At 64.6% G+C, this 113472-nt stretch carries 108 protein-coding genes and 2 pseudogenes; 43 read left to right on the top strand and 67 right to left on the bottom strand.

The genetic code is table 11. The features are described from left to right. Nucleotides 1-98: 98 nt before the first annotated feature. Nucleotides 99-1220: an ABC transporter permease gene (locus E7681_RS17050; protein ID WP_136340463.1), complete on the bottom strand. Its 1122-nt coding sequence runs from the start codon at nucleotides 1218-1220 to the stop codon at nucleotides 99-101. 3 nt (nucleotides 1221-1223) lie between these two features. Next, nucleotides 1224-3101 (bottom strand): ABC transporter permease, encoded by a 1878-nt coding sequence (locus E7681_RS17045; protein WP_136340462.1) that lies wholly within the window; start codon nucleotides 3099-3101, stop codon nucleotides 1224-1226. A 25-nt stretch (nucleotides 3102-3126) separates the two neighbouring features. On the opposite strand from E7681_RS17045, the gene E7681_RS17040 reads away from it, so the two are divergent. After that, the gene (locus E7681_RS17040; protein ID WP_168733237.1) at nucleotides 3127-4188 is read left to right on the top strand and encodes a radical SAM/SPASM domain-containing protein; all 1062 of its coding nucleotides are present in this window, start codon (nucleotides 3127-3129) and stop codon (nucleotides 4186-4188) included. A gap of 225 nt (nucleotides 4189-4413) precedes the next feature. Here the strand turns inward: E7681_RS17040 and E7681_RS17030 are convergent, their stop codons facing one another. Together E7681_RS17030 and E7681_RS17025 are read right to left on the bottom strand one after the other, a co-directional pair. Continuing rightward, the gene (locus E7681_RS17030) at nucleotides 4414-4923 is read right to left on the bottom strand and encodes a hypothetical protein (protein WP_136340460.1); all 510 of its coding nucleotides are present in this window, start codon (nucleotides 4921-4923) and stop codon (nucleotides 4414-4416) included. A gap of 90 nt (nucleotides 4924-5013) precedes the next feature. After that, nucleotides 5014-5298 (bottom strand): hypothetical protein, encoded by a 285-nt coding sequence (locus tag E7681_RS17025; protein WP_136340459.1) that lies wholly within the window; start codon nucleotides 5296-5298, stop codon nucleotides 5014-5016. A 162-nt stretch (nucleotides 5299-5460) separates the two neighbouring features. Between E7681_RS17025 and E7681_RS17020 the strand changes: the two genes are divergently transcribed. Together E7681_RS17020 and E7681_RS17015 are read left to right on the top strand one after the other, a co-directional pair. Then, complete coding sequence (locus E7681_RS17020; protein WP_136340458.1) at nucleotides 5461-7809, top strand: heavy metal translocating P-type ATPase; 2349 nt, start codon at nucleotides 5461-5463, stop codon at nucleotides 7807-7809. Between the two features lie 62 nt (nucleotides 7810-7871). Next, the gene (locus tag E7681_RS17015) at nucleotides 7872-8384 is read left to right on the top strand and encodes a L,D-transpeptidase family protein (RefSeq protein ID WP_136340457.1); all 513 of its coding nucleotides are present in this window, start codon (nucleotides 7872-7874) and stop codon (nucleotides 8382-8384) included. Here E7681_RS17015 and lnt read toward each other — a convergent pair. Genes lnt through E7681_RS16965 form a run of 10 tightly spaced genes read right to left on the bottom strand, consistent with a single transcriptional unit; the run spans nucleotide 8365 to nucleotide 15817 of the window. Then, a complete protein-coding gene (gene lnt, locus E7681_RS17010; protein ID WP_136340456.1) occupies nucleotides 8365-9972 on the bottom strand; it encodes an apolipoprotein N-acyltransferase in 1608 nt (535 codons plus the stop codon). The genes E7681_RS17015 and lnt overlap by 20 nt on opposite strands. Then, entirely contained in the window at nucleotides 9939-10397 is a 459-nt protein-coding gene (lspA, locus tag E7681_RS17005) for a signal peptidase II (RefSeq protein ID WP_136340497.1), read from the bottom strand. The genes lnt and lspA overlap by 34 nt, the downstream gene beginning before the upstream one ends. 28 nt (nucleotides 10398-10425) lie before the next feature. After that, a complete protein-coding gene (locus tag E7681_RS17000) occupies nucleotides 10426-11208 on the bottom strand; it encodes a ZIP family metal transporter (RefSeq protein ID WP_013959873.1) in 783 nt (260 codons plus the stop codon). A 12-nt stretch (nucleotides 11209-11220) separates the two neighbouring features. Then, complete coding sequence (locus tag E7681_RS16995; RefSeq protein ID WP_136340455.1) at nucleotides 11221-11676, bottom strand: DUF411 domain-containing protein; 456 nt, start codon at nucleotides 11674-11676, stop codon at nucleotides 11221-11223. Nucleotides 11677-11679: 3 nt separating this feature from the next. Further along, on the bottom strand, nucleotides 11680-13053 hold the full coding sequence (locus E7681_RS16990; RefSeq protein ID WP_136340454.1) for a M23 family metallopeptidase: 1374 nt from the start codon (nucleotides 13051-13053) through the stop codon (nucleotides 11680-11682). Then, nucleotides 13050-13676, bottom strand: a complete 627-nt coding sequence (locus E7681_RS16985) for an SCO family protein (protein WP_136340453.1) — start codon at nucleotides 13674-13676, stop codon at nucleotides 13050-13052. The genes E7681_RS16990 and E7681_RS16985 overlap by 4 nt, the downstream gene beginning before the upstream one ends. Next, on the bottom strand, nucleotides 13676-14143 hold the full coding sequence (locus E7681_RS16980) for a copper chaperone PCu(A)C (protein ID WP_136340452.1): 468 nt from the start codon (nucleotides 14141-14143) through the stop codon (nucleotides 13676-13678). Before E7681_RS16980 ends, E7681_RS16985 begins: the two co-directional genes overlap by 1 nt. Nucleotides 14144-14166: 23 nt before the next feature. Further along, complete coding sequence (locus E7681_RS16975; protein WP_136340451.1) at nucleotides 14167-14826, bottom strand: DsbA family protein; 660 nt, start codon at nucleotides 14824-14826, stop codon at nucleotides 14167-14169. Then, complete coding sequence (locus E7681_RS16970) at nucleotides 14823-15245, bottom strand: disulfide bond formation protein B (RefSeq protein WP_136340450.1); 423 nt, start codon at nucleotides 15243-15245, stop codon at nucleotides 14823-14825. Before E7681_RS16970 ends, E7681_RS16975 begins: the two co-directional genes overlap by 4 nt. Nucleotides 15246-15250: 5 nt before the next feature. Further along, complete coding sequence (locus E7681_RS16965) at nucleotides 15251-15817, bottom strand: SCO family protein (RefSeq protein ID WP_136340449.1); 567 nt, start codon at nucleotides 15815-15817, stop codon at nucleotides 15251-15253. A 207-nt stretch (nucleotides 15818-16024) separates the two neighbouring features. On the opposite strand from E7681_RS16965, the gene E7681_RS16960 reads away from it, so the two are divergent. Beyond that, entirely contained in the window at nucleotides 16025-16453 is a 429-nt protein-coding gene (locus E7681_RS16960; RefSeq protein WP_136340496.1) for a MerR family transcriptional regulator, read from the top strand. Between the two features lie 22 nt (nucleotides 16454-16475). Here E7681_RS16960 and E7681_RS16955 read toward each other — a convergent pair. Both E7681_RS16955 and E7681_RS16950 read right to left on the bottom strand, forming a co-directional pair. Beyond that, nucleotides 16476-16781: pseudogene (locus E7681_RS16955) on the bottom strand (transposase); the annotation flags it as partial. 319 nt (nucleotides 16782-17100) lie between these two features. After that, nucleotides 17101-18129: an IS110 family RNA-guided transposase gene (locus E7681_RS16950; RefSeq protein ID WP_136340448.1), complete on the bottom strand. Its 1029-nt coding sequence runs from the start codon at nucleotides 18127-18129 to the stop codon at nucleotides 17101-17103. A 35-nt stretch (nucleotides 18130-18164) separates the two neighbouring features. Between E7681_RS16950 and E7681_RS16945 the strand changes: the two genes are divergently transcribed. Together E7681_RS16945 and E7681_RS19170 are read left to right on the top strand one after the other, a co-directional pair. Beyond that, on the top strand, nucleotides 18165-19067 hold the full coding sequence (locus E7681_RS16945) for a cation diffusion facilitator family transporter (RefSeq protein ID WP_173507528.1): 903 nt from the start codon (nucleotides 18165-18167) through the stop codon (nucleotides 19065-19067). 281 nt (nucleotides 19068-19348) lie between these two features. Then, entirely contained in the window at nucleotides 19349-19609 is a 261-nt protein-coding gene (locus tag E7681_RS19170; RefSeq protein WP_246032523.1) for a heme-binding protein, read from the top strand. 90 nt (nucleotides 19610-19699) lie between these two features. Here E7681_RS19170 and E7681_RS16935 read toward each other — a convergent pair whose 3' ends face one another. Further along, entirely contained in the window at nucleotides 19700-20095 is a 396-nt protein-coding gene (locus tag E7681_RS16935) for a hypothetical protein (RefSeq protein ID WP_136340446.1), read from the bottom strand. A 152-nt stretch (nucleotides 20096-20247) separates the two neighbouring features. Between E7681_RS16935 and E7681_RS16930 the strand changes: the two genes are divergently transcribed. The 4 genes from E7681_RS16930 (at nucleotide 20248) to E7681_RS16915 (ending at nucleotide 24153) form a co-directional block, all read left to right on the top strand. Beyond that, nucleotides 20248-20514: a hypothetical protein gene (locus tag E7681_RS16930; protein WP_136340445.1), complete on the top strand. Its 267-nt coding sequence runs from the start codon at nucleotides 20248-20250 to the stop codon at nucleotides 20512-20514. Between the two features lie 95 nt (nucleotides 20515-20609). Then, nucleotides 20610-21608: a TerC family protein gene (locus tag E7681_RS16925; RefSeq protein ID WP_281277667.1), complete on the top strand. Its 999-nt coding sequence runs from the start codon at nucleotides 20610-20612 to the stop codon at nucleotides 21606-21608. Then, entirely contained in the window at nucleotides 21605-22240 is a 636-nt protein-coding gene (locus E7681_RS16920) for an exopolysaccharide biosynthesis protein (RefSeq protein WP_136340443.1), read from the top strand. Before E7681_RS16925 ends, E7681_RS16920 begins: the two co-directional genes overlap by 4 nt. Next, a complete protein-coding gene (locus E7681_RS16915) occupies nucleotides 22237-24153 on the top strand; it encodes a potassium transporter Kup (protein WP_136340442.1) in 1917 nt (638 codons plus the stop codon). The genes E7681_RS16920 and E7681_RS16915 overlap by 4 nt, the downstream gene beginning before the upstream one ends. A gap of 70 nt (nucleotides 24154-24223) precedes the next feature. Here the strand turns inward: E7681_RS16915 and pepT are convergent, their stop codons facing one another. From pepT to E7681_RS16900, 3 genes are all read right to left on the bottom strand, one after another. Then, nucleotides 24224-25471 carry a peptidase T gene (gene pepT, locus E7681_RS16910; protein ID WP_136340441.1) on the bottom strand — a complete coding sequence of 416 codons (1248 nt, stop codon included), beginning with the start codon at nucleotides 25469-25471 and terminating at the stop codon, nucleotides 24224-24226. An 84-nt stretch (nucleotides 25472-25555) separates the two neighbouring features. Next, nucleotides 25556-26359, bottom strand: a complete 804-nt coding sequence (locus E7681_RS16905; protein WP_246032521.1) for an SDR family NAD(P)-dependent oxidoreductase — start codon at nucleotides 26357-26359, stop codon at nucleotides 25556-25558. Beyond that, the gene (locus E7681_RS16900; RefSeq protein WP_136340440.1) at nucleotides 26356-28041 is read right to left on the bottom strand and encodes an FAD-dependent oxidoreductase; all 1686 of its coding nucleotides are present in this window, start codon (nucleotides 28039-28041) and stop codon (nucleotides 26356-26358) included. Before E7681_RS16900 ends, E7681_RS16905 begins: the two co-directional genes overlap by 4 nt. Before the next feature lie 143 nt (nucleotides 28042-28184). Here E7681_RS16900 and E7681_RS16895 point away from each other — a divergent pair, with 143 nt between their 5' ends. Both E7681_RS16895 and E7681_RS16890 read left to right on the top strand, forming a co-directional pair. Next, nucleotides 28185-29096, top strand: coding sequence for a helix-turn-helix domain-containing protein (locus E7681_RS16895; protein WP_136340439.1), 912 nt, complete (start codon nucleotides 28185-28187; stop codon nucleotides 29094-29096). 76 nt (nucleotides 29097-29172) lie between these two features. Next, the gene (locus E7681_RS16890; RefSeq protein ID WP_136340438.1) at nucleotides 29173-29748 is read left to right on the top strand and encodes an NIPSNAP family protein; all 576 of its coding nucleotides are present in this window, start codon (nucleotides 29173-29175) and stop codon (nucleotides 29746-29748) included. Here the strand turns inward: E7681_RS16890 and E7681_RS16885 are convergent. The 7 genes from E7681_RS16885 to E7681_RS16855 form a co-directional block, all read right to left on the bottom strand. Further along, complete coding sequence (locus tag E7681_RS16885) at nucleotides 29741-30484, bottom strand: SDR family NAD(P)-dependent oxidoreductase (RefSeq protein WP_136340437.1); 744 nt, start codon at nucleotides 30482-30484, stop codon at nucleotides 29741-29743. The genes E7681_RS16890 and E7681_RS16885 overlap by 8 nt on opposite strands. A gap of 43 nt (nucleotides 30485-30527) precedes the next feature. Continuing rightward, nucleotides 30528-31826: a TRAP transporter large permease gene (locus E7681_RS16880; RefSeq protein ID WP_136340436.1), complete on the bottom strand. Its 1299-nt coding sequence runs from the start codon at nucleotides 31824-31826 to the stop codon at nucleotides 30528-30530. 10 nt (nucleotides 31827-31836) lie between these two features. Further along, nucleotides 31837-32400: a TRAP transporter small permease gene (locus E7681_RS16875; RefSeq protein WP_136340435.1), complete on the bottom strand. Its 564-nt coding sequence runs from the start codon at nucleotides 32398-32400 to the stop codon at nucleotides 31837-31839. A 61-nt stretch (nucleotides 32401-32461) separates the two neighbouring features. Next, nucleotides 32462-33520 carry a TRAP transporter substrate-binding protein DctP gene (gene dctP / locus E7681_RS16870; RefSeq protein ID WP_168733236.1) on the bottom strand — a complete coding sequence of 353 codons (1059 nt, stop codon included), beginning with the start codon at nucleotides 33518-33520 and terminating at the stop codon, nucleotides 32462-32464. A gap of 69 nt (nucleotides 33521-33589) precedes the next feature. Next, nucleotides 33590-34366: an enoyl-CoA hydratase-related protein gene (locus tag E7681_RS16865; RefSeq protein WP_136340433.1), complete on the bottom strand. Its 777-nt coding sequence runs from the start codon at nucleotides 34364-34366 to the stop codon at nucleotides 33590-33592. A gap of 16 nt (nucleotides 34367-34382) precedes the next feature. Further along, nucleotides 34383-35405: an alcohol dehydrogenase catalytic domain-containing protein gene (locus E7681_RS16860; RefSeq protein ID WP_136340432.1), complete on the bottom strand. Its 1023-nt coding sequence runs from the start codon at nucleotides 35403-35405 to the stop codon at nucleotides 34383-34385. Between the two features lie 272 nt (nucleotides 35406-35677). Continuing rightward, nucleotides 35678-36169, bottom strand: coding sequence for a MarR family winged helix-turn-helix transcriptional regulator (locus tag E7681_RS16855; RefSeq protein ID WP_136340431.1), 492 nt, complete (start codon nucleotides 36167-36169; stop codon nucleotides 35678-35680). A 216-nt stretch (nucleotides 36170-36385) separates the two neighbouring features. Between E7681_RS16855 and E7681_RS16850 the strand changes: the two genes are divergently transcribed. The 6 genes from E7681_RS16850 (at nucleotide 36386) to E7681_RS16825 (ending at nucleotide 42274) form a co-directional block, all read left to right on the top strand. Further along, nucleotides 36386-37153, top strand: a complete 768-nt coding sequence (locus E7681_RS16850; RefSeq protein ID WP_211089815.1) for an SDR family NAD(P)-dependent oxidoreductase — start codon at nucleotides 36386-36388, stop codon at nucleotides 37151-37153. An 11-nt stretch (nucleotides 37154-37164) separates the two neighbouring features. Then, entirely contained in the window at nucleotides 37165-37947 is a 783-nt protein-coding gene (badI, locus tag E7681_RS16845) for a 2-ketocyclohexanecarboxyl-CoA hydrolase (RefSeq protein WP_136340430.1), read from the top strand. Between the two features lie 100 nt (nucleotides 37948-38047). Further along, on the top strand, nucleotides 38048-39205 hold the full coding sequence (aliB, locus tag E7681_RS16840; protein WP_342777070.1) for a cyclohexanecarboxyl-CoA dehydrogenase: 1158 nt from the start codon (nucleotides 38048-38050) through the stop codon (nucleotides 39203-39205). Between the two features lie 27 nt (nucleotides 39206-39232). Beyond that, nucleotides 39233-40876, top strand: a complete 1644-nt coding sequence (gene aliA, locus E7681_RS16835; RefSeq protein ID WP_136340429.1) for a cyclohexanecarboxylate-CoA ligase — start codon at nucleotides 39233-39235, stop codon at nucleotides 40874-40876. After that, nucleotides 40873-41631, top strand: a complete 759-nt coding sequence (locus tag E7681_RS16830) for an SDR family NAD(P)-dependent oxidoreductase (RefSeq protein WP_136340428.1) — start codon at nucleotides 40873-40875, stop codon at nucleotides 41629-41631. The genes aliA and E7681_RS16830 overlap by 4 nt, the downstream gene beginning before the upstream one ends. Before the next feature lie 211 nt (nucleotides 41632-41842). Beyond that, complete coding sequence (locus E7681_RS16825; RefSeq protein ID WP_136340427.1) at nucleotides 41843-42274, top strand: acyl-CoA thioesterase; 432 nt, start codon at nucleotides 41843-41845, stop codon at nucleotides 42272-42274. On the opposite strand, the gene E7681_RS19330 is transcribed toward E7681_RS16825, so the two are convergent. The 8 genes from E7681_RS19330 to E7681_RS16790 form a co-directional block, all read right to left on the bottom strand. Then, nucleotides 42259-42777 carry a class I adenylate-forming enzyme family protein gene (locus E7681_RS19330; RefSeq protein WP_281277666.1) on the bottom strand — a complete coding sequence of 173 codons (519 nt, stop codon included), beginning with the start codon at nucleotides 42775-42777 and terminating at the stop codon, nucleotides 42259-42261. The genes E7681_RS16825 and E7681_RS19330 overlap by 16 nt on opposite strands. Then, nucleotides 42731-43786: a class I adenylate-forming enzyme family protein gene (locus E7681_RS16820; protein ID WP_281277665.1), complete on the bottom strand. Its 1056-nt coding sequence runs from the start codon at nucleotides 43784-43786 to the stop codon at nucleotides 42731-42733. Before E7681_RS16820 ends, E7681_RS19330 begins: the two co-directional genes overlap by 47 nt. A gap of 15 nt (nucleotides 43787-43801) precedes the next feature. Further along, on the bottom strand, nucleotides 43802-45142 hold the full coding sequence (locus E7681_RS16815; RefSeq protein WP_136340426.1) for a TRAP transporter large permease: 1341 nt from the start codon (nucleotides 45140-45142) through the stop codon (nucleotides 43802-43804). A gap of 16 nt (nucleotides 45143-45158) precedes the next feature. Beyond that, nucleotides 45159-45653: a TRAP transporter small permease gene (locus E7681_RS16810; RefSeq protein ID WP_136340425.1), complete on the bottom strand. Its 495-nt coding sequence runs from the start codon at nucleotides 45651-45653 to the stop codon at nucleotides 45159-45161. 111 nt (nucleotides 45654-45764) lie between these two features. Continuing rightward, a complete protein-coding gene (locus E7681_RS16805) occupies nucleotides 45765-46820 on the bottom strand; it encodes a C4-dicarboxylate TRAP transporter substrate-binding protein (protein WP_136340424.1) in 1056 nt (351 codons plus the stop codon). A gap of 121 nt (nucleotides 46821-46941) precedes the next feature. Further along, nucleotides 46942-48096: a CaiB/BaiF CoA transferase family protein gene (locus E7681_RS16800; protein WP_136340423.1), complete on the bottom strand. Its 1155-nt coding sequence runs from the start codon at nucleotides 48094-48096 to the stop codon at nucleotides 46942-46944. Nucleotides 48097-48135: 39 nt separating this feature from the next. Continuing rightward, the gene (locus E7681_RS16795; protein WP_136340422.1) at nucleotides 48136-48585 is read right to left on the bottom strand and encodes a MarR family winged helix-turn-helix transcriptional regulator; all 450 of its coding nucleotides are present in this window, start codon (nucleotides 48583-48585) and stop codon (nucleotides 48136-48138) included. A gap of 100 nt (nucleotides 48586-48685) precedes the next feature. Then, nucleotides 48686-49588 carry an SDR family NAD(P)-dependent oxidoreductase gene (locus E7681_RS16790; protein WP_136340421.1) on the bottom strand — a complete coding sequence of 301 codons (903 nt, stop codon included), beginning with the start codon at nucleotides 49586-49588 and terminating at the stop codon, nucleotides 48686-48688. A 133-nt stretch (nucleotides 49589-49721) separates the two neighbouring features. Between E7681_RS16790 and E7681_RS16785 the strand changes: the two genes are divergently transcribed. Genes E7681_RS16785 through E7681_RS16775 form a run of 3 tightly spaced genes read left to right on the top strand, consistent with a single transcriptional unit; the run spans nucleotide 49722 to nucleotide 53249 of the window. After that, nucleotides 49722-50873, top strand: a complete 1152-nt coding sequence (locus tag E7681_RS16785) for an acyl-CoA dehydrogenase family protein (protein ID WP_136340420.1) — start codon at nucleotides 49722-49724, stop codon at nucleotides 50871-50873. Further along, on the top strand, nucleotides 50870-52453 hold the full coding sequence (locus E7681_RS16780) for a long-chain-fatty-acid--CoA ligase (protein ID WP_211089814.1): 1584 nt from the start codon (nucleotides 50870-50872) through the stop codon (nucleotides 52451-52453). The genes E7681_RS16785 and E7681_RS16780 overlap by 4 nt, the downstream gene beginning before the upstream one ends. After that, nucleotides 52443-53249 (top strand): enoyl-CoA hydratase/isomerase family protein, encoded by an 807-nt coding sequence (locus tag E7681_RS16775; RefSeq protein ID WP_136340419.1) that lies wholly within the window; start codon nucleotides 52443-52445, stop codon nucleotides 53247-53249. Before E7681_RS16780 ends, E7681_RS16775 begins: the two co-directional genes overlap by 11 nt. Nucleotides 53250-53279: 30 nt before the next feature. Here E7681_RS16775 and E7681_RS18975 read toward each other — a convergent pair whose 3' ends face one another. From E7681_RS18975 to E7681_RS16745, 6 genes are all read right to left on the bottom strand, one after another. Further along, the gene (locus tag E7681_RS18975; RefSeq protein WP_136340418.1) at nucleotides 53280-55742 is read right to left on the bottom strand and encodes a CaiB/BaiF CoA-transferase family protein; all 2463 of its coding nucleotides are present in this window, start codon (nucleotides 55740-55742) and stop codon (nucleotides 53280-53282) included. After that, nucleotides 55735-56520 (bottom strand): SDR family oxidoreductase, encoded by a 786-nt coding sequence (locus tag E7681_RS16765; protein WP_136340417.1) that lies wholly within the window; start codon nucleotides 56518-56520, stop codon nucleotides 55735-55737. Before E7681_RS16765 ends, E7681_RS18975 begins: the two co-directional genes overlap by 8 nt. Beyond that, a complete protein-coding gene (locus tag E7681_RS16760; protein WP_136340416.1) occupies nucleotides 56517-57662 on the bottom strand; it encodes a thiolase C-terminal domain-containing protein in 1146 nt (381 codons plus the stop codon). Before E7681_RS16760 ends, E7681_RS16765 begins: the two co-directional genes overlap by 4 nt. After that, a complete protein-coding gene (locus tag E7681_RS16755) occupies nucleotides 57659-58069 on the bottom strand; it encodes a Zn-ribbon domain-containing OB-fold protein (RefSeq protein ID WP_136340415.1) in 411 nt (136 codons plus the stop codon). Before E7681_RS16755 ends, E7681_RS16760 begins: the two co-directional genes overlap by 4 nt. A 22-nt stretch (nucleotides 58070-58091) precedes the next feature. Next, on the bottom strand, nucleotides 58092-58952 hold the full coding sequence (locus E7681_RS16750; RefSeq protein WP_136340414.1) for a MaoC/PaaZ C-terminal domain-containing protein: 861 nt from the start codon (nucleotides 58950-58952) through the stop codon (nucleotides 58092-58094). Between the two features lie 186 nt (nucleotides 58953-59138). Continuing rightward, nucleotides 59139-61433 carry a cytochrome P450/oxidoreductase gene (locus tag E7681_RS16745; protein WP_136340413.1) on the bottom strand — a complete coding sequence of 765 codons (2295 nt, stop codon included), beginning with the start codon at nucleotides 61431-61433 and terminating at the stop codon, nucleotides 59139-59141. Nucleotides 61434-61535: 102 nt separating this feature from the next. Between E7681_RS16745 and E7681_RS16740 the strand changes: the two genes are divergently transcribed. Then, the gene (locus E7681_RS16740; protein ID WP_136340412.1) at nucleotides 61536-62213 is read left to right on the top strand and encodes an IclR family transcriptional regulator; all 678 of its coding nucleotides are present in this window, start codon (nucleotides 61536-61538) and stop codon (nucleotides 62211-62213) included. Here the strand turns inward: E7681_RS16740 and E7681_RS16735 are convergent. The 10 genes from E7681_RS16735 to E7681_RS16690 all read right to left on the bottom strand — a co-directional run bounded on the left by E7681_RS16735 (nucleotide 62210) and on the right by E7681_RS16690 (nucleotide 73789). Beyond that, nucleotides 62210-63346: an ABC transporter permease gene (locus E7681_RS16735; RefSeq protein WP_136340411.1), complete on the bottom strand. Its 1137-nt coding sequence runs from the start codon at nucleotides 63344-63346 to the stop codon at nucleotides 62210-62212. The two genes, E7681_RS16740 and E7681_RS16735, sit on opposite strands and share 4 nt — an antisense overlap. Further along, nucleotides 63343-64269: an ABC transporter ATP-binding protein gene (locus E7681_RS16730; RefSeq protein WP_136340410.1), complete on the bottom strand. Its 927-nt coding sequence runs from the start codon at nucleotides 64267-64269 to the stop codon at nucleotides 63343-63345. The genes E7681_RS16735 and E7681_RS16730 overlap by 4 nt, the downstream gene beginning before the upstream one ends. Further along, nucleotides 64266-65204, bottom strand: coding sequence for an HlyD family secretion protein (locus E7681_RS16725; protein WP_136340409.1), 939 nt, complete (start codon nucleotides 65202-65204; stop codon nucleotides 64266-64268). Before E7681_RS16725 ends, E7681_RS16730 begins: the two co-directional genes overlap by 4 nt. Next, nucleotides 65201-65848, bottom strand: coding sequence for a CerR family C-terminal domain-containing protein (locus E7681_RS16720; protein ID WP_136340408.1), 648 nt, complete (start codon nucleotides 65846-65848; stop codon nucleotides 65201-65203). Before E7681_RS16720 ends, E7681_RS16725 begins: the two co-directional genes overlap by 4 nt. A 78-nt stretch (nucleotides 65849-65926) precedes the next feature. Continuing rightward, the gene (locus E7681_RS16715) at nucleotides 65927-67540 is read right to left on the bottom strand and encodes an FMN-binding glutamate synthase family protein (protein WP_425471403.1); all 1614 of its coding nucleotides are present in this window, start codon (nucleotides 67538-67540) and stop codon (nucleotides 65927-65929) included. Beyond that, nucleotides 67537-68331 (bottom strand): beta-keto acid cleavage family enzyme, encoded by a 795-nt coding sequence (locus E7681_RS16710; protein ID WP_136340407.1) that lies wholly within the window; start codon nucleotides 68329-68331, stop codon nucleotides 67537-67539. The genes E7681_RS16715 and E7681_RS16710 overlap by 4 nt, the downstream gene beginning before the upstream one ends. Further along, nucleotides 68328-69656, bottom strand: a complete 1329-nt coding sequence (locus E7681_RS16705) for an aspartate aminotransferase family protein (protein ID WP_136340406.1) — start codon at nucleotides 69654-69656, stop codon at nucleotides 68328-68330. Before E7681_RS16705 ends, E7681_RS16710 begins: the two co-directional genes overlap by 4 nt. A gap of 4 nt (nucleotides 69657-69660) precedes the next feature. Continuing rightward, nucleotides 69661-70086 carry a universal stress protein gene (locus E7681_RS16700; RefSeq protein WP_136340405.1) on the bottom strand — a complete coding sequence of 142 codons (426 nt, stop codon included), beginning with the start codon at nucleotides 70084-70086 and terminating at the stop codon, nucleotides 69661-69663. A gap of 11 nt (nucleotides 70087-70097) precedes the next feature. Beyond that, nucleotides 70098-72731, bottom strand: a complete 2634-nt coding sequence (locus E7681_RS16695) for a TRAP transporter permease (RefSeq protein ID WP_136340404.1) — start codon at nucleotides 72729-72731, stop codon at nucleotides 70098-70100. Nucleotides 72732-72826: 95 nt separating this feature from the next. After that, nucleotides 72827-73789, bottom strand: coding sequence for a TAXI family TRAP transporter solute-binding subunit (locus E7681_RS16690; protein WP_136340403.1), 963 nt, complete (start codon nucleotides 73787-73789; stop codon nucleotides 72827-72829). A gap of 143 nt (nucleotides 73790-73932) precedes the next feature. Here E7681_RS16690 and E7681_RS16685 point away from each other — a divergent pair, with 143 nt between their 5' ends. Continuing rightward, nucleotides 73933-74808 (top strand): MurR/RpiR family transcriptional regulator, encoded by an 876-nt coding sequence (locus E7681_RS16685; protein ID WP_136340402.1) that lies wholly within the window; start codon nucleotides 73933-73935, stop codon nucleotides 74806-74808. 51 nt (nucleotides 74809-74859) lie between these two features. On the opposite strand, the gene E7681_RS16680 is transcribed toward E7681_RS16685, so the two are convergent. Continuing rightward, nucleotides 74860-75516 carry a TetR/AcrR family transcriptional regulator gene (locus E7681_RS16680; RefSeq protein WP_136340401.1) on the bottom strand — a complete coding sequence of 219 codons (657 nt, stop codon included), beginning with the start codon at nucleotides 75514-75516 and terminating at the stop codon, nucleotides 74860-74862. Between the two features lie 125 nt (nucleotides 75517-75641). Between E7681_RS16680 and E7681_RS16675 the strand changes: the two genes are divergently transcribed. Together E7681_RS16675 and E7681_RS16670 are read left to right on the top strand one after the other, a co-directional pair. Beyond that, nucleotides 75642-76772: an efflux RND transporter periplasmic adaptor subunit gene (locus tag E7681_RS16675; RefSeq protein ID WP_136340400.1), complete on the top strand. Its 1131-nt coding sequence runs from the start codon at nucleotides 75642-75644 to the stop codon at nucleotides 76770-76772. Nucleotides 76773-76788: 16 nt separating this feature from the next. Next, nucleotides 76789-79890, top strand: a complete 3102-nt coding sequence (locus tag E7681_RS16670) for an efflux RND transporter permease subunit (RefSeq protein ID WP_136340399.1) — start codon at nucleotides 76789-76791, stop codon at nucleotides 79888-79890. Here E7681_RS16670 and E7681_RS16665 read toward each other — a convergent pair. The 11 genes from E7681_RS16665 to E7681_RS16615 form a co-directional block, all read right to left on the bottom strand. Continuing rightward, the gene (locus E7681_RS16665; RefSeq protein WP_136340398.1) at nucleotides 79887-82121 is read right to left on the bottom strand and encodes a hybrid sensor histidine kinase/response regulator; all 2235 of its coding nucleotides are present in this window, start codon (nucleotides 82119-82121) and stop codon (nucleotides 79887-79889) included. The genes E7681_RS16670 and E7681_RS16665 overlap by 4 nt on opposite strands. A gap of 1 nt (nucleotide 82122) precedes the next feature. Next, nucleotides 82123-83292: an FIST N-terminal domain-containing protein gene (locus tag E7681_RS16660; protein ID WP_136340397.1), complete on the bottom strand. Its 1170-nt coding sequence runs from the start codon at nucleotides 83290-83292 to the stop codon at nucleotides 82123-82125. A gap of 42 nt (nucleotides 83293-83334) precedes the next feature. Next, nucleotides 83335-84021 (bottom strand): response regulator transcription factor, encoded by a 687-nt coding sequence (locus E7681_RS16655; protein ID WP_246032519.1) that lies wholly within the window; start codon nucleotides 84019-84021, stop codon nucleotides 83335-83337. Between the two features lie 148 nt (nucleotides 84022-84169). After that, complete coding sequence (locus E7681_RS16650; RefSeq protein ID WP_136340396.1) at nucleotides 84170-85933, bottom strand: PQQ-dependent methanol/ethanol family dehydrogenase; 1764 nt, start codon at nucleotides 85931-85933, stop codon at nucleotides 84170-84172. 297 nt (nucleotides 85934-86230) lie between these two features. Further along, nucleotides 86231-86641, bottom strand: coding sequence for a c-type cytochrome (locus E7681_RS16645; RefSeq protein ID WP_136340395.1), 411 nt, complete (start codon nucleotides 86639-86641; stop codon nucleotides 86231-86233). A gap of 205 nt (nucleotides 86642-86846) precedes the next feature. Further along, nucleotides 86847-87383, bottom strand: a complete 537-nt coding sequence (locus E7681_RS16640; RefSeq protein ID WP_136340394.1) for a tetratricopeptide repeat protein — start codon at nucleotides 87381-87383, stop codon at nucleotides 86847-86849. A 75-nt stretch (nucleotides 87384-87458) separates the two neighbouring features. After that, a complete protein-coding gene (locus E7681_RS16635) occupies nucleotides 87459-88247 on the bottom strand; it encodes an ABC transporter permease (protein ID WP_136340393.1) in 789 nt (262 codons plus the stop codon). Beyond that, nucleotides 88244-88963 (bottom strand): ABC transporter ATP-binding protein, encoded by a 720-nt coding sequence (locus tag E7681_RS16630; protein WP_136340392.1) that lies wholly within the window; start codon nucleotides 88961-88963, stop codon nucleotides 88244-88246. The genes E7681_RS16635 and E7681_RS16630 overlap by 4 nt, the downstream gene beginning before the upstream one ends. Further along, nucleotides 88960-89388 carry a cupredoxin domain-containing protein gene (locus E7681_RS16625; RefSeq protein WP_136340391.1) on the bottom strand — a complete coding sequence of 143 codons (429 nt, stop codon included), beginning with the start codon at nucleotides 89386-89388 and terminating at the stop codon, nucleotides 88960-88962. Before E7681_RS16625 ends, E7681_RS16630 begins: the two co-directional genes overlap by 4 nt. Before the next feature lie 11 nt (nucleotides 89389-89399). Next, a complete protein-coding gene (locus E7681_RS16620) occupies nucleotides 89400-90350 on the bottom strand; it encodes a YVTN family beta-propeller repeat protein (protein WP_211089813.1) in 951 nt (316 codons plus the stop codon). After that, nucleotides 90347-91510 (bottom strand): ABC transporter substrate-binding protein, encoded by a 1164-nt coding sequence (locus E7681_RS16615; RefSeq protein ID WP_136340389.1) that lies wholly within the window; start codon nucleotides 91508-91510, stop codon nucleotides 90347-90349. Before E7681_RS16615 ends, E7681_RS16620 begins: the two co-directional genes overlap by 4 nt. Before the next feature lie 161 nt (nucleotides 91511-91671). Between E7681_RS16615 and pedF the strand changes: the two genes are divergently transcribed. The 6 genes from pedF (at nucleotide 91672) to E7681_RS16585 (ending at nucleotide 97600) form a co-directional block, all read left to right on the top strand. Next, on the top strand, nucleotides 91672-92349 hold the full coding sequence (gene pedF, locus E7681_RS16610) for a cytochrome c-550 PedF (protein ID WP_136340388.1): 678 nt from the start codon (nucleotides 91672-91674) through the stop codon (nucleotides 92347-92349). Between the two features lie 19 nt (nucleotides 92350-92368). Then, nucleotides 92369-93274: a substrate-binding periplasmic protein gene (locus E7681_RS16605; RefSeq protein ID WP_136340387.1), complete on the top strand. Its 906-nt coding sequence runs from the start codon at nucleotides 92369-92371 to the stop codon at nucleotides 93272-93274. Between the two features lie 73 nt (nucleotides 93275-93347). Beyond that, a complete protein-coding gene (locus E7681_RS16600) occupies nucleotides 93348-93893 on the top strand; it encodes an SRPBCC family protein (protein WP_136340386.1) in 546 nt (181 codons plus the stop codon). Between the two features lie 27 nt (nucleotides 93894-93920). Then, the gene (locus E7681_RS16595) at nucleotides 93921-94406 is read left to right on the top strand and encodes a (2Fe-2S)-binding protein (RefSeq protein WP_136340385.1); all 486 of its coding nucleotides are present in this window, start codon (nucleotides 93921-93923) and stop codon (nucleotides 94404-94406) included. Nucleotides 94407-94431: 25 nt separating this feature from the next. Further along, on the top strand, nucleotides 94432-96801 hold the full coding sequence (locus tag E7681_RS16590) for a xanthine dehydrogenase family protein molybdopterin-binding subunit (protein ID WP_136340384.1): 2370 nt from the start codon (nucleotides 94432-94434) through the stop codon (nucleotides 96799-96801). Between the two features lie 13 nt (nucleotides 96802-96814). Continuing rightward, nucleotides 96815-97600, top strand: coding sequence for an FAD binding domain-containing protein (locus E7681_RS16585; RefSeq protein ID WP_136340383.1), 786 nt, complete (start codon nucleotides 96815-96817; stop codon nucleotides 97598-97600). 206 nt (nucleotides 97601-97806) lie between these two features. Here E7681_RS16585 and E7681_RS16580 read toward each other — a convergent pair whose 3' ends face one another. Then, nucleotides 97807-98676 (bottom strand): FAD:protein FMN transferase, encoded by an 870-nt coding sequence (locus E7681_RS16580; protein WP_136340382.1) that lies wholly within the window; start codon nucleotides 98674-98676, stop codon nucleotides 97807-97809. Continuing rightward, nucleotides 98673-100730 carry a 4Fe-4S binding protein gene (locus tag E7681_RS16575; protein WP_136340381.1) on the bottom strand — a complete coding sequence of 686 codons (2058 nt, stop codon included), beginning with the start codon at nucleotides 100728-100730 and terminating at the stop codon, nucleotides 98673-98675. The genes E7681_RS16580 and E7681_RS16575 overlap by 4 nt, the downstream gene beginning before the upstream one ends. 145 nt (nucleotides 100731-100875) lie before the next feature. Between E7681_RS16575 and pqqA the strand changes: the two genes are divergently transcribed. Genes pqqA through pqqE form a run of 5 tightly spaced genes read left to right on the top strand, consistent with a single transcriptional unit; the run spans nucleotide 100876 to nucleotide 103986 of the window. Beyond that, complete coding sequence (pqqA, locus tag E7681_RS16570) at nucleotides 100876-100986, top strand: pyrroloquinoline quinone precursor peptide PqqA (protein WP_136340380.1); 111 nt, start codon at nucleotides 100876-100878, stop codon at nucleotides 100984-100986. A 30-nt stretch (nucleotides 100987-101016) separates the two neighbouring features. After that, nucleotides 101017-101904: a pyrroloquinoline quinone biosynthesis protein PqqB gene (gene pqqB, locus E7681_RS16565; protein WP_136340379.1), complete on the top strand. Its 888-nt coding sequence runs from the start codon at nucleotides 101017-101019 to the stop codon at nucleotides 101902-101904. Continuing rightward, nucleotides 101901-102629, top strand: a complete 729-nt coding sequence (gene pqqC / locus E7681_RS16560; protein ID WP_136340378.1) for a pyrroloquinoline-quinone synthase PqqC — start codon at nucleotides 101901-101903, stop codon at nucleotides 102627-102629. The genes pqqB and pqqC overlap by 4 nt, the downstream gene beginning before the upstream one ends. After that, entirely contained in the window at nucleotides 102626-102913 is a 288-nt protein-coding gene (pqqD, locus tag E7681_RS16555) for a pyrroloquinoline quinone biosynthesis peptide chaperone PqqD (RefSeq protein WP_136340377.1), read from the top strand. The genes pqqC and pqqD overlap by 4 nt, the downstream gene beginning before the upstream one ends. After that, on the top strand, nucleotides 102910-103986 hold the full coding sequence (gene pqqE / locus E7681_RS16550) for a pyrroloquinoline quinone biosynthesis protein PqqE (protein WP_136340376.1): 1077 nt from the start codon (nucleotides 102910-102912) through the stop codon (nucleotides 103984-103986). The genes pqqD and pqqE overlap by 4 nt, the downstream gene beginning before the upstream one ends. Here pqqE and E7681_RS16545 read toward each other — a convergent pair whose 3' ends face one another. Together E7681_RS16545 and E7681_RS16540 are read right to left on the bottom strand one after the other, a co-directional pair. Continuing rightward, nucleotides 103987-104706: a response regulator gene (locus E7681_RS16545; protein ID WP_136340375.1), complete on the bottom strand. Its 720-nt coding sequence runs from the start codon at nucleotides 104704-104706 to the stop codon at nucleotides 103987-103989. A 24-nt stretch (nucleotides 104707-104730) separates the two neighbouring features. Further along, complete coding sequence (locus E7681_RS16540; protein WP_168733235.1) at nucleotides 104731-106689, bottom strand: hybrid sensor histidine kinase/response regulator; 1959 nt, start codon at nucleotides 106687-106689, stop codon at nucleotides 104731-104733. Nucleotides 106690-106882: 193 nt separating this feature from the next. Between E7681_RS16540 and E7681_RS16535 the strand changes: the two genes are divergently transcribed. From E7681_RS16535 to E7681_RS16505, 7 genes and pseudogenes are all read left to right on the top strand, one after another. Continuing rightward, nucleotides 106883-108517, top strand: coding sequence for an acyl-CoA synthetase (locus E7681_RS16535; protein WP_136340373.1), 1635 nt, complete (start codon nucleotides 106883-106885; stop codon nucleotides 108515-108517). Nucleotides 108518-108592: 75 nt separating this feature from the next. Beyond that, nucleotides 108593-109351 (top strand): ABC transporter ATP-binding protein, encoded by a 759-nt coding sequence (locus E7681_RS16530; protein ID WP_136340372.1) that lies wholly within the window; start codon nucleotides 108593-108595, stop codon nucleotides 109349-109351. A gap of 59 nt (nucleotides 109352-109410) precedes the next feature. Continuing rightward, the gene (locus E7681_RS16525; protein WP_425471406.1) at nucleotides 109411-110109 is read left to right on the top strand and encodes an ABC transporter ATP-binding protein; all 699 of its coding nucleotides are present in this window, start codon (nucleotides 109411-109413) and stop codon (nucleotides 110107-110109) included. A gap of 27 nt (nucleotides 110110-110136) precedes the next feature. Then, the gene (locus tag E7681_RS16520; RefSeq protein ID WP_136340370.1) at nucleotides 110137-111342 is read left to right on the top strand and encodes an ABC transporter substrate-binding protein; all 1206 of its coding nucleotides are present in this window, start codon (nucleotides 110137-110139) and stop codon (nucleotides 111340-111342) included. 88 nt (nucleotides 111343-111430) lie between these two features. Further along, a complete protein-coding gene (locus E7681_RS16515; protein WP_211089812.1) occupies nucleotides 111431-112321 on the top strand; it encodes a branched-chain amino acid ABC transporter permease in 891 nt (296 codons plus the stop codon). A gap of 12 nt (nucleotides 112322-112333) precedes the next feature. Then, nucleotides 112334-113257, top strand: a complete 924-nt coding sequence (locus E7681_RS16510) for a branched-chain amino acid ABC transporter permease (RefSeq protein ID WP_136340369.1) — start codon at nucleotides 112334-112336, stop codon at nucleotides 113255-113257. 64 nt (nucleotides 113258-113321) lie between these two features. After that, nucleotides 113322-113472, top strand: a pseudogene (locus E7681_RS16505) (electron transfer flavoprotein subunit beta/FixA family protein); the annotation flags it as partial.

Genomic DNA, 113472 nt, shown 5'->3' with positions numbered 1-113472 from the left:
GGTCGGAAACCGACCGATTGGTCATATAGATGCTGCGTCGCAGAAGTCAAGCTGATCCCGGTCGACGTCGACGTCGACGGCAAACCAGGTTGGAGAGATCAGACCATGGCGCCGATCGTCCGCCGGAACCGCGCGAGCGCGATGGCAAAGAGGATCGCGCCGATCGCCGCAAGTGCGAGGAACTGGGGCCAGACGATGCCGATGCCCGCGCCGCGATAGAGGATCGCCTGGGCCAGCATCACGAAATGCGTGTCGGGTGCCGCCAGCATGAGGGTCTGCACGGCGAGGGGCATGCTCTCACGCGGGGTCACGCCGCCCGAGAGCATCTGAAGCGGCAGGAGCACGAGGACGAGCAGCAAGCCGAACTGCGGCATGGACCGGGCGAATGTGGCCAGCATGATGCCGAGCGACGTGGTGGCGAACATGTGCAGCGCCGCCCCGCTCAGGAACAAAAGGACCGACCCCTCGACCGGAACGCCGAGCAATCCCTGCACCACGACACTCAGCGAGGCGGCCGAGGCGAGGAGGACCACGGTCCCCATGGACCAGACCTTGGCGATCATGATTTCCAGCGGGGTGACGGGCATGCTCAGCAGGTGCTCGATCGTGCCGCGCTCGCGCTCGCGGATGAGCGCGGCACCCGCCAGGATGATCGACAGCATCGTGACATTGCTGATGATCTCCATCACCGAGCCGAATCTCGCGTTGTCGAGTTCCGGGTTGAAGCGCGCCCGCAGCACCAGATCGACGGGCAGATTAGCGTCGCCGCGGTGACGGTTGGCGAATTCCTGCACCTCCGCCGTGACAATGGCCTGGACATAACCGCCGCCGCTGAAGGCCTGGGTGATGCGCGTGGCATCGACATTGAGCTGGACCACCGCCGGCTGGCCGCTCAGGATGTCGCGCTGAAAGCCGGCCGGGATCACCAGTGCGAAAGTGTCGCGGCCGGCATCCATGCGCGCATCCATCTGCCCGAAGTCGATCAGGTCGGGCGGCAGGAAGAACGGCGGCTGGAACGCATCCACGATGCGGGCGGACAGGGGTGAGCGGTCTTCGTCCACAATGGCGATGGGGGCGCGGTTCAGCGTCTCGGGCATGGTCGTCGCGGAGGAATAGACCGAGAAGGTGAAGGCAAAGACGATCAGCACCAGCATCACCGGATCGCGCAGGAGGCTGCGCAACTCCTTGATCCCGAGATGCAGGATATTGGCGGCACGCATCGCTCAGGTCTCCTGCTTGCGAAGGAAAAGAACCGCCGCGGCGATCAGGACCGGCACAGACAGCGCCAGCGGCAGGAAGGCGCCGCGCAGATCCGCGAAGCCGAGCGCCTTGGAAAAGGTGCCGCGGGCGATGGTCAGGAAATGGGTGGTCGGGTAGATCTCGCCGATGGCGCGGCCTGCGCCTTGCAGGGACGAGACCGGGTCGATCAGCCCGGTGAAGCTGACCGCCGGCAGGATCGTCAGCACCGCCGTGCCGAACATCGCGGCGATCTGGCTGCGGGTGAAGGCGGAAAACACCAGCCCGATGGCCGTCGCCGCCGTCACGTAGAGCAGCGCCGCCAGCGCCAGGGTGGCAAAGCTGCCGGTGAGCGGCACGCCGAAGACCGTCACCGCCAGACCCGTCAGCATCAGGAAACTGCCCATCGACAGCACGACATAGGGGATCTGCTTGCCCAGCAGGAATTCCAGCCGGGTCGTCGGCGTGACATAGAAATTGGTGATCGAGCCGAGCTCCTTCTCGCGCACGACGCTGAGCGAGCTCAGCATCGCGGGAATGAGAAGCAACAGAAGCGGAATGACGGCCGGAACCATGGCGTCGAGGCTGCGCATGTCGGGATTGTAGCGAAAGCGGGTCTCGACCGTGACCGGCCCGGCCAGCGCATCGCCGAGGCCCGCCTCGCGGGCGCGCTGGCCCAGCCAGTGCAGGTGCATGCCCTGCACATAGCCCTGCACCGTCTCGGCGCGGGTGGGCATGGCGCCGTCGATCCAGGCCCCGATGGCGACCGGGCGCCCGCGCGCGACATCGCGCCCGAAACCCGGCGGGATCTCCAGCGCCAGGCTGATCTCGGCCGCGCGCATCCGCCGGTCCATGTCGGCATCGCCTTCGATCGGCGGGCGCTCGATGAAATAGCGCGAGCCGGACAGGGTCAGCGCGTAGTCGCGGCTGATCGCGGTCTGGTCGTGGTCGTAAACGGCAAAGGTCAGATCCTCGACATCGAGGTTGATGCCATAGCCCATCACGAACATCAGGATCGCGCTGCCCAGGATCGCGAGGGTCATCCGGACCGGGTCGCGCCACAGTTCCAGCGCCTCGCGCCGGGCCTGGCTGGCCATCCGGCGGGGGTCGAACCAGCGTCGCCAACCGCGCGGCGCCCGCCCGTGGCCCTGCGGCACTGCCTCCGTGGACATGGGCGCCGCATGGCCCGCAGCGCCGGCGTCCGCCGCCTCCAGATGATGGATGAAGGCCTCTTCCAGCGTCGCGCCCCCGACCTCGCGCGCAAGCTCCGCCGGGGCGCCGGTCGCCAGCACCTTGCCCTCGTGCATCAGCGAGACCCGGTCGCAGCGCTCCGCCTCGTTCATGAAATGGGTCGAGATGAAGATCGTCACGCCCTCGTCGCGCGACAGCGCGATCAGGATGCGCCAGAAGGCATCGCGCGCCACCGGATCGACGCCCGATGTCGGCTCGTCGAGGATCAGCATCTCGGGCCGGTGGATCAGCGCGACGGCGAGCGACAGACGCTGGCGCATCCCCAGCGGCAGACGCTCGGGCAGGCTGTCACGCACCTCGGCCAGATCGAAACGCGCGAGCATCTCCTCGACCCGCGGCGCGATCTCGGGTTCAGGCATGGCGAAGAGCCGCGCGTGCAGCGAAAGGTTCTGCTCGACCGTCAGTTCGGTATAGAGCGAAAAGCTCTGCGACATGTAGCCGACCCGCCGGCGGGTCGCGAGATCACGCGGATTTACCTCCGCCCCGAAGAGCCGCACCACGCCCCCGCTTGGCGGCAGAAGCCCCGTCATCATTTTCATCGTCGTGGTCTTGCCGCTGCCGGTCGAGCCGGGGATATTCGCGCCAGTGCCGCGCGTGGCCAAAGACAAGCCCATCGGAAAATCTCGCGTACCTCGCGTTTTGAAAATCCAGCTTGGGCTCTCGTGCAACTATGCCTGCAGCTATTGCAGCCAGGCCTTCCAGATCGCCGATGCCACGGTCTCGAAGCTGGCCGATGTCGAGCACTTCCTGACCCAGCTCGACAGTTGGATCACCGACGCCCCAGAAAAGATCGAGCTATGGGGCGGGGAGCCGTTCCTCTACTGGGCCAAGATCAAGCGGTTGATCCCGGCGCTGGCGGAACGCTTTCCGGCGGCGCGCTTCTCGATCGTCACTAACGGCTCGCTCCTCTCCCGTGAAAAGATCGACTTCATCGCGAAATACGACATTGAAATCACGATCTCACATGACGGGCCTGGTCAGCATCTACGCGGGCCGGATCCGTTCGACGATCCTGACAAGAGCCACAGGATCCAAACCCTGCTGGCCGAGCGCCCCGAAAAGACAGGTTTCAATGCGGTGCTGACCCGCCAGCATCACGACCTGCGAGCGCTCAAGGCCTGGTTCGCCGAGAAGGTGGGGCCGGACATCTTCGTTGGGCTCGAAGGCGTCGTGAATGTCTATGACGCCGCGACCGCCATCGGAACGGGACGGTTTGAGCCCGCGGAGCTGAACAGCCTGACCCGGTCGATCTTCGAGGCGCTGGTCGAGGACCCGAATGCCTTCGGCCTTGGGGAGCGCATCAACGAGTTCTATGCTGCTATCCAGCGCCGCAGGCCCATCGAGGCCCTCGGCCAAAAATGCGGAATGGACAGCCCCCATGCCATTGCCGTCGACCTGCGCGGGAACGTGATGACCTGTCAGAACACTGGCGCGAAGGGCGAGCACAAGATCGGGCATGTTGCCAACTTTGACGCCATCGCGCTCGACACCGCGACACACTTTGCTTTCCGAGAGGAATGCATGTCATGCCCGGTCGTTCAGCTCTGCAAGGGATCCTGTATGTTTCTCGAGGGGGAATTCTTCAAGCAGAGCTGCGCCAACGAGTTTGCCTTCAACATGGGGATCATGATGGCGGCGATCTGGCATTTGACGGGAATGGTGGTGGTTGGGCTGGAAGGTGGCAGATTGCCGTCCCCGTAAGCGCGACGAGCTTGTTGCCCGGTTGCGCGACGGTCCGTTCTGAGGACGGCGGCGCTGCAGCATGTTCACCGGTTGTCGGGTACAGCCGGGAGTTCCAGGCGCGGGCGGTGCATAACCTGGCATGCTGCCAAATGGAACGGCGATCTCGAACGTGCCAGGCGACTATGCCGTGATGCGAGGGCAGGCTCGGGATTGCCGCGACCCATGATACACGCGAGGCACGCTTTATTCTTGATATTGCGCCGCCACGAAATCGGCACCATCTTTGGTGAACAACACATCCGGTCCACGGGCATCCATCTGCTCATCCAGCATGTCAAAGATGGTTTGCCCCCGGTCAACATCGACTGCGTCACGCAGTTCAGTGCCGTACGCACTCGCCACCATGGTCTCCAAATGATCCATGAACTCCAGTGTAAATCTGCCAATGCAAGGCTCGAATAAACTAGATATGGTGTTCTTGTCGTAAATTGGATAGGCTGAATTCCACGTCGTCCCATAGAAACTGAGAATGAATATCTCGATAGAAACGGGGGCCCATCCTTTAGACCTTGCATGCGCGCCGATCGAGGCTTTTATTCTGCCCAGTCGCTGGTCAATTGCGCTGATTTTGTCACCATCGAATGATCCGTGACCACGTTTGCACTCAAACACGAAAAGCTTGCCGGAATTGGTATTGAGTGCAAGGCAGTCGAGATGGGCCTTGCCTCCTGCGACTGGGATCTGTTCCTTCATGGCCTGCCAATGCGACAGCTTATTGATTGCATAAATGAGCGCGCGCTCAATCAGTAAGCCGTGACGCTTCTTGCGGTCGGTCGAGCGATCTCAGGTTGGGCGCGCGGCGCAGATCGGATTGCCGTTCGCTGTTCGCAGGGGGAGCAAGGTCACCTCCACCGGGCCGTTGTGCTCGTACCAATAACAGCCGTCTCCCGGCCTGAGGCGGGCGGTCGAAACGTCTTGATCGGGTGCCGCCATCGCCACCACGCTTTCGGGCACGTTCCCGATCGCGTTTGCGGTATCGCTGCTGTCGCTCGGTGAAATGGCACACCCGGCAGCGAGCATTAACGTGGGCAGGACCATCATGTTACGTTTTTGCATGATCGATTGCATTGAGTTTCCTTTCGCATTTGCTTTCTGCCTCGCCAAAACGGGGCAATCCGCTGTCAGTCCTACCAAAAAACAGAACATGAAGACCAACCGATTTTTCACTTGAAGCTCTAGTTGCTGTAGGTGCTATGTCGATCTGAACTGTCCGAATCCCGAGGTCCGTTCATGCCGTCTTATATCCACCGCCATGATGATACCGACGCTCCGCAGGCATCCGGCGACGGCTGCTGCGGAGGCAGTCGAAGCTGTGGCAACGTCGCTCCAGTAACGCCCGCGCCGTATGCCGGGCGCAGCTTTCAGGTTTCAGGCCTCGATTGCGCCGAAGAGGTCGCGATCCTGAACAAGGTGGTCGGCCCGAAGATCGGCGGGGCGGAGCATCTCGCGTTCGACGTGATCAATGGACGGATGACCATCCTCGACAGCGCAATGAAGGTATCGGACGGCGAAGTTGCAGAACTGGTGGCAAGCACCGGCATGACCGCCAAGCCCTGGGATGCCGAAAACGCGTCGGTCGACCAGGCGGCCCATCTTGCACGACAGCGGCTGTTTACGGCGCTCAGCGGTGGCTTCTGGGCCGCGGGATTCCTTTGGCACATCATCGAGACGGGCATGGGCGGGGCGTTCGGCCTTTTCGCGGGGCACGGCGAAGCGCCGATGCCGCTGGTCGAGGCAGGGCTGTTCGCGGTTGCGATCCTGTTCGGTGTCTGGCTCGTGGCACCCAAGGCATGGTCGTCCGCTCGGCGGCTGTCGCCGGACATGAACCTGCTCATGGTTGTCGCCGTGGCCGGTGCCATCGGGCTTGGCGAATTCTTCGAGGCGGCGACGGTCGCGTTCTTCTTCTCGCTCTCGCTCTACCTCGAAAGCTGGAGCGTCGGGCGTGCGAGGAATGCGGTCTCGGCGCTCTTGGATCTTGCACCACCGACGGCGCGCATGATCCGCGAAGACGGAAGCGAGGCCGACGTTCCGGCGGCTCAAGTCGCCGTAGGCTCAAGCTTCATAGTACGCGGTGGCGACCGTATCCCGCTCGATGGTGAGGTGACGGACGGCGCGGGCGCGGTCGATCAGGCGCCAATCACCGGAGAGAGTGCGCTGGTCCCAAAGGAACGAGGCGACGAAGTCTATGCTGGCACGATCAACGGCGAAGGCACATTGACGGTGCGCGCCACGAAGGCCGCCTCGGACACCGTCTTGGCCAAGATCATCCGCATGGTCGGCGACGCCCATGCCCGCCGCGCGCCGGTGGAGCAATGGGTGGCGAAGTTCGCCCGCATCTACACGCCTATCGTCATGGCTCTCGCCATTGCAATTGCCCTGCTGCCGCCGCTCATTTTCGGTGGAGCCTGGGATTATTGGTTCTACAATGCACTCGTGCTGCTGGTGATCGCCTGCCCGTGTGCTCTGGTCATCTCGACACCGGTCTCCATCGTCGCCGCACTCACCGCCTCAGCGCGGGCCGGAGTGCTGATCAAGGGCGGTGCATATGTTGAGGCACCGGGCAAGACCACTGCACTGGCCATGGACAAGACCGGCACGATCACCATGGGCGAGCCCGAGGTGGCGGCGGTGCATCCGCTGGGTAGAGCATCGGCGCAGGATCTGATGACCCGCGCCGCGGGGCTCGAGGCACGTTCCTCGCATCCCCTGGCGCGCGCCATTCTCGCACGGGCAGAAGCCGACGGCATCAAGGTGTGCGCCGCAGAAGATACCCGAACCGTTCCTGGTAGGGGACTTGAAGGACGCACTGACGGCCGGTCGATCTGGCTAGGGTCGGACCGGTTTGCCGAGGAGAAGGGTTTCGGCGACGCCATTCCGAAGGATTTGCGCGACCGCATCGAAGGGGCTGGCAGCACCCTTGTTGCCGTGGGCGACGACACCGGCGTCACCGGCATCCTGGAATTGCGCGACCGTATCCGCCCCGATGCCAAGGGCATCGTGGCACAGCTCCACGCGCAGGGCGTGAAGACCATCGTCATGCTGACGGGCGACAACGAGCGGACAGCGCGCGCTGTTGCAGCCGAGGTCGGCATCGACGAGGTCCGTGCCGAGCTTCTGCCCGAAGACAAGGTGACAGCCATCGAAGAACTGGTCGAAACGCATGACATGGTGGCCATGATCGGCGACGGGGTGAACGACGCCCCCGCCATGGCGCGGGCGCATTACGCCATCGCGATGGGTGCTGTTGGTTCGGACGCGGCAATCGAGACTGCGGATATTGCCCTGATGACCGACGACCTCGGCAAGGTGCCTTGGCTGATCCGTCATTCGCGCCGGACAATGTCGATTATCCATCAGAACATCGGTATTTCCTTGGTGACCAAGGGCGTTTTCGTTGTCGCTACCGCGTTTGGAGTGGCATCGATGTGGGGCGCTATTGCAGCCGACGTAGGAGTGTCATTGCTGGTGGTGGCCAACGCCCTGCGCCTGCTGAACAGCCAAGAGGCCAAGGCGCCTCCGTCCGGCGGTGAACAGGTTGGTCCACAGATGACAAAGGCCGCGCTTGCCCATGCAAATTGATCACGCAGCATTTGCAAGGTACCGTAATATCCATATCAGACCTCACCAAAGAGGCATGAGGAGTGAAAACCATCCGATTTCCCCGCCGCGCCGTCCTGTTGGGCGGGTTCGCAGCGTTTTTGTCCGGCTGTGCCAGCAAGTTCCGCAGCTATGGCGGACCCGAGGTGACCCGTGTTCGGCTTTACAAGGGGCAGCGCTTGCTTGTTCTCGACGGAGTCGACCGGGTATTGCAAACCTATCCGGTCGGGCTGGGTTTCGCGCCCGAAGGTCACAAGCAATTCGAGGGAGACGGTCGGACCCCGGAGGGCGACTACGTAGTCGATAAGCGCAACCCTGAAAGCACTTATCATCTTTCGGTTGGCATCTCTTATCCGAATGAGGCCGACATCGCCTTTGCCGAAGCGCAGGGCCTTTCCCCCGGCGGCGACATCTTCATTCATGGTGGTCCACGCCCGGGCATCGACCCAACGGCCGTCCGCGACTGGACAGCTGGGTGCATCGCGGTCACAGATCGGCAGATCGAGGACATCTATGCAATGGTGAAGGACGGAACACCTATCCACATCTTTGCATGACGGTCTTTCTCATGCGGCGGTAGCGAGCCGTCGCATTCGCCGCCATTGCCCAGCTCCACGAAGCCAAGATGAGCGCCAACAGCATCCAGTCCCCGAAGCTCGCGTAGAGGGTCGGCGGTCGCGCGGAGGGCATCCTAGCGTCGATGATGCCCGTTTCGCCGGTATCAAGCCGCGCAACGATCTCTCCGTTCGCGTCGATGACCGCGGAGATGCCCGTATTCGCGGCTCGGATGACAGGAAGGCCTTCCTCTACGGCGCGCATCCGTGCGGAAGCCAGATGCTGCTCCGGTCCGATGCTGGTGCCGAACCAGGCGTCGTTCGTCGCGTTGAAAATCCAGTCAGGTCGGAACAGGTCGTCGACCACATGGCCTGGGAAGATGATCTCATAGCAGATCGCCAGGGCGACCAGCGGCAAACCCGGAAGCGCAAGCGTTCGAGGGCCTGGTCCGGGCGTAAAGTCGCCGAGCCCCGCCGTGAGCCGCTCGATGGGCGACCAGCCGCGGAATGGCACATATTCGCCGAAGGGTACGAGATGGTGTTTCGCGTATCCGGTCAGGATTCTGCCGGTCGCGCCAAAAGCCTGGACCGTGTTGAAATATCGGGTGCCATCTTCGCTCGGTACACGGTCCGGCACACCGGTGAGCAGCACCCTGCCGTCTGGTAGCGCAGCGGCAATGCGATCCCGTGCCTCCGTATCCTCATCGAGGAAACCCGGAAAGGCGGTTTCCGGCCAAAGAAGAACGTCGAAATCGCCGGGCCGGGTTGAAAGCTCAAGATAGCGCGCGAATGTCGCCTCGCGGTTCTCGGGCGCCCATTTCTCCTCTTGTGGAATGTTGCCCTGGACGATGCGCAGGTCGACACCGGGTGGCTGTTGTGCATCCGACTGGAGGCGCAGCGTGCCGACAGCCCACATCGTCGCGATTCCGGCCAGCGCCATGAGCGAGATGGTCAATCGTTGCCGCCCGGACGCCATAGCAGCCGCGCCAGGGAGTACCGCGACGAACACGGTGAGAAAGCTTAACCCATAGCTTCCGACCCAGGCGGCGGGCTGGCGAAAAGCGGCGTAATCGACCAGAGCGTAGCTGGCGAGGTTCCACGGAAATCCTGTCAGAACGTGACCACGCAACCACTCGGCAGCGGTCCAGGAGGTCGCGAACAGGAGGCAGGCTAAGAGACTGCCCATGGCTCCGCGCCGCGCGATTTCGGCAAAAAGCGCGGCGGCAATGGCTGGGAAAATCGCGAGACCTGCGGACAATCCTGCGACGGCCGGGATCGCCATCGCCCCGAACCGCTCGGCCTCGACGTCGAAACTTTCCGCGATCCACGAAATCCCGAAACCGAACTGGCCAAGACCAAACGCCCAGCCGACGAGGAAAGCGCGCCCGAAGGAGAGATCGCGAAGACCGACAAACAACGCGGAATAGGCAATGGGAACAAGCAAGAGAAGCGAGAAAGGCGGGAAAGTCAGAACGGTCAGCGCCCCGGCGACGAAACCAAGCGTCATCCGCGAAAGAAAACGGTGGCGCAGAGCGATGCGGTTCAGAATTTCCGGCTTCACGACTTGATCGAACGCCGCGCGCTGATCCATGGCGCGGCGAGCAAGAGCCCCACGCCACTGACGACAAATACATCGGCCAAGTTGAAGGCAGGCCAATGTGTTGTGCCAATGTAGAAATCGAGAAAGTCTGTTACAGCCCGATACCGCACACGATCGATGACATTGCCCAGGGCTCCGCCAATGATCGCGCCATAGGCAAGTGTTTCGACAGCATTTTCGGCGCGAAACAGCATAACCCCTAGCCAAACACAGATGGCAAGAGCGAGAGCGATGAGGCTCCACCACGGCGCGCCGCCCAACATCCCGAAAGTCACGCCGTCATTACGATAAAAGACGAGGTTGAATCCCGGAAACACGGAAATCCCGGCGCTTAAAGTGGCGGCATTCGCAACAACAATGGCTTTGGTGATCTGATCAATCGCGAACGCAGCAAGCGCCGCGAAGACGCCGATCACCGGAGATACCTTGTTTAGTGACATTGCCTCAACCCAACCAGACATCGAGAAACAGCATCAGAACGAGCCCGACTGCGAGACCGAGCGTCGCCCTGTTCTGATGGCCGCTGCGATGGGTTTCGGGGATGATTTCGTGGCTAATGACGTAGAGCATTGCGCCCGCGGCAAAGGCCAGACCCCATGGAAGCAGCGGTTCCGACAGTGTGATGATGCCGGCCCCGAGCAGACCGCCAATCGGCTCGACCATGCCAGTCAGCGCCGCAATGCCCCAGGCGCGCAGCTTCGGATATCCCTCGCCCAGCAGCGACACCGCGACGGCCAATCCTTCGGGCGCGTTCTGCAAGCCGATGCCGATGGCGAGTGGGAGGCCACCTTCCATGCCACCGGAACCGAACCCGACCCCGACCGCGAGACCCTCGGGAAAGTTGTGGATCGTGATCGCGATGATGAACAGCCAGACCCGCCGCAATGACGCCGCTTCGGGCCCTTCGCGTCCCGTCTTGAAATGCTCGTGCGGCAGCTTTTCGTTCATCAGTGCGACAGCCCCCATGCCCAGAAGGATCGAGACGCATACGATGGCCGCAGGCATCGCGCCGTTTTCGAACATCGGCTCGGCCGCATCCAATGCGGGGATGATCAGCGAAAAGAACGAGGCTGACAGCATGACACCGGCAGCGAAGCCGAGCGACAGGTCGCGCGTGGCCCGGGACGGGATGCGCCCGAACAGCACGGGAGCTGCTCCGACTGCCGTGAGCGAACCGGCGGCGAGACTTCCGAGAAAGCCGAGCATTATCGGAGACAGATTTTCCATGGGCGGGCCAGATTATCCTTCGGCGTAGCTCGAAAAGACTTCCGTCGACCCGTCCTTGCGGATGAGGAAGACATCATAGGCCTCGCGGTCGTCTTCTGGCCCCATGCCGGGCGAGCCATAGGGCATCCCAGGCACGGCGAGACCGACTGCGTCCGGGCGCTCATCGAGAAGGCGGCGGATGTCAGCGGCCGGGACATGGCCTTCGATCACGTAGCCCTCGATTAGCGCGGTGTGGCAGGAGACCATGCGCTGCGGCACGCCATTGTCGAGCTTGAAGCGAACCAGCGACCCACCGAACATGTCCTGGCCGGTCGGCACAAAACCGTTCTCTTCGAGGTGGTTCATCCACGAGAGGCAGCAGCCGCATCCGTTCGTCTTGCGGACGTCGATCGCCGTCGTCTCTGCGAGGGCCTGGGCCGCCGGGAAAAGGGCGAGCGTGATGGCAAGAGCTTGGGTCATGCGTTTCATGGGTCAGAGCCTTTCGGTTGTCGTTTCGGCAATCTCGCTGCCGAGGTTTTCATTCAGAAGCGTCCGCGCCTCGGCCAGACTCGAGAGCGCGGCGGTATCATCCGCATCGCTCTCGGCCGCTTCGGCGAGCCGGTCGTCAGAGAGGGGGTCAGTCGGGCGCCCATCCACGAGCACCTCATAGTGCAGGTTCGGACCTGTCGCCGTGCCAGTCGCGCCGACGCGGCCGATCACGTCTCCCGCCGCAACGCGTTGGCCTTGTGCCAGGTCTTCCGGCACGGCGCTCAGATGCGCGTAGCGCGTCATGGTGTCGGAGCCGTGCGAGATTTCGACCACGCGACCATATCCGCCGCGCCAGCCGATGAAATTGACCCGCCCCGGTGCCGTCGCTTGAACCGGTGTCCCACGTGCCGCTGCGAAATCGACGCCGGTGTGCATCCGAACGTTGCCAAAGACCGGATGCGTGCGGCGCCCGAACACCGAGCTGAGGCGCGCACCCTCGACCGGCTGTGCGAAGACGCGCAGCACCTCGCCATCGACGTAGATCGTCGCCTGACCGCTGCCGTCGTCAGGCCATACGATCTCGTAGAGCGAACCGCCGATCTCCAGTGCGGCGAAGGCGAGTTCGGGCTGTCCTATCCTGTCCTCGCCGACCCGCGCCTCACGCCAGAGAAGCCTTAGTGTTTCGCCACCAGCCATCTCGCGGCGGAAATCCACGGTCCCACCCAGCATCTGCGCAAGGTCCACGGAAAAACGGGCGGGTATGCCGGCTTCGTCGAGTGCCGCGAAGATGGAGCTGTCGATCACGGCTTCGCCGGCGAGGGTTACGATCTCCGGATCCGGAGCCACGACCTGTGTGGACAACTGCTCGCCGAAAACCACCTCAATCCGAACCCCGTCCTCGACGGCAAGTGCGACGGTGCGGGGGCTGCCGTCCATGGTCGAAGCAACAGTGACCGAGTGCCCCGGCCGCAGCCGTCGCAGATCGTATTCGGCACCGAGCGCGAGGGCAACTTCCGCTCTGTCAGGTGCCGCAAGACCGGCTTCGGACAGCAAGAAATCGAGCGTCTCGCCGGGTGCAATGTCGCGCGACCACGTCGACAGCGGTGGCTCGATCGCCCGTACCGGCACGTCGGCAACAGCGACCTGCAGAAGGGGCAGCGGGCCGAGGTCGGATGCATCTTCTGCCCATGCCGTCGCGGGCAGCGTCACGGGAATGTCAACGTTCAGGGGGGCTTCAAGACTTTGGGGCATCCAGCTACCTGCCTGGGCAAGTTCCGGCGGCACGGGTTCTTTCGACAAAAGATCGGAGATGGCGATAGCCGCACCCGAAACCGTCCCCGCAATTGCAACACAAGCCGCCAGAGTTCTGAGCCTCATGTCGCCCCCTCCATTTCTTCTGCCAGCGCGCGACGGATCTTCGGCACCGCGAATTCTCTGGCTTCGTGATAGTCGATCATGGTGACGAACCGCCCGGAGGCTGCGAACAGGAAGACGCTCGCGCTGTGGTTCATCGTGTAATCGCCGCTCTCCGTCGGCACCCTTTCGTAGGTGGCGCGGAAGCCGTCCGCGACGCGCGCTATCTGCTCCTCCGGCCCCGTCCAGCCACGGATCGCAGGATGGAAGTAGCCGACATATTCGGCCATCGTTTCGACAGTGTCGCGCTCGGGATCGACCGTGATGAAAACCACGTTCATCTCGTCGGCCTCGTCTCCCAGATCGTCGAGCCATCCCGATATGTCCGAGAGCGTGGTCGGGCAGACATCGGGACAGTAGGTGAAGCCGAAGAACGCCATCGTCGGGCGACCGATCAGGGTTTCTGGCCCGACCCCATTGCCCTCATGATCCGTCAGACGGAAATCCATCTCGGTCAGGGCCACAGGCCGCTGCCCGACAGGTTCGGGTCCACCGGGTCCATCGACCTGCCACCAACCGACGAAGAGCATCAGGGCGACCGCCCCGACACCAGCCGCGCCGTACCCCAGGATCGCCCGTCGCCGCATCAGTCCTCTGGCCCCCGCGCGGCGATTCCGAGGATCGGCACCTCGACCGTCACTTCGCCTCCATCGTCGAAAAGCAGGGTCAGCGGAAAGGTGTCCCCTTCCGTCATCGGTTCTTGTAGCCGCATCAGCATTGCGTGCAGGCCCCCCGGTTCGAGCGCGACGCTCTCGCCCGGGGCGATCGCGATCTCCCCCGCCGGGCTCATGGAACTCACACCTTCGGCATTTGTCTTCGTCTCGTGAATTTCGGGCATCATCGCGAGCGGTGTTGTAAGGCCGATCAGCGTCACTGGCTCGTCGCCAGTGTTGCGGATCGTCATGTAAGCGGCCCCGGGACGGTTGATCCCGATGGAGGCGCGGGACCACGCATTCTCGACGACAACATCCTCGGGTCCGGCCAGCGCGGGCACCGAGAGCCCTCCAAGGGTCAAAAGTGCGGCCAGTGTGCCAGTCAAAATATACTTTTTCATCGTTCTGATCCTGCCCTTTCTATTCAGCTTTGCGCGGCAGCGACTTCGGCGGCCACCAGACGACGCAATTCTGCCTCTCCGAATGGATCGAGCGGCTTGCCGTTCACGAAGAATGTGGGCGTCTGGCGAATTCCCACGGTCTCGACGTCAGCACGATCCTGGTTCAGGATCGCCACGACATCGGGTGCCAGCATTTGCGTGCGCGCGGCCTCGGCATCGAGTCCGGCCGTGGCGGCGATCTGAAGGATCAGGCCGGGCGCCGGGGCACCGTGCGACGCCCATCTCGGCTGTTCCCGCAAAACAGCCTCGAGCACCGGCACGTAAATGTCCTGCATGCGCGCCGCCTCGAGCACGCGGATCGCTTCCTCGGATGCCACGCCGTGGAAGGGCGTGTAGCGGATCACGACGCGGACAGCATCCCCATGCTCGGCCATGATGTCCTTCACGATGGGATGAAAGGCGCGACAGGCCTCGCAGGCCGGATCGAAGAATTCGACGATCGTGACGGGCGCCTGCGCAGGTCCGAGGATGGGCGAGTAGGGGCGGATCATCGCCTCCGCGAGTTCCGGAGCAACAGGCTCCGCTTCGACCACCGGGCCGGGGCGGGTTGCAAACCAGGTGGCTCCGCCGAAACCGGCGACGCCGAGGGCGAGAACGGACAGGATCAGGCCGCGTCGGTTCATGTTCGTGTGTCCTTCAATGAAAGGGCCGACAGCGCCCCGATCAGCGCGAAGGCGACGAGCGCCATCAGCGGGATAGGGACGCCGAAGACCAGTTGGTTGTCATCGGTGCAAGAGGGGCCGGTGGCTGTGCAAGGCTGGATGCGTTCGGGAACAAGACCGACGTACAGCCCCATGTGCCACAGGGCGACTGCGCCGCCGCCAAGCGCCAATGCGATGCCGTAGCGCCCCACGCGGCCGTCCCGCCACCAAAGGCCGAGCCCGAGGACAATGGCCAAGGGAAACATGAAGGCGCGCTGGAACCAGCACAGCAAACAGGGCGTCTGCCCCAGCACCTCGCCGATGAAAAGCACGGCAAGCGAGGCGACGAGTGCGATGATCCACGCCAGCCCGAGGGCTGTTTCTCCGGATATGCGGTTCATTTCGGTCAGATCCTCTCTTCCAGATCGGCGAGGATCTCTTCGGCGGAGGTGCCGTAGGGCCACGAGTCGGCGAAGCCCGCGTCGGGATCGAAGAGGAACAGATGCGACGTGTGGCCCATCGTGTAACCGTCCGGCGCCGCAGCCTCTTCGACGCGTTCGAAGAAGATCGGAAAGGTCTCGGATGTGGCGGCGATCTGTTCCGGCGTGCCGGTCAGCCCGATGATGCCCGCATCGAACAGCGGGACGTATTCGGCGAGTGCTGCGGGCGTGTCTCGTTCGGGGTCGATTGTTATGAAAATCGGCTGGACCTTGGCGACATCGTCGCCCAGACCGTCCATCACCGCCGCGACCTCGGATAGGGTCGTCGGGCAGACGTCGGGGCAGTTGGTAAAGCCGAAAAAAACCAGCATCCAGCGCCCCGCAAAGTCCTCCTCGGTTCGAACCATACCCTGGTGGTCCGTCAGTTCGAACTCAGCGAAAAAAGGCGGTTCGGCGTCGGTTCGGGCGCTATCGGCACGATAATCGGACCATAGCAAAAGCCATACGAAGGCAAGCGCTGCCACGCCTGCCAAAACCCAAAGAAACTTCTGTGCCGATGTAAGGGACAATCCTGTTCGCCTGATTTTGATTCTTATTGCCTGTGCGGATACATCCTCTAGCTGCTAGAGGTTCAAGCACGAAATCATGGTATGGCTTGAGCTCACGCGTCTGTGAATCCGACACTTGTTTATTCCGATGGCAAAACCTACATAAACTGTATCTTTTTCATGGAGGCGAAAATGCTCACGATCGGTACTCTGTCAAAGAAGACTGGCACAAAAGTGCAGACCATCCGGTACTACGAACAGATCGGACTCATGCCCGATCCTGGCAGGACCGGAGGCGGACAGAGGCGCTACGACAATGCACAGCTTGATCGACTGTCCTTCATCCGCCACTCGCGGCAACTCGGCTTCTCGCTCGATGCGATCCGCGAGCTGCTCGACCTCAGCGATCATCCCAATCGGCCCTGTGATGAAGCTGATGCCATCGCGCGTCGCCAGCTCAAACAGGTGGAGCAGCGCATGGCCCGCCTGAAGGCGCTGCGCACGGAACTGAAACGCATGGTTCACGAATGCAGCGGCGGGCGGACAGCGGATTGCCGGGTGCTGGAGGTATTGCGGGACCATTCTGAATGTCTGACCGAGCACGACGAGATTGGGGCCTGATTGGGCTCTGTTGCAATAAAGCCGTCTTCTGGCGCCGCGACAGCGTGCTGAAGTCGGGCACAGCCCAGTCCAGGCCGATCAGGCGCAGCAGGCTCTCGACGAACCCGGTTATATGGCGCAGGGCCATGCCGAACAGCACCTTCATCGTCAGGCAGGTCTGGATGGCGGCGTCGCTGTCGTCTGGCTGGCGCCCGCGCTTGCCGGTGGGCGCGGCTCCCCACATCATGGCGGGATCGAACCAGATCGTCAGCGAGCCCCGGCGCTTGAGCGCCTCGTTGTAGGCTGGCCAGTTCCGGGTCTTGTAGGTCGGGGGTATCGGTCTGCTCATGCAGCCCAGCTACCACGCTGGATTCACAAGATGAATCCCCTCAGACCATTTGTGCAACATGTGTAACCGCCCCATGCGCAAGAGGGGTTTTTCGGAGCTGGTTCTGGCGCGTCATTGGGTGCTGACATGTGTCCGGCCTCTGTTGCGGCCATGTATATGCCGCGGGCCCGTATGGTGTTTGCAGGTCGGGTCCAGATCAAAGCCGCGTGCTCGAAGGCACTCTGTTGCACCCTGGGTTTCCCGATCCCGTCTCACGACCGTTGCGCCAAACTTGTCCTTGCCCTCTTTCGCTCCGACGTCCTCGCGACCGACGACCGGCTTATGCCGCCGCGGCCGGAGACCGGTAGACGCCGCCCTTGGCCATCAAGGCCCAGACGATCCGCGCCATCTTGTTCGCGAGGGCCACTCGAACCAGAATCGGTGGCTTGCGCTTGAGCATCTCTCCCAGCCAAGTGCCGGGCTGGGCCGCGGCATGGACATGCCGTTCGATGATGACGCTGTTGGCTCCAATGATCAGCAGCCGTCTGAGGGATCGCTCACCCATCTTCGTCGTAGCCCCGAGCCTCTGCTTGCCGCCGGTGGAATGCTGTCTCGGCGTCAGGCCGAGCCACGCGGCGAAGTCGCGCGCCTTGCGGAATGTCTCCGGCGGCGGAGCCAAGACGGCGATGGCCGTGGCGATCAAGGGACCGATGCCGGGCACCGTCATCAACCGGCGCGCAATTTCGTTCTCTTTGGCACGCCGGGCGATCTCGGCATCAAGCTTGCTGATCTCCGTCTCCACATGGGTGAGGGCACCGACCAGAACCTTCAAGGTCGCGGTGGCATCGGCGGGCAATCCGCTTTCCAGGTCCTCCACGATGGAGATCAGCCGCGCGGTGTTGGCTGCGCCTTGCGGCACGGTCTGCCCGAACTCGCCCATATGGCTGCGCAGCGCGTTGATCATCTGCGTGCGCTGCCGGATCAGCAGCTCGCGGATCCGGAAGACCATCGCAGCCCCCTGTGTCTCTTCACTCTTCACAGGCACGAACCGCATCGTGGGACGCTGGGCAGCCTCGCAGATCGCCTCGGCATCGGCTGCGTCGTTCTTCTGCCGCTTGACGAACGGCTTGACATAGGCGGGCGGGATCAACCGCACCTCATGCCCGAGCTTCCCGATCTCGCGGCCCCAGAAGTGGGCGCCCCCACATGCTTCCATGGCAACGACGCAGGGTCGCAGCTGACTGAAGAAGGCCAGAACCTGATCCCGTCTCAGCTTCTTGCGCAGAACTACCCGCCCCGAAACATCAGCGCCATGCGCCTGAAACACATTCTTCGCAAGGTCGAGCCCGACCGTGGTAATCTCAAACATGACCGTCCTCCTATGTGGATCCTCGCAGACCCACCTTGGCACATCGATGCCGTCGGGGGGCGGTCACATCATCAGAGCCAGCGAACGCCCTTCTGACCGTCGCGCAGATCGCAGGCGGGATCGTTTCGGGCAGTCTCGCGCTGATCGCGGATGAGCTGCACAACTTCTCGGATATGGCGTCGCTGGTGATCGCTTTCGCAGCGCGCAAGATCGCGCGGAGGCCTGCGGACGAGCGGATGACCTTCGGATACGGCCGGATCGAGATTGTCGCGGCACTGATCAACTACACGACACTCATCCTCGTCGGCGTTTATCTGATCTACGAGGGCGGTATGCGCATTATCGATCCGCCCGAGATTCAGGGTTGGACCGTCGTGATCCTCGGCGGCGTGGCGCTCGTGGTCGACGCTCTGACTGCGGCGCTCACCTGGTCCATGCAGAAGGGCAGCGTGAACATCTGCGCGCTCTTCCTGCACAACCTCTCGGATGCGCTAGCCTCGGTCGCCGTGATCGTCGGCGGCACGCTGATCATTCTCTACGACCTGCGCTGGGTCGATCCCGCAACCACCATCGGAATCGCGCTGTACATACTGTATCTCGCACTGACCGAGATCGGCGGCCCGATCCGGACACTGATGCTGGGCAGCCCGCCGGATATCGACAACTCGGCCGTGATCGCCGCGATGCGGGACGTGGACGGCGTTACGGATGTCCACCGCGTGCACCTATGGCAGATGCAGGAACACGAGGCGGCGCTCGACTGCCACGTGGTCGTCGCCGAAGATGGATGGACGAGAATTGAGGCCATCAAGGGCAAGATCAAAGCACGACTGAGCGAACGCTTCGGCATCGCTCATTCCAGCCTCGAATTCGAGAATGAAAGGAACGCCCACACCAACGCCAACCTCTACGGTCACGGTAGTAATGGCCATGAATGATCAGGAGGACGAATTGACGGAAGAACGATATTATCTTGCACCTTCATACACTTAAGCGCAGGGCAGGCAGTGTCAGCTTGGTGGAGAGGGTTCGTTGCCAGACCCATCCCCTCCGCCATTTTTTCCGATGTTTTTTTCTTAACCTATTGATTGCTTAGGGTTATTGACTTGTCCGCCTGTTTGTGTGCGCCGAAATTGATTTTCAGGTTCACATTTTGGTTCACATTTTGTGCCACAAAATGATATCTGAGGAGGCGCTGCAACAGGAGCGCCAGCCGGCTATGAAACCCGTCAAACCTATCATGCGATCCGGTCATTATTACATCCGGCGTCGCGTGCCGAGTCGCTATGCGTCGGTCGAAGAGCGGACAATTGTGCAGCTGTGCTTGTTTACGGACAGCTATGAGCTGGCATGTCGCAAGTCAAAGGCTGACGGAGTCATTGTCGGTGCGGTAGGGATCACAGGCGACACGTCGGACAACGACGAAACCTGTGCGGTGACTGCTATCACCGCAGCAGGGTTCGTGGCCGATCCGGGCTGAAACGGCCTGAATGATTGCCCCCTGACAATTGGGTAATTGGGCGATCAGGGGGCAGGCAAATAGTCCAGATCCGGGCTTGGGGCCTAGCGATCAGGCGGCCATCTTCCTTGCGGGCGCCCCGTTCAGGTTGACCGGTTTCGGCGACAGCGGGTTCGTGGTGTCGGGCGTTGACTTGGTTCGGTAGGTTGCCTTGACCAAGGCGCGGAACACCCAAACGCTGGCTAGGATCGCAGCAACGGCTACCAGATCTGCGCCAGCCGATATCACCGCACCCACCGAGATGCCGCCCGTCAATGCCTGCCAGAGCGCGGAGATCGTCGCTGTGACGGCCAGCGGGAACAGACCCGTGAGCACCGACAGAAAGATCATGGCCAGCATCTCGCTGCGCATCGGGCTGTTGGGGCGGGCAAGGATGTTGCTGTAGTAGATCGCGCAGATCAGGCCCAGAGAGGCCAGGCTGGCGGCGATTGCGACGGTATTGTGCATGTCAGAAACCTTTCTGAAAGGGGGTGCGATGGCGCGTGTCGGACCGGCCCGTCGGCGCGGACTTGCGCCGGAGCTGACGTGGTGCTGACGGACGCGCGCGACCGCCAGGTGCCGGAAACGGATGAGGCCAGCCAGTTAGCCAGCACAAAAAGGTGATCACGATCCTGACCGGGATCACGATGGACAATGGGACGAACCGCCAGACGGGTGTCTTCACGATTGAGCCTCTGATGCCCCGCATGGCCGGGGGCACGACGACCGTCCGTCGAAGTGTGCAAGACGCGGGCGCGCAAGGCGGCCGTGGGTTGTCTGCGGCGGGCCCTAATGAAATCTGCATGCGCAAGCGCCGGTTCAATGGGGGGCGCGAAAAATATATTTTCACGGACGGGCTTGCCGGCTTTGCGGAAATTCCCATCTGAGACTGGCTCGGGTTACGATCTTGCGTCGGCCAAATGGCCGCCGTCTCTGACCGCCTCTGCGGGCGGGTCATTTCTGGAGCCGGATCTTGGATCTTGTGACGCTCGACTTTCTCGGCCAACCCCTTTGGAGTTGGATGCTTTTTCTGGTGATTGTTCTTGCTTTGCTGGTCTTCGACCTGGGCGTTCTGCACCGCAAATCCCATGAAATCGGTGTGCGGGAAAGTCTGGCCTTGTCGGCCTTTTACATCAGCATCGGACTGCTGTTTTCGGCCTGGATCTGGCAGTACATGGGCGAGCGCGCGGCGCTGTTGTACCTGACGGGCTTTGTCGTCGAAAAAAGCCTTGCGATGGACAACATCTTTGTCATCGCGATGATCTTTGGTTATTTCGGAGTGCCACGCGCCTATCAGCACCGGGTTCTGGTCTATGGCATTATCGGCGTCATCCTGCTGCGTGGCATCATGATCGGCGTCGGGGCGGCGGTCGTCGAACATTTCGAATGGGTATTGCTGATTTTTGCGGCCTTCCTGATCTTCACCGGTCTGAAAATGCTGCGCGACGGGGAAGCCGAGTATGACGTGGCGCATAACCCGGTCCTGCGCTTCATGCGGCAGCGTTTCCGTGTTACCGACGGCCTGCGCGGAGAGCGGTTCGTGGTGCGCCAACCGGTCTGCCGGGGCAAGGGCACGGCGCTGTTCGTCACGCCGTTGTTCCTGGCGCTGGTCATGGTCGAGCTGGCCGACGTGATCTTTGCGGTCGACTCGATCCCCGCGATTTTCGCGATTACGACCGACCCCTACATCGTCTTCACCTCGAATATTTTCGCCATTCTGGGCCTGCGCGCGCTGTATTTCGCTTTGTCCGCGATGATGCATCGCTTTGTGCACCTGAAGACCGCGGTCTCGCTGGTGCTGGTGTTCATCGGCGCCAAGGTGATCGGGGCGGAACTGTTGGGCATCGAAAAGGTGCCGGCGGTGATCTCTCTGGGGGTGACGGTGACGTTGCTGATCGGGGGCATCGCGCTGTCGCTGTGGCAGACGCGCAAAACCGGTGCGGTGGCGCCTGCCGCGGATGGACCGGTTCAGCCGAAATGACTGTCATGGCCAAATCTGTGCCGCTACTGAACCAAAGTCCGGGACGAAGATTATCCGCTGTACTGCGCGACCTGTCGACCGGGGATGGGACGCGGATATCGGTGGGGGAGATCGTCACAGCCCTGCGCGACCGCAGTTTCGCGCCGTTGATGGTGATTTTCGCGGCTCCGAACGTCCTTTTGTTTATCCCGGGGTCGTCGGTATTCACGGCGGTGCCGTTGATGCTTCTGGCGGTGCAGCTGATCCTGGGGCGGCCCGATGTGTGGTTGCCGCGCCTCATAGCCGACCGGGCCATCGAGCGCGCGTCGTTCGAGCGCATCGTCAGTGTCGCGGTGCCGTGGGTCGAACGTGTCGAACGACTGGCCAGGCCGCGCTGGTGGCCTGCCTCGTTCGTGTGGGCCGAACGGCTGGTCGGTGTCGCGACGCTGATCCTGGCCATCTTTCTGTTCCTGCCGATCCCCTTCGCGAATGGTCTGCCTGCGTTGTCTATCATCATGCTGGCCCTTGGTCTGAGCGAACGCGACGGGTTCTGGTTTGCCGGCGGGCTGGCACTTACTCTTATCTCAATCGCCATAGTCACCGGTCTGGTTTTTCTGGGCGGGTACGCGGTACTGGAACTTGTGTTGAAATGACAACTTCGCTGTTCGATGAGCTGCGCCCTGACGGCTCAACCCCTTCTGCGTCGGATAAACCAGGCTATCTGCGCACGGCCGGGCTGACCGTCGGTGCCGTCGGTGTGGTCTACGGGGATCTGGGCACCAGCCCGCTCTATGCCTTCCGCGAGGCGCTCAGGCCCGCCGCCAAGGACGGGCTGACGCAGGCCGAGGTGCTGGGGGTCGTCTCGCTGCTGCTGTGGGCGCTGATCCTGATCGTGGCGCTGAAATACGTGCTGTTCCTGCTGCGCGCCGACAACCGGGGCGAGGGCGGGATTCTGGCGCTTTTCGCGCTGGTGCAGTCGTTTCCGAAACGCTCTGGCATGGTGTTTTTGCTGGGGATTGCGGGGGCGGCGCTGTTCTTTGGGGATGCGATCATCACGCCCGCCATTTCGGTGCTTTCGGCCGTTGAGGGGCTGAAATTGATCACCCCGGTGTTCAAGCCGGTCGTGCTACCGATTTCGATTGCCATCCTCGTGGCCTTGTTCGTGGTTCAGCGGCGCGGGACCGGCAGTTTGGCGCGCTGGTTCGGGCCGATTACTGCGCTGTGGTTCGTTGCGATGGGCGTCGCAGGGGCCGTCCAGATCGCCGCCGCACCCGAGGTGCTGTCAGCGTTCAGCCCCACCTATGCGCTGAGCTTTCTGATCCATCACGGGCTGGTCGCCTTTATCGTGATGGGCGCGGTTTTCCTGGCCGTCACCGGGGCCGAGGCGCTTTATGCCGACCTTGGCCACTTTGGTCGTAGGCCCATCCAGATCGCCTGGTTTGTGGTGGTGTTCCCCGCGCTGGGGCTGAACTATCTGGGGCAGGGGGCGCTGGTTCTGACCAATCCCGCAGCGATTTCCGACCCGTTTTTCCTGCTGGTGCCGTCCTGGGCACTGCCCGGCATGGTGTTTCTGGCGACCTTGGCCACTGTGATCGCCAGCCAGGCCGTCATCACCGGCGCGTTCTCGATGACCCGGCAGGCGATCCAGCTGGGCCTGCTGCCGCGGTTTGAAATCCGGCATACGTCAGAGACCGAGACCGGCCAGATCTACCTGCCGGTGATCAACTTCCTGCTGCTGGCCGGTGTTCTGATCCTGGTGAACGAGTTCCAGACCTCCAGCGCGCTGGCCGCGGCCTATGGCATCGCGGTCAGCGGCACGATGATCGTGACCACGCTGCTGGCCTATCGCATGTTGCACCGGGTCTGGGGCTGGTATGCCCCGCTGGCCGCTGCCGTCATCCTGCCCTTCGTGGTGATCGAGACGGCGTTCTTTGCCGCCAACCTGTTGAAAGTGCCCGATGGCGGGTATGTGCCGCTGTTGCTGGGCGCAATCTTGGTCGTGATGATGTGGACATGGAGTGTCGGCACCAAGCAACTGTTCGATCGCAGCCACAGAGAGGCCGTGCCGCTGGACCAGTTCATTCCGCGGATCGAGAAGGGCTCGGCCCTGCGGACACCGGGTGTCGCGGTGTTTCTGACCAGCGACGCCAACGCGACTCCGCCCGCGCTGCTGCATAACCTCAAGCACAACGGCGTGCTGCACGAACACATCGTCATCGTGACCGTGGAAACCGCCGAGGAGCCCCACGTGCCCGACAGCGACCGCGCCCGCATCGAACATCTGAGCGACCGGTTCGAACGGGTGTGGCTGCGCTTTGGGTTCATGGAGACGCCCAACGTCAACCGTGCGCTGGTGGCGTGCCGGCGTCAGGGGCTGGATTTCGAGGGCATGAAGACCTCGTTCTTCCTAGGGCGGCGCAAGCTGGTGTCAAACCCCGACATCGGTATGCCGGGCTGGCAGGACCGCATCTTTATCCTGATGTCGCGCCTGGCTGCGGACCCCAGCGATTTCTATCACCTGCCGCGCGGTCGCGTGGTCGAGATGGGGGCGCAGGTGGCGGTGTGACACCCGCGCCATTGGTCGCGGCGGTCCGCCAGCGCAGGTTGATTTTCCGGCGAAGCAGTTGTTCAGGCGCTCACTTTTCCTGCGGCTGGACGGCCTCTTGCACCAAGGTCAGGCATAGCTGCGTGGCGACGGCCATGTCCTGAACCGACACCCATTCCAGCGGGCCGTGGATGTTCTGCATCCCGGTGAACAGGTTGGGTGTTGGCACGCCCAGTTCCGTCAGGCGCGACCCATCGGTGCCGCCGCGGATCGGGACCGAGACCGGCTCGATCCCGATCTTGCGACAGGCGTCGCGGGCCAGATCGACCGGGGTCATGTCCTTTTCCAGCCAATAGCGCATGTTGCGGTATTGCGGGCGGATCTCGCAGGTGATGGCCGCGCGCGGCTCGGTCGCCTGAACGGCGGCGCAGACCTGTCGCAGCAGCTCGCCCTTGGCCGCCAGCCCGTCACGCTCGAAATCGCGCAGTATCAGCTTGATCTTCATCTCGGAGGAGCCGCCGGTCATTTCGGTGGCGTGGATGAAGCCCTCGGTGCCGTCCGTGACCTCAGGCGTCATGGTCGCCTGCGGCAGGGTCTGGATGATTTTCGAGGCCAGATGGATCGCGTTCACCATCTTGTCCTTTGCCAGCCCCGGATGGATGGAGACACCGGTGATCCGGACTTCGGCGCCATCCGCCGAGAAGGTCTCGTACTCCAACTCCCCGACCGCGCCGCCGTCGAAGGTATAGGCGAAATCGGCCTTCAGATCCGCCGGAAGGGCCGGACCCACGCCGCGGCCGATTTCCTCGTCCGGGGTAAAGGCGATGCGGATCGGGCCGTGGGGGATTTCGGGATGCGCCAGCAAGTGCCGCGCCGCCGTCATGATGATCGCGACGCCCGCCTTGTCATCGGCGCCCAGCAGCGTGGTTCCAGAGGCGGTGATGATGTCATGCCCCTGTTTCTGTGCCAGATAGGGATATTCGGTCGGCGACAGAACCAGCGCCGGATCATCGGGATAGGTGATGTCGCCGCCGTTATAGCCACGGATCACACGCGGCTTCACCCCGGTTGCGTTGAACTGCGGGGCGGTGTCGACATGGGCCAGCAGGCCGATGGCCGGCCCTGCGGCGGTGGCCGGGATCGTTGCCAGCACGACGCCGTAGTCGGTCAGCTGAACATCCGCCGCGCCGATCTCGGTCAGCTCGGCCTGTAGCAGGCGCAGGATGTCGAACTGAATGTCGGTGCTGGGCGAGGAGGGGGCATCCTCGTCGCTCTGGCTGTCGATTGCTGCATAGCGGACCAGGCGGTCCTCCAGCTCGGAGTCAAATTTGTCTTGCATCGCGTCCCTGCCTTTCGGGCAAAGAGGAGCCGCCGCGCCCGCAAGAGTCAAGCCTGACTGCGGGGGACGCGGCGGTGCAATCGGTCAGCCGAACCCCGGGCGCGGGACGTGTGACATCAGTGTTTGCGACAGGCCGCCGTCGACGACGATCTCTTGCCCGTTGACATAGCTTGCCCCCGCGCTGGCCAGGTAGATCGCGGCGTTTGCGATATCCTCGGGGCGGCCGATGCGGCCCAGCGGCACGCAAGCCTCGCGTGCTTGTTTGACCATTTCGTCGGCGTAGAACGCTTGAGACATGGGCGTGACCACCAACCCCGGGCTGACGCAGTTCGAACGGATGCCCTTTGGCCCCCATTCAAACGCCAGTTGCCGCGACAGCATCGACACCGCCGCCTTGCCCGAGCTGTAGGCGCCCGAAAACGGTTGCGGCTGCGTCGCAGCGATCGAGGCGACATGCACGATGGCACCGCCGCCCTTGGCCATCATCTGCTGGCCAAAGCTTTGCGCGGCCAGCAGGCAACCGTTCAGGTTCACCTCCAGCATCCGTTGCCAGTCGCCCAAGGCCAGCATGTCCAGATGCCCGGGCCGCAGGATTCCGGCGTTGTTGATCAGAACGTCCGCACCGCCCCAGTCGGCGACCACTTGCCCTGCCTTGGCCACGCTGGCCGGGTTGGACACGTCGCATCCGATGCCCATCGCGCGCTCGGTCGAGCGGTCGGTTTCGCGTGCTGCGGCCTCGGCATCTGCCGGGTCGTAATCCAGCGCAACGACCCGCGCCCCGGCAGCGTGAAAGCCGCGCATGCAGGCACGCCCGATCCCGCCAGAGCCGCCCGTGATGACGACGATCTTGCCGTTCAGGCCCAGCCAGTCCATGCCCGCGCCGCTCATTTCACACCTGCCAGATGGCGGCCGGTGATGTAGCCGAATGTCATGGCCGGGCCCAAGGTGATGCCCGCGCCGGGGTAGTTCCCCCCCATGATCGAGGCACGGTCATTTCCCACGGCATAAAGCCCCGCGATGGGTTGGTTTTGCGCGTCCAGAACCTGCCCCTCGACCGTGGTTTCCAGCCCGTCGAACGTGCCCAGATCGCCCATGACGACCTTTACGGCATAGAACGGCCCCTCGGCCACCGGGCCGACGCAGGGGTTGGGTTTGTGCTCGGGATCGGCCAGATAACGGTTGAAAGCGGTTGAGCCCTTGTGGAACGCCGGGTCCTGTCCGTTCACCGCGTCCTTGTTGTAGGCGGCGATGGTGGCCTCCAGCCTGGCCGCGTCGATGCCGCAGGCGCGGGCCAGATCGGCGAGAGTCTTGCCGGATTTCAGGTAGCCATTGCGCAGATAGGTCCCCAGCGGCACCGGCGCGGGCTTGGCGAAACCCAACCCGTATTTGCGGATGGTGGGGCGATCGGCGATCAGCCAGCAGGCGGTCTCGGTCTGCCCATCGCAGGCGGCGATCAGGGCCGCGCCGACGTCGTGATAGCTTTCGCTTTCGTTGGTGAAGCGGCGACCGTTGGCCAGAACGGCGATGATACCGGGTTTGTAGCGGTCCAGCAGGTGCGGGAACGGCGTGTATTTGCCGCCGCCCGTGGGCACCTTGCTGACCGGCATCCAGGCCGATGTGGCCGCGAAATGCGTGTCGAACTTGCCGCCCACCGACTGGCCCAGCGTGATGCCGTCGCCGGTATTGGCGTCGGGCACCGGAGAAAAATGCTCGCCCCCTCGGGCCAGATGCGGGTAGGCGCGGCGGATACGCTCCAGATCCTGAGCAAAGCCACCGGCGGCCAGCACGACACCCTTGCGGGCGGTGATCGTGACGGGCTGGTCGTCCATCCGAACCCGTGCGCCCGTGATGCGACCGGCGTCGCTCAGCAGCTCTTCGGCGGGGGTGTCGGTGTGGATCGGGATGCCCAGATCAAAGCAGCTTTTGGCCAGCCGCGCGGCCAATGCGTTGCCCGAGGTAACCTTGGTGCCGCGTCCGTAGCGGGCGACCTCCAGGAAATGCGCCAGCAGCCGACGGGTCACATAAGTGAATGATTTAAGGGACTTGGTGGCGTTGAAGAAGTGTTTGATGTCGGCATTGGACGAGTTGAACATCATCCCCATGAACGTGATCGTCGCCAGTGGCGGTCGCAGGCGTTTCAGGTCCTTGCCCAGCACCGAGGTATCAAACGGCGCGGCCAGAACCGAGCGTCCGATTTCGACCCCGCCTGGCTGATCGGGGTGGTAATCGGGGTACAGCGTGGGGATGAATTTCACGGCCGTTTCGGCCTCGAAGAACTTCAGCATCTTGGGGCCAGCGTCCAGAAACGCCTCGACCGCATCGGCCTGATAGAAGTTGCCGGTCTCGGCCTTCATGTAGGTGATGGCCGCCTCGCGCGTGTCCTTGGCACCGCCATGCGCATTGCACGGGATCCACAGCACGCCGCCGGAAAAGGCCGTGGTGCCCCCGAAGACGGGCGCCTTTTCGACCACGATTACTTTCAGCCCGTGCTTGGCGGCCGTCACTGCCGTGGACAGCCCGCCCGCGCCCGAGCCGATCACCAGCACGTCGCATTCCATTTTCGCCGTCATTCGCTCCTCCCATGTCCCGCGATTGTGGGATCGGTATCGCAGGGGCAGGCGTTCAGGCGAATGGACGACCGTGGATTTTTGTTGCACAATTCGGTGGCGTCAGGCTATGCCCCTGCGCACCGCCCCAAGGGGAGGGGGCCGCCATGACCGCAACACGCAAAATCGCTATTCCGCGTTATTATCTGTACGGAGACCAACTCAGCGATGTCGAGTTGAATTTCCTGCATGTCGAGCCGATCCGCGAGCGTAGCGGCGCGCATGATTGGACAATTCGTGCCCATGCTCACCCCGATCATGTGCAAATCCTGTTGGTGGAACGCGGTGGCGGCAAGCTGATCGTCGAGATGCAGGAATTCGAGATTCCCACGCTGTCGATCATGGTGATCCCTTCGGCGATGGTGCACGAAATCCAGTTCAGCCCGGGCACGGATGGCACAGTCATCACCGCGGCCTCGACCTTTGCCACGTCGGTTTCGCAAGGTGATGCACGGCTGTTGGAGGTGCTGGCCGCGCCGCAGGTTTACCCGTTGGAGGGCAGCGGTGTTTCGGTCGAGGGGGTGATCGACGCGTTTGGCTGGCTGAACCGTGAATATGTCTGGTCCGCGCCGGGGCGGCGGGTGGCGATCCAGGCTCACTTCCTGCGGGTTCTGGTTGCACTGATGCGACTGCGCAATGCCCGCGCGCCGAACATGCCCTCGGTCGGGGATCGCGATTACGATCTGCTGTGCCGCTATCGCGAAGCGCTGGAGAACCATTTCCGCGAGGAAAAAGGGCTGGAGTTCTACGCCCGCGCGCTGGGGGTCAGCACGCAGCGGCTCAATCAGGCGTGCAAGGCGCGGGCGGGGAAAACCTCGTCCGAGTTGTTGCATGAGCGCCTGATCATCGAGGCCAAGCGCTACCTGATCTACATGGAAATGACCGTGGCCGAGATCGGCTACGAGCTGGGTTTCGAAGATCCGGCTTATTTCAGCCGCTTCTTCTCGCAGCGCGTCGGGCGGCCGCCGGGGGCGTATCGCGACGAAAACAGCGCGCTGCGGCAGGTGGCGACACCCTGAGTGCAAGCCTTCGGTCGGATCGTCCATTGGCGCCCGGACAGGCGCGGGGCAAGGTGGCCCGAAACGGAGGGTTCCCATGATCTACGAGCTACGCGCCTATGACCTGATGCCCGGGCAGGGGCCGGCCTATCTGGACAGGTTCTGCCGCGACGGCGTGCAATACGTGACGCGGCATTTGCCGATGGCGGGCTATTGGCTGACTGACAGCGGGGCGTTGAACCGGCTGTATCACCTGTGGGTCTATGAAAGCCTGTCCGAGCGGCTGGCCTGTCGCGCCGGTCTGGCGGGTGATGCCGACTGGAACAAGGGCTTCGTGCCGAAAGGATTTCCGCTGATCGTGGCGCAGGCCAACCGGCTGATGGCGCTGGAGGAGGGGTCTGAGACGCTCAGCGCGGTGGTTTCGGCGCGTCGGCAGACCCATCCGGCGCATGGCGTCGGCGTGCCGCTGTTCGCCGACGGGTATCTGGCGCTGACGCTGGGCACCGCGCGAAGTGAGGCCGAGATGCTGGGCCGTTGGCGCGTGGTTTCGGGCGAAGATCCGGGGCAGGTGGTGACGCTCTACCGGCATGGGGCGGGCGATCCGATGGTCTCGGCTGCGGGCGCGCAGCGGCATGAATTGCTGCGCGCGGTCAGTTGCTCGCCGCTCAGATAGCGGCGCCCATCGCGGTCCAGCCGCCATCAACGGACAGGGTGGTTCCGGTGATGCCCGACGCCGCGGGGGAGGCGAGGAAATACACCGCCTCGGCCACCTCCAGCGGAGTCAACATCCGCCCGATCGGGGTGCGCCGGGTGATGGCATCGGCGTCCAGCAGCCCTTCGGCGATCAGTTTCTCGACCAGGGCGGTGCGCACGTAGCCGGGGGCCACGGCGTTCACCCGGATGCCCTGCGGCGCCCATTCGGCCCCCATCGACTTGGTCATCGCGATGATCCCGGCCTTGGCCGCGCCATAGGCGTTGCGCCGCGGCAGGCCGACCAGCCCGGCAATCGAGGCGAAGTTGACGATGGCGCCGCCCGGCCCCATCACCCGCGCCGCTGCTTGCGAGACAAGGAAGGTGCCGGTCAGGTGCACATCGGTGACGCGGCGAAAATGGGCGGCAGTTTGTTCCAACGTCGGGGCGCTGGTGTCGCCGATCCCGGCATTGTTGACGGCGACGTCCAGACGGCCAAAGCGCGCGACGGTCTCGGCGATGGCGGCCGTGACGGCCTCCTCATCAGTGACGTTGCAGGCCAGGCCCAGATGGGTTGGCCCCAGGCTGGCGGCGCGCTGCGCGGCCTTCTCACCATCCAGATCGGCCAGCGCGACGGAGTATCCCCGCGCGGCAAAGAGTTGCGCCAGTTGCCAGCCGATCCCGTCGGCGGCTCCGGTGATGAAAGCGGTTTCTGTCATGGATCCTCCGGGAAAAAACGGCCTCGCGTGGGGGCCGTTTGAGTCAGTTCATCATGCGCGGCAGCAGCAGGATGAAATCGGGGAAGAGGATGATCACCGCGATGATGAAGATCTCTCCGATCAGGAAGGGGGTGACGCCCTTGAACACGCTTTCCAGCGGGATGTCGGGACGGATGCCGTTGACGACGTAGCAATTGAGGCCAACAGGCGGGGTCACCACGCCGATCTCGATCAGCTTGACCAGCAGGATGCCGAACCAGATCGGATCGTAGCCAAGGCCGACGATGGCGGGAAACACCACCGGCAGCGTCAGCATCATCATGCCCAGACCGTCCAGGATCATGCCCATAAGCAGGTACATCACGATGATGCCCAGCAGGATCACAAAGCGCGGCACGTCTAGGCCGATCACCAGATCGGTGACATGGGCAGGCAGGCCGGTGAAAGCCAGGAAGCGCACAAAGATCATGACGCCCCAGATCACCATGAAGATCATCGCCGTGGTGCGGATCGTGTCCAGCAACCCGTTGCCCATGTCGCGCAGGCTGAGCCGTTTGAACAGGGCCATCACCAGGATGATTGCGGTTGCGACACCGGCGGATTCGGTCGGGGTCATCCAGCCGAAATAGATGCCGCCCAGGATCACGCCGACCACCGCGAACACGCCCGAGACCTTGGGCAAGGCCGCCAGTTTCTCGGCAAAGCTGGTCGAGGGTTCGACCGGCGCCAGGTTGGGGTTCAGTTTCACCACGATCCAGATGACGGCCACATAGACCCCCATCGACAGCAGCCCCGGCAGCAGGCCCGCCAGCAGCAATTGCGCGACGGATTGCTCGACGATGATGCCGTAGATGACCAGAATGGCAGAGGGCGGGATCAGCGCGGCCAGCGTGCCGCCCACGGCGACGACGCCCGCGGCAAGGGTCTTGTCATAGCCGCGCGCCTCCATCTCGGGCAGGGCCAGACGGGTGAACACGGCGGTTGATGCGGTCGAGGCACCAGACACGGCGGCAAAGCCCGCGCTGGCAAAGATGGTGGCAGTGGCCAGCCCACCCGGCGCGCGGCCCACCCATTTGCGGGCGGCGTCATAGGCGGCGGTGGTGATGCCCGCATGCATGGCCAGAAAGCCGATGGCGACGAACAGCGGCAGCACGCTCAGCGCATAGCTGGCCGAGTTGGCGTAGGGGATGATACCCGACAGGCCGATGCCGACGGTTTCCCCGCGGATGATCATCATCCCGGCGATGCCGGTAAAGGCCGAGGCAAAGGCCACCGGCACGCCCAGCACCACCAGCACGATCAGGCAGGCGACGCCCAGAATTCCCAGTGTGATCGGATCCATGGCTCAGCTCTCATTCATAGGGGTTGGTTTCGATGGCGTCGTCGGTCATATGCGCAAAGACGCTGGAGCCGGATTTCGGCTGTGCGACCAGGCGCAGGGCCTCGGCCAGCTGGATCGAGATGCGGATCAGCAGCAGACCCAGCGCGCAGGTGACGACGGCGATGCCGATCCACAAAGGGATGCGGATTTCCGGCGTGTCGCCTCCGTTGCGCAAGGCGCGCATCAGGTTCAGGTAGCTGCCCTTGGTCAATGCCAGCGCAACCAGCCAGGCGATCAGCAGGGCGAAGGTCTCGGACAGCCATTGCGCGCGGCCGTTCAGGCGGTTCGACAGCAGGGTCATGCGGACGTTGCCGAAATGGCTTTGGCAATAGGCGATGCCCATCGCGACGATGATGGCCATCAACTGTTCAACGATATCGATGGTGCCGCGGAACGGATGATTGAACAGGCTGCGGCCCAGCACTTCGGCGCAGACCATCGCCATGACCAGCATCGCGCACAGGCCAGCGAGCAGGGCAAAGCCGCGCTCGATCGGAGACAGGCCCCTGTCCAGGGCCGCAATCAGGTTTTGCATTGAATACTCCCCCGAGGGTGAGGCTGGCGGGGCGCACCCCGCCAGCGGTGATCGAGAGGGTTTACTTGGCAGCCGCGTCAGCGGACGACAGGATCAGGTCCAGCAGTTCCTGACCGGGCAGGCCCTTGGCGTTGGCCTCGTCCACCCATTTCTGCCAGCTGGGGGCAACAGCGGCCTTCAGCGCTGCGCTGATCTCGTCGGTCAGCGGGATGCGGGTCAGATTGCGCTTGGCGAATTCTTCCTCGCTGGCCTTGTCGATCTCGGCGTATTTCTCGATCTGGTAGGCATAGGCAGCGGGGATGGCTTCGCTCAGCAGGGCTTTGTACTGATCGGGCAGGGAATTGTACGCGTCGGTATTGGCCGCGATGTTGCACTGCACGGTGCCCAGGTTCCAGTGATCGGTGACCCAGTTCGACAGCTCGTGGAAACGGTAGGCGGTGAAGGCGTAGGTGTAGGGATAGACGATCCCGTCCACCGCGCCGCGCTCCAGCGAGGAATACAGATCCGGCGCCGGTACGGTCGAGGCGATGGCGCCGATCGCGCCCACCAATTCCGCATGGCCGCCCGAAGCGTTCAGGCGCTTGCCCGACCAATCGGCCAGAGCCGCCGGTGCATCGCCCTTGCCCATGATTTCATAGTTCGGCATCAGCGCCGACATCAGCGGCGTGGCGTTCCACTTGGCCCATTCAGCCTGCACGGCGGGGTGCTTCATGTATTCGGCATAGACCTTGTACTGCACCTCAAAGCTGGGCAGCGGCAGGAAAGCCAGGTTCAGGCCGGTGGTCGCCGGGGTCTTGTCGGGGTGGTAGAACGAGCACACGGTCGCCATTTCGAACGCGCCCAGTTGCAGGCCGTCGATGTTTTCCTTGGGGTCCGACAGCACGCCGCCATATTGCAGGTCCAGCTCGAAATTGCCGTCAGTCTTGGCGGCCAGGTATTCCTTCAGCCCCTCGGTGCCCTCGGTGAAGCCGCGACGCGCGCCCCACAGCGAGACCAGCCACTTGACCTTGGGGCCGTCGACCTCGGCCGCCTGGACGGCGGGCGCGGTCAGAACGGTTGCGGTCGAGATCACACCGGCCAGAACGGCCGAGGCGGTCAGCCCGGTGATGGTTTTCTTCATGAACATATTCTCCTCCCTGAGAGAATGCCGGGTTGGCCCGGCTGTTGGATGACCGCTGCCCGCGCGGGGTCAGCGGTTGGTGAAGACGGGTTTGCGTTTCTCTGAAAACGCGGTCATCCCCTCCCGCCGGTCCTCGGTGGCGAAAGTGGAATAGAGCAGCCGGCGCTCGAGGTAGATGCCCTCGGCCAGGTGGGTTTCGTAGGCGTGGTTCACCGCCTCTTTCGCCAGCATGACGATGGGCCGGGACGAGGCCGCGATTTTCGCCGCCAGCGCCAGCGCGTCGGGCAGGTAGCTGTCCAGCGGGGCGACGCGGCTGACCAGACCATGCGCCAGGGCCTCCTCAGCCCCCAGCGCGCGACCTGACAGGATCATGTCCATCGCGATGGCCTTGCCGACGATGCGTGTCAGCCGCTGCGTGCCGCCCGCGCCGGGGATGACGCCGATCAGCGTTTCCGGCAGGGCAAAGCGCGCGGTTTCGGACGCGATGACGATATCGCACATCAGCGCCAATTCGCAGCCGCCGCCCACCGCATGGCCCGACACGGCGGCGATCACCGGCTTGCGGCAGGACGCGGCGCGTTCCCAGGTCTTGGTGATCAGTTGTTCGGCATAGACATCGGCAAAGGTCTTGTCCTTCAGCTCCTTGATATCGGCCCCGGCGGCAAAGGCCGCGTCCGAGCCGGTGATCACGATGGCGCCGATGGCGTCGTCCTCTTCAAAGGCGCTCAGCGCCTGGCCCAACTCGGTAGTGATCTGGGTGTTCAGCGCGTTCAGCGCCTCGGGGCGGTTCAGCCGGATCAGGCCGACGGGCCCCTCGATCGAGGTGAGAATGGTGGCGTAAGTCATTGAGTTTCCGTCCATGTCACGCGATCTGAATGACGACTTTGCCCAGCCGGTCGGGGGCAGAGAGGCGGTCGAGCGCCTCGGCGGCGCGTTCCAGAGGGTAGACGCTGTCGATGGGCGGGCGGATCGCCCCGGATTCGAAGGTTGCGATCAGCTGGCGGAACTCGCCCACGCTGCCCATGGTCGAGCCATGGACGGAAAGCTGCCGAATGAACATGCGCTGCAAATCAGCCGAGGGCGCGCTGCCCGTCGTTGCCCCGCAGGTCACGATAGCCCCGCCACGCCGCAGGCTGCGCAGGGATTGATCCCAAGTCGCCGCACCGACGTTATCGACGACCAGATCCACGCCTTCGCCCCCGGTCAGGGCCAGAACGGACTTGGAGGAGGGGCCGTCGGCATAGTCGATCACCTCGAACCCCTGATCGCGGAAATGCACCAGCTTGGCCGCGCCGGTGGTCGTCAGGATCACCCGAGCGCCCGCCACACGTGCCAATTGCGCCGCCGCATAGCTGACCCCGCCGCCCGCGCCCTGCACCAGAACGGTCGCGCCGGGGGCCAGGGGCACCTTGCCAAACACCATGCGCCAAGCGGTCAGATAGGCCACGCCGATGGTTGCTGCCGCCTCGACATCCACGCTGTCCGAGATCGGCAGCAACGCGGTTTCCGGCACGGCGATATAGTCGGCGATGGTGCCGTCGCGATGCTCGCCAAAGATCTTGGCCGAGGTGCACAGCGGCTGATCCCCCTCCAGGCAATAGCGACATTTCCCGCAAAATTCGTACGGGTACAGGATCACCCGGTCACCCGGCGTGAACCGCGATCCCTCGGGGGCTTCGGCCACCTCGCCGACCCCGTCAATTCCCATGATCTGCGGCAAGGAATGGGTAATCCCCGCCCCGTTATCCCGCATGTACAGGTCAACCCGGTTCACGGACGCGGCCAGCATCCGGACCAGAACCTGCCCCTGTGCCGGCACCGGCCGAGGCACGTCGCTGAGCGCAGCCCCCTGTGAGCCGCGCGCTGTCAAAAGCAATGCACGCATCTGGTTTCCTCCTGCACATATGTAAACATGTTTTTATAATTATGACAACATAATTGCATAAGTGCTATTTGCGGGTCCGTCCTGTTCCGCTGCAGTAAAGCAATCTTCCGCCTTGTAAAAAATGGATGAACGGGTGGAAATTTATGGACAATTCGTAGGGGGCAGCCGAACGCACCGCGTCTGCAAAAAGCCGCGGTGCGTTTTAAATGGCAATATGTTTACTGGTGATCGCGGCTGGCGCGGTCGTCCGAAACGACCTGCGTCCGCGTGATTCAGGACCCTGAGTCGGGGTCGATCCGCTTCATGTTCTGAAGCAGCTTGTCGAAATAGTGGATGACGTGGATCTTGTCGGTGGTCGAAAACCCGTCCAGCGCCGCCGCGTAGAAGTTGGCGATTTTCTGGCGCATGTCGTTGCGCCACAGGGTCCGGCCTTGCTCGGTCAGGCGGATCAGGCGGCTGCGGCTGTCAGTGGGCGAGACGGCACGCTCCACCAGTCCCAGCGCCTCGAGCCGTGACAGAACGCCCGTCAGGTTCTGACGGCTGACCAACAGGAAGCGCGTCAGGTCGCCCACGGCGATTCCCTCTTCGACACCGTCACGTGCCAAGGCGCCGATGATCGCCCATTGCTGGGTGGTCACGCGGGTCTCTTCCAGCGCGCGGGTGCCGGTTTTGTGCATCATGTTCGCGGATTGATACAGCCGGAAGAACAGGCGGTTCCCCAGATCGTCAATGTCCAAATCGCGTGTGCTTTCAACGTCTTCCATTGCCATACGTTGCGCAATTTTCGGGTCATGGTCAATGGGGGCGCGGGATGTGGAATTTGAGATAAATGGAAAGATATTGACATAAAAACCCGACTCGGCTGATATTGCTGCAGGGAGGACGAGACGTTGGTGCGGCAAGCGATTACGCATAACGTGCCGCAAAAACGCCATGCAGGCGTCGTTCCCCAGAAAGATTTGATGAAGAGGAGGGTTCCGGTGAAGGGCCTGAAAGGTAAAACAGTTGTCGTAACGGGCGGCGCGGGTGGAATTGGTGCGGCAACTTGCCTGCGCTTTGCCGAAGAAGGCGCGCGTGTCGTTGTCACTGATCTGAACGCCGCGGCCGCACAGGTCGTGGCCGAGAAGATCACCGCGCAAGGCGGCGATGCGCTGGCACTGGCCTGCGATCTGACCGACTTCGACGCGGTGCAGGAAGCCGTCGCAAAGATCGAGGCCGAGTTCGGCGCAATCGACGTGCTGGCCAATGTCGCAGGCTGGGACGTGTTCACGCCCTTCCTGAAATCCGACCCGACCTTCTGGACCAAGATCATCGACATCAACCTGCGCTCGGTGCTGAACATCACCCATCCCGTGCTGGCGAAGATGGCCGAGCGGCGCTCGGGCCGGATCATCTCGGTTGCGTCGGACGCGGCGCGGGTCGGCTCGTCCGGTGAATCGGTTTACGCGGCCTGCAAGGCGGGCGTCATCGCCTTTTCCAAAACCATCGCGCGTGAACACGCCCGCCACGGCATCAGCGTCAACGTGGTCTGCCCCGGCGTGACAGAAACCGGGATGCTGGAGGCGTTCATGGAATCCGCTGGCGACCCCGAAAAGCTGCGCGTCGCCTTTACCCGCGCCGTTCCGATGGGCCGCCTTGGTCGGCCCGAGGACCTGCCGGGTGCCATCCTGTTCTTCGCCAGCGACGACGCGGGCTTCATCACCGGGCAGGTCATCTCTGTCTCGGGCGGTCTGACAATGCACGGCTGAGGAGGCCGAAAATGGAATACCAGGACATTCTTTACACCGTCAAAGACGGCGCGGCGCACATCACCATCAACCGCCCCGACAAGTACAACGCCTTTCGCGGCCAAACCTGCGAGGAATTGATCCACGCCTTCAACAAGGCCGGATGGGACAAATCGGTTGGTGTCATCGTGCTGTCGGGCGCGGGCGACAAGGCGTTTTGCACCGGTGGCGACCAGTCGGCCCACGAGGGCCAGTATGACGGGCGCGGCACTATCGGCCTTCCGATGGAGGATCTGCACTCGATCATCCGCGACGTGCCCAAGCCGGTGATCGCCAAGGTGCAGGGCTTTGCCATCGGTGGCGGCAACGTGCTGGCGACGATCTGCGACATGACCATCGCAGGCGACCGCGCGCAGTTCGGGCAGGTCGGGCCCAAGGTCGGCTCGGTCGATCCGGGCTATGGAACCGCCTTCCTGGCCCGCGTCGTGGGCGAGAAAAAAGCCCGTGAAATCTGGTACATGTGCCGCCGCTACAACGCTCAGGAGGCGCTGGAGATGGGCTTGGTCAACAAGGTCGTCCCGCATGACGAGCTGGACGCCGAGGTTGATCGCTGGTGCGCCGAGATCATGGAGAAATCGCCCACCGCTATCGCGCTGGCCAAGCGCAGCTTCAACATGGACACCGAGCATCAGCGCGGTATCGCCGGCCTCGGGATGCTGGGCCTGTCGCTGTATTATGACACCGACGAAAGCAAGGAAGGCGGTATCGCCTTCAAGGAAAAGCGCAAGCCGGACTTCCGCAAGTTCAAGGGCTGACGCGCCCGCCGGGCGGCGCACCCGCCCGGCCAATCCACCACATAATCGACCGCCCTGGCGGACCGGACCGGGTTTGCCCGCATTCAGGAGGAGAATGCACATGATGAGCATTTACGAGACAGACGAGATCGCCGCCGTCCGTGACATGGCGCGCAAATTCGCGCTGGAGAAACTGGCGCCGGGCTACCAGGCGCGCGAAAAATCGGGCCGGTTTGAACCCGAACTGATCCGCGAGATGGGCGAGCTGGGCCTGATCGCCCCCGAACTGCCCGAGGAATTCGGCGGCATGGGCGTGGGCGCGATCTATTCCGGTGTCATCATCGAGGAAATCGCTCGCGCCGATTTCAGCTTTGGCTACATCCCGCTTCTGGCCTCGCTGAACGGGCAGGTGCTGAAGAATTTCGCCAAGCCCGAAATCGCCGCCAAATGGCTGCCCCGCGTCACTGCCGGGGAAATCATGCTGGCCATCGCGCTGACCGAACCGCGGGGCGGCTCGGATGCGGGCAATCTGGGCCTGAAGATGGAGCGGGACGGCGATTACTACGTGCTGAACGGCGAAAAGACCTCGATCTCGGCCGCCGATCAGGCCGCGGCGACCATCGTTTTCGCCCGCACCGGCAAGCCCGAGGATAAGGCGCATGGCGTCTCGGCCATTCTGGTGCCGATGGACCTGCCGGGCATTTCCACCACGCGGTTCAGCTGCCTGGGGCAGCGGGCGATCGGGCGTGGCTCGATCTTTTTCGACAATGTGCGCGTACCTGCCGACCACCTGTTGGGGACGGAAAACAAGGGCTTCGTGCAGGTCATGCAGGGCTTCGATTTCTCGCGCTCTCTGATCGGGTTGCAGTGCATTGGCCTGGCGCAACAAAGCCTGGATGAAACCTGGGCCCATGTCGCTGAACACAAGGCGTTCGGCCAGCCGCTGGCCTCGTTCCAGGGGGTGTCGCACCAGCTGGCGAATTTCGACACGCAGGTGCAGGCGGCGCGGCTGCTGTCCATGCACGCGCTGTGGCTGAAGGATCAGGGCCTGCCCCACACCGCCGAGGCCGCGATGACCAAGTGGTGGCCGCCGCTTCTGGCCTATGAAACCGTGCATTGCTGCCTGCTGATGCATGGTCACTACGCCTATTCCAACGAATTGCCGTTCGAGCAGCGCCTGCGCGACGTGCTGGGCCTGCAGATCGGCGACGGCACCGCGAACATCATGAAAACCATCATCGCGCGCGACCGCGCCGGCCGCAAAGCCGTCGGCAACTAAGCCGAAATCACCGGGAGGAGGACCCAAATGAAATTCGATGCCGTATTGATCGCGCCCCGTCAGGAGGAGATGACCGCGCGTGGATTGTGGAAGAACAAGACCGTCAACGACTATTTCGACGCCTGTCTGGCGACGTGCTCCGATAAACGGGCGCTGACCTCGATCAGCGTCGGGACGGGCGCGCGGACGGACCTGACCTATGCCGAGCTGGACAAGCTGGCCGACCGCGCGGCGATCGGTTTGCACCGGTTGGGCGTGGGCAAGGACGATGTGGTCTGTTGCCAGTTGCCCAACAGCTGGCAGTTCGTGGCGACCTATCTGGGCTGCGCCCGATTGGGCGCCGTGTTCAATCCGGTGATGCATATCTTCCGTGAACACGAGCTGAATTTCATGCTCAAACACGGCGAGGCGAAGGTTTTCGTCATCCCCAAACTGTTCCGTGGCTTCGATCATGAGGCGATGGCCGAGGGCATGAAACCCAACCTGCCGGATCTGCAACACATCGTCGTTCTGGACGGCGAGGGGCCGAACAGCTTTGACGCGCTGCTGATGGACCCGGCCTTTGACACCGACCCCGACCGCGCGCGGATTTGCAGCGAAAACCGGGGTGGGCCGAACGAGGTGTGCCAGCTGATCTATACCTCGGGCACCACGGGTGAACCCAAGGGCGTGATGCACACGGCCAACACGATGTACGCCAATCTGGTGCCCTATGCGGCGCGGTTGCGGTTGGGTGCTGAGGACGTGATCCTGATGGCCTCGCCGATGGCGCACCAGACGGGGTTCATGTACGGGCTGCTGATGCCGGTGCAATTGCAGGCCAGTGCGGTGCTGTTGGACATGTGGGACAAGGACTTGGCTGCGCGTGTGGTCGAGCAGGAAAACTGCTCGTTTACAATGGCTTCTACGCCGTTCTTGATGGATTTGGCGAACGCGGTCGAGGTGAACGGGACCGACAGTTCCTCGCTGCGCACCTTCCTGTGCGCGGGTACGGCGATCCCCGGTCCGGTCGTGGAGCGCGCCCATGCGGTGCTGGGAACCAAGATCGTCTCGGCCTGGGGCATGACGGAAAACGGGGCGGTCACGCTGATCAACCTCGACGACCCAGACGAGCGCGCCGTGCACACCGACGGCTACCCGTTGGAGGGGATGGAGCTGCAAATCCGCGGCACAGATGGCAAGCCGGTTCCGGCAGGGCATGAGGGCGAGCTGTTCGTGCGCGGGTGCTCGAATTTCGGGGGCTACCTGAAGCGGCCGCAGTGGAACAACATTGATGCCGAGGGCTGGTTCGACACGGGCGACATCGCGCGGGCGGACGCGGCGGGGTACATCCGGATTTGCGGGCGTTCTAAGGACATCATCATTCGCGGGGCGGAAAATATCCCGGTGATCGAGGTGGAATCGCTGCTGTTCAAGCATCCCAGCGTCGCTACGGTGGCGATCGTGGGCTATCCGGACGAGCGGTTGGGCGAGCGAGCCTGCGCCTTCGTGGTGCCGAAACCGGGGGCGGAGTTTAGCTTTGCGGACATGCAGGCGTTCCTGGGCGAACAGCATCTGGCCAAGCAATATTGGCCCGAACGGCTGGAGGTGCGCAGTGCCTTGCCGGCGACCGCCTCGGGGAAAATCCAGAAGTTCGCTTTGCGTAACATGTTGAAAGAAGGCGCAAAATGACGGATCTGTCCGGTCAGGTCGCGATGATCAGCGGGGCGGGCGGGCCGATGGGGCGGGCCGTCGCCGCAGCCCTTGTGGACGCGGGTGTGACGGGGTTGGCGCTGACGGATATCTCGGCCAATCGGTTGGCGGAGGCGGTGGACTGGGCCGAGGCGCGGGGCGTCAGGGTGGCCAGCCTGCGCGCCGACGTCACCCGCGCGGACGAGGCGGATGCCTTCTGCAATCTGGCCCAGATGTCGTTGGGCGGCGTGGATATCCTGCTAAATCTGGTGGGCGGCATCCGGTCCAAACGGCTCTACACCCCGTTTCTGGAGATGACCGAGGCGCAGTTCCGGGCGACCATGGATCTGAACCTGATCGGCACATTTCACCTGACCCAGCGCGTCGCACCGGGGATGATTGCGCGGAAAAAAGGACGTATTATCAACGTTGTAAGCATCGTCTTCGGCGGCGAAGCGGGGCAGGCGGACTATGCTGCGGCGAAGGCGGGGGTGGCGTCTTTGACGAAATCTCTGGCCGAGGAATTCGCCCCTTACGTGACCGTCAATGCGGTCGCGCCAGGGTTAACGCGCACCTCGATCACCGAAAATATGCCCGAGGATCATGCCAAGCGACTGACCTCAAAGGCTTTTATCCAGCGGATGGCCGAGCCCGAGGAGATCGCGGACGCCGTTGCCTTTCTGGCCAGCGACCGGGCGCGATTCATCACTGGCGATATCATCTCGGTCTCTGGCGGGATCATCCCGTCGCTGTAACCGTTTGAGGAAAAACAAGAATCCAGAGGGCGATCCTCCCGTCCCCTCGGTGTTCCGCCTTCCCTCGGCGGAACGCGGCGCGAAGGCGGCACTCCCCCGTCTTCGCGCCCGTATTACGCAAAGGACCGGCCCGCACACGATCCGTTCACCCGCAGAATCGTAAGGTTTCGGCCGATTTTCGTACGTTGATTTCAGACCCCGGACAGACCCCATGAGCACCCCGTTTCACCTGACCCACACCCGCGAGGTGGCCTTTGGCGACTGCGACCCGGCGGGCATCGTCTACACCGGCAAGATCGTCGATTTCGCGCTGGAGGCGATCGACGCATTCTGGCGCGGGCGGCTGAACGGCACGGGCTGGTTTCAGATGAATGTCGATCTGGGGATCGGCACGCCGTTCGTGCATCTGGAGCTGGACTTCACCGGCCCGATCACGCCGCGCGCGCCGCTGGAAACGCGGGTGCGGTTCGCGCGGATGGGCGACAGCTCGGTCACGTTCGAGGTGGAGGGGGTGCAGCAGGGGCGCGCGTGTTTCGCGGGGCGGTTCGTCTGCGTGTTCGTGGAAAAGGCGACGATGCGCAAGATCAGCGTGCCCGACTGGGTGGCCGGGCACGTGAAGGGGCTGGTTCAGGCGGGCCAGTAAGGCGCGCGGAGGTCCTTTTTCAGGACTTTGCCGATTTCGCTGCGGGGCAGGTCGTCGCGCAGCTCGATCGCAGAGAGGCGCTGGGTCTTGCCCAGCTGCGCGTTGGCCCAGTCGCGGATGTCCTGCGCGGTGGCGCTAGAGCCGGGGGTGAGCACGACAAAGCCCAGCGGGGTTTCGCCCCAATCGGCCGACGGGATCGCGATCACGGCGGTGTCGGCGACCTCGGGGTGCTGGCGCAGGACGGCCTCTAGATCGGCGGCGTAGATGTTGAAGCCGCCCGAGATGATCATGTCCTTCTTGCGGTCCAGCAGTTGGATGAAGCCGTCCGCGTCGATGCGGCCCATGTCGCCGGTGCGGATGAACTCGGTCCCGTCGGGGGCGCGCCACAGCAGCTCGACCGTCTTGTCGGGCTTGTTGTGGTAGTAGGGCATCATCGAGGGCGCGCGGCCGACGATTTCACCCATTTCGCCGCGGGGCAGTTCGTTGCCCTGATCGTCGATCACGCGCACGTCCGAGCCTTCGGGGGGGGCGGCCCACCGTGTCCCATTTGTCGGGGAATTCGGCGCAGTTGAGCGCGGTCGAGACGCCGCCCTCGGTCATGCCGTAGACCTCGATCAGGTTGCCGGGCCAGCGCTCCATGATCTGGGCGATCAGGCTGCCGGGCAGGGGGGCCGAGGCCGAGAATTTGCAGCGGTAGGACGTGAGATCGGCGCTGGCAAACTCGGGGGCACGCAAAAGGCGCATGTATTGCACCGGCACCAGCACCGCGTGGGTCGCTTTCCAGGTCTGGCTGAGCGACAGGAAGGTCGTGATGTCGAATTTCGGCATCAGGATCAGGGTCGCGCCAAGGATCAGCGTCGGCAGCACGCCGAACATCGTGGTGTTGGAGTAGAGCGGCGTGGACATCACCATGCGCGAGTCCGGGGTCAGGCCGAACCGTGTGATCCGGGCCAGCTGACGCGAGCGGAAGCGGTGGTCGTGCACGATGCCCTTGGGCGTGCCGGTGGTGCCGGAGGAATAGATCAGGTTGAACAGATCATTGGCATGGATTTCGACCGGATCGGCGGGGGTGACGTTACGCGACCAGTCGTCGACAACGCTCATGTCCAGCACCTCGGGGGCGCCAAGGCGGGCGGCGGTGTCGGCGTAGGCGGAGGTGCTGAACAGCACGCGCGCGCCGCTGTCTTGCAACATGTGGCGCAGGGCGTCCTCGGTCGCCGAGAACGGCAGCGGCACGATGCAGGCACCGGCGGCCAGGGTGGCCAGGATCAGCACCAGATGCGAAACCGAGTTTTCGCCCAGGGCGGCGACGAAATCGCCGCGCCCGATGCCGCGTTCGCGCAGCGCGCCGGTGGTGCGGGCCACGCGGTTGCCCAGCTGTGACCAGCTGAGCACCTCTCCGTTGCAGATCAGGGCGGGCTTGTCGCCCATCTGCGCGGCGTTGGCCTGGATGACCTGCCCGAACTGGATCAGGGTTTCATCCTGCACGGGGGGTGGGGTGAAGATGTGCATGAAATCTCTCCGGGATCAGTTCATCGACATGGGCAGGAACAACGAGATGGCCGGCACCGCGATCAGGATCAGCAGCACAACCAGGTCGATGCCCAAGAAGCGCCACAGACCCGAGAAGATCTGGCCGATCTCGACGCGGTCCTCGATTGCCGCTGCCAGCACGAACACGTTCAGGCCAACCGGGGGCGTAATCAAGCCGATTTCCAGCAGTTTCACGATCACCACGCCGAACCAGATCAGGTTCAGGCCATAGGTTTCGGCCATCGGGATCATCAGCGGCAGGGTCAGCACCATGATGCCGACCGGGTCCAGGAACATGCCCAGCACCAGGTAGATCACGCAGACCATCGCCACAAAGGTCCAGGGCCCGATGTTCGAGGCGTCCAGCAGCGTCACCAGATCGCCCGACAGACCGGTCAGCGCGATCAGCGCCACGAAGATCTTGGCGCAGGCGGCGATGAAGAAGATCGCGCCGGTGGTGGCCATGGTTTCACGCAGCAGGGGGATGACCTCGGCCCAGCGGATGTGACCGCGGAAGATGCCCAGCAGCGTGGCGAACAGCAGCGAGATGGCGGCGGCCTCGGTCGCGGTGAAGAAGCCGCCGTAGATGCCGACCAGCACCACGAAGAACAGCGTCACGGCAGGCCAGGAGCGCAGCGCGGCCATCATCTTGTCGCGCGCCGAGAAGGTCACGTCCGGGATGGGGGCGACCTCGGGGCGGGCGCGGACCCACAGCAGGATCACCAGCGCATAGCCCAGCAGCGACAGGATGCCCGGAAAGAACCCGGCCAGGAACAGCTGGCTGATCGAGCTTTCGGTGAAGATGCCGTAGATTATGAACAGCACCGAGGGCGGGATCAGCGAACCCAGCGTACCACCGGCCGCAACCGAGGCCGTGGCGAGGCGCGGGTCGTAGTTCAGGCGCAGCATCTCGGGCGTGCAGATGCGGCCCATGGTCGAGGCGCAGGCGATGGAGCTGCCGGAGATGGCCGCGAACCCGCCGCAGCCCGCCACCGAGGCAATGGCGACGCCACCGGGCAGACGGACCAGCCAGACGCGGGCGGCCTCGTAGATCTCGGTAGTGATGCCGGCCTTGTAGGCGATGTGGCCAAGCGCGATGAACAGCGGGATCATCGACAGGTCATAGGAATGCACCAGGTCGAAGCCCGAGGAAAAGGCCAGCGACAGGGTGGTGCGGATGGCGCGCTCGGGCAGGAAGGTGCCGGTGCGGAAGGCGAACACGATGAAAATGGCGGTCACGGCCACGCCACCGATGGCAAAGGCAATGGGCACGCGGATCGCAAGCAGCAGCAGCACGGCGAAACAGGCGACGTAGCCGACGGTCGTCAGGTCCATGGGTAACTCCTGTTTCTTAAAGGGTTTTCGGGGCCGGGCGGCCGGTGAGTGCGGCCTTCAGATCCACGATAAGGGTCTGAATCAGGCGCAGTTCGAACATGGCGATCGCCAGCACGAACATCGCGCGGCTGGGCCATTTGGGCAGCTGGAAATCCCCCGCATAATGGGAGCCCGACTGGAAGGTCTTGGCAAACTCGTTCCAGCCCGCCCAGAGCAGCGTCGTCGAGACGATCAGCCCGGTCAGGGCGGCCAGAACGGCGATCCAACGGTTCAGGCCATCGGGGAAATGCTGGGCGATGAATTCAATCGCCACATGAGCGCGTTGCGAGGTGGCCGAGGCCAGCGGGAACAGGATTGCGGGCACCATCAGTTCGCGCACCAGCACGATGACGTCAGGAACGCCGGATTGCAGGAATTGCCGCGACAGGACGTTCGCGACGATCAGCAGGCACAGGGCAACGATGGCCAATGCGGCCACGGTGTTCAGAGCCTGCTCGATACGATTGAGCATGGGGGTCACCGGTACGGGTCGGCAGCCCTGGCGGCAACAGCGTCAGGCCGGCGGCGCAGGGATGCGGTGTGGGGAAAGGGGCAGGGCGCTGCGCGCGCCCTGCCGCGTGGATCACTTGCGGGTCCAGGGATAGCCCTGGCTGGCCTTGATCTGGTTGTACTTGTCGACGGTGGCCTGCATCTCGGCCAGCAGCGCGTCGGCGTCAAAGCCCTTGTCGGTGGCGTTGGCTTTCCACTTGGCCAGCATCGGCTTGGCGGCTTCGTCCATCTTGGCGTAGTCCTCGGCCGACAGCTCGTAGACGGGGATTTTCTTGTCCTCGATCATGGTCACCCAGGCCTTGTCGTCAGCGACGAACAGACGCTCGGAGTAGAAGTTGACCACGTCGTCACGCAGGCCTTTGACGGCGGCCTGTTGTTCGGCCGACAGCGCGTCGAAGCTGTCCTTGTTCATGAACGTGCCCAGGCTGGATGCGCCCGAGAAGTTCAGCTTGGTGATCGAGGTCAGCATGTCATCCATCTTGGTGGCGACGGCGAAGTAGGGGTAGTTCAGCGTGCATTCCAGCAGGCCGGTTTCCATGCCCTGGAACGCCGCGTAGATCGACATGTCGACCATGTTGCCGCCCAGGTTCGAGAAGATCTCGCCAAAGGCACCGGCATAGCGGGTTTTCACGCCCTTGAAATCCTCGACCTTCTGGATCGACGGGCCCTTGCAGGCCAGCATCCCCTGCGAGGTGGCGAAGGGTGCGACGTAGACCAGGTTCAGTTCCTCAAGACGGGTCTGGATCTGGGCGTTGTTGGTGAACATGTCGGCCATGGCCATCATCATCACCCACGGATCGGCGTTTTCAAACGGCAGGTCGCCCATCGCCAGTTCGGGGAATTCCGACTGGTGGTACGAGCCGATGATCAGGCCCAGATCGGCCACGCCATTGGTGATCGAGGTCAGCGCGGTGTTGGCCTTGAACAGGGCGCCGCCCCAGTTCTGTTCGACGATGACGGCACCGCCGGTGCGTTCGCCGATCTGTTCGGCGATGTATTCCACGGCCTTGGCGCGGACGCCGCGGTTCGGGCCGGGTTCGTTGGCGATCAGCTTGATCTCTGCCTGTGCGGCAGCGGCCGACAGAGCCAGGGTACCGGCCAGAATGGCCGTCAGAGCGAATTTGGACATGTGGTTCCTCCCATTACATGCCGGGCTTTGGTGCCCGGTCCTCCTCCGTTAAAAAGATAGCATGGTAATCATTAGCTAGCAACATATAAGGGTGCAATTTGCCAGCATGGAAACTAAATCCCTAGCGAGCGTCGCTAACGGCACCTGCGGCGAAAAGTTCTGCAATCTTGTCAGGCGCATAGCCTGCCTGCTCCAACACGGCGCGGCTGTCCGTCCCCGGCTGCGAGGCCGGAGCGGGCAGGGGTTGCGCAGCGTCACGGAATCGCGGGGCGGGCATCGGCTGGGTCGGGCCGTCGGGCGCGAACACGGCGCGGGCCTGATTATGCGGATGCGAGGGCGCCTCGGCCGGGGACAGGACGGGGGCAAAGCAGGCGTCCGTCCCCTCCAGCAACTCGGTCCAGTGGGCGCGGGGCTGGCTGAGGAACAGCGCGGTCAGCAGCTGCCGCGTGGCGGGCCATGTGCTGCGGTCGGCGCGGTCGCCCAGTTGGGTGGCATCGAGGCCCAGACGGTCCAGCAGCACCTGCCAGAACTTCGGCTCCAGCGCGCCGATGGTGATCCAGTGCCCGTCGGCGCATTCGTAAACGTCGTACCACGGTGCGCCGCCGTCCAGGTAATTGTCCTGACGCCGGTCCGACCAGCGGCCCATGGCGATGCGGCTGTAGATCATGCTCATCAGCGTGGTGGTGCCGTCGCTGATGGCGGCGTCAACCACGTCGCCGCGGCCGGTGCGGGCGGCCTTGAGCAGACCCGAGGCGATACCAAAGGCCAGCATCATGCCGCCGCCGCCGAAATCACCCAGCAGGTTCAGCGGAAAGGCGGGTTTGCCGTCGCCCGGACCCGAGGCCCAGAGCGCGCCGGACAGCGCGATATAGTTCAGGTCATGCCCGGCCGTGTGGGAAATCGGGCCGGTCTGGCCCCAGCCGGTCATGCGGCCGTAAACAAGGCGCGGATTGGCGGCGAGCGCCACATCGGGGCCAAGGCCCAGACGCTCCATCACGCCGGGGCGGAAACCTTCGATCAGGGCGTCGGCGGTTTCGATCAGCCGCAGGGCGACGGCGACGGCCTGAGGGTTTTTCAGGTCCAGCGCGATCGAGCGACGGCCCCGCGCCATGAATTCCTGTGCGATCTGCGGATCGGTGGCACCGGCCCGGTCGATCCGGATCACCTCGGCGCCCATGTCGGCAAGCATCATGCCAGCGAAGGGGCCCGGCCCGATTCCGGCAAATTCTATCACGCGCACCCCCGCCAATGGGGGCGCGAAAGCGCTGTCCTGCACTGTTCAGTCCTTTCGGTGAAAGCGGTGCCCGCGCGCGCCTTAGCGGCGCGCGATGGCCGTTTTCAGGTTGTCGCGCATCCGGTGCAGCACCGTCAGGGTGGTCGCCAGTTCCGCGTCCGAGATGCCCTCGTTCGCGATCTTGTCCACCTCGAAGATGGTGCGCGTCATCACCTTGACCAGCTCTTTGGCCTGACCCGTCGCGTAGATGCGGTTCGAGCGGCGATCCTCGGGGTCCGAGCGGCGCTCGACATAGCCGCGCGCCTCCAGTCGGTCGATGAGTTTGGAGGTGGTGACAGTGGCGATTTCCAGGCGGGCGGCCAGATCGGCCTGCCGCAGCCCGTTTTCGCGGACCAGATGTACCAGAACCCAGCCTTGCGACATGGTCATGTCGTGGGGTTTCAGCAGGGCGTCAAAGATGATCGCGCGGAACCGTGCGATATCCTGATAGATCGGGTTGTGATCGTCGCTGAGAGAAGTCTCTTTGCCCATGCCGAATGTCCTGTTCCGGTCCGTGCGCCGGATCGTTGGTGTTTAGCCCGCACCCGGCCGCGAAACAAGTTCGCGCACCGGGGCGGATTGGCGCATCGGATCAGATCGGATCCCAGCTGAACACGTCAGCCGAGCGATCCAGATCGTAGAAGCTGGCCTTCATCGCGGGCAAAGCGTGTTCGCGCACGGTTTCCGGGGTCCAGCCTTCGGAGCGGTGCACCGAGCGGATCGGGCGCGGCTGGCTCATCAGGAAGATCTCGTTGTTGCGGATGCAGAAGATCTGACCGGTGACGTCGCAATCGGGGGCGGCCAGCGCCACGCACAGCGGCGCGATCTTGGCGGGGGTCATTTCCTTGATCCGCTCGACCCGGGCCTTTTCGGCGTCGGTCTTGGCGGGGATGGTGCCGATCAGGCGCGACCATGCGAAGGGTGCAATGCAGTTCGAGCGCACGTTGAAGCGCGCCATGTCCAGCGCCAGCGATTTCGACAGGCCGACGATGCCCATCTTGGCGGCCGAGTAGTTGGCCTGCCCGAAGTTGCCGATCAGACCCGAGGTCGAGGTGAAGTTCAGAAAACAGCCCGAGGCCTGCATCTTGAACTGCTGCGCAACGGCCTGCGCCATGTTGAAGCTGCCCTTCAGGTGCACGGCGATCACGGAATCCCAGTCGGATTCGGTCATCTTGTGGAAGATCACGTCGCGCAGGATACCGGCGTTGTTCACCACGACGTCGATGGCGCCGAATTCGTCCATCGCCTGTTCGTACATGCCGCGCGCGTCCTCGGGCTTGGCGACGTTGCCGAAGTTGGCGACCGCTTCTCCGCCCGCGGCACGGATTTCATTCACCACTTCCTGTGCCGGGGTCGCATCCGCGCCCGCGCCGTCAGCGGCGCCGCCCAGGTCGTTCACGATGACGCGGCCACCCTTGGCTGCCATCATCAGCGCGATGTCGCGCCCAATGCCACGGCCTGCGCCGGTGACTACTACTACTTTACCGTCCAGCATGCTGGTCCTCCCTCCGAATTGTTGAAACCTATTTAATTAGCTTGCTGACAGTTTGCAAGATAATTATGATGCGAACAGAACGGCGATGGGCGATCTGGTGCCCGCCGCCATTGCGAGGGAGGAGAAAACCCAGATGTTCGAACGCACTTTGTTCAACGAAGAACATGACATGTTCCGCGAGATGGTTCGCCGATTCGTGGAGAAGGAAATCAGCCCCTACCATGCCGAGTGGGAAAAAGACGGCCGTGTCAGCCGCGAAGCCTGGCGTAAGGCGGGGGAGAACGGGCTGCTGTGTGCGGCCATGCCCGAGGAATACGGCGGTGCGGGCGCGGATTTCGTGTTCTCGATGATCGTGATGGAGGAGCTGGCGCGCGCCGGGGCGATGGGGCCGGGGTTCTCGCTGCATTCGGATATCGTGGCACCTTATATCCTGCATTACGGCTCGGACGAGCTGAAGGCGAAATGGCTGCCCAAGATGGCCGCGGGCGAGGTGATCGGCGCGATTGCCATGACGGAACCGGCGGCGGGCTCGGACGTGCAGGGAATCAAGACGACCGCCGTGCGCGACGGTGACGAGTTCGTCATCAACGGCCAGAAGGTGTTCATCACCAATGGCGGCAATTGCGACATCCTGGTGCTGGCCTGCAAGACCGACCCGTCGCAGGGCGCGAAAGGCACCAGCCTGATCCTGGTCGAGGCGGATCGCGCCGGGTTCACCAAGGGCAAGCTGCTGGAAAAGGTCGGCTGGAAGGCGCAGGACACGGCCGAGCTGTTCTTTGACAACGTGCGGGTGCCGGTGGGCAACCTGCTGGGTGCCGAAGGGCGCGGGTTCTACCAGCTGATGGAACAGCTGCCGCAGGAACGTCTGATTCAGGCGGTGCGTGCGAGTGCCGCGCTGGAGGCGGCGCTGGAATGGACCGTCGATCACACCAGCCAGCGCAAGGCGTTTGGCCGCTCGATCGCGGATTTCCAGAACACGCGCTTCAAGCTGGCCGAGATCAAGGCGCAGGCCGTGGTCATGCGCGTCTTCACCGACAAGTGCCTGGAAATGCACCTGGAGAAGAAGCTGGACGCGGTGGATGCGGCGCTGGCGAAGATGGTGACCTCGGAAACGCTGTGCAAATGCCTGGATGACTGCCTGCAGATGTTCGGCGGCTACGGCTACATGTGGGAATATCCCGTCGCACGGGCCTGGGCGGATGCGCGCGTGGGACGGATCGCAGGCGGCACCGGGGAAATCATGCGCGAGATCATCGGCCGCGCGGTCACCGGGGGGGCGAAATGATCCAGTTTCCGGATCTGATCCGCAAATACGCGGCCGCCACGCCCGACCGAAAGGCGCTGCATTTCGAGGGGCGCGATTACAGCTGGGCGCAGTTCAACGACCGCGTTCACCGCATGGCGCAGGCGCTGATCGGGCTGGGCGTGGGCGTGGGCGACCGGGTGGCGTACCTGGGGCAGAACTCTCACTGGCTGGTCGAGACCTATTTTACACCGTGCATGATCGGGGCGATTGCCGCCCCCATCAACTTCCGCCTGTCCGAAGCGGAAATGGTCGAGGTGATCGCCGATTGCACCCCCGAGGTGCTGATCGTGGACCGCCATTTCACCGAACGGGCGGCGGCGCTGATGGAGCTGTGCCCCTCGCTGAAGCACTTGATTCTGGCCGATTGGGACGCGCCGGGCGACGATCTGCCAGCCGGGACCATGTCCTATGACGCGGTGATCGAGGCGATGCCGCCGGTGCCGAACGACGCGTTCCGTGACCGGGCCAGTCAGTCGGATGACACGATGATCCTGTTCTACACCTCGGGGACGACCGGGGTGCCGAAGGGGGTGATGCTGTCGCATTCCAACCTGCTGGTGAACGCCACCGGCTCGGGTCATCTGTATGGGTTCCGGCAGGACGACGTGCTGCTGCTGTCGGGGCCGATGTTCCATCTGGGCACGGGCAGCCGCGTCTACACCGCGCTGTGCTATGGCGCGACGATGGTGGTGCAGTCGAAGTTCGAGGTCGACGAGACGATGGAGATGATCCAGTCGCAGGGCATCACCACGATGACTCTGGTGCCGACCATGCTGCGGATGATTTTGGACCACCCGGAGTTTGGCCGTTTCGATTTCTCCTCGATCCGGTGCCTGACCTATGGCGCGGCCCCGATGCCGGTGACGCTGATGGAACGGGCGCTGCGCGTGATCCCCGGCATCACGTTCTGTCAGGGCTACGGAATGACGGAAACGTCCCCTGTGCTGGCGGTGCTGCCACCGGCGGATCACATGCCGGGCAGCCCGATGCTGGTGAAACTGGCCTCGGTCGGAAAGCCGGCGATTTATTGCGATCTGCGCATCGTGGACGAGAACGACCAGCCGGTGCCGATGGGCCAGTCGGGCGAGATCATCGTGCGCGGGCCGCAGGTGATGAACGGCTACTGGAACCGCCCCGAGGACACCGCCCACGCCATGCGCGGCGGGTTCTACCACACCGGCGACGCGGGCTATCTGGACGAGGACGGCTATCTGTTCCTGGTCGGACGCACCAAGGAGATGATCATCTCGGGCGGCGAGAACGTTTACCCGATCGAGACCGAGAACGCCTTGTCCAAACACCCGGCGGTGGCGCAATGCGCCGTGCTGGGCCTGCCGCATCCGCATTGGGGCGAAGAGGTGCATGCCGTGGTGGCGCTGCATCCGGGGCAGTCGGTGACGGCCGAGGCGCTGATCGCGCATTGCCGCGATCTGATCGCCACTACAAGGCACCGCGCGGGATCACGGTGTGGCCCGAGGCGCTGCCGCTGTCGCCCACCAACAAGATCGACAAGAACGCGATCAAGCGCACCCTGCTGGAGGCTCGGAAATGACCAATGAAACCAAAGCATTGCGTGTGACGCGCAAGAACGGGATCGCGCTGATCGAGATGACCGAGCCCGACAGCCGCAACGCGCTGTCGGACGCGATGAAGCAGGCGCTGGATGCCTGCGTGCGCGGGCTGGCGACGGATACCGAGCTGCGGGCGGTGATCCTGACCGGCTCGGACGGGGTGTTCTGCGCGGGGGGCGATCTGAAGCGGATGCTGGCCAATCACAAGGCCGGTCTGGTGCACGGGGCCGAGGATTTCGCCCCCAGGATGCGCCACCTGCACGGCTGGCTGCGGATGCTGCGAGAGCTGTCGGTGCCGGTGATCTGCGCCGTTGATGGCCCGGCCTATGGCGCGGGTCTGGGGCTGGCGCTGGTGGGCGATATCGTGCTGGCCTCGGACCGGGCCAGCTTCAACGCGTCGTTCTGCAAGGTGGGTGCTGTGCCGGACGGGGGGCTGTTCTACTCGCTGCCCCGGATGGTCGGGCTGCAGCGCGCCAAAGAGCTGTTCTATACCGGCCGCACCGTGGACGCCGAAGAAGCACAGCGCATCGGGATCGCGCTGGAGGTGGTGCCCCATGCGCAGCTGCTGGAGCGCGCGTGGCAGGTGGCGGGCATGATGTGCGACGCCTCGCGCACGGCGTTTGCGCTGACCAAGCAGATTGCCAGCCGCGCGATGGAGGAGGACGCCGAAACCCTGCTGACCTTTGAGGCGCAGGCGCAGGCGATCTGCCTGTCCAGCGGCTATCATCAGGAGGCGCTGGAGCGGTTCACGCAGAAACAGCCACCGAAGTTCAACTTCCGCTAAAGGAAAAGCCCCGGGAAACCGGGGCTTTTTTCATGTCAGGATGCCGTTTGCGTGAAGCTGCGCGATGCGGTCGGGTGGCAGGCCCAGCTCGGTCAGGATCGCGTCGGAGTCGCGGCCGAAATGCGGGGCGGCAAAGGCCGTCAGCGCGGGCGTGCCGGACAGAACGAAGCGGCAGGCCTCGTGCCAGGCGGGGGTGCCATCGGCGCGCGGGGTCGAGGCGAAATGCCCAAGGGCGGCCAGTTGCGGATCGCGCGCCAGATCGTCGGGCGCGGCCACGACATGGGCGGCGATCCCGGCGTCTTGCAGCAGATCCTCGGCCTCTTTCGCGGTCATTTCGCGGGTCCAGGTGGCGAGGGCCTCGTCGATGCGCGCCTCGTCGGCGTGACGGCCGGCGCGGGTGCGCAGGGCGGGGTCCGACAGGGCGGGCAGGCCGGTCACATCGCGCAATGCGGCCCAGGCGGTGTCGTCGGGGATGCTGAGCGCGACCCAGGCGGTTTCACCGGGCGCGGCACGGCAGGGATAGCAATTGTTCGGCACCGCCAGAGGATCGCGATTGCCGCGGGCCGCGGGGATGCGGCCGGTTGCGGCATGCTCGGCAAAGGCGGTGGCGATGAATTGCATCCCGGCCTCGGCCTGCGAGACGTCCAGATGGCGGCCAACGCCGGTCTTGCGGCGATCCTCAAGCGCGGCCAGCAGCACCGGCAGGGCCAGGCGCGGGGCGACGAAATCGGTGTAGGGGCCGTAGGGGCCGACGGGATCGGCGCCCTCGCGCCCGGCCAGCATCTGGATGCCGGACATTGCTGCACCGATATTGCCAAAGCCTGCCAAGCCGTGCCACGGCCCGCGCTGCCCCATCAAAGAGGTAGAGAGCATGACCAGACCGGGATTGCCGCGCGACAGGGCGTCGTATCCCAGCCCCCAGCGATCCATCTGTCCGGGCGCAAAGCTTTCGACCAGCACATCGGCGCGGGCGGCCAGTTGGGCGACGATCTCGCGCCCTTCGGGGGTGGCCAGGTCCAGCGTAATGCCGCGTTTGCCGGCGTTGCAGTTCTCATAAAGGCCCGAGCGGTCCAGATCGCGCACCCCGCCCGGGAAGGGGCCGGTCAGGCGGGCGACCTCGGGGCGTTTGGAGCTTTCGACACGGATGATCTGAGCGCCGAAATCAGCCAGACAGCGGCCGATCATCGGACCCGCGACGACCCAGGACAGATCCAGTACACGCAGGCCCGACAGGGGACGTGCGGGAAGCGGGGTTGGTTCCGTGCCCTCGGGCAGGAACGGGGAAGGGGTGGCGCGCGAAGCAAGCCATTCGGCCTCGGCTTCGGCGCCGCCCTCGCCGGGAGTGGGCGCAGGGCAAGGGGTGACAAATCCGGTGTCGAACCCCTGCGCCAGCGGACCGGGCAGCGACAGCCCCCCGACCTGCTGGAAAAAGGCGCGCGCAGAGGCGTGGGGGTTATCGGCCAGATCGGCCACCGACATGATCGGGGCCAGCATCAGGCGGTGTTCCAGCGCCAGTTCGATCGCGTCGCGCTTGGTGAAGCGGGCGATGAAGTCGGCGACCTGGGTGCGGGCCTCCTCCATCTTCTCTTCGGGGATCTCGTCGTTTTCGATGCGCGGGGGCAGGGTCACCCAATCCCAGGCGGCGAATTCATCGGAACAGGCGCCGCGCGCATGCATCAGCGCGAACAGGTTGTTGGTAAAGCGCCCGGCGGCGGGGCCAAGGGCGAGGTGCATCTCGATCAGCCCGTCCTTGCAGGCCCATTTCGACCGCTGCGTACGCGAGCCGCTGCCGGACAGGTCCAGCTGTTTCTTCTTGGATTTGACCTCGGCCCGGAAAACGTAGTCGGGGTGGCCGATCACCTTCGCCATGCTAAGCGACAGGGTGGATTGCGTGGCCGACGCCTGCGCCGAGGTGGCGACTTGCTGGCCCCGGCCGGACTGGCGGCGTGCCTCGAGCGCGACCATGATCCCGCAGACGGCATCGGCGGCGGCGTGGTGATAGGCCTGCGGCAGGGTCATGCGGGTGGGAATGCCGGTCTGGCTTTCGGTCGGTTTCAGCGGCCCGCCCGAGGCCCAGAGCGTCAGGTCGCTGTCGGCGTAATGCGCCTTGGGGCCGGTCAGCCCGTAGGGGGTGATCAGCGCGTGGATGACGCGCGGGTTCAGCGCCAGCAGCGCGTCGGTGTCCAGAAACCCGTCGCGGGCGGGGCTGCCGCTTTGGATCACCACATCGGCGGCGGCGATCAGGCGGTTCAGGCGGTCGCGCTCGCCCTCTGCGTCCAGCAGAAGCGAGCGGCGGCCGGTTCCCAGCGCGGCCCAGTAGAGCGAGCCTCCGGCCTCGTCAAAGGGGGGCTGGCGGCGGGCATCGCTGCCCTGCGGGGGTTCCACGGCCAGAACATCGGCACCCATCAGGGCCAGGATACGCCCGGCCAGAACGCCGCGCGCATCGCTCAGATCCAGGACCCGAAGGCCCGTCAGGGCACCAGTGTCAGGCATTCATGAACTCCTCCATCCGGGTGGGCATGGGGTTCAGGATCGCCCCCCCGTCCACCGGGATCACCGTGCCGGTGATGTAGCTGGCCGCATCGGAACACAGAAAGGCGCAGAGCGCAGCCACATCTTGCGTGGTGCCCATACGACGCAGCGGCACCGAGGCGAGCTTCTTTTGCAGCGACGCCTCGTCCGGCATCAGGCGCTTGACGCCCTCGGTGTCACCGATGGGGCCGGGCAGGACCGAGTTCACACGCACGCCCGACGGCCCCCATTCCAACGCCAAAGTGCGGGTCAACATGTCGACCCCGGCCTTGGCGGCACAGACATGGGCCTGACCGATCATCGCCACGCTGGCCTGACCGGCCGAGATGTTGATGACCGACGCGCCCGGTTTGCGCAGATGCGGCCAGGCGGCGCGCATGACGTGGTGGGTGCCCAAGAGGTCGATCTCGAGCACGGCGCGGAACCCGTTCGAGGAGATGTCGGCGGCGCGGGCCACGAAATTGCCCGCAGCGCCGGACACGAGGATGTCGATGGGGCCGAAGCGGTCGACACAGGCGGCGATGGCGGCCTCGATCGCGGTGGCGTCGCGCACGTCGGCGGCGGTGCCGGCGGCCTCGGCCCCCAGCGATTGCAGCGCGGCCACGGCGGCGTCGACCTTGTCGGCCGAGCGCGAGAACACGAAGACCCGCGCCCCCTGCGAGGCGAAATGCCGGGCGATGCCAAGGTTGATGCCACTGGTCCCGCCCGAGACGCAGACGGTTTTTCCTGCGAAGCTCACCAGCGGTCCTCCGACGTCAGAACGGCCGTGGCCGAGGCCGAGAACATGCCGCCGACGCCATGCACGACCGACAGTTTCGCGTCCTTGACCTGCGCCGGGGACACGCCGCGCATCTGGCGCACGCCCTCTTGCAGGGCGTACATGCCGTACATGCCCGAGTGCATGTAGCTGAGACCGCCACCATTGGTGTTCAGCGGCAGCTTGCCGCCGGGACGGGTGTGGCCTTCGGCGATGAAGGCACCGCCTTCGCCCTTCTTGACGAAGCCGAGGTCTTCGAGGCCGTAGATCGGCAGATGCGCGAAGGCGTCGTAGATCATCAGGTGATCTACGTCCGAATGGGTGATGCCCGCGGCGTCAAAGGCTTTCTTGCCCGAGACGCGGAAGGCGCGCGAGGTGGTGAAATCCTCCATCTGGGAGACCATCGGGCCTTCGGCGCTTTCGCCGCCCATGCCGCGCAGGTAGACGGGCTTGGTCGGGAAATCCTTGGCGCGCTCGGCGCTGGTCAGGATCAGGGCACCGCCGCCGTCCGACACCAGGCAGCACATCAGCTTGGTGAAGGGCCAAGCGATCATCTTGGCCGAGAGCACGTCATCGACGGTCAGCGGATCGCGGGCCGTGGCGCGGGGGTGAAAGGCCGCCCATTCGCGCTGAACCACCGCGACCGAGGCGATCTGTTCCAGCGTCAGCCCGTCATCCTTCATCTTGCGCATCACCGGCAGGGTGAACCGCGAGGGCGGGAACAGCGCGCCGTAGATCGACTCGAAATCCTGCTGGTGCTGCGACGGGAAGATCGGGCGATGGTTGCGCAGGTTGGACCGGCCGCTTTCGCCGTGGGTGATCAGGACGGTGGTGCACAGGCCCGCCTTGATCGCCGCCGCCGCGTGGCGGACATGGGCGATGAACGAACAGCCCCCGACCGAGGTGCCGTCCAGCCAGGTCGGCGTGATGCCAAGGTACTGCGCGATCTCGGCGGCGTCGTGGCCGCCGGTGGCGATGCCGTCGATGTCCTTGACCGTCAGGCCGCAATCGGCCAGCGCGTTCAGGGCCGCATCGGCGTGCAGGCCGGTCTGGCTGAGATGCGGGACCTTGCCCATCTGGGTGGTTTCGGCGGCTCCGACGATGGCGATTTCTGCGCGGCTCATGCGGCACCCCCTTTCGCGGGGCGGAAGACCGGGACGGCCATGTCTCCGCGGGTTTCAAACGTCACTTCCAGCGGCATGTCCAGGGTCAGCGCGGCCGGATCGGCGGGGCAATCGACGATGTTGGTCATCATGCGGGGGCCTTCCTCTAGCGTGACGGCGGCGACGGTGAAGGGCGGCTCGTAGCCCGGCGCGGGCATGTGGTTGATCACGTAGGAATGCAGCGTGGCGCGACCCGACGCCTGCACAACGGTCACATCGCGCGAGCCGCATTCCGGGCAGAACGGGCGCGGCGGGAAATAGGCGCGGTCGCAGGGCGTGCAGCGTTGCAGCATCAGTTTGCCGGCCTTGGCGCCATCCCAGTAGAACCGCGTCTCGGGGTAGACGGTTGGTTGAAGTTTTTGGCTCATCTTATGGAAATCCTTGCAGAAATCAGCCCAGGCGGGCCAGTCCGTTGTTCAATACGACGACATCGCGTTCCAGCACGCGGGCGCGGAAGGACACGTCGGCCCCGTCCTGCCACATCTCGGTGCGGATGGTTTCGCCGGGGTAGACGGGCGAGGTGAAGCGCAGCTGCAGATGGGTCAGCGCCTCGGAGCGGCCATCGGCCAGCGCCTGTGTGATCGACCACGACGCCACACCCAGCGAGCACAGGCCGTGCAGGATCGGACGGGTAAAGCCAGCCTGCGTGGCGATGGCGGGGTCGGCGTGCAGCGGGTTGTAATCGCCGGACAGACGGTAGATCAGCGCCGCACCCTCGGGGGTCTGGTGGTCGAAATGGCAGTCGGGGGCGCGGTCAGGCAGGGTGTGCACGGGCTTCGTCGGCCCCGACGCGCCGCCAAAGCCGCCGTCGGCGCGGGCAAAGGTGGTGCCGGCGACGGTGGCAATCAGGGTGCCGGTGGCCTTGTCGGTCAGCGTGCGCTCTGAATAGATCAGCGCGCCCTTGCCTTCGCCCTTGTCCACCAGCCCGGTGATGCGGGTCTGGCCGATCAACGTTCCCTTGGCGGGCAGGGGGGCGTGCAAGGTCAGCGACTGTTCGCCGTGCAGCAGTTTCTGCCAGGTGATGCCTGTGTCAGGCTCCATCGCCCAGAAGCCGGGATAGGCCAGCACGTTGACCATCGCGGGCAGGGCGCCAAAGCCCTCGGCGCGTTCGTAGGTGGCGCGCAGATGTGCGGGGTTCAGCGGATCGGTGCCCAGGCCCAGCCCCAACGCGTACAGGATCACGTCGCGGGTGTCATAGCTGTGCTCGATCGGCGCGAATTGGCGCGCCAAGAGCGCGTCTGGATCAATCATGGTATCTCCTCCCATTTGTGGCGAGTTTAGATAGCATGATAATAGTAATCAAGATAATTAATTTGGCGCGGGGGAAATTTTCTGACCCCGGACGCGGCGTCATTTGCGCGGGCCGGTTGGGCGTGATTTTAGCCTGTATTTAGCGGGGAGTCTTGCGCCGATCCGTGATCCGGACCGGCGCATAGGTCAAAGCGATAGCGCGATGCGGCTGCCTTTGGCGCGCGAGCAGCAGGTCATGATGCGATCGCCGCCCGCCCGTTCGGACTGGGTCAACACGCGGTCGCGGTGGTCGATCTCGCCCTCCAGTACGCGCGCCTCGCAGGTGCCGCACAGGCCCTCGCCGCAGTCTTCGGAGATGTCGACGCCCGCCGCGCGCAGGGCATCGTATAGGGTCTGGTCGGCGCGCACTTCGACGCTCAGGCCGCTGTCGCGCAGCTCGGCGGTGAAGGCGTGTTCCTTTTCGGGGTCCAGCATCCCGGCGGCGGCCGAGAAATACTCGTAATGCAGCGCGCCCTCGGGCCAGGTGGAGGCGCGGGCGTCCAGCGCGGCCAGCAACCGCTCGGGGCCGCAAGCATAGACCAGCGTGCCGGGTTCGATGGTCAGGCTGGCCAGATCCAGACGACTGCCCTGATCGGAGAGGTGAAGGCGCAGCGCGTCCATGTGGTCGGTCAGGCGGGTCAGCATCGGCACATGGGCGCGGGTGCGGGCGCAGACATGCAGCACGTAGGGTTTGCCCAGCGATTTCAGCTGGTCAGCCATCGCCAGGATCGGGGTGATGCCGATGCCGCCCGCGATCAGGACGTAGTGGCCGGCGCTTTCGTCCAGCCGGAAGTGATTGCGCGGTCCGGCGATCTGCACGCTGTCGCCCACTTTGAGCGCGTCATGGAAATGGGCCGAGCCGCCGCGCCCTTCAGCCTCGCGCAGGATGGCGATTTCGTAATCCGCACCGGGACGACCGCAGAGCGAGTATTTGCGGCGGAACCCGCCCGAGACCAGATCGATATGCGCGCCGGGGCTGAACGGCGGCAGGGCGCGCCCGCGTGGGTCGGACAGGGTGAAACGCTTGACCCCCTCGCTGTCGGCCGTGATCGCGCTGACGGTGACGCGGCGCAGGATGTTGTCGCGCACAGGCGCCCCGATTTCAAAGCTTAGGCCCTGCGAGAGGATCGCCGGATCGGCGCGTTCGGGGTTCTGTGCCGGGTCCCACTCGACCAGTAGCTTTTCGGGGCCGCGGAAGGACACGTTGGGCAGGTTCCGAAAGGTCTGGCCGGAGACAAGGCGCATGTGGGGCAGGCGGCGGGTGAATTCCTCGAGGAAGATCCGCATCTCCATCCGGCCGATATTCTTGCCCATGCATTGATGTGCGCCATAGCCGAAGGTCAGGTGCTCGACCGCATTTTCGCGATAGATATCAAAGCTGTCGGCGTTTTCCCAATGCTGCGCGTCCTTGTTGGCGCTGGCCTGCACGATCAGAAGCTTGCCGCCCTCGGGGATGTCGACGCCGCCCACCGTGGTCGCCCGCGTCGCGATGCGCCGCCACGCCACGATCGAGCCGGCGACGCGCAGGCATTCCTCGACCGCCGAGGGGATCAGAGCGGGGTTTTCGCACAGCTCCTCCCATGCGTCGCGGTTGTTCAAAAGGGTCCAGAAGGCGTTGGCGGTGGCGTTCGAGGTCGTCTCGTGCGCGGCTGCCAAAATCGCCATCATCATCGAGCGCATGTAGCTTTCGGTGACGATCTCGGGGTGTTTGTTGTGCTGGCGGACGGTTTCGTACATCCAGCCCTCGCCATCCGGATTGGCGATCATGCCGTCCAGAATGCGGTTCGCGGTCTGCCAGAAGCGGCCCACGTTCTCCGAGATTTTCAGCTGTTCCTCGGGCGTCGGACGGCCCCAGGTGTTCAGGGTGTGCGCCACGGCGAATTCGCGCAATTCGGCGGCGCCGTCTTCGGGGACGCCCAGGAAATGCAGCGCCACGGTCAGCGGGATTTCGTAGAAGATGTCGGCGACCAGATCGGCGTGGCCCCGATCAATGAAACGATCCATGTATTGCCGGGTCAGCGCACGCAGGGCGGGTTCGTGCTTGGCCAGGTTTTCGGGCAGGAAATCGTCCAGCAGCAGGCGGCGGCGGGCCATGTGGTCGGGCTCGTCCTCGTTCACCATCGTGCGCTGCATGGCGAAACCGTAGCGTTGCAGGATGGCCATCGCCTCGGGGCCGGCGGGGGTGATTTTTTCCAGCGCGATGGCGGGCGAGAACAGGATGTTGTCGCGGAAAATCGCCTTCACGTCCTCGTACCGGGTGACGACCCAATAGCCCAGTTCCGGCGCATAGAACACCGGCTCGTCCCGCCGCGCCCAGTCCAGCGCGTCGCCGGGATCTTGCTGATAGGCGCCGCTGAACGGGTTGAACCCAGCGGCGCGGGCCGAGATCGGGCAGCCGGTGGGGGAACGCATGTCGCTGTGGATCGGGCAGTCGGAGGGCATGGAATCCTCATTATTTACTTTTATCGCACACTATGATGCATTAAAGATAAAAATACGTTAATTCCTGCCCATGCGTCAAGCGTGGCGGGCAAAGGGGGCATGATGGCTGCATTGCAAACGCTGGACCGGGGGCTGCGCGCATTGTTCCTGATCGGAGGGGCTGAGGACGGCATGAGTGTCGCCGACTTGGCCGCCGCGCTGGAGGTGGACCGCGCCATCGCTTACCGCATTGTGACCACACTGGAGGGGCACGGGCTGGTCTCGCGCCAGTCTGGCGGGCGGCTGATGCTGGGGGCCGGGGTGCTGCGGCTGGAGGGGGCGTTCGTGCCGCAATTCCGCGCGACGGTGCAGGCGCGTCTGGCCGAGCTGGCAGCGCAGACCGGGGCCACCGCGTTCCTGTCGATGGCCGAGGGCGAGGACTGCGTGGCGCTGGTCGTGGCCGAGCCTGAGACCAGTCTGCTGCGCGTGGGCTATCGCGTCGGCAGCCGTCATCCGTTGGAGCGGGGGGCGGCGGGCATCGCCATTCTGGCCGGACGGCGTGCGCGCCCTGACGACAGCGAAGACGTGCGCGCGGCGCGGGCCGAGGGGGTCAGCGTCACGCGTGGGGCCTTGCAGAAGGGAGCCGTGGGCGTGGCCTGCCCGTTGCGGCCGTTCCGGCAGGGCGGGCGGGCGATGGAATGCTCGCTTGGCGTGGTCGCGATGGAGGATCTGGACGTCCCGCGCGCCTCGGCCCTGTTGCGCGAGGCGGCGCAGGAGTTGAACGCCGTGCTGGCCGGTTAATCCAGCGTCCGGCGGAAGCGCAGAAGCGCGATCAGCGACAGCACCAGCACCGTCAGCACCAATGCGAGCAGACTGCCCGAGACGGCCTCGATCCCGGCGCCTTTCAGCATCACGGCGCGGATGAAGCGCAGGAAATGGGTGAGGGGGAAGACCTCGCCCAATATCTGCGCCCAGCCGGGCATGCCGCGATAGGGGAACATGAAACCCGAGATCAACAGCGACGGCAGGAAGAAGAAGAACGTCAGCTGCATCGCCTGCATCTGCGTGCGCGCGACCGTCGAGATCAGGTAGCCCAGCACCAGAAGCGCCAGCACGAACAGCAGGATGCCGCCCAGCAACAGGTGCAGGCTGCCGACGAAGGGCACGCCGAACACCACCTGCGCGGCGCCCAGCACGACCAGCACCTGCACGGCGCTGACGGCGACGTAGGGCAGCAGTTTGCCCAGCATGATCTCGAGCGGGGTGGCGGGCATGGAGAGCAGGTTTTCCATGGTTCCGCGCTCGATCTCGCGGGTCAGGGCCATCGCGGTCATCATCACCATTGTCAGCTGCAGGATCACGCCCAGCAGGCCGGGGACGATGTTGTATTGGGTGATGCCCTCGGGGTTGTAGCGGCGGTGCACGACGACTTGCAGGGATTGCGCGGCCTGGGCGGCGGCCTCGGCCTGGGTGCCCAATTCGCGTTGCAGCGCCTGGGCGGCGACGGTCGACAGCGTGGAAATCGCGCCCGAGGCGACCGAGGGGTCGGTGGCGTCCGCCTCGATCAGCAGGGTGGGCGCGTCGCCGCGCAGCACCCGGCGCCCGAAATCCGAGGGCACGGTCACCACGAAGGACACGTCGCCGCGCGCCAGCAGCGCCTCGGCCTCGGCGGCGGACACCCCGGCCGAGGTGAAACGATAGTAGCCCGTCAGCTCCAGCGCCGAGACGATGGCGCGGCTGAACCGGTCCTGCGTGGGCGCGACCAGCGCCGAGGGCAGCCCCTTGGGGTCGGTGTTGATGGCGAAACCGAACAGCATCAGCTGCATCAGCGGCACCCCCAGCATCATCGCAAAGGTGATCCGGTCGCGGCGCATCTGGATCATCTCCTTGCGCAGCAGGGTCAGCAATCGGGTAAGTGAAAACCAGCGTGTCATGCCATATTGTCCCGCGCTTCGCCCATGAAATGGATGAATACATCCTCAAGGCTGGTTTCTGACGGGCGCAGCGCGCAGCCGGTCTGTTGCGCGACCTGCCGCGCCGAGCGGTCCAGCGCCGCACCATCGCGCCCCACCACATGCAGCGTATTGCCGAAAGGCGCGATCTGATCGACGCCGGGCATTCCGCGCAGGGCGCGGGCGGCGGCGGGGGTTTGCGGGCCCTCCAGCACCAGCGTGGTCAGGCCCGCGCCCTTGACCACTTGGGCGACGGTGCCGGCGGCGACCAGCTTGCCGTAGGCGATATAGTTGATGCGGTGGCAACGCTCGGCCTCGTCCATGTAGTGGGTCGAGACCAGCACGGTCAGCCCGTCATGGGCGCGGGCGTGGATTTCGTCCCAGAACTCGCGCCGGGCCTTGGGATCGACCCCGGCGGTGGGCTCGTCCAGCAGCAGCAGGCGGGGTTTGTGCATGATGCAGGCGGCCAGCGCCAGACGCTGCTTCCAGCCCCCCGACAGCGAACCCGCCAGTTGCTGCCGCCGCGCGGTCAGGCCCAGATCGGCCAGCGTGTCGCGGACATGCTGGCGCGCCGGAGACAGGCCATAAAGGCCCGCGACGAAGGCCAGGTTTTCCTCGATCGTCAGGTCTTCGTAGAAGGAAAAGCGCTGGGTCATGTAGCCGACCTCGCGCTTGATCAGGTGGCCCTGCTGGCGGATGTCCATGCCCAGCACCTGGCCCTCGCCGGCGTCGGGGGTCAGCAGGCCGCACATCAGGCGGATCGTCGTGGTCTTGCCCGAGCCGTTGGGGCCCAGAAAGCCCGAAATCTCGCCCTTGGCGACGGTCAGAGACACGTCATCGACGACGCGGCGCCCGCCGAAGGACTTGACCAGTCCGCGCACGTCGATGGCGGGGGCGGCACTCATTCCGCCAGCTCGACATTGACGATCTGGCCGGGTTTCAGGGCCGTGGCGCCGGATTGGGGGCGGGCCTCGATCAGGTAGACCAGTTTCTGGCGGTTCTCGACCGAGTAGATCACCGGCGGGGTGAATTCGGGCGCGTCCGCAACGTATGTGACCTTGGCCGATTGGCCGTCGCCGCAGGCATCGCATTGGACGCTCAGCAGATCGCCGACGCGCAGCCGCGCGATCTGCGTTTCGGGGACGTAGAGACGCAGTTTCACAGCACCATCCGGCAGCATTTCCAGGATCGGAGCACTTGGGCCGCCAATCTCTCCGACCTTGCGCAGAATGTCGGTGACGGTGCCGGTGTCGGGGGCGTAGAGGTCGCGTTTTTCCAGCAGCCACGCGGTGCGGTCGCGGGCGGATTGGGCGACCTGCACGGCGGCCTCGGCGGCGGCGATGGCTTGCGGGCGGGCGGGCAAGCGGGCGACGGCGAGGTTGGCCTCGATCTCGCGCACTTGCGCCGCGGCGACCTTGCTGGCGGTCACGGCATCGTCACGCTGCGCCTGCGTGGCAGCGCCGGTTTCGGCCAGACGGGTGTAGCGGTCGGCGGTGTGCTGCGCCTCGTCGGCCTTGGCGCGGGCCGAGGCGAGCGTGGCCTCGATCACGGTGATTTCCTCGGGGCGTTTGCCCTCCAGAAGGTCGGCGCGGTTGGCGCGGGCCTGCGCCAGCGCGGCCTCGGCCTGATCCAGCGCGATCTGCGCGGCGCGGTGATCCATGCGGGCCAGCAGGGCGCCTTTTTCCACCCGGTCGCCACGGGTGACGGGCAGGGATTGCAGCTCGCTGGCCTCGATCGGGGCGACCAGGACGTATTCGCCTTCGACATAGCCGGTGGCAAAGGGCAGGGGCGCTGCGCAGCTGGCCAGCAGCGTGGACAGGATCGGAAGCGAGCAGATCATGACGTTGGTCCTTGGTGCGAAAGAAGGCGGCGCAGGTTGGTCAGGGCCATGTTTTCAATGGCTTGTGCCTGCTCTGGGCCCAGTCCGGGCCAGCCCATACGGCGACTGACAAGGGGGGCTGCCAGCCGGAAATAGGCGATCTGGCCCAGCAGCGAGAACACGGTCAGCTTGACCGCGTCGCTTTCGGGGGGCTGGCCGCTGGCGATGGCAAAGAGGGCGGAAAGCTGCCGGTGTTTCGGCTCCAGAAACGCCTCATAGACCTCGTCCATGACGGGGCCGCCCTTCGTCACTTCGCTGAGCATGAAGCGGACGGCGTGTTCCGACCCCGGCGCGCCGCACAGGAAGGCGACGATGCCGCGCAGGACGGTTTCCAGCCGTGCCTGCGCCTGTGCGGCGGTCAGGTCGGGCGGGATGTTGGCGGTCTCGGTCGCGTTGCGGATGCGGCGGGCGACCTCGCGGGCGCAGGCCTGGCGCAACCCGTCCTTGCCACCAAAATGATAGGCAATCAGGGCGATGTTCACCCCCGCCTCGGCCGCGATCGCGCGGGTCGAGGTGCCGTCGTAGCCATGCGTGCCAAACAGCTTTAGCCCGGCGTCGATCAACGCCTTTTGCGCGCCTTCTGGGGGGGAGTCGGGGTGTGTCATGTGGCGAGTTAATCATACGATTGATTAAATCGCAATCCGCAAAGAAACGGCCCGCTCCGGTAGGGGCGGGCCGTGATTTCAGACGCCGTTGTCGAACGGAAAGAAACTGGCCGAGGAGGAGCGACGCCAGCGGGTCAGATACCCGAAACGGTCGTCATCTTCGCGCAGCAGGAAGCCTTCGGGCATGTAGGGATAGACCTCGTCCCCGGTGACCATGTCGCGGTCGTTTTCGCGCATCAGCAGGTGGTGGGGCAGGAATTGCAGCGGGTGGGTCAGGCCGGCGGCCCCGGTCATGTCGCCCAGTGCCTTCAGCGTGTTGCGGTGGAAGTTCAGCACGCGCTGCGCCTTGTCCGGCACCACCAGCGCGCGCTGGCGCTGCTTGTCCTGGGTGGCCACGCCGGTGGGGCAGTGGTTGGTGTGGCAGGCCTGCGCCTGAATGCACCCGATCGAGAACATGAAGCCGCGCGCCGAGTTGGCCCAGTCCGCCCCCAGCGCCAGCGTGCGGGCGATGTCGAACGAGGTCACCAGCTTGCCCGAGGCGCCGATGCGGATGCGGTCGCGCAGGCCGACGCCGCGCAGGGTGTTGTGGGCAAAGGTCAGCCCCTCGACCAGCGGCATGCCCATGTGGTTGGCGAATTCCAGCGGCGCGGCGCCGGTGCCGCCTTCTTTGCCGTCGATCACGATGAAATCCGGGGTGATGCCGGTTTCCAGCATGGCGCGGACGATGCACATGAATTCGCGGCGGTGGCCGATGCACAGCTTGAAGCCGACGGGTTTGCCGCCGGACAATTCGCGCAGCTGGCCGATGAATTCCATCATCTCGATCGGCGTTTCAAACGCGCTGTGCGAGGGCGGCGAGATGCAGTCCTGCCCCATCGGGATATGCCGCGCCTCGGCGATCTCGGGGGTAATCTTGGCGGCGGGCAGCACGCCGCCCTGACCGGGTTTGGCGCCCTGGCTCAGCTTCAGCTCGATCATCTTGACCTGATCCAGTGACGCCGTTTCGGCAAAGCGCGCCGGGTCGAACTGCCCTTCGTCGTTGCGGCAGCCGAAATAGCCCGAGCCGATTTCATAGATCAGATCACCGCCACCTTCCTTGTGGTAGCGGCTGATCCCGCCCTCGCCGGTGTCATGGGCAAAGCCACCCATCTTTGCGCCCTTGTTCAGCGCGAGAATGGCGTTGGCGGACAGCGCGCCAAAGCTCATGGCCGAGATGTTGTAGATCGAGGCGTTGTAGGGCTTGCGGCAATCGGGCCCGCCGATCAGCACGCGAAAGTCGTTGTCGGTGATCTTGCGCGGCCGGATCGAGTGGGTGATCCACTGGTAACCACTGTCGTTGACGCGCTTTTTCGTGCCGAAGGGGCGCTTGTCCTCGACGTTCTTGGCGCGCTGGTAAACGATGTCGCGCGCCTCGCGAGAGAAGGGCACCTCGTCCTCGTCCGCTTCCAGCAGGTATTGGCGGATCTCGGGGCGGATCATCTCGAAGAAATAGCGCAAGTGGCCCAGAATCGGGTAGTTGCGCAGCACCGCGTGCTTGGTCTGGATCAGGTCGCGGATGCCCAACGCGGTCAGACCCGCGCTGATCACGAAGGTCGGCAGCAGCCAGTCCGTCCATATCAAGCCGATCAGCGACCCCAGTGCGGCCAGCGCACAGAGTGCCAAGGGGGTGAAACGCAGGATGGGCATGATCATTCGACAGGCTCCGTTCGGGATGTGGCCCCGTTGATGGCGCGAACCAGCTCGGCCACCCGCGAGGCATTGTCGGGCGCACATGTAAAATCGCCGTTAAGACGATTGTTTTCAAACCCTATTCGGGATTTGCCCCCCAAATTCCGTGCCGCCATCAGGCAGGCGGTCTCTTCCGCGCCAAATGCGCAGACCGCCCAGTCGGTTTCGGGCAGGTGCCGCAGCAGGGCCGAGGCAGGGGCGCCCAGATCCGCCGGGGTGGATTTCTGGCCGGGTGCGTAGCGGCCCAGCACGATCAGCGCCATCAGGTTGTCCGAGGGGATCACGCCGCTGTCGACCAGACGGGCCAGATGCTCGACATCCGAGGTGTCGTACAGGATGTGCTGGACGCCGACGCCCATGTCCTGACAGTCGTGAAAGAACTGCGCGGTGACGGCGTTGCCCTGATCCTGCGTGATCTCGCGCAGTGCGATCGAGGCTGCGGCGGGGCGCAGCGCATAGACCAGCTCGCGCTGCTGTTCGGGGGAGTAATGGCCCACCGCCTCGGTCGTGATCTGCATGTAGAAACCGGGCAGGACGGTTTCGATCTCGGCGATCAGCTCGGCGTACAGACCGGCGTCCAGCACGTGATGCTGGGCCGCGTCGCGGACATGGGCGTGCAGCCCGTCCGCCCCTTCGGCGGCGCAATCGCGGGTGCAGGCGACGATCTCGGGGATGGTCACGGGGACGGCGGGGTGGTCCTTGCGGGTCAGGCGCGCGCCGTTGGGCGCGACCATGATCTGGGGCAGGGGTCTCATGCTGCGAGCGCCGTGTCGATGGCGTGGGTCAGGATCGAGACCAGATCGTCGATCTGGCTGTCCTCGATGATGAACGGGGGGGCCAACAGCACGTGATCGCCGCGCTGCCCGTCGATGGTGCCGCCCATCGGGTAGCAGATCAGCCCGTTGGCAAAGGCTTCGGCCTTGATCCGGGCGTTCAGCTTGCGGGCCGGATCGAAGGGTTCCTTGGTGGTGCGATCCGCCACCAGTTCGACCCCGCGGAACAGGCCGCGGCCACGGATGTCGCCGACATGCGGGTGCTGCCCCAACGAGGAGCGCAGTTTGGCGTCCAGCTTTGCGCCTTGTTCGCGCACGCGGGTCAGCAGATCGCGGTTCAGGATTTCGCCCAGCACCGCGTTGGCGGCGGCGGCGGCCATCGCGTGGCCCATATAGGTGTGGCCGTGCTGGAAAAAGCCCGAGCCCTTGGCGATCGCGTCATAAATCCGCCCCTGCACCAGCAGCGCGCCGATCGGCTGGTAGCCGGCGCCCAGCCCCTTGGCGATGGTGATCATGTCGGGGGCGACGCCGTCCTCTTGGCAGGCGAACAGGTGGCCGGTCCGGCCCATGCCGCACATCACCTCGTCCAGGATCAGCAACACGCCGTGGCGGTCGCAAATCTCGCGGATGCGCTTCAGATAGCCCGGCACGGCAGGCACGGCACCGGCGGTGGCGCCGACGACGGGTTCGGCCACGAAAGCCATCACCGAGTCCGGGCCAAGGCGCTGGATTTCCGCCTCCAGCTCGTCCGCGACGCGCAGGCCATAGGCTTCGACGCTCTCATCCTCGGCCCGGTCACGGTATTCGTAGCAGGGCGAGATATGGGTGGTTTCCACCAGCATCGGCGCGAATTGCGCACGGCGCCATTCGTTGCCGCCGGTGGCCAGCGCGCCCAGCGTGTTGCCGTGATAGCTTTGACGGCGGGCGATGACGCGGTGGCGCTGGGGTTGGCCGATTTCCAGGAAATACTGGCGGGCCAGTTTCAGTGACGCCTCGACCGCCTCAGAGCCGCCGGAGACGAGGTAGACCCGCTCGATCCCTTCGGGGGCATGGGCGACCAGAGTGTCGGCCAATTGCTCGGCCGGGTCCGAGGTGAAGAAGCCGGTATGGGCAAAGGCCACGCGATCCAGCTGGTCATGCAGGGCGGCACGCACGGCGGCGTTGGAATGGCCCAGGCAGGACACGGCCGCGCCGCCCGATCCGTCCAGATACCGCTTGCCGGTGGCGTCGATGAGGTAACAGCCATCACCGGCGGTGGCGACGGGCAGGCTGCCCTTGGTAGAGCGGCCAAAGATGTGGTTGGTCATGGGTTCAGGTCCTGACGACGTAGACGGATTGCTTTGCATGGCGCACGACGCGCGCCGCGTTCGGGCCGAGAAGGTAGTCCTTCAACTCGGGGCGATGAGAGCCGATGACGATCACGTCCACCGCCAGCTTGTCGGCGGCGCGCAGGATTTCGTCATAGATGGTGCCGTGCAGGACGTGCGGGTGCACATCGGTCGCCTCGGGGACGGCCTCGCGGACCCAGTCGGCCAGACGCTGGCCGAAATCGTCCAGCGCGTCCTTTTCAAAGCCCTGCTTGAAGAAGCCGCTGACCTGCGACATCCCGAAATCGGGCAGGACGGACACGACATGCAGCGTGCCGTTGGGGCCCAGCAGGTCCAGCGCGGCCTGCAGGGCGGCGGCGTTTTCGGCGCTGCGGTTCAGATCGACAGTCAGGAGGATGGTCTTGGACATGGCGCGTCTCCTCAGAAGGCGGGTTTGGTCTGGCGGCGACGCTGCAGCATCACCACGAGGCCCAGCAGCAACAGGGCGGGGATGTAGAAGATCTGCTTTGGCATCCGGTGGTTGGGGGACAGCAGGCTGATCACCTCGACCCGGTCATCGGCGTAGAAGTCGAAGGACGACAACTTCTCCTGGAACGGCGTGTTGAACATCGGTTCGTCCAGGAACATCTGGTCGCCCTCGGGCAGCAGGATCAGGCCCGCCGCCTCGGCCCGACCCTGTGCGGGATCGGTCTCGGCGATGTGGTGCAGGACGGTCAGCTGGCGCGGAGTGCCATCGGCGAAGGACGGCCCCGAGACCACGAAGCGGACCGAGTCACCCGGTGCGGCCTCGTCGAACGCCTGGGCCAGCTGGATTGCGGGTTGCTCGATGAACCGGGGTTGGATGCGGTCCAGCCAGAAACCCGGCACGAACAGCGTGAAGGCCACCAGCAGCAGTGCCGCACTTTCCCATTTATGCGAGCGGGCCAGGAAATAGCCCTGCGTCGCGGCGGCGAACAGCAGCATCGCCACGGTCGCCACGCAGAACACAAAGACCGCGTGCAGGATGCCCGGGAAGGTGCCCAGATCGACGCCATACAGGATCAGCGTCGGGTTGTAGATGAACAGGAAGGGCAGGGCCGCCGTGCGCATCGAGTAGAAGAAGGCGGTAAAGCCGGTGCGGATCGGATCGCCCCCCGACACGGCGGCGGCGGCGAAAGAGGCCAGGCCGACGGGCGGGGTCACATCGGCCATGATGCCGAAGTAGAACACGAACAGGTGTGCGGCGATCAGGGGCACGATCAGCCCCTCTTGCGCGCCCAGCGTGACCACGACAGAGGCCATCAGCGACGACACCACGATGTAGTTCGCCGTGGTCGGCAGACCCATGCCCAGGATCAGCGAGAACACCGCCACCAGCACCAGCATGATGAACAGGTTGCCGCCGGCCAGAAGCTCGACCAGGCCCGCCAGTTCGGTGCCGATCGGGGTCTTGGTCACGGTGGCAACGATGATCCCGGCGGCGGCCGTGGCCACACCGATACCGATCATGTTGCGCGCGCCGTCGATCATGCCTTGGGTCAGATCGCCGACACCAGCGCGGAAGGCCGCGACCATGTCCTGCGAGCGGAACAGCGCCTTCAGCGGGCGTTGGGTCAGGATGATCACCAGCATCACCGCGACGGCGTAGAAGGCCGATTTGGCGGGGGATTGCATCTCGATCATCAGGAACCAGACCAGCACCAGGATCGGCAGCAGGTAATGCAGGCCGGTCGGGAACACCTGGCCCACGGTGGGCAGGTGGAAGGTGCGAGCGTTGGGGTCGTCCAGCTCCAGGTCATCCTTGGAGGCGGCGAGTTTCACGCAGGCCACGTAAGCAGCTAGGATCGCGATCAGGATCACCGGACCCGAGATCGACGGCGCAGCCGCCTGCAGCCCCTGCACGCCGTAGACCAGCGCGGTAAAGGCGGTGCCGGTGACGACGAAACCGATGGCGATTTTCAGGAACATCCGGCCCAGATTGGCGGCCTTGCCCAGGGCGGGCATGTCGTTCTTCAGCGCCTCAAGGTGCACGATATAGACCAGCGCGATATAGCTGATCACGGCGGGGATGAAGGCGTGCTTGATGACCTCGACATAAGAAATGCCGACGAATTCCACCATGAGGAAGGCCGCAGCCCCCATCACCGGCGGCATGATCTGGCCGTTGACGGACGATGCAACCTCGACCGCGCCCGCCTTTTCGCTGGAAAAGCCCACGCGCTTCATCAGCGGGATGGTGAAGGTGCCGGTGGTGACCACGTTGGCGATGGACGAGCCCGAGATCAGGCCGGTCATGGCCGAGCCGACCACGGCCGCCTTGGCAGGCCCGCCACGCAGCGCACCCAGACCGGCAAAAGCCAATTGGATGAAATAGTTGCCGGCCCCGGCCTTGTCCAGCAGCGCGCCGAACAGCACGAACAGGAACACGAAGGCGGTGGAGACACCCAGCGGGATGCCGAATACGCCCGAGGTATCCAGCCATTGCGCGTTGACGATCGAGGTCAGCGACAGGCCGGAATGCGAGATGATCTCGGGGATCAGCCAGCCGGTGCCCATGTAGGCGTACAAAAGGAAGATCGAGCCGACCACGGTCAGCGCCGGACCCAGCGCGCGGCGCGACGCCTCGAGCAGAAGGACGATGCCGATGACGCCGACGATGATCTGCGTCTGTGTCGGCAGGCCGGAACGGGCGGTGTCGGACAGCTCGCGCGAGAAGGCGAAGATGTAGAAGGCGCAGCCAGCGGCGGCGAGGCCCATCACCCAGTCCAGCACCGGAATGCGGTCGCGGGGCGAGGATTTCAGCGCAGGGTACGCAAGGAACGCCAGGATCAGCGCAAAGCTCAGGTGAACCGGTCGCGTCTGGGACGAGTTCATCACCGGCAGGTATTCGGCAAACCACAGCTGCGGCTGCGCGATCCACAATTGGAACAGAGACCAGGCAAAGGCCAGAACGGAAATCAGCAGCGCCACGGTCCGGTTGGTCGGTGCGCGGCCCCCGGTATCGGTGCTGGCGACCAGGTCCTGAAGCTCTTCGTCGGTGAATTCGCGCCCTTCGGCGTTTTTGTTCGCGCTCATCTGCCCCTCCCGGCGATGGAACTGGAAAACAAAGGGCCGCCCGATGCGTCAGGCGGCCCTGGATACCGGCAAGGACAGGTCCCGCCGGTGTCCGATCACTTGATCAGGCCGGCTTCGCGGTAGTACTTCTCGGCGCCCGGATGCAGCGGGGCGGACAGGCCGTCCTTGACCATCTGCGCGGGGTCCAGGTTGGCGAAGGCCGGGTGCAGGCCGCGGAACTGGTCGATGTCCGAAAACACTGCTTTGACAAGGTTATAGACCACGTCATCCGGCACGTTGGCCGAAGTCACCAGCGTTGCGCCCACACCAAAGGTCTGGGTGTCCGCGTCATTGCCGCGATACATGCCGCCGGGGATGGTGGCGGTGCGGTAGAACGGGTTGTCGGCGACCAGCTTGTCCACGGCGGCACCGGTCACGTTGACCAGAACGGCGTCACAGGCGGTGGTGGCTTCCTGGATCGAGCCCGACGGGTGACCCACGGTGTAGACCATTGCGTCGATGTTGTTGTCGCACAGCGCCTGGCTTTGCTCGGCGGCTTGCAGCTCCGACGCGACAGCGAAGTCACCCATGGTCCAGCCCAGGGCCTCCATCAGCACTTCCATCGTGCCGCGCTGGCCGGAGCCGGGGTTGCCGACGTTGACGCGCTTGCCTTTCAGGTCTTCGAAGTTCTTCACGCCGGCATCAGCGCGGGCGACCACGGTGAAGGGCTCGGGGTGGATCGAGAAGACGGCGCGCAGTTCCGGGAAGGCACCCTGTTCTTCGAATTTCGAGGTGCCGTTGACGGCGTGGAACTGCCAGTCGGACTGGGCGACGCCGAATTCCAGCTCGCCCGAACGGACGGCGTTGATGTTGTAGACCGAACCACCGGTGGATTCGACCGCGCAACGGATGCCGGTTTCCTTGCGGGACTTGGCCATCATCCGGCAAATCGCGCCGCCGGTGGGGTAGTACACGCCGGTCACGCCGCCGGTGCCGATCGAGATGAACGTGTCCGCCTGCGCCATCGGTGCGGTGACGGCGATGATCCCGGCGGCCAGCCAGGTCTTGGTGAATTTCATGATGTCTCTCCCTGAAATCTGAGGTCGTCCCTCGTGATGCAAATGATTTATTTTGACGCAAAAGATAAATCAAATGATTTTTGTGGCGATTTCAGAAATCACTGCTACATTACCCAAAGCACACGCCAGACTTATGTAGCCCCATGAAAAGAGAAGAAAAAATTCGCGCCAATCTGCGCGGCCTGACGCAAAGCGCGCCGCCAAAGCTGGCGCAATTCGCGCAGTGGATTCAGGACAACCTGCATCAAGTCGCCTTCAATTCGATTCGAGGGCTGGCTCAATTGGCCGATGTGGACTCGAACCTGGTGACGCGGCTGGTGCGTGAATTGGGCTATGGCGGCTTCGATGCGTTCCGGGCCGAGGTGCAGCAGATCGTTCAGCGGACGGGGGCGAGTTACGGGTCGCGGGCGCGGGCGTTGCGGGATCGGTCCGAGGCGGACATCTACGCCGAGGTGATCAGTGCCAGCCGTGAAAACATGAACATGGTCACCGCCCCCGAAAGCATCGCCGGGCTGGACGCCTGTATCGAGCCGCTGCTGACCGCGCGCCGGATCTACGTGGTGGGCGTGCGCAGCTGTTATTCGATCGCGCATTACCTGTCCTATGTCGGCGGCATGGCGTTCGAAAACTTCCAAGAGGTGCCCTCGGTCCCCGGTGCGATCCTGGATCAGATGTGCGCCACCGGCCCAGAAGATATCGTGATTGCAATCACTTACGAGCATTACTCGGCCGAGGTGGTGCGCGCCTGCCAAGTCGCGCAGGACTGTGGCGCGCGGGTGTTGGCGGTGACTGACAGCTACAATTCGCCCATCGCTCGAAACGCGTGGAAGGTGATCCAGCTGCCGATGGCGGGGCCGCAGCTGCTGCCCTCGCTGAACAGCGCCTTTCTGGCGGTCGAGCTGATCTTGGCCGCGATGACGGCCCGCAGCGCGGGGGCCGCCGACAAGGTTTCCAGCTACGAGGACCGCATCACGCGCTTCGGAGGCTACACCGAAGACGGCGGTGTCACATCCCGTTAACCCGGGTTTTCGTATGATTCCCGGCGTTTTTTGTACAACGCCAATCGCGCCTTAGCGGGGGCGCACACCGTCCAGAAACAGCCGGATCGCCATCGCCTGACGCGCGGTGAACGCGGCGGGCGTCGGCAGCGGCAAATCCGGGTCTAACAGGTAGAGCATCACGTTCTCGCCGCTCATGGCGACCAGCAGCTCGGCGGCGGCGGTGATCTGGTCGGGCGGCAGGGCGATGTCCCCGGCAGTTCGGGCGGCGTCGAGCTGTTCGGCCACAAGGCGGGTCAGGTTGTGGAACCCTTCGGTATTCGTGCGCCGGGCCAGCGCGGGAAATTCGCGCGCCCCGGCGATGATGGCGCGCAGCAGCTCTCGCGAGTGGGCGGTGAACTGGCGCTGCGGGCTGCCGCCCAGCAGCAGGGCCAGACGGTCGGCCAGCGGCAGGTCGCGCGCCTCGGGGGGGAGGGGCGGATAGATCTGGCTGATGATCCGCGCGATCGTGGCCGACAGCAGCGCATCGCGGTCGGCAAACATTTCATAGAGCGTCCGTTTGGACATGCCCGACGCGCGCGCTACCTGCGCCATTGTCACGTTGTGCAGGGGCACCTGTTCCAGCAGCGCCATCGTCGCCTCGAGCACAAGCCGGGTGCGATCCTCGGGCGCGATCTGGACGGGGCGACCGCGGCGGGCAGGTTTTTTCGGCGGAGTGTCTGTGCTCATGCGTTAGGCTTTCCGAAGCGTGGGGCGGGTTTGACTTACTTGCTTACTTTACAAAACTAACTGGTTTCTTTAATCCAGATCAAGACATCCGTCGCTACGGCGGCGATCATTTGCCGGAGTCGCCCATGCGAGCCTTTTTTCATCCGTTCCTTCCCCTTGTTGTTGCTGCGGCTTTGATCTTGCCGGTGTCTGTTGAGGCCCAGCAGGCGCGCCCGCCGCAAACCGTGACGGTGGTGACGCTGGCGCCGCAGGACGTGACGCTGACGGTGCGACTGCCGGGGCGGGTTGCCGCCTCGCGCGTGGCCGAGGTGCGGCCGCAGGTGAGCGGGATCATCACGCAGCAGATCTTTGACGAGGGTAAGGCCGTGGCCGCCGGAGAGCCGATGTACCGGATCGACCCGGCCAGCTACGAGGTGAAGATGGCGGCGGCCGAAGCCTCGGTCGCGCAGGCGCAGGCGTCATTGGCGCAGGCCGAACGCGAGGCGAAACGGCAAGAGGAATTGCGCCAGCGGGGCGTTGCGGCGCAACAGGCGCTGGATGATGCGCTGGCGGCCAAGGATGTGGCGGCGGCGGCGGTGAAGGTGGCCGAGGCCAACCTGCTGTCGGCCCGCATTGATCTGGAGCGCACGACGATCACCGCCCCCATCGCGGGTGTCACCGGGCTGAGCGAGGTGTCCGAGGGCGCGCTTGTGACCTCGGGGCAGGCGACGGCGCTGACGGTGATCCGCAAGCTGGACCCGATCTATGTGGACGTGACGCAATCGGCGACCGAGATCCTGAAATGGCGCCGCGCGGGGGGCGTGGTTGATCGCAACGCGCAGGTGGTCAAGCTGGTGCTGGCTGACGGCACGGTGTTCGAACAGTCCGGCACCCTGTCGGCGGCGGAACCGCATGTCGACGAGCAGACCGGCACGATCCTGCTGCGGCTGACCTTTGCCAACCCCGAGCATTTCCTGCTGCCGGGCATGTATGTGCAGGTCGAATTGCCCGAGGGCCATGTTCCGGGCGCGCTGTTGGTGCCGCAAGAGGGCGTCAGCCGGGACCGGCGCGGCCGGCCCGTGGCGATGATCGTGGGCGCGGACAGCAAGGTTGAGCAGCGCGAGCTGGAGATCGTGCGCGATCAGGGGGCGTTCTGGGTGGTGTCCGGTGGCGTGCAGGCGGGCGACAAGGTGATCGTCGAGGGCCTTCAGAAAATCCAGGTCGGCGCGCAGGTCGTGGCCGAAGAACGCGCCGCGCCCGCGGCTGCTGGCAACTGAGCGGCGGGGGCAGTTCATGGCACGTTTCTTTATCGACAGGCCGGTTTTCGCCTGGGTGATCTCGATCCTGATCATGGGGATCGGTTTGTTGTCGATCTTCAGTCTGCCGGTCGCGCAATACCCCGAGATCGCGCCGCCCTCGGTGCGGGTGTCGGCGACGTACCCGGGCGCGTCGGCGGATACGGTGGCGAACACCGTGACGCAGGTGATCGAGCAGCAGATGACCGGCATCGACGGGATGCGGTACATGTCGTCCAGCTCGACCTCGGACGGGCGGTCCAGCCTGACGCTGACGTTCGAGACGGGCACGGACGCGGATGTCGCGCAGGTGCAGGTGCAGAACAAGGTGACGCAAGCCACCAACCAGCTGCCCGAGGCCGTGCAGCGGCTGGGCGTGCAGGTCCAGAAATCCAGCGCGTCGTTCTTTATGGTGATCGCGCTGACATCCGAAGACGGGCGGCTGGAGCAGACCGACCTGTCGGATTACATGACCAGCACGCTGGTGGATGAATTCAGCCGGATCGAGGGCATCGGCGGCGTGCAGGTGTTCGGCGCGAAATACGCGATGCGGATCTGGCTGGACCCGTCCAAGCTGGCGGCGTTCCAGCTGACGCCCTCGGACGTGGTGTCGGCGGTGTCGGCGCAGAACGCGCAGATCTCGGCTGGCTCGTTCGGGGCGCTGCCAGCGGTGGCGGGGCAACAGCTGAACGCCACGATCACCGCGCAATCGCTGCTGTCCACGCCCGAGGATTTCCGCAAGATCGTCGTACGCTCGGCCACCGATGGCGGGCTGGTGCTGTTGCAGGACGTGGCGCGGGTGGAAATCGGGGCGGAAAACTACACGACTATCGCCCGGTTCAACGGCAAACCGGCGGCAGGCATGGCGCTGCAACTGGCGGGCGACGCCAACGCGCTGGACACGGCAGAGCGGGTGAAGGAACGGATCGAGGCGTTCTCGGCCTTCTTCCCCGAGGGGGTCAGCTACACGATCCCGTATGACACGACGCCCTTCGTGAAAATCTCGATCGAGGAAGTCCAGAAAACCCTGTTCGAGGCGATCGGGCTGGTGTTCCTGGTGATGCTGCTGTTCATGCAGAACATCCGCGCGACGCTGATCCCGACGCTGGCGGTGCCTGTGGTCATTCTGGGTACGTTCGGCATCCTGTCGCTGGCCGGGTTCAGCATCAACACGCTGACCATGCTGGCGATGGTGCTGGCGATTGGCCTGCTGGTGGATGACGCCATCGTGGTCGTCGAAAACGTCGAACGCATCATGGAAGAAGAGGGCCTGTCCCCGCGCGAAGCGACGCGCAAGTCGATGGGCCAGATCACCGGCGCGCTGATCGGTATCGCGCTGGTGCTGTCGGCGGTGTTCGTGCCGATGGCGTTCTTTGGCGGCTCGACCGGGGTGATTTACCGGCAGTTCTCGATCACCATCGTCTCGGCGATGGCGCTGTCGGTGCTGGTGGCGCTGACGCTGACGCCGGCACTGTGCGCGACGATGCTGAAGCCGAAGCACGTGCCCTCGCGCCGCGGGCCGGGGGCGTGGTTCAACCGCGGCTTCGGCGGGCTGACCAAGGGCTATGGCGCGACGGTGGGCTATATCATCCGCCGTCCGCTGCGGGTGCTGGTGATCTACGCGGCCTTGGGCGGCGGGGTGGTCTGGCTGTTCCAGAACACGCCCACCGGGTTCCTGCCGAACGAGGATCAGGGCACGCTGATCGCGCTGATCCAGGGGCCGACCGGGGCCACGGCGGAACGCACGCTGGAGACCGTGAAGAAGGTGGAAAACCACTTCCTTGAGACGGAAAAGGACAACGTGAAGGCGATGTTCGGCGTGGTCGGGTTCTCGTTCATGGGGCAGGGGCAGAACGTCGGTCTGGCCTTCGTGCGGATGAAGGACTGGTCCGAGCGCACGCGCCCCGATCAGGGGGTGCAGGCGATTGCCGGGCGGGCCTATGGCGCGCTGAGTGCGATCCGCGACGCGCTGGTCTTTCCGATCGTGCCGCCGCCGGTGCCCAGCCTGGGCAACCTGTCGGGCTTTGACTTTTACCTGCAGGCGCAGGCGGGCCAGAGCCACGAGCAATTGCTGGCCGCGCGCAACCAGCTGCTGGGGATGGCGGCGCAAAGCCCGCTGATCGCCTCGGCCCGGCCGTCGGGGCTGGAGGATGCCGCGCAATTCGCCATCGACATCGACTGGCGTGCAGCGGGCGCGATGGGGGTGTCGCCGTCGGACGTGGGCAACCTGCTGTCCATCGTCTGGGCGGGCTCTTATGTCAATGATTTCAACGACAACGGCCGGATCAAGCGCGTCTACGTGCAGGGCGAGGCGGATGCGCGCGCGACCCCGTCGGACCTGTCGAAATGGCGGGTGCGCAATGCCTCGGGCGGGCTGGTGCCGTTTTCCAACTTTGCCACGACGCGCTGGCAGTTCGGCCCGCAGGGGCTGATCCGCTACAACGGCGTGCCGGCGATGCAGATCCAGGGCAGCCCGGCGGCGGGCGTGTCCTCGGGCGAGGCGATGGCCGAGATGGAGCGGCTGGTGGCGCAGCTGCCACCCGGCTACGCGGTGGCCTGGACGGGGCTGTCGCTGGAGGAGCGCGCCTCGGGCGGGCAGGCGCCGATGCTGTACGCGATGTCGCTGGCGGCGATCTTCCTGTGCTTGGCGGCGCTGTACGAAAGCTGGGCGATCCCGTTCTCGGTGATCCTGGCGATGCCGATCGGGGTGCTGGGCACGCTGGGGGCCGCGTATTTCCTGGGGTTCGAGAACGGCGTGTTCTTCCAGGTCGGCCTGCTGACGGTGATCGGCCTGACCGGCAAGAACGCGATCCTGATCGTGGAATTCGCCCGCGAACGATACGAGCAGGGCGAAAGCCTGTTCGAGGCGATCAAGGCGGCGGCGTTGCAGCGGTTCCGGCCGATCATCATGACCTCGATGGCGTTCACGCTGGGCGTGGTGCCGCTGGTGGTGTCCACCGGCGCGGGGTCGGGCGGGCGTCAGGCCGTGGGCACGGGCGTGCTGGGCGGGACGCTGACGGGCACCTTCCTGGGCATCCTGTTCGTGCCGCTGTTCTTTGCGCTGATCGTGCGGATTTTCGGCCGCCGCAAAAAGATCTAGGCCCGGCGCGGCGCGTCAATCGGGATCGAGCGCGGGCGGCGCAGGAAGTCGCGCAGATGCGCGGGCTCGATCGGTTTGTAGATCAACGGCAGGCTGGCGCGGGCGCAATCCTGCACCAGCTCGGTCGAGCGGTTGGCCGAGATGATGCAGGCCGGGATGTTGCCGCAGACGCCGCGCAGGCGGCGGATGGCGTCCAACCCGTCCAGCCCGTCATCCAGTTGGTAATCGGCGACGATGATGTCGGGGGTCATCTCGATCTCGGCCAGCAGGTCCAGCGCCTCTTGGCAGGATTTGCAGGTCAGCACGTCGACGCCCCATTGTTCCATCGTGATGGTCAGGGCGTTGCGCAGCTCGTCGTCGTTTTCGACCAGCAGCACGGCCAGGTTGGTGAAATCGTTCAGCGCCTGGGACGAGCGGAACACCGGGCTGTGCACCGGGATCGGTTGCGTCTTGGCGCGGGGCAGTTCCACGGAAAACACGGTGCCGCGCCCCACTTCGGAACGCAGGTGCAGCGGGTGTTGCAGCAGGGCGCAGGCGCGGTCGACGATGGCCAGACCCAGCCCCATGCCGTCGGCGGCGCTGGCGGTGGCGTTGAGGCGCTGGAACTCGCCAAAGATGGTGTCCTGTTCGTCCTCGGGGATGCCGGGGCCGGTGTCCCAGACCTCGACCCGGACCTTGCCGGGCAGGTGGCGCAGGCCGACCAGAACCTTGCCCTGCGCGGTATAGCGCACCGCGTTCGAGATCAGGTTTTGCAGGATGCGTTGCAGATAGGTGGCATCCGTGGACACGCGCGCATGGGTGTGCACGACGCGGAAATCCAGCCCCTTGGCGGCGGCCTGTGGGCGGGTTTCGACCTCGAGCTGACGCAGCAGGGTGCCCAGATCGACGGTCGAGATATGGGTGTTGGCCAGCCCGGAATCGAGTTTCGAGATGTCCAGCAGCGCGCCGAGGATGTTTTCCACCGATTGCAGCGCCGAGGACGCCTTTTGCAGCATCCGGCGCGGCTCCAGCTCGGCTTGGCACTCGTTTTCCAGCGAGGCGAGGTAGAGTTTCGCGGCCGACAACGGCTGCAGCAGGTCATGCGAGGCGGCGGCGACGAAGCGGGACTTGGAGGCGTTGGCGCGCTCGGCCTCGGACAGGGCGTCCTCCAGCTCCAGCGTGCGTTCAAAGACGCGGTGTTCCAGCGATTCCTTGGTCTCGGTCATGGCGCGGATGGCCATGCGTTCGGCGGTGATGTCGGTGAAGGAGATCACAAAGCCCTTGTCGGGCATTTCCTGCATGAACACGGCCAGCACCATGTCCATCCCGCGCTGCATCTCGAACGACAGGGGGGCGCGGTCGATGCGGCCGTCGGCCCATGCGATGATCTGGTCCAGCGTGATGCCGTCGGACAGGGTGTAGGCGGTGCGGATATGGGTGCTCATGGCCGCGAAGGTGCTGCCAAGGTGGAAGCGTTTCACCTGCACCGACAGCAGTTCGGGCACGCGGTGGTTCCAGCCGACCAGACGGCCGAAGCTGTCGAAGATGCACACGCCCTGTTTAAGGTGCTCCAGCGTGGCGCGGATCAGGCGGGCCTGGTCGTCGATCAGGCGCTCGCGTTCCTGCCGTTCCAGACGCACGATGTCGGTGACGTCGGTTTGCAGGATCACGGTACCGCCCGAGGGCGTGCGGTGTTCGCTGACCTGAATCCAGCGCTTGCCGGTCAGGCGGACGTTGAAGATGACCGAGCTGTCCTTGTGCCGCTCCATCCGGCGGGATTCCCATTGCTCGGGGGTTTCCGACGGGGGCAGCGAGAGAAACCGCGAGCGGGACACGATGCGCACGTATTCGCGAAAACGCATTCCGGGTTTGAGCTGTTCGCGGATGTCGCCCATATGCATGCCGAAGCGGCTATTGCACATGACCATCACCTCGTCGGCGTTGAACAGGGCGAACCCCTCTTGCACGGTCTCGATGGCGTTGGCGAGGTCGGCGCGGGCGGCCTCGGTTTCCTGGTTGGCGATGGCCAGCTTGGCGTTGGAGTCGTTGAGCAGGTCCAGCGCGCGTTCCAGATCGCGGGTGCGGGCGCGGACCTCGTCCTCTAGCATCACGGCGCGCTGGAACTGGGCGTAGGCGGCGCCGGAACTGTCGGTGTCCTGTTCCACCCGGCGCATCAGAGTGGTGACCACCTTGCGCAGCTTTTCGTTCTGGCGTTCCAGGCTGTCCGAGGTGTTGATCAGGCCGCTGAGCATCTCAGACCCCTTCCGGCGGATAGATGGCGACGCCCGTCAGGGTTTGGTTGACGTGGCGGGCGTTGATCTGCTCGCCATAGGTGGACAGGCCCACGACGTTGTGCTGCGACAGGAGGTTGGACAGCTGGCCGGCCAGTTGCTGCTGCTCGGCCTCCATCCGGCGGAAGATGCAGTCGAAGGCGATCACGGCGTCGGGCTTGCCGTGGCGGTTCAAGCGGCCCAGCTGGTTTTCCAGATGCGCGACCATGTCGGTGGATTCGGCCAGCGTCAGCACCACGCCTTCGTCGATGGCCGAGAAGAACACCAGATCGCCGTTCGGCTCCATCCGCTGGATCGAGCGGACGTGGTGCTGGCCGCCGATGCGCACGACGACCGGGTGGGCGGCGAAGGTGAAGGTGGTCAGCTGGCCGGGATCCTTGCCCAGCAGGCGCGCGTATTCCAGCGCGGCGGGCTCGGCGTTGATTTCATGCACGATGCGGCGGGCGGGGTCGGCGCCGGTGACGACCATGCGCGCCTCGGTCGGGCGCAGGTGGTCGGTGTTGAACACCTCGATCCGGCAATCGGTGCGCATCTGCACGACGACAGCGGCGTTGCGGTGGGCGATGCCGTCCTGAATGACCCAGGTTTCCTGAAAGCGGTCGCCATCCCCGGCCGAGCCGCCGAACAGCGGCACAGGGCCGACGCCCATCGACAGGTCGGCGGTCAGGGCGTCTTCGTGCATGGTCAGCCCGTCGACCAGCAGCATGGCGCATTCCGAGTGCCAGTCGGGGGTTTCGCGGGCCGTGTCGTTGCGGTTGCGGATCAGATCGCCAATCAGGTCCTGCGGGTCGTAGGCGTCCAGATCCTCGATCAGCAGGGTGCGGGTGCAGAAATGCCCACGCGGCAGGCCGATGGCGACGATGCGCCCCTCGGCGTAGCCTTCGGAGCACAGCTCTCCGGCCGTGGTGCAGCCGACAACGCGGGCCGGCGCAAAGGCCGAGAAGGCGCGAACGGCCAGCGTGTGGATATCGGCCTGCGGCGAGACGAACAGGATCACGAGATCCAGATCGGCCGGGTTCAGGGCAGTGGCAAGGTCGGCCAGGGCATGATCCGAGTGCACATCGGCGAACGCCGTGCGCACGATATCGGACGCGCCAGGAAACGCCCCCGTAAGGTGGCGGGTCATATCCATCAGGTCTCCTCCCACAGTTCCCTGACGATGAAGGTATGCGCCTCAGGCGCGGTCTTGCAATACGTTGGTGAAGCTCGCCTCTTTCGCGATCAGAACGGCCTGTGTGCGGCTTTGCACGCCCAGCTTGCGCATGATCGCGGTCACATGCGCCTTAACGGTGGTTTCGGCAATCGACAGGTCATAGGCGATCTGTTTGTTCAGCTTGCCTTCGCAGATCAGTTGCAGGATGCGCGCCTGCTGGTTGGTCAGCGAGGCGAGGCGTTCCAGCGTGTCGGCCTGGCTGGGCGCGCTTTCGCGGTCCAGCAGCATGTAGCCCGCCGGGATGAAGATGCCGCCGTTGCGCAGCACGTCAAAGGCGGCCTGGAAGACCTCTCGCTGGGAATGCTTGGGCACGAAGCCGTTGGCGCCTGCATGGATGACGCCGGTGATGACGCGGTTGTCAGCCATCGACGAGACCACGACGATCGGCGCTTGCGTCACGTTGCGCATCCGCACCAGGCCGTCCAGCCCGTTCACGTCGGGCAGGTTCAGGTCCAGCACCACGACGTCGGGCTTGCCGCCCTGCTGGACGAAGGTCAGCGCCTGCTCCAGCGTGGCGGCGGTGTGGATGTCGGTGATCCCCGCCGAGGAGCGCAGCGTCATCGACAGGGCGTCACAGAACAGCGGGTGATCGTCCACGATCAGGGCCGAGCCCAGCTTCATTCCCTCTGAATACACTCTGCTGTTCATGATCCGATGCCTTGCGATACGGGTGTCGTTTCGTTGGAAAAAGGCTAACAAACACACCGGCGCACATCTACTTGCCTAAAGGTCGTATACAGGGAAACGCGCGCCCCGGACAGGGCGCGCGCTGGGTTTTTACAGGTGGGTCAGGCCGTTAGTTCTGGGCCAGCTGGCGCGGAACCTTGAAGGTCCAGACGGTGCCGCCCTGGTTCAGGTAGTTGACCTTTTTGGCCACTTCGCCGCCCCACAGCGGAACCGCGCCACCCCAGCCGGACACGACCGAGACGTACTGCTCGCCGTCCTTTTCCCAGGTGATGGGCTGGCCCACGATGCCCGAGCCGGTCTGGAACGACCACAGTTTCTCGCCGGTTTCGTCGTCCAGGGCGATGAATTCACCCTCGGGGGTACCAAAGAACACCAGACCGCCCGCGGTGGTCATCACGCCGCCCCAGAGGGGGGCTTCGTTCTTGAATTCCCACTTCCACTCGCCGGTGTCGGGGTCGATTGCCTTCAGGCTGCCGATGTGGTCCTCGTAGTTCGGCTTGATGGTGAAGCCCGCGCCCAGATAGGCGGCGCCCTTCTTGTAGGTGATCGGCTCGTTCCAGATGTCCATGCCCCATTCGTTCGAGGGCACGTAGAAGTTGCCGGTCTTCTGGCTGAACGCCATCGGCATCCAGTTCTTGCCACCCAGGAAGGAGGGCGAAGCAAAGATCACCTCGCCTTTCTTGCCATCGGCCGAACCTGCCGGGTTACCGGGGCGGTTTTCCTCGACAAAGATCGGGCGGCCGGTGTCGTCGATGCCCGAAGCCCAGGAGATATCCTTGACGAAGGGCTTGGCCGAGACGAATTTGCCGTCTTCGCGGTTCAGAACGTAGAAAAAGCCGTTGCGGTCGGCGGTGGCGAAACGCTTGTTGCCGGCGCGGTCGACATAGGCCACGACCTCGTTCACGCCGTCATAGTCCCAGCCTTCGCGCGGGGTGGTCTGGAAGTGCCACTTGATCTCGCCGGTATGCGGGTCGATGCCCAGACGGCTGGCGGCATAGAGGTTGTCGCCGGCGTTGCCTTCGGTCGGGGTGCCGGCGTTGCGCAGGTGGCTGTTCCACGGCGCAGGGTTGCCGGCGCCAAAGACCAGCGTGTCGGTATCGGCGTCATACGAGCCGCCCAGCCAGGTCGCACCACCGCCGGTTTTCCACATGTCGCCCGGCCAGGTCGCGTTCAGCGTGCCGGTCATGGTGGATTCCTTGCCGTTCAGCGTGCCCATGTGGCCTTCGATCACGGGACGGGTCCAGACCAGTTCGCCGGTTTCGGCGTTGCGTGCCTGCACTTCGCCGACGATGCCAAACTCGCCGCCCGAGTTGCCGGTGACCACCAGCCCGTTCACGATCAGCGGGGCAGCGGTGTAGGAATAGCCCGCCTTGTAGTCGGCGATCTTTTCCTTCCAGACCACATCGCCGGTCTTCAGGTTCAGCGCGACGATGCGCGCGTCCAGCGTGCCGAAATAGATGTTGTCGCCATAGATCGCCGCACCACGGTTGATCACGTCACAGCAGGGCAGGATGCCTTCGGGCAGGCGGGCGTCGTACTGCCACAGCTCTTTGCCCGAGTTCACGTCGATCGCGTAGAGGCGCGAATACGAGCCGGTGACATACATCACGCCATCATAGACCAGCGGCTGGGTTTCCTGGCCGCGCTGCTTTTCGCCGCCCAGGCTGAAGGCCCAGGTCGGGACCAGGTTCTTCACGTTTTGCTTGTTGATGATGTCCAGCGGGCTGTAGCGCTGCAGGGCACGGCCCATCCCGTTCGTCACCACCTGACTGGTGATGGTCTGGTCGTTGTTCAGATCGTCTTCGGTGACGCCAGCGACGGCAGTGGTTGCTGCCAGAAAGCTTGCGGCGACCGCCATAATGAACCGGTTCATCGGTTTCCTCCCTTGGGGTGTTATCCTAGCCAGAGTGCCTTCCGCACGGACGGTGCTGCGGCTGGTGGCATTATTTGGAGGCGGCGGTTTGGACGAAATTGCACAAAGGTCGTACGACCCTTGAAATCGGTCGGAGGCGATCAGATGAATGGGTGGTTGGGGTGTCGATGTTTTTCGTGAAAGTATAAATTAAAACAGTTGGTAGCGATGCATAGTTAATGTGATACGCAAAGTTGGCACGGGGGGTGACAGGCGCTGCGTCTACGCCCAAAGTCGCCCCCCGGCCGGCGGGCCGGATCAGTCCTGAACGGCCTTTCCATCCCGCGTGGTGACCGAGCGCAGGTACGCCAGGATGAAGTTCTGCACGGTGGTGTCGGTGATGCCGACATGGCGCATCTTGGTGCCGGGCATGAAGCCGCGGTTATCCTCCATCCATGCGCGCAGGGCGGCCTCGGTCCAGACGATCCCCGAGGCGCTGAGCGCGGTCGAGTACGGGTAATCCGGGTAGCTGCCAGCGGCGCGGTCGATCACGTTTTCCAGCGGCGGGCCATAGCTGTCGTGGCTGGCGTCGGTGGCGTGGCAACGGCGGCATTCAGCGGCAAAGAGCTTCTCTCCGGCCTCGACCTTGACGGCCTCGAAGGTGGCGTCATTGGCAAGGGCGGGCAGCGGGGCCAGAGCCAGGCTCAGGGCGATAAGGGTGTGTTTCATCAGGTCCTCCGGGGTTTGGGATGACGCGACATTACCCCTTTTCAAGATGTGTATTTCTTGATAAAGATCAATAAAAGCAGTAACTTAGATGCGACTTTAGTCGTACGACCAAAGTCGTAGACGGGGCGGATCGTTCGGATTGGCAGCGCCAAATTCTTTGAAAGAATTTGGACAAGAATTTTTGAAAAATTCTTGTTCGCCTCCCTCAGAACATCGGTGCATATTTCCAGTTGTCGGCGTCCGGAGTGACCTCGTCCAGATCATAGTCGGCACCTTGCAGGCGTTGGGCGATGTCCAGCCCCTCGGCGGCGGCCTGGTCGACCAGCTGGCGGCCAAGTGCCTCGTTCTGGGCAACGCCGTGACCGCGCATCAGGTCCAGCCCGTAGTTGAACTTGCCCACCGGATCGCCGGTTTCAGCGGCGCGGCGGTCCCAGTCGGCCGAGGCATCGGGGTTGTACTCGCCCCCCAGCCCGTTGTTGTCGAGCTGGCTCATCCACGTCATCGCGGCGGAATAGCCGGCATTGGCGCAGGCCTCGAACAGTTTGCGGGCCAGCTCGTGCCGGCCGGATTTGGTGATGTAATAGCCGGTGGCGCAGGTGGTCATGTCGAGCTTGCCCTCCTCGACATTGCGCATGACGCGGCCAAAGCCGGATTCGAGCGGGTTCAGCTCTCCGCCCGGGTCGTCATCGGTGGCAAGGGCGGGGGTGGCCAGCAACAGGGCGGCGATCATGACGTGTTTCATAAAGGGGCCTCCTGCTGCGAGTGTAGCGCAGGTGGGGGCGTGGGCTAAGCGCGCAGTGGTCGTACGACCTTGGTGCTAGCCCTTGCGGCGCAGCAAGCCCCGCGCCGGATCGTAGCCCCAGAGTGCCAGCGCGAGCAGGATCACCCCGGCCAGCAGGGTCCAGCCGAGGGCGGGCAGGTTGGCCTGGGCGTAGAGGGCGAAGCGGATCATCTCGACCGCGTGGGTGAAGGGGTTCACGGCGCAGATGTCGTGCAGCAGCTCCGAGCTTTCGGCCATTTTCCACAGTGGGTAGAGGGCCGAGGACAGGAAGAACATCGGGAAGATGACGAAGTTCATGACACCGGCGAAGTTTTCCAGCTGCGAGATGGTCGAAGACAGTGCCAGCCCCAGCGCGCCCAGCATCAGCCCGGCGATCAGCAGGGCGGGCAGGACGGCGACATAGCCCAGCGGCGGGAAGGTGATGCCGTAAACGGCGGCGATGCCGAGGAAGGTGTAAACTTGCAGCGCCGAAATCACGGTCGAGGCGATCAGGCGGCACACCAGCAGCCACCAGCGCGGCAGGGGACTGGTCAGCAGCAGGCGCATCGAGCCCATTTCGCGGTCATAGACCAGCGAGAGGGAGCTTTGCATCCCGTTGAACAGCACGATCATGCCGCACAGGCCGGGGACGATGTAGATGTCGTAGGTGATGTAGGTCTCGTACGGCGGGGTGATCGACAGGCCCAGGGCGGCGCGGAACCCGGCGGCGAAGACGATCAGCCAGACCAAGGGGCGGACGAGGGCGGCGATGAAGCGGCCGCGTTGCCGGGTAAAGCGCAGCGCCTCGCGCAGGACGATGGCGTGTAGGGCGATGAGCCAGCTCATGCGGGGGCCCCTGTCAGCGACAGGAAGTAGTCGGCCAAGGGGTGCGGGCCGCGCAGGGGGCCGGCAAGGCCGTCGGCCAGAACGCGGCCCTGATGCAGAACGATCAGGCGGTCGGTGTCGCGGACCTCGTCACTCAGATGCGTGGCCCAGAGGACGGTCAGGCCGGTATCGCGGGCCAGATCGTGGACGTGGTCGGTGATGGTGCGGCGGGCGGCGGCGTCCAGCCCGACGGTGGGTTCGTCCAGCAACAGGACCGAGGGGCGGTGGATCAGGCAGCGGGCAATCTCGGCCCGGCGCCGGTGGCCGCCGTTCAGATCGCGGGCGGTTTCATGAGCGCGTTCGGCCATGCCGAGGCGGTCCAGCGCCTCCATGATGCGGGTATGCGCCTCGCGGCCGGAAATGCCGTGAAGGGCGGCGAAATACGACAGGTTGCGATAGACCGACAGGTCCAGATCCAGCGTGGTTTGCTGGAAGACGACTCCGATCCGGGCCAGCGCAAGGCGGGGATCGCGGGCCAGATCGTGACCGGCGACGCGGATCGTGCCGTGGCGCGTGGTGAACAGGCGCGTCAGCAGCGCCATCAGCGTGGATTTGCCCGCGCCATTGGGGCCAAGCAGGGCGCAGAACGCGCCCGGAGCGATGTCGAAGGAGACCCCGTCCAGCGCCTGTTTCGGGCCGTAGTTGAACCGCAGGTCGTGGACGGAAAGGCCGGTCATCGGATGGTGATCTGCAGGGTTTGCAGATCGCCCGCGCCGGGAACGCGCAGGGTGTAGCTGCCGGGTTTGATAGCGATGAACCCGATCTCCATCTCGCCCGCCTCGTCAAATTCCAGTGAATCCAGCCCCAGCGGGCGGATCTCCAGCCCCTGCACGACGATCTCGTCGATCCAGATCGCGCGGAAGAATTCGGGGCCGATCAGGGCCAGTTCCTGGCTGCCGTCGGACTGGATTTCAAACTCGTAATAGGTGCCGGATGTCAGCTCCCACGGGGCGGCGGCGAGGGGTTCGCCGGCGGACAGGGTGATGGGGGGCAGGTCTTGCTTATTCTTTGACGACAAGAGGCCCGCCATGCCGAATTTCGGCGTGTCATCGTCGGCCAATGCGGGGGAGGCCAGCAGAAGGGCGATCAGCAGGGGTTTCATGGTGCCTCCTTTCAGGGGCGCAGGGCCGCGCCCCAGGGGAAGCGGCCGACCTTGATGGTTTTCAGGGGTTTGCGGCTGGCCACGTCGATGACGGTGACATCGCCGGAAACGCCGTTGGTGGTGAACAGCAGGCTTTTGTCGCTGTTGAAGGCCATGTGCCAGACGCGGCGGCCGACAAGGATGTACTCCTCGACCTCATAGGTCTGGGCGTTGACCACGGCGACGTGGTTCGACGGGCCGAGCGCGACAAAGGCGGTCTGTTCGTCATCGGTGAACTCGAACCCCACGGGCTGGATGCGGTCGGGGTGCACGCCCTTGATGGCAAAGCCGATCTTGGCCTTTTCGGCCTTGGAGCCAGTGTCAAAAACGCTGACCGTGCCGCCGATTTCGGCGCTGACCCACAGCTCGGCCCCGTGGGCGGCGAATTCGGCGTGGCGCGGGCGGGCGTCGACCAGCGTGTTGGCGATGATCTGGCGCGTCTCGGTATCGATCCAATGCGCCATGTTGGTGGTTTCCGAGGTGGTGATGACCATCTGGCCATCGGGGGAAACGGCCATGCCCTCGGGTTCTATCCCGACGTCGATCTGGGCGATCACGGTGCGGGTTTCGGTATCCACGACGGTGGTGATCGCGTCGTTTTCGTTGGCTATGTAGAGGTGCCGGTCATCGGGGTGCAGCACGAATTGCTCGGGGTCTTCGCCCGAGGGCAGGTTGTGCAGGATCTGCCCGGTTTCCGGGTCCATCACCTGCACGGTGTCGCTGTCCGAGGCGCAGATATAGACGCGGCTGTAATCGTGGCTGAAGGTGATGCCGCGCGGGCGCTCTCCGGTCTCGATCGTGCGGGTCACGGACAGCGTGGCGACGTCGATCACGCTGATCGTGTTGTCCTTTTCGTTGGTGACCCAGATTTCCTCGGCCATTGCCGCACAGGGCAGCAGCAACAGGGGCAGCAGCAGTTTCATTGGAAAGCCTCGCATCGGGTTTCGGGTAGGTCGCGGCCCAGCGTGTCCAGCTCGTTGCGCTGGTGCAGGAAGCCTTCGAGGGGCGCTTGCGCGACGACGGCCTCGCCGCTGACCAGCGCGATGGGCTGGCGCAACTGGCCGTTCCACGGGCGGAAGGACAGCGGGCGGCCCTTGAAGGCGGCCAGTTCGAACGCGTCGGACAGGATATAGGCGCGCAGAGTGGCGGGATCGGCGCTGGAGGTGCGGGTGGCGGCCTCGGACAGGGCGCGGATGGCGGCCCAGGAGGCGTAATCCTCGGGGAGCATGTCGCGGGCGGCGAGGGCGCGGAACCGGTCCTGCATCTGCACGGCGCCCCATTGCTCCATCACGCGGTTCCAGGCGACCGGCACCAGCGAGACCGAGCCCGCAACAGGCCGGGCGAGCCACGTGTTGAACGGGATGTAGCGGGCGAAATCGCCCAGCTCGTCCGCGACCAGCAGCAGGTCGTATTTGCCCAAGGATTGCGTGAACAGCGGCACCTCTTGCGAGGCATTGCGGCGCATGTCGGCGTCAAAGGCCCAGGTTTTCTCGGCACCGATCTTCAGGCCGAACTTGCGGGCACTGTCGCGCAGCGCCTGCGCCCAGGCCTGATCGCCCGGATGGGTGCCTTCGATCAGCGCAAGGTCGGTCCAGCGGCGGGCGGCCACGAATTGCATCAGCGCATCGGCGCGCATGTCCTGGTCGGGCAGGGTGTGCAGCAGGTTGGCGCGGCAGTCCTGTTCGCGCAGGGCCGGATCGGCCTGTGTGGCGTTGAACAGCAGCGCGCCGGCGGCCTCGGGCAGGTCGGCGACGGCCAGCATCTCGGCCCCCGGCATGTCCAGCACCACAAGGCGCGTCTCGCCCAGCGCGGTGCGGGCGGCGGCGATCAAATCGCCCTCGGGCGGGACGGACACCAGCGTAAGATCGTAGGTATGGCCCAGGAATTTTCCGGTGGTGCGGCTGTCGTTGATCGCCAGCTCGGCCCCTGCGACGCCAAGGTCGGCCGGCACCTCGTCCAGGTTCGACAGCACGGGGGGGCGGATCTGTTCGTGGCGCAGGTAGGTCACGCGCACGGCGACATCGGCGGCGGCCGAAAATGCCGAAAGCGCCAGAACGCCAGCTGTCAGAACCAGTCGTCGCATGAGTGTCCTCCCGTAGTGCGACGAAGGTACGGGCAGGGTGCACCCCGCTGCCATTAGACCAAAGTCGGGAATCCGGCCGAAGTTGAACGAAGGTCGAATATCCCTGTCGGATCAAGGCGGTTTAAGACCCGGTAAAAGCCACTCAACGGGAGGACCCGAGAATGAAACGCACCGCTTTGACCGCCCTTGGATTGCTGACCGCCGCGTCGATGGCGCTGGCCCATGGTGATGTCGCGCCGCAGCCTGTCGACACCGATGCCCTGCCCGAAGTGGGCGAGGACTGGCTGGAGGAAAACCCCTATCGCGGCCAGGGCCCCGAAGTCTGGCAGGCGGCTGTGGATATCGGCAGCTCGGGCTATAACCAGAACTGCGCGCGTTGCCACGGGCTGGGTGCGGTGTCGGGCGGTCTGGCCCCCGACCTGCGCTATCTGGAGGCCAACGAGGACGGCGACATGTGGTTCGTCGAGCGGTTCCAGACCGGCTATACCCAGAACGGGATCACCAAGATGCCGGCCTTTGGCGAGTTGCTGGGCCAGAAAGCCGCCTGGGCCATCCGCACCTATATCGAGACCCGCCCCGATGACGGCGAGCTGGACGATTACTCGGCCCGTCTGGGTGAAATCCGCGATCAGCTGGCCGCGATGGCCACCGGGGGCGAGGGCGACCGCGACGCGCTGGTCACCGAGTTGCAGGGCATCGCAGACAAGATCGAGACCGCCTCGGGCGCGCCTCTGGCTGACAGCGTGGCGTATCGCGCGGCACATCTGATTTCCGGCGACACGCCGAATTATCAGGGCGCCGCCGAGGCGCTGACGATCGGACTTTCCGCGGCGCACTGAGCGGAAAGGATTGGGGCACATGGTCAAAGCATCGCTTTCCCTCGGACTTGTTCTGAGCTTCTCCCTCCTGGCTGAGCCCGCTCTGGCCCGATGCGAAGGCTATGTGCCCCAACCCAAACCCCAGAACGCCAGCCGCGATATCGTCGGCGCGGATCTGGATGCCATCCAAGAGCGCGGCTACATCACCTTTGCCGCCTACGAGGATTTCGCCCCCTGGTCCTGGGAGGAGGCCGGCAAGCCGCGCGGGGTCGATATCGACATTGCCCGGCTGATCGCGGCCGATCTGGGCGTCGAGGCGCGTTTTACCCTGGTTGGCGCGGGCGAGACGCTGGACGCCGACCTGCGCAACTGGATCTGGAAGGGGCCGGTGGTCAGCGGGGCGGTCGCCAACGTGATGCTGCACGTGCCCTATGACAGCGATTTTGCCTGCCGGATCGAGCAGGTCACCTTTACCGGCACCTACCATGTCGAGGAAATCGCGATCGCCTATCGCAAGGACGCCTATCCCGAGCCGGATGAAAAGCCCGTCCCGGCCTATTTCCGCTTCGACAAGGTGGCGGTCGAGAATGACTCGATCTCGGATTTCTACCTGTCCTCGTTTCCGGGCGGCGCGCTGGCGGGCAACGTGAACCGCTATGCCAACATGCAGCAGGCGATGGCCGCGATGGGCCGGGGCGAGACGAAGGCAGCAATGGGCACCCGCGCCCAGCTGGAATTCGGCCTGACCGACGCGATGGCCCTGCACACCCCGCCGCTGCCCGGCTTTGCCAAGGGCAAATGGACGGTCGGCGTGGCCACGCATTTCTCCTATAAGGCGCTGTCTTATGCCGTGGACGACGCCATTGCAGCCGCCATTCAGGACGGCCGTCTGGAAGCGATTTTCGCCAGCTACGGCCTGAGCTTCACCCCCCCGGAACTGCGCTGACTACGCCTTTGGTCTTATAGCGCCGTTCTGCAATTTCCTGCCTAATTTTGGCAGGCCCAACAGGAGTACAGCAATGGAACTGAAGGACACTCGGGAAATCGCCGCACCGCGCGCTGCCGTCTGGGCGGCCCTGCTGTCGGCGGACGTGCTGAAGGACTGCGTTCCCGGCTGCCAAGAGATGGCGGGCTCGGCCGAGGATGGGTTCGAGGCGACGGTCGTGCAAAAGGTCGGCCCGGTGAAGGCCACGTTCAAGGGCACGGTCAGCCTGTCCGACATCGTCGAAGGCCAAAGCCTGACCTTGTCGGGCGAGGGCAAGGGCGGTGCTGCCGGTTTCGCCAAGGGCGAGGCCAAGGTTCAGCTTGCCGACTCGGGCGCGGGCACTACTCTGACCTATGAGGTAGACGCCAAGGTGGGCGGCAAACTGGCCCAGCTGGGCAGCCGGATCATCGACAGCTTCGCCAAGAAAATGGCCGACGATTTCTTCGCCCGGTTCCAGGCCGCTGTCGAGGCCGAGGCGGATGTGTCGGCGTCCGAAGAAGCCCCGGTTGAGGAGCCGGACGCAAATAAAACCGACGATGCGCCGAAGAAAGGCTTGCTGAAACGCCTCTTCTCGCGCTGAAATCAGATTAGTCTATGGGAGGACATAATAATGAAGATTACCATGACCGTGAACGGGAAGACCCGTTCGGGCGAGGCCGAGGGGCGCACGCTTCTGGTCAATTTCCTGCGCGACACGCTGGGATTGACCGGCACCCATGTCGGCTGTGACACCAGCCAGTGCGGCGCCTGCGTCGTGCATGTGAACGGCCAGGCCGTGAAATCCTGCACCATGCTGGCCGCCGAAGCGGACGGTGCGCAGGTTTCCACCATCGAGGGGCAGGCCGCCCCGGACGGCACGCTGAACACCATCCAGCAGGCGTTCCAGGATCACCACGGGCTTCAGTGCGGGTTCTGCACGCCGGGCATGGTGATGTCGGCGACCGCGCTGCTGAAGGAAAACCCCAAGCCGACCGAAGCCGAGATCCGGCATTACCTGGAGGGCAACATCTGCCGCTGCACCGGGTACCACAACATCGTCAAGGCGATCATGGCGGCGTCCGGTCAGGACGTGGGCGCCATCGCGGCTGAATAACAAACATTTCCAGGGAGGAAAGAACATGCCCAAAGACGGCATTGGCGCCAGCACCAAGCGGCGCGAGGACATTCGTTTCCTGACCGGCGCCGGGAATTACACCGACGACATCAACATCCACGGTCAGACTTACGCGCATTTCGTCCGCTCGGACGTGGCGCACGGCAAGATCAACAACATCGACACCTCGGCCGCCGAGGCGATGGACGGCGTGATCAAGATCTTCACCGCCGCCGATTTCGCCTCGGCTGGCGGTATCCCCTGCGGCTGGCAGGTCACCGACCGCTTCGGTCAGCCCATGCAGGAGCCCAAGCACCCGATCCTGGCCGAAGGCAAGGTCCGCCATGTGGGCGACCCGATCTGCGTCGTCATCGCCGAAACGCTGGAGCAGGCGCGCGACGCCGGCGAAGCGATCGAGATCGACATCGAGGAACTGGAACCCGTCCTGAACATGAAGGACGCGCTGAAGGACGGCGCCACCAAGGTGCATGACGACCTGACCAGCAACCTGTGCTACGACTGGGGCTTCGTTGAGGAAAACCGCGACGCGGTGGACGCCGCCATCAAGTCGGCGCATCACGTCACCACGCTGGAACTGGTCAACAACCGTCTGGTCCCCAACCCGATGGAGCCGCGCGTCGCCGTGGGCCACTATGCCCGCGCCAATGACGAATACACGCTCTACACCACCTCGCAGAACCCGCACGTCATCCGCCTGCTGATGGGCGCGTTCGTGCTGGGCATCCCCGAGCACAAGCTGCGCGTCGTGGCCCCCGATGTGGGCGGCGGGTTCGGCTCGAAGATCTACCACTACGCCGAAGAAGCCTTTGTGACCTACGCGTCCAAGGTCATCAACCGGCCGGTGAAATGGACCTCGACCCGCTCCGAGGCGTTCATCTCGGACGCGCATGGCCGCGACCACGTCACCAAGATCGAACTGGCGATGGACGAGAACTACATGTTCACCGCCGTGCGCACCGACACCTACGCCAACATGGGCGCGTACCTGTCGACCTTTGCGCCCTCGATCCCGACCTGGCTGCACGGCACGCTGATGGCGGGCAACTACACCACGCCGCTGGTCTATGTGAACGTGAAGGCCGTGTTCACCAACACCGTTCCGGTTGACGCCTATCGCGGCGCGGGCCGCCCCGAGGCGACCTTCCAGCTGGAGCGCGTGATCGACAAGGCCGCCCGTGAAATCGGCATGGACCCGGCCGAGCTGCGTCGCCGCAACTTCATCAAGCCCGAGCAGTTCCCCTACCAGACCCCCGTGGCGGTGATGTACGACACCGGCAACTACCACGCGACGCTGGACAAGGCGCTGGAGATGACCGACTACGCCAACTTCGACAAGCGTGCGGCGGAATCCAAGGCCCGCGGCAAGCTGCGCGGCTATGGTCTGGCGCATTTCATCGAGGCCTGCGGCATCGCGCCGTCCAACCTGGTTGGTCAGCTGGGTGCACGTGCGGGTCTCTATGAATCCGCGACCGTGCGGGTGAACGCGACCGGCTCGATCTCGGTGTTCACCGGCTCGCACAGCCACGGGCAGGGGCATGAAACCACCTTTGCCCAGGTCGTGGCCGAGATGATCGGCATCGACGTCAGCCAGATCGACATCGTCCATGGCGACACGTCGAAAACCCCGATGGGCATGGGCACCTATGGCTCGCGCTCGATCGCGGTTGGCGGGTCGGCGATGGTCCGGGCAACCGAGAAGATCATCAACAAGGCCAAGAAGATCGCGGCCCACCTGCTGGAAGCCTCCGAGGCCGATATCGAGCTGAAAGACGGCAAGTTCAGCGTCGCGGGCACTGACAAGTCGGTCGAATGGGCGGGTGTCACCCTGGCGGCCTACGTGCCCCACAACTACCCGCTGGAGAACCTGGAACCGGGGCTGGAGGAAACCGCCTTCTACGACCCGGCCAACTTCACCTACCCGTCGGGCGCCTATGTCTGCGAGGTCGAGGTCGATCCCGACACCGGCAAGGTGGACATCCTGGGCTTCACCGCTGCGGACGATTTCGGCAACGTCATCAACCCGATGATCGTGGCCGGACAGGTCCATGGCGGCGTGGCACAGGGCATCGGTCAGGCGCTGCTGGAAAACACCGTGTTCGACGAAAACGGCCAGCTGCTGACCGGCTCGTTCATGGACTACGCGATGCCGCGCGCCTCGGACATGCCGTCGTTCGACGTGGACCATTCGTGCCAGACGCCCTGCACCCACAACCCGCTGGGCGTGAAAGGCTGCGGCGAGGCCGGGGCGATCGGCTCGCCACCCGCAGTGGTCAACGCAGTGATCGACGCGCTTCAGCGCGGCGGCTACAACGTGGATCATATCGACATGCCCGTCAGCCCCTCGCGGGTCTGGGCAGCGATGCAGCAAGGCTGAGAAGGAGAGAGAGATGTACAACTTCGAGTTCGTGAAACCCTCCACCGTGGCCGAAGCTGTGGCCGCCCTGAAGGACGAAGGCGCGCAGGCGCTGGGGGGCGGCCAAACCCTGCTGCCCACCATGAAACAGCGCCTGGCCTCGCCGGAAACGCTGGTCAGCCTGTCGGGCATCGCCGAGATGATCGGTGTGAACGCAGCAGGCGGCACCGTCACCATTGGCGGCGCCACGTCCCATGCGGCGGTAGCAGCGCAGGCCGGGGCCTACCCGGCGCTGGCAGCCCTGGCTGGCGGTATCGGCGATCCGGCAGTGCGCAACCGTGGCACCATCGGCGGCTCGGTCGCCAACAACGACCCGGCGGCCTGCTACCCGTCGGCGGTGCTGGCCTCGGGGGCCACGGTCGTGACCAACGCGCGTGAAATCGCGGCTGACGACTACTTCCAAGGCATGTTCGCCACCGCTCTGGAGGAGGGCGAGATCATCACCGCGATCCGCTTCCCCGTCCCGCAGGCGGCCAACTACCAGAAGTTCGAACAACCCGCCTCGCGCTTTGCGATGGCTGGCGTGTTCGTGGCCAAATACGCCGATGGCGTGCGCGTGGCCGTCACCGGTGCCGGCAATGACGGCGTGTTCCGCTGGGCCGAGGCCGAAGCGGCGCTCTCCGCCAACTTCTCGCCCGCCGCGATCGAAGGCCTGTCGCTCTCGGGCGACGACATGATCGGCGACGTGCACGGCTCGGGCGCCTATCGCGCACATCTGGTAAAGGTCCTGACCAAACGCGCCGTCGCAGCCTGCGGTTAAGGCACTGAAATACCCGTGACTAGGGGCGCTCGGTCATCCGGGCGCCCCACTTCTTTGTTGCTGTCGGATTTGAGTATTTTGGTCAGAAAGAAGCCGAAATGCGGCGTCCTTCTCCGCCCGCGCGCGGTAAGAAAAAGGACGGCACCCTGCTTCTTTCTGATGCAAATACTCACGGCCAGACCTGACCGTTTGCCGGGCGCTTGAGGTCAGATCATCCGCCGTTCGCCGTGTTCATCGACCAAAAGCACCGAGACCTGCTCAGGCAGCAGCGCCAGTGTCGTGCGGATGTAGGCTTCGTTCATCAGTGAGAACCCTGTCGAGAGCGCATCGGCCAACGTGGCGCTGTTGGCTTCTACGCTGACGGTGGACCAGAGTGGCGCGTTCGGTCCCAGCAGGTGGCTGCGTCCTCCGACCTGCGTGGCAAGGGCCGAGGAAGTGGCGATGGCGCGGTCGTGTAGTGTGCGTGTGGCGATCAGACCTTGCGAGGGGTCCGCGATGCCCAGGCGCCAGGGGCCTCCGAGGGCGGCGAATTCACCGATATTGACCAGCACCCGATGTAGGCCCAGCGCGCGCAGACGCGCAGCGATGCGGTCGGTGGCGTAGCCCTGTGCGATGCCGTTCAGGGTCAGGGCTTGGCCGGGGGCGAGGGTGATTTCGTGCTCGCAGATCCTGACGCGGTCCCAGCCGATCAGCCGTTGTGCGGCTTGGGTATCCCCACCCGTGGCGAGGGCCTGCCACAGCGGTTGAACGGTTGGGTCAAACACGCCTGCGGTCCAGCGATGGGCGTCGTTGGCGTGGCGCAGCAGGTCCAGCAGGTCGGGGTGGGGGTCGGATAGGCGACCCGCTGCATTCAGCTGCGACAGGAGCGAGGTGGGATCGTAGAGGCTGAAGAGCGCCTCGATATGGGACAATTCGGTTTGGACAGCTGTGATCGCGGCCTGCGCTTGCGCGTTGGTGGCGTGCAGGGTCAGCGCGGCCTCGGCCCCCAATGCGCGGCCCGTCCAGTGGATGGGATCGGCGCGGGCGGGCAGGGCCAGGGCGGCGGCCGAAATGGCCAGGAAACGGCGGCGGTTCATTCGGCGGCCCTCCGGGTTTCGCGGCGCGCGGCCAGGATCAGTGGCACGCAGCGGCGCGTGTCGTCATGGATGGAGACGCAATCAAGGCATTGGAAACACTCGGAATACTGGATGTCTCCCTTAGGGGTGATGGCGCGGTAATTGCATTTGACGCGGCACAGTTGGCAGGGAGAGCCGCATTCGCGCCGCCGGGCGATCCAGTCGCGGCCGCGCAGCAGCCCGCCGATCGCCATGACCGCGCCTAGCGGGCAGACATAGCGGCAGAACCCTTTGAAGGTCATCATGCCCAGCACCAGCCAGCCCGCCGCGTAGGCGACGTAGTACCACTCGCGGATAAAGAACGTGGTGACGGCGGTCTTGAAGGGCTCCAGCTCGGCCACTTGGTCGATGCGGTCGGGGGCCAGCAGGGCTGTGGCGATCATCCCGGCCAGCAGTACGTATTTCACGCGTTTCAGGCGGGTATCCCAGCGGGCGGAGGGCTCTAGCACGGGCAGGCGCAGCAGGCGGCCCAGATGGTGGGCGAACTCTTGCATCGCGCCGAAGGGGCACAGCCAGCCGCAGAACAGGCCACGGCCCCACAGGAAAAACCCGATCCCGCCGGCGGCCCAGATCAGCAGGGAAAACGGATCGTAGAGCAGGAAGGCGAAGGAGCCGCCCTCGGTTGCGGTGCGCAGGGTCGCCAGCACCGTGACAATGGACAGTTGCCCCTGACCCCACCAGCCGACGAAACCGATGACGAAGGCCAGTATGCTGAGCCGGACGGGTGTCAGCACATGACGCGCGGCCAAGGCGGATTGGCGTAGCAGCAGCGCAGCCAGCAGGGCGGTCAGGAACACGCCCAGCACGATCAGGTCGGGGGCGCGGTGGCGCAACGCTTCCGCCCATGGTGGGGCAGCGCGCTGCGCTTCGGGGCGGGTAAAAAAGCGCTCGGTCGGGGTGACGGGGACGGTCAGGGTGGCCGAGCCGGTTTCGGGCTGGAACATCCCGTGTTCGCGGGTGGCGGCGACGTGCAACTCCCACGCTGTGGCCGGGTCGAACCCCAGCCGCCGGTCGGTGCGCAGGATCAGGGTCGCCCCCTCGGGCACCTCGGGGCGCAGAGAGATCAGCAGATCTGAATCGCGCAGCGCGATGGGCAGGCCGTTTTGCTGCGCGCTCAGCCAGTCGGGGGCGGTGTTGCGCACGAAATCGGGGCCGACAAGGCCGTGGCGGGCGGTCTCGATCACTAGGATCGGCTCGTCATTGGTCGAGATGGTCAGGAACCCCTCCAACTCGCGCATTCCGCGCGCGTCCAGCACGGCGTGGGCGACGGATTTGGGGCCGATATCCACGATCCAGAGGTCCAGATAGGGGGCGTTTGGGTCTTCGCGGGCCTCGGCGTCGTCATCCTCCCACAGGGTGCCGGCAAAGGCCGCGTCGACCTGCGCGTTGCTGACGACATGATGCGTTGCGATGCCCTGGGCGACCAGATCGGCCCATGTCAGCGCCTCGTCCACCGACGGATCGGGATAGGCGGGGGGCGACAGGTTCAGCCCCTGCATTTTCTCGCGCGCGACGGCCAGCGCGGCGCCCATGATGGATTCATGCGCGATGCGCACGCTGGCGGTCGCCTTCGTCACCCCGTCCAGATAGACCAGTGACGACCCATGCGCCGCGCCGCCATAGGGCGTGCCCACCACGATCGACGAGGCGATAGAGAGGCCGCGATACTGCTCCAGGAACTGGTTCAGGGGCGCTTCGCCAAGGCCCGAGACAAAGATCGGCTCGTTATGGTCGATCAGGCGGACGTCGAGGAATTTGCCCTCGGTATCCAGCACGACCAGCATGTTGATCGGTGCGCCGGAAAAGCCGGGCAGGGGGGCCAGCGGTTCGGTCTCGAACACGTAGCCCGCCTCGGCCCCGCCGGAATTCAGCAGCGAATATACACCCTTATCGTTCAGCGGCTCGCCCAGAGAATAGGGCGGCAGCACCAGTTCGGCCAGCGCCTCGCGCGCCAGACGGGCCTGCGCGGGCAGGCCGGAACACAACAGGAAAAGGGTCAGCAAAAGGGTCCGCATGGGCCGAAAGCTGTGCCAAATCCGGGGTCCCGACTATGCGACATTGGTCTTAACCCGCCCCGTCTTACGACCAAAGGAGCATTTCGGCCCATGCCCCCCCGGCGTAGGCTGACCTCACAGAAATCCAGTATGTGGAGGAAACCAAATGGCCTGGACTGCACCCAAGATCAAAGACGTGAACTGCGGCATGGAAATCAACATGTACGCGCCCTCGCAGGACGAAGGTGGCCGCGGCCACGAGCCCGACCTGTTCTGATCCCGACCCACTGAAAGCGGAGCCAGAGCCATGAAGTTTCTTGTCCTGGGTGCCGCGGCCGGTGGGGGCCTGCCGCAGTGGAATTGCGGCTGTGCCAATTGCAACGATGCCCGCGCCGGGCGTATCCCGGCGTCTGGGCAATCCTCTTTGGCGGTGTCATTGGACGGGCGTTCATGGGCTGTGTTGAACGCCTCGCCCGACATTCGCCAACAGATGATGGCCAGCCCACGGATGCATCCCACTGCCCTGCGGGATACGCCCGTGGGCTCGGTCCTTCTGACGAATGGCGACATCGATCATATCGCGGGGCTGCTGAGCTTGCGCGAACAGACGCCGTTCACGATTTTCGCCACGCATGAGATCCAGCAGGTGCTGGCCGGCAACCGCATTTTCGACGCGGTGAACCGTCAGGTCGTCCCGCGTGTGACGATTGCGCTGGAGACACCGTTCGACCTGTTGCCGGGCCTCAGCGCGACCCTGTTTGCCGTGCCCGGCAAGGTGCCCCTGTTCATGGAGGGCGCGCAGGTCCAGACCGATCTGGAGGGCGAACAGACCGTTGGCGTTCGCCTGCAGGACGGCCGCAAAACCGCCTATTACATCCCCGGCTGCGCCACTGTCACCGACAAGCTGCTGGGGCAGATTGCCGATGCCGATGCGTTGTTTTTTGACGGCACGCTCTGGGATGATGACGAGATGATCCGCACCGGCACCGGCGTCAAAACCGGGCGGCGGATGGGACATATCCCGATCAGCGGGCCGGATGGCTCGATCGCGCGACTGGCCGGGCTGAAGGCCGCCAAGACCTTCATCCATATCAACAATACCAATCCGATCTGGCAACCGGACAGCGCCCAGCGGGCGTTTGTCACCGGGAACGGCTGGCAGGTCGCGGCAGACGGACAGGAGACCGAGATATGAGCCGCGAAACCCTGGAGGCCCGCCTGCGCGCCATCGGCGCCGAGCGTTACCACGACAAACACCCGTTCCATCACCGCCTGCATGGGGGGGAATGCACCCCGGACGAGGTGCGCGCCTGGGTCATCAACCGCTGGGCCTATCAGGCGGCGATCCCGATGAAGGACGCGGCCTTCATGTCGCGCGTCTATGACCCGGCGATGCGGCGCGAATGGCGCTCGCGGATCGAGGATCACGATGGCGGCGTGTCGGAAGGCGGCGGCATCCGGCGCTGGCTGAAACTGGCCGAGGCGGTGGGTCTGGACCCCGATTACGTCGCCTCGGGGCGCGGCGTGCTGCCCGCCACGCAATTCGCCGTCGACGCCTATGTGACATACGTGCGCGAACGGCCCTTGTTGCAGGCGGTCGCGTCCTCGCTGACGGAACTCTTTGCACCGAAGATCCACGAACGCCGGATCGAGGGGCTGCTGGAGCATTACGACTTCGCCAACACCGAGTCGCTGTCCTATTTCCGCAAACGCCTGACCGAGGCCCCCAAGGACGTGGCCTTTGGCTTGAAATGGGTGCTGGACCACGCCGACACCCCGGAAAAAGAGGACATGGCCTGCGAAGCGCTGATCTTTAAAACCAACGTGCTGTGGGCGCAACTGGACGCGCTGTGGGGCGCTTACGTGGAACCGGGCCGCATCCCGCCGGGCGCGTGGCAACCGGGCGAGGGGATGGCATGAGCCTGCACATCGCCCCCCATGAGCGCCCCTACCTGCCGCGCGGCGTGCGCCTGATGCGGGACAAGCTGCGCGACCAGACCGTCCTGCTGGCCCCCGAAAAGGCCGTGGCGCTGGACATGGTGGGCGAGGCGATCCTGACCCGCGTCAACGGGGTCAACAGCTTGGACGAGATCGTCACTGACTTGGCGCAGACCTACAACGCCCCGCGCGACCAGATCGCGGGCGACGTGCAACGCTTCCTTCAGGGTCTGCGCGCCCGCATCTTCCTGAGGGTCCACCCATGAGCCCCCCGCCCCCCGTCGCCATGCTGGCCGAGCTGACGCATCGCTGTCCGCTGGCCTGTCCCTATTGCTCCAACCCGCTGGATTTGCTGAAAAAAGACGCCGAGTTGGACACGGAAACATGGGCCATCGCCTTTCGGCAGGCGGCGGAAATGGGGGTGTTGCAGGTGCATCTGAGCGGGGGCGAGCCCGCCTCGCGTCCCGATCTGGTCGAGCTGACGCAAGCCGCCCATGACGCGGGGCTGTATACCAACCTGATCACCAGCGGCATCGGCCTTACCCCGCGCCGTCTGGACGCGCTAGAGGCCGCCGGGCTGGACCATGTGCAGCTGTCCATGCAGGGCACCACCGCCGAACTGGCCGACTGGATCGGCGGCTACAAGGGCGGCTTTGCCCGCAAGCTGATGGTCGCCGAAGAGCTGAAACAACGCGGCATTCCGTTGACCCTGAACGCCGTCATGCACCGCCATAACCTTGACGATCTGGACCGCACGATCGAGATGGCCGTCGAACTGGGCGCCCGCCGGATGGAAGTCGCCTGCGTGCAATTCCACGGCTGGGCGACGCAGAACCGGGGTATGCTGTTACCCACCCGCGAACAGACCGAGACGACCAAACGCAAGGTCGCCGAGGCCGCCGAGCGGCTGAAGGGCGTGATGGCCTTCGACTTCGTGCCGCCGGACTATTACGCCGATTATCCAAAGGCTTGCATGGGGGGATGGGGCTCGGCTGGGCTGAATATCGCGCCCGATGGGACGGTGCTGCCGTGTCACTCGGCCCAGATGATCCCGCACCTGACCTTCGAGAAGATCACCGACAAACCGCTGGCCGAGATCTGGTACGATAGCCCGTCCTTCAACGCCTATCGCGGCGACGACTGGATGCCCGACACCTGTCGCAGCTGCGAGCGCAAGGAGATCGATTTTGGCGGCTGTCGCTGTCAGGCGCTGATGATCGCCGGGGATGCCGCCAAGATGGACCCCGTGTGCCGCAAATCCCCCGATCACGCCCGCGTCGCGCAGATGCTGGAGGACGCGATGGCCGCGCCGCAGGACGGGTTCACCTATCGGCGGTGATCATTTTTCCAGCGTGACGGACAGCGCGAACACGTAGCCCGCGCCGTAAACCGTGCGGATCACCGTGGGCTGCTTGGTGCTGTCGCGCAGCTTTTTGCGCAGCCGGCTGATGCGCGCATCCATCGAGCGGTCGAACGGCTCATCCGCGCGCCCGGTCGTTGCGTCCAGCAGCTGCGAGCGGCTCAGCACCCGGCCCGGCGCGTTGACAAAGGCCAGCAGCAGGCTTGCCTCGGCGGAACTCAGCTGCGCCACCTCGCCGTCGTCATGGGTCAGGGTACAGCCGTCGAAATCCGCCCGCCACGGGCCGAAACGCATGATCGGCTGGCCCGGCGTGGCCTCGACCTGCTGGTTCAGCCGGGTGCGCCGCAGCAGGGCGCGGATGCGGGCGACCAGTTCGCGCGGCTCGAACGGTTTGACGATGTAGTCGTCGGCGCCCACCTCCAGCCCGACGATGCGGTCGGTGATGTTGCCGCGCCCGGTCACGATCACCCGCGGCACCGAGGGCGGCAGCGCCGAATCCCGCACCACCGACAGCCCGTCGCCATCCGGCAGGCTCAGGTCGATCAGGCACAGGTCGGGCACGGTGCGGCGCACCTCGCGCTCGAACTCGGCCAGGCGGCGGAAGCTGACGACCTCCATGCCTTGCTGGCTGAGCGTCCGGATGATCAGACGCGAAATGTCCGGGTCATCCTCGAGCAGGTAGATCAGGGTCTTCGTCACTTGAATTCATCCTAAAGGGGCTGGTCAGGTTTGGGGTTCGCCGACCCGCAGGTGCTGGCTCAGCTCTGCTTCGGAAAAGGGCTTGCGCAAAAACGGGACCGAGGACAAGTCCGCCGGGGTCTGGACGTTCTGGCCGCTCATCAGGACCATGCGGATTTCGGGGGTCAGCCGGCGCACCGTGCGCGCCAGATCGAACCCGTTTCGCGGGCCGGGCATGTCCACGTCCGAGACCACGTAGCCCACGTCGCGCAACTGCTCCAGCAGCATCATCGCCTCGTCGGCATCGCCTGCCTCGACGATGGGAAAGCCAAGCCCCGCAATCTTGCGCCGGATGGTGCGGCGGACATCGGCGTCGTCCTCGACCAGCAGCACGATCTGGCCGGTCGATCCGTCCTGATATTGCTGGGGCGGGGCAGCGGTTTTCGGGGCAGGGCGCGCGTCGACGGCGGCCAGATCCATCGGGCAGACCTCGGGCAGCAGGATGGTGAATGTCGTGCCCTTGCCCGGCGCGCTGTCCACGCAGATCGCGCCGTTCGATTGCTGTACGAAACCGTAGACCATCGACAGGCCCAGACCCGAGCCAGAGCCCGCGGCCTTCGAGGTAAAGAACGGCTCGAAAATCTTCTCCACCAGCGACGGGGCCATGCCGCAGCCGTCGTCGGAAAACCGGATGCGGACATAGCGGCCGGCGGTGATACGGAACAGTTCCGCCTCTTCCTGTGACAGGTCCGGGGCCGAGGTGTCGATGGTGATCTTGCCGGTGCCCTGCGTCGCGTCGCGCGCGTTCAGCGCCAGGTTCAGGATCGCCATTTCCAGTTGCGAGCGGTCCACCATCGCCATCGGCAGATCGTCCTGCTGGCGCAGTTCCACCTTGAGCGAGGAGGGGATCGAGCTTTGCACCAGAGCGCCGATTTCCGAGATCGCCTCGCCGATCTGGGTGGGCACGGGATCGACCTGTTCGCGCCGCGCCAGCGTCAGCAGCCGCTTGGTCAGGGACGACCCGCGCCGCGCCGCCGAGATCGCCGGGATCAGGAATTCCTCGACCAGGTCGGCATCGGTCAGCTGTTCGGACAGCGGCACGATATTGCCCAGGATGATCGTCAGCAAGTTGTTGAAATCGTGCGAAATACCGCTGGCCATTCGGCCCAGCGCGTCCATTTTTTGCGAGCGCATCAGCGCCGACATGGTGGACTTGCGGCGGGTGACGTCAATCGATACCAGGTAGAAATCGGCGACCTCTCCGCTGGCGGGTTTGCCGGGGCGCAGCAGGGTGCGGACGTCCTTGAATCGCCCGCCCGGCAGCTCCAGCCGCATTTCGAAATCCACCAGCGCGCCGCGCCGGGCTTGCTCGAAAAAGCGCGCGCTTTCCTCCAGCGTCTTGGCATAAAGCACGTCCGACGTGTTCAGCCCGATCACATCCGCCGGGGTCTTCTTATAGGCCCGTGCAAAGCGTTTGTTGGCGTACAGGATGTTCATGTCCTTATCGACATGGGCGATGCCTGCGGGCACCTCGTCGGCGATCAGCGACAGGCGTTCCTCGCTCAGGCGCAGTTCCTGCGTGCGGGTGCGCACCAGCGTTTCCAGCACTTCCTGCTGGCGCACCTTTTCGGTGATGTCGGTATAAGTGGCCACAAATCCGCCGTTGGGCAGGGGGGTGCCGACCACCTCGATCACGCGGCCATCGGCGCGCACGCGTTCAAAGCGGTGCTTTTCGAACCGGCGGGCGGTGTCGACCCGCTCAGCCACCTGCGCCTGCGCGTCACCCGGCCCGTAATCGCCCGCGCGCGCGTTGAATTCGATGAACGAGGCGAAATCTGCCCCCTGATAGGCCAGGCTGGGCGGATAGCCGTAAACCTCCAGGAACTTGCGGTTCCAGACGACCAGCTTCAGGTTCTGGTCAAAGATGGTGATGCCCTGGTCCAGGTGGGCCAGCCCTTCCAGGATGTGCTGGGCGTACTGGGTCGGTTTGAGGTCCTCAGACACGGGTTCGCGCTCCGGGCTCGTTCGGGGTTCGGCGTCAGGATCATGCAACCTGTGGAAAAACCCAAGCCCAAATGCCGCCGCGTCACAATTGAATACAATTGGCGCGCAATTCCGCAAGAAACCCATGTGTACATCCCGCCCCACCAAGCCGGATCAAGGAGAGGTCCGGTGCGCACTGAAGGGAGAGGGATACATGTCTCATATCAGTATTTACGAATCCGCGCTGGATCAGACCGCCGCGAACTACGTCGCCCTTACGCCGCTTTCCTTCGCCGAGCGCACCGCCGCGATCTACCCCGATCAGCTGGCCGTGGTTTACGGTGACATCCGCCGCAACTGGGGTGAAACCTATGACCGCATGGTGCGTGTCGCCTCGGCCCTGTCCAAGCGCGGCATCGGCAAGGACGACACCGTTTCCGTGATCGCCGCCAACATCCCCGAGATGTTCGAGGCCCATTTCAGCGTGCCCATGTGCGGCGCCGTGCTGAACACGATCAACACCCGTCTGGACGCCGAGGCGATCGCCTTCATCCTGTCCCACGCCGAGGCCAAGGCCGTGATGGTCGACCCGAAATTTGCCGATGTGGTGGACCGCGCCGTCAAGATCTCGGGCCGCCGCGACATGCTGGTGATCGACATCATCGACGACACGTTCGAAGGCGCGCACCGCGTCGGTCACATCACCTATGACGAGCTGCTGGCCGAAGGCGACGCCGATTTCACCCCGATCCTGCCCGCCAATGAATGGGACGCGATCAGCCTGAACTACACCTCGGGCACCACGGGCGACCCCAAGGGCGTCGTCTATCACCACCGCGGCGCGCATCTGAACGCGCTGTCGAACATCGTGACCTGGGGCATGGCGCATCACTCGCGTTACCTGTGGACCCTGCCGATGTTCCACTGCAACGGCTGGTGCTTCCCCTGGGCGATTGCCGCCAATGCCGGCGTCTGCGTCTGCCTGCGCGCCGTGCGTGCCGAACCCATCTACCAGCTGATCCGCGACGAGAAAGTCACCCATTTCTGCGGCGCGCCCATCGTTCTGAACATGCTGGCCCACGCCCCCGACGAGCTGAAGGATTTCAGCCACGAAGTGAAGGTCATGACCGCCGGTGCCTCTCCGCCCGCGGCCGTCATTGCCAACATGGAATCGATGGGCATCGAAGTGACCCACGTTTACGGCCTGACCGAAACCTACGGCCCCTCGGTCGTCTGCGCCTGGAAAGGCGAGTGGAACGATCTGGACGGCGCGCAAAAGGCCAAGCTGAAGGCCCGCCAGGGCGTCAAGAACGTGGCCCTGTCCGGCCTGATGGTCGCCAACCCCGACACGCTCGAAGAAGTGCCGCATGACGGCGTGACGATGGGCGAGATCTTCATGCGCGGCAACAACGTCATGAAGGGCTACCTGAAGAACCCGACCTCGACCGAGAAATCGTTCAACGGCGGCTGGTTCGCCTCGGGTGACCTGGGCGTGATGCACCCCGATGGGTATGTCGAACTGAAGGACCGCTCGAAGGACATCATCATCTCGGGTGGCGAGAATATCTCGTCGGTCGAGGTCGAGGACGTCCTCTACAAGCACCCCGCCGTGATGGAGGCCGCCGTGGTCGCCAAACCGGACGAGAAATGGGGCGAAACCCCCTGCGCCTTCGTCGAGCTGAAGCCGGGCCAAGAGATCTCGGCCAAGGATCTGATCGCCTTCTGCCGCCAGAACATGGCGCACTTCAAGGCGCCCAAGACCATCGTCTTTGGCGAGCTGCCCAAGACCTCGACCGGCAAGGTGCAGAAATTCGTGCTGCGCGACCGCGCCCGGGCCCTGACCGCCTGAGCCCTTCCCGAAACGTCAGAGGGTCCGTGTCCGCACGGCCACGGCCCCTCTGCACCCAAATGGATGCCTCAAGAGATGAGCGATAAAGGCCAGTACATTCTGCAAACCCAGGGTTTGACCAAGGAATTCAAGGGTTTCACCGCCGTTGATGATGTCAACCTGAACGTCAAGCGTCACCAGATCCACGCGCTGATCGGCCCGAACGGCGCCGGTAAGACCACCGTGTTCAACCTGCTGACCAAGTTCCTGCAACCGACCCGCGGCAAGATCACCTTTAACGGGCGCGACATCACCAGCGCGAAATCCGCCGAGATCGCCCGCATGGGCGTGATCCGCTCGTTCCAGATTTCGGCCGTGTTCCCGCACATGACCGCCCGCGAAAACGTCCGCGTGGCGCTGCAGCGCGAGCTGGGCACCTCGTTCCACTTCTGGCGCTCGGTCAAGACGCTGAACGCGCTGAACGCCCGCGCCGAGGAGTTGCTGACCTCGGTCGGGCTGGAACGCTTCGCCGATGTGGTGGTCGCCGACATGTCCTATGGCCGCAAGCGCGCGCTGGAAATCGCCACCACCCTGGCGATGGAACCCGAACTGATGCTGCTGGACGAACCCACCCAGGGCATGGGCCGCGAAGATGTCGAGCTGATCACCCAGCTGATCCGCAAAGTCTCCGCCGGGCGCACCATCCTGATGGTCGAACATAACCTGGGCGTCGTTTCCACCCTTTGCGACACCATCACCGTCCTGCAACGCGGCGCGATCCTGACCGAGGGCGACTACGCCACCGTGTCCGCCGATCCGCGCGTGAAAGAAGCCTACATGGGGAAAGCCGCATGATCATCGACGCCGAAGACCACCAGAACCACGAGATCGGCGGGCGCCACCTGTCCGAACATATCGAGGAACTGCGTATCCAGGACCTGCACGCCTTTTACGGCGAAAGCCACGCGCTGCACGGCATCGACATGACCGTCTACCAAGGTGAACTGGTCACGCTGCTGGGCCGCAACGGCTCGGGGCGCACCACGACCTTGCGCGCGGTGATGGGGCTGATCGGGCACCGCACCGGCTCGATCGTGCTGAAGGGCGAGGAAATCATCAAGGCCCAGCCGCACAAGATCGCCCATCTGGGTGTTGGCTACTGCCCCGAGGAACGCGGCATCTTCTCGTCGCTGAACGTCGAGGAAAACCTGATGCTGCCGCCGAACGTCGCCCCGGGCGGCATGTCGGTCGAAGAAATCTACGACATGTTCCCCAACCTGGCCGAGCGCCGCAAATCCATGGGCACCCGCCTGTCGGGTGGTGAACAGCAGATGCTGGCGATGGCCCGCATCCTGCGCACCGGCGCCAACGTCCTGCTGCTGGACGAGATCACCGAGGGCCTGGCCCCCGTGATCAACGACAAGCTGGGCGAGGTGCTGATCAAGCTCAAGGAACGTGGCTATACCATTGTTCTGGTTGAACAAAACTTCCGCTTCGCGGCGCCGCTGGCGGACCGCCATTTCATCATGGACCACGGTCACATCGTGGCAACCATTCACAAGGACGAGCTGGAATCCAAGCAGCACGTCTTTGACGAATATCTCAGCGTCTAATTTGACTAACCCCTCGGAGGAGACTTCATGAAACTGCTCAAATCCCTCGCCGCCAGCGCATCCGCCCTGGCCATGCTGGCCTCGGCCGCCTCGGCTGAAATCAGCGGCGGCGTCGTCAAGATCGGCGTTCTGACCGACCTGTCGGCCACCTACTCGGACATCGCCGGCGAAGGTGCCGCCGTTGCAGCCCAGATGGCCGTTGACGAATTCGGCGGCAAAGTCGCCGGTGCGCCGATCGAGATCGTCGTCGCAGACCACCAGAACAAGGCCGACATCGCCGCCAACAAAGCGCGCGAATGGGGCGACACCGAGGGCGTCGACGCCTTCGCGGAACTGGTGACCACCTCGGTCGCAATGGCCGTCTTCGAAGTGGCCAAGCAGCAGAACAAGCTTGCGCTGGTTTCGGGCGCGGCATCCTCGCCGCTGACCAACGACGCCTGCATCCCCACCGGCCTGCACTGGACCTACAACACCCGCGCGCTGGCTGTCGGCACCGGTTCGGCCATCGTGAAGGAAGGCGGCGACAGCTGGTACTTCCTGACCGCTGATTACGCCTTTGGCGAAGCCCTGCAGAACGACGTCTCGAAAGTCGTCGAAGCCGCAGGCGGCAAGGTCGTGGGCGCTGCCAAGCACCCGTTCCCGGCCTCGGATTTCTCGTCCTTCATCCTGCAGGCGCAGGCATCGGGCGCGAAGATCATCGGTCTGGCCAACGCTGGCGCCGACACCGTGAACGCCATCAAGGCCGCGCATGAATTCGGCGTCGTTGCCGCTGGTCAGAAGATCGCCGGCCTGCTGGTGTTCCTGCCCAACGTCAAGTCGATCGGCCAGGAAGTGGCCCAGGGCCTGCAGATGACCGTGTCCTTCTACTGGGACATGGACGACGAGACCCGCGCATGGTCGCAGAAGTTCTACGAGAAGACCGGCAAGATGCCCACGGGCGTTCAGGCTGGCACCTACTCGTCTGTTCTGCACTACCTGAAAGCCATCGAAGCCACCGGTTCGGACGACACCGACACCGTTCTGGCCAAGATGCGTGAAATGCCCGTCCAGGACATGTTCGCCAAGAACGGCGTGCTGCGTACCGACGGCCGCATGGTGCACGACATGTATCTCGCCGAGGTCAAGGCCCCGTCGGAATCGACCGGTGAATGGGACATCCTGAAGATCCTCCGCACCATTCCCGGCGAAGAGGCTTTCGGTCCCCTTTCCGAAAGCACCTGCCCGACGAAGTAAGGCGAGACGGGTCCGCCAGGCGAAGTGATGCGCGCCTGGCGGGTCCCCCCTTGTCCTGCACAATCCCTCTATTCAGGAAATTCTGAACATGCTGACAGATCTGCTGGGCTTTCCGCCCCAAGTGCTTTTCGGGCAGCTGTTGCTCGGCTTGATCAACGGTGCCTTCTACGCGGTCCTCTCCCTTGGGCTGGCGGTGATTTTCGGCCTGCTGAACATCGTGAACTTTGCGCATGGCGCGCTGTACATGCTGGGGGCCTTTGCGACGCTGGGCCTGACCAAATGGCTGGGCATCGGTTACTGGGGCGCCCTGATTTTCGCCCCCATCATTGTCGGCATCTTCGGCATTGTCCTTGAACGTCTGCTGCTGCGCCGTCTGGCCGGGGTCGACCACCTGTACGGCCTGCTGCTGACCTTTGGTCTGGCGCTGGTCATCGAAGGCACCTTCGTGAAACTCTTCGGCTCCTCCGGGATGCCGTATTCCGCCCCGGCTGAACTGTCCGGCGGCGTCAACCTGGGCTTCATGTTCCTGCCCTGGTATCGCGGCTGGGTCGTGGTTGCGGCGCTGATCGCCTGCGGGGCCACCTGGTTCCTGTTCGAGAAAACCAAGATCGGCGCCTACCTGCGGGCCGGTACCGAGAACCCCCGCCTGCTGCAAGCCTTTGGCGTGAACGTGCCGCTGCTGACGACGCTGGCCTATGGCTACGGCGTGGCGCTGGCTGCCTTCGCCGGTGTGCTGGCCGCGCCCATCACCCAGGTGAACCCGCTGATGGGCTCGAACCTGATCATCGTGGTGTTCGCGGTGGTGGTGATCGGCGGCATGGGCTCGATCATGGGTGCCGTCGTCACCGGTCTGGCCATGGGCGTCATCGAGGGCCTGACCAAGGTCTTCTGGCCCGAGGCGTCCTCTACCGTCATCTTCGTCGTGATGGCCATCGTGCTGGTCCTGCGACCCGCCGGCCTGTTCGGCAAAACCGCCTGATAGGAGCGCGTCATGAATAGCAAAATCGGCTACCTGATCGCCATCGCCCTGCTGCTGACAGCACCGCTGGTGATCTACCCCGTGTTCCTGATGAAGCTGCTGTGCTTCGCCCTGTTCGCAAGCGCGTTCAACCTGATCCTGGGCTATGGCGGGCTGCTGTCCTTTGGCCATGCCGCGTTCTTTGGCGGGGCGGCCTATGTCACCGGCCACGCGCTCAAGGTCTGGGGCCTGCCGACCGAGCTGGGCATCCTGACCGGCACCGCCGCTGCGGGCATCCTGGGCCTGCTGATCGGCATGATCGCGATCCGTCGTCAGGGCATCTACTTTGCCATGATCACGCTGGCGATGGCGCAGATGGTGTACTTCCTGTTCATCTCGGCGCCCTTCACCGGCGGTGAAAACGGCCTGCAAGGCGTGCCGCGCGGCACCGCCCTGGGGATCGTGGATCTGCAGAACGACATGAACATGTACTACTTCGTTCTGGTGATCTTCGGCCTGGCCTATTTCCTGATCTCGCGCACCGTGAACTCGCCCTTCGGTCAGGTTCTGTCGGCCATCCGCGACAACGAGGCGCGTGCGACCTCGCTGGGCTATGACGTCGACAAGTACAAGCTGCTGGCCTTCGTGCTGTCCTCGACCCTGGCCGGTCTGGCCGGGTCCACCAAGACCGTGGTGTTCCAGCTGGCCTCGCTCACCGATGCGCATTGGCACATGTCGGGCGAGGTGGTGCTGATGACCCTGCTGGGCGGCCTGGGCACGATCGTGGGTCCGTCGGTTGGCGCGGGCATCATCATCGCGCTGCAAAACTACCTGGCATCCGGCCCGCTGGCGGCCTGGGTTCCGGTGGTGCTGGGCCTGATCTTCGTGGCTTGCGTGCTGGCCTTCCGCCGCGGCGTGGTTGGCGAACTGCGCGAGTTCCTCAAGAAATCCTTCTGATTTCCATAGGGTTGGCCGGATCAGGCCAACCCGCCCCCTGACTTTTGAACACTAGGAGACGCTCATGAAAGTGCTGGTCACCGTGAAGCGTGTGATTGACTACAACGTGAAGGTTCGCGTTAAGGCGGACGGTAGCGGAGTTGATCTCGCGAATGTGAAGATGTCGATGAACCCGTTCGACGAGATTGCGGTCGAAGAGGCGATCCGGCTGAAGG

Origin of the sequence: Thalassobius vesicularis (assembly GCF_004799325.1) — a bacterium.
Classification (GTDB): Bacteria; Pseudomonadota; Alphaproteobacteria; order Rhodobacterales; family Rhodobacteraceae; genus Thalassobius; species Thalassobius vesicularis.
This window is presented reverse-complemented; position numbering and strand designations above follow the sequence as displayed.

Coding starts and splice junctions, on each gene's coding strand:
- E7681_RS16665 (WP_136340398.1), bottom strand. CDS start 82,121: ATGCTCAGCGGCCTGATCAACACCTCGGACAGCCTGGAACGCCAGAAC.
- E7681_RS16950 (WP_136340448.1), bottom strand. CDS start 18,129: ATGTTTGAGATTACCACGGTCGGGCTCGACCTTGCGAAGAATGTGTTT.
- E7681_RS16820 (WP_281277665.1), bottom strand. CDS start 43,786: ATGCACATCTTCACCCCACCCCCCGTGCAGGATGAAACCCTGATCCAG.
- E7681_RS16725 (WP_136340409.1), bottom strand. CDS start 65,204: ATGATCTGCTCGCTTCCGATCCTGTCCACGCTGCTGGCCAGCTGCGCA.
- pqqA (WP_136340380.1), top strand. CDS start 100,876: ATGGCCTGGACTGCACCCAAGATCAAAGACGTGAACTGCGGCATGGAA.
- E7681_RS16860 (WP_136340432.1), bottom strand. CDS start 35,405: ATGCGTGCATTGCTTTTGACAGCGCGCGGCTCACAGGGGGCTGCGCTC.
- E7681_RS16905 (WP_246032521.1), bottom strand. CDS start 26,359: ATGAGCGGCGCGGGCATGGACTGGCTGGGCCTGAACGGCAAGATCGTC.
- E7681_RS17025 (WP_136340459.1), bottom strand. CDS start 5,298: ATGCAATCGATCATGCAAAAACGTAACATGATGGTCCTGCCCACGTTA.
- E7681_RS16720 (WP_136340408.1), bottom strand. CDS start 65,848: ATGACACACCCCGACTCCCCCCCAGAAGGCGCGCAAAAGGCGTTGATC.
- E7681_RS16740 (WP_136340412.1), top strand. CDS start 61,536: ATGGCTGCATTGCAAACGCTGGACCGGGGGCTGCGCGCATTGTTCCTG.
- E7681_RS16880 (WP_136340436.1), bottom strand. CDS start 31,826: ATGGATCCGATCACACTGGGAATTCTGGGCGTCGCCTGCCTGATCGTG.
- E7681_RS16875 (WP_136340435.1), bottom strand. CDS start 32,400: ATGCAAAACCTGATTGCGGCCCTGGACAGGGGCCTGTCTCCGATCGAG.
- aliA (WP_136340429.1), top strand. CDS start 39,233: ATGAAATTCGATGCCGTATTGATCGCGCCCCGTCAGGAGGAGATGACC.
- E7681_RS16895 (WP_136340439.1), top strand. CDS start 28,185: ATGACCGCAACACGCAAAATCGCTATTCCGCGTTATTATCTGTACGGA.
- E7681_RS16815 (WP_136340426.1), bottom strand. CDS start 45,142: ATGGACCTGACGACCGTCGGCTACGTCGCCTGTTTCGCCGTGCTGCTG.
- E7681_RS16885 (WP_136340437.1), bottom strand. CDS start 30,484: ATGACAGAAACCGCTTTCATCACCGGAGCCGCCGACGGGATCGGCTGG.
- E7681_RS16865 (WP_136340433.1), bottom strand. CDS start 34,366: ATGACTTACGCCACCATTCTCACCTCGATCGAGGGGCCCGTCGGCCTG.
- E7681_RS16575 (WP_136340381.1), bottom strand. CDS start 100,730: ATGCGGACCCTTTTGCTGACCCTTTTCCTGTTGTGTTCCGGCCTGCCC.
- E7681_RS16760 (WP_136340416.1), bottom strand. CDS start 57,662: ATGAGCCGCGCAGAAATCGCCATCGTCGGAGCCGCCGAAACCACCCAG.
- E7681_RS16990 (WP_136340454.1), bottom strand. CDS start 13,053: ATGAGGCTCAGAACTCTGGCGGCTTGTGTTGCAATTGCGGGGACGGTT.
- E7681_RS16900 (WP_136340440.1), bottom strand. CDS start 28,041: ATGACGGCGAAAATGGAATGCGACGTGCTGGTGATCGGCTCGGGCGCG.
- pedF (WP_136340388.1), top strand. CDS start 91,672: ATGAAACGCACCGCTTTGACCGCCCTTGGATTGCTGACCGCCGCGTCG.
- E7681_RS16805 (WP_136340424.1), bottom strand. CDS start 46,820: ATGTCCAAATTCGCTCTGACGGCCATTCTGGCCGGTACCCTGGCTCTG.
- E7681_RS16680 (WP_136340401.1), bottom strand. CDS start 75,516: ATGAGCACAGACACTCCGCCGAAAAAACCTGCCCGCCGCGGTCGCCCC.
- E7681_RS16960 (WP_136340496.1), top strand. CDS start 16,025: ATGCTCACGATCGGTACTCTGTCAAAGAAGACTGGCACAAAAGTGCAG.
- E7681_RS16590 (WP_136340384.1), top strand. CDS start 94,432: ATGCCCAAAGACGGCATTGGCGCCAGCACCAAGCGGCGCGAGGACATT.
- E7681_RS16710 (WP_136340407.1), bottom strand. CDS start 68,331: ATGAGACCCCTGCCCCAGATCATGGTCGCGCCCAACGGCGCGCGCCTG.
- E7681_RS16920 (WP_136340443.1), top strand. CDS start 21,605: ATGACTGTCATGGCCAAATCTGTGCCGCTACTGAACCAAAGTCCGGGA.
- E7681_RS16790 (WP_136340421.1), bottom strand. CDS start 49,588: ATGCTGGACGGTAAAGTAGTAGTAGTCACCGGCGCAGGCCGTGGCATT.
- E7681_RS16795 (WP_136340422.1), bottom strand. CDS start 48,585: ATGGGCAAAGAGACTTCTCTCAGCGACGATCACAACCCGATCTATCAG.
- E7681_RS16985 (WP_136340453.1), bottom strand. CDS start 13,676: ATGCGGCGACGGGCGATCCTGGGGTACGGCGCGGCTGGTGTCGGGGCG.
- E7681_RS16810 (WP_136340425.1), bottom strand. CDS start 45,653: ATGCTCAATCGTATCGAGCAGGCTCTGAACACCGTGGCCGCATTGGCC.
- E7681_RS16510 (WP_136340369.1), top strand. CDS start 112,334: ATGAATAGCAAAATCGGCTACCTGATCGCCATCGCCCTGCTGCTGACA.
- E7681_RS16975 (WP_136340451.1), bottom strand. CDS start 14,826: ATGAACCGACGCGGCCTGATCCTGTCCGTTCTCGCCCTCGGCGTCGCC.
- E7681_RS16630 (WP_136340392.1), bottom strand. CDS start 88,963: ATGACCGGCCTTTCCGTCCACGACCTGCGGTTCAACTACGGCCCGAAA.
- E7681_RS16600 (WP_136340386.1), top strand. CDS start 93,348: ATGGAACTGAAGGACACTCGGGAAATCGCCGCACCGCGCGCTGCCGTC.
- E7681_RS16640 (WP_136340394.1), bottom strand. CDS start 87,383: ATGAAACACGTCATGATCGCCGCCCTGTTGCTGGCCACCCCCGCCCTT.
- E7681_RS16690 (WP_136340403.1), bottom strand. CDS start 73,789: ATGAAATTCACCAAGACCTGGCTGGCCGCCGGGATCATCGCCGTCACC.
- E7681_RS16995 (WP_136340455.1), bottom strand. CDS start 11,676: ATGAAACGCATGACCCAAGCTCTTGCCATCACGCTCGCCCTTTTCCCG.
- E7681_RS17030 (WP_136340460.1), bottom strand. CDS start 4,923: ATGAAGGAACAGATCCCAGTCGCAGGAGGCAAGGCCCATCTCGACTGC.
- E7681_RS16520 (WP_136340370.1), top strand. CDS start 110,137: ATGAAACTGCTCAAATCCCTCGCCGCCAGCGCATCCGCCCTGGCCATG.
- E7681_RS17000 (WP_013959873.1), bottom strand. CDS start 11,208: ATGGAAAATCTGTCTCCGATAATGCTCGGCTTTCTCGGAAGTCTCGCC.
- E7681_RS16675 (WP_136340400.1), top strand. CDS start 75,642: ATGCGAGCCTTTTTTCATCCGTTCCTTCCCCTTGTTGTTGCTGCGGCT.
- E7681_RS16685 (WP_136340402.1), top strand. CDS start 73,933: ATGAAAAGAGAAGAAAAAATTCGCGCCAATCTGCGCGGCCTGACGCAA.
- E7681_RS16830 (WP_136340428.1), top strand. CDS start 40,873: ATGACGGATCTGTCCGGTCAGGTCGCGATGATCAGCGGGGCGGGCGGG.
- E7681_RS16785 (WP_136340420.1), top strand. CDS start 49,722: ATGTTCGAACGCACTTTGTTCAACGAAGAACATGACATGTTCCGCGAG.
- E7681_RS16935 (WP_136340446.1), bottom strand. CDS start 20,095: ATGCACAATACCGTCGCAATCGCCGCCAGCCTGGCCTCTCTGGGCCTG.
- dctP (WP_168733236.1), bottom strand. CDS start 33,520: ATGAAGAAAACCATCACCGGGCTGACCGCCTCGGCCGTTCTGGCCGGT.
- E7681_RS16970 (WP_136340450.1), bottom strand. CDS start 15,245: ATGAACCGCATATCCGGAGAAACAGCCCTCGGGCTGGCGTGGATCATC.
- E7681_RS16615 (WP_136340389.1), bottom strand. CDS start 91,510: ATGCGACGACTGGTTCTGACAGCTGGCGTTCTGGCGCTTTCGGCATTT.
- E7681_RS16515 (WP_211089812.1), top strand. CDS start 111,431: ATGCTGACAGATCTGCTGGGCTTTCCGCCCCAAGTGCTTTTCGGGCAG.
- pqqE (WP_136340376.1), top strand. CDS start 102,910: ATGAGCCCCCCGCCCCCCGTCGCCATGCTGGCCGAGCTGACGCATCGC.
- E7681_RS19170 (WP_246032523.1), top strand. CDS start 19,349: ATGAAACCCGTCAAACCTATCATGCGATCCGGTCATTATTACATCCGG.
- E7681_RS16695 (WP_136340404.1), bottom strand. CDS start 72,731: ATGAGCGCGAACAAAAACGCCGAAGGGCGCGAATTCACCGACGAAGAG.
- E7681_RS16730 (WP_136340410.1), bottom strand. CDS start 64,269: ATGAGTGCCGCCCCCGCCATCGACGTGCGCGGACTGGTCAAGTCCTTC.
- E7681_RS16780 (WP_211089814.1), top strand. CDS start 50,870: ATGATCCAGTTTCCGGATCTGATCCGCAAATACGCGGCCGCCACGCCC.
- E7681_RS16650 (WP_136340396.1), bottom strand. CDS start 85,933: ATGAACCGGTTCATTATGGCGGTCGCCGCAAGCTTTCTGGCAGCAACC.
- E7681_RS16585 (WP_136340383.1), top strand. CDS start 96,815: ATGTACAACTTCGAGTTCGTGAAACCCTCCACCGTGGCCGAAGCTGTG.
- E7681_RS16705 (WP_136340406.1), bottom strand. CDS start 69,656: ATGACCAACCACATCTTTGGCCGCTCTACCAAGGGCAGCCTGCCCGTC.
- E7681_RS16915 (WP_136340442.1), top strand. CDS start 22,237: ATGACAACTTCGCTGTTCGATGAGCTGCGCCCTGACGGCTCAACCCCT.
- aliB (WP_342777070.1), top strand. CDS start 38,048: ATGATGAGCATTTACGAGACAGACGAGATCGCCGCCGTCCGTGACATG.
- E7681_RS16890 (WP_136340438.1), top strand. CDS start 29,173: ATGATCTACGAGCTACGCGCCTATGACCTGATGCCCGGGCAGGGGCCG.
- E7681_RS17050 (WP_136340463.1), bottom strand. CDS start 1,220: ATGCGTGCCGCCAATATCCTGCATCTCGGGATCAAGGAGTTGCGCAGC.
- pepT (WP_136340441.1), bottom strand. CDS start 25,471: ATGCAAGACAAATTTGACTCCGAGCTGGAGGACCGCCTGGTCCGCTAT.
- E7681_RS17045 (WP_136340462.1), bottom strand. CDS start 3,101: ATGGGCTTGTCTTTGGCCACGCGCGGCACTGGCGCGAATATCCCCGGC.
- E7681_RS16775 (WP_136340419.1), top strand. CDS start 52,443: ATGACCAATGAAACCAAAGCATTGCGTGTGACGCGCAAGAACGGGATC.
- pqqC (WP_136340378.1), top strand. CDS start 101,901: ATGAGCCGCGAAACCCTGGAGGCCCGCCTGCGCGCCATCGGCGCCGAG.
- E7681_RS16745 (WP_136340413.1), bottom strand. CDS start 61,433: ATGCCCTCCGACTGCCCGATCCACAGCGACATGCGTTCCCCCACCGGC.
- badI (WP_136340430.1), top strand. CDS start 37,165: ATGGAATACCAGGACATTCTTTACACCGTCAAAGACGGCGCGGCGCAC.
- E7681_RS17020 (WP_136340458.1), top strand. CDS start 5,461: ATGCCGTCTTATATCCACCGCCATGATGATACCGACGCTCCGCAGGCA.
- pqqD (WP_136340377.1), top strand. CDS start 102,626: ATGAGCCTGCACATCGCCCCCCATGAGCGCCCCTACCTGCCGCGCGGC.
- E7681_RS16825 (WP_136340427.1), top strand. CDS start 41,843: ATGAGCACCCCGTTTCACCTGACCCACACCCGCGAGGTGGCCTTTGGC.
- E7681_RS16635 (WP_136340393.1), bottom strand. CDS start 88,247: ATGAGCTGGCTCATCGCCCTACACGCCATCGTCCTGCGCGAGGCGCTG.
- pqqB (WP_136340379.1), top strand. CDS start 101,017: ATGAAGTTTCTTGTCCTGGGTGCCGCGGCCGGTGGGGGCCTGCCGCAG.
- E7681_RS18975 (WP_136340418.1), bottom strand. CDS start 55,742: ATGCCTGACACTGGTGCCCTGACGGGCCTTCGGGTCCTGGATCTGAGC.
- E7681_RS16535 (WP_136340373.1), top strand. CDS start 106,883: ATGTCTCATATCAGTATTTACGAATCCGCGCTGGATCAGACCGCCGCG.
- lnt (WP_136340456.1), bottom strand. CDS start 9,972: ATGGATCAGCGCGCGGCGTTCGATCAAGTCGTGAAGCCGGAAATTCTG.
- E7681_RS16530 (WP_136340372.1), top strand. CDS start 108,593: ATGAGCGATAAAGGCCAGTACATTCTGCAAACCCAGGGTTTGACCAAG.
- E7681_RS16580 (WP_136340382.1), bottom strand. CDS start 98,676: ATGAACCGCCGCCGTTTCCTGGCCATTTCGGCCGCCGCCCTGGCCCTG.
- E7681_RS16645 (WP_136340395.1), bottom strand. CDS start 86,641: ATGAAACACACCCTTATCGCCCTGAGCCTGGCTCTGGCCCCGCTGCCC.
- E7681_RS16620 (WP_211089813.1), bottom strand. CDS start 90,350: ATGAAACTGCTGCTGCCCCTGTTGCTGCTGCCCTGTGCGGCAATGGCC.
- E7681_RS16700 (WP_136340405.1), bottom strand. CDS start 70,086: ATGTCCAAGACCATCCTCCTGACTGTCGATCTGAACCGCAGCGCCGAA.
- E7681_RS16715 (WP_425471403.1), bottom strand. CDS start 67,540: ATGATCATGCCCATCCTGCGTTTCACCCCCTTGGCACTCTGTGCGCTG.
- E7681_RS16735 (WP_136340411.1), bottom strand. CDS start 63,346: ATGACACGCTGGTTTTCACTTACCCGATTGCTGACCCTGCTGCGCAAG.
- E7681_RS16605 (WP_136340387.1), top strand. CDS start 92,369: ATGGTCAAAGCATCGCTTTCCCTCGGACTTGTTCTGAGCTTCTCCCTC.
- E7681_RS16980 (WP_136340452.1), bottom strand. CDS start 14,143: ATGAAAAAGTATATTTTGACTGGCACACTGGCCGCACTTTTGACCCTT.
- E7681_RS16755 (WP_136340415.1), bottom strand. CDS start 58,069: ATGAGCCAAAAACTTCAACCAACCGTCTACCCCGAGACGCGGTTCTAC.
- E7681_RS16670 (WP_136340399.1), top strand. CDS start 76,789: ATGGCACGTTTCTTTATCGACAGGCCGGTTTTCGCCTGGGTGATCTCG.
- E7681_RS16750 (WP_136340414.1), bottom strand. CDS start 58,952: ATGATTGATCCAGACGCGCTCTTGGCGCGCCAATTCGCGCCGATCGAG.
- E7681_RS16660 (WP_136340397.1), bottom strand. CDS start 83,292: ATGGATATGACCCGCCACCTTACGGGGGCGTTTCCTGGCGCGTCCGAT.
- E7681_RS16625 (WP_136340391.1), bottom strand. CDS start 89,388: ATGAAACCCCTGCTGATCGCCCTTCTGCTGGCCTCCCCCGCATTGGCC.
- E7681_RS16655 (WP_246032519.1), bottom strand. CDS start 84,021: ATGAACAGCAGAGTGTATTCAGAGGGAATGAAGCTGGGCTCGGCCCTG.
- E7681_RS16855 (WP_136340431.1), bottom strand. CDS start 36,169: ATGGAAGACGTTGAAAGCACACGCGATTTGGACATTGACGATCTGGGG.